Below are 114,558 nucleotides of genomic sequence, written 5' to 3'. Positions count from 1 at the left end.
GTGTTGGTGATGATTGACATCGCGACCGGGTTGAGCATGGAGCCGCCGACCGCCTGGAGCATCCGGAAGGCCACGAGGGATTCCAGATTGGGCGCGAGGGAACAGGCCACCGAGGCGACCGTGAAGATCACCAGGCCCACCTTGAAGATCTTCCGGCGCCCCACGCGGTCCGCCGTCGACCCCGCGAGCATGAGGAGCGCGGCGAGGACGAGGGTGTAGGCGTCGATCGTCCACTGCATGCCCGAGATGCTCGTGTCGAACTCCCGCGCCATGGTGGGCAGGGCGACGTTCAGGACGGTGTTGTCGAGGCTGACGATGAGCAGGCTCATGCAGCAGATCGCGAGCACGAGCATGCGTCGGCGGTGCGTCAGCTCTTGCGGGGGCATGGGTTCGACGGTATCCCGGTCGGCTGTGGGTCGCTCCTGTGGGCGGTGGGGTCGTACGGCGTGCTCCCGCGGTCGCCCCACCTGCCCCACTCGCCCCACCCGCCCCTCAGCTGAGCCTGCGCGGCAGCCGCAGGCTCAGCAGCGCGAGGCCGACGAGTCCGGCCAGTTGCACCGCGAGGACGATCGCGAACGCGTTCCGCATGCCCAGGCCCGGCACCATGGCCAGGAAGAGCGAGCCGAGCGTGGCGACGCCCATGGCCAGGCAGGACTGCTGGACCGTCGCCGCGAGACCGCTGCCCGCGCCCGCCTTCGCGGCCGGCACCGCGGCGAGCACGATGCGGTAGTAGAGGGCGAGCTGCACACCCTGGCCGAGCCCGCACAGGGCGAGGCCGGGGGCCAGGACGAGCGGGCTCAGCGCCGGCCACGGCGTCCACAGCACCGTGAGCGCGAGGACCGCAAGGCCGACGGCGTGCACCGCGGCGCAGACCGTCAGCGCGCGGCTGCCGAGCCACGTCACCAGACGCGGGGCGAGCATCGACGCCGCGAACTGCGCGACGCCCATGGGGATCAGGGTCAGCCCGGACTTCAAGGGGCTGAATCCCAGCCACTGCTGGAGCGTCACCGCACTGACGAACATCCAGCCCGCGAAGCCGGTGAAGATGGGCAGGCCGATCGTGAGCCCCTTGCGCACACCGGGCTCGCGCAGCAGCGACGGAGGCAGCAGCGGGCTGCCGCCGGTGCGTTCGGCGCGCAGCTCGACGCGGGCGAACGCCCAGGCCAGGAACGGCGAGGCGACCAGGAGCAGCACCGACCACAGGGGCCAGCCCGCCGCCCGTCCCTCGGTCAGGGGCAGCAGCAGCGCGATGAGGGACGCGGCGAGCAGGAGCGTGCCCCCGATGTCGCTGCGGCTCGGCTGCTCGGCGCGGCTGTCCGGCACCGAGCGCACCGCGCAGAGCAGGGCGGCGACGGCGACGGGCGCGTTCACCAGGAACACCGCGCGCCAGCCGGTGCCCGCGAGGTCGGCGGAGACGAGGACCCCGCCGAGCACCTGGCCGAGGACGATGGAGATGCCGCCCACCGAGCCGTAGAGCGCGACCGCCTTCGTCCGCCGCTCGCCCCGCGTCGTCGCGTGGATGGTGGCGAGCACCTGCGGCAGCATCAGCGCCGATGCCGCGCCCTGGGCGACGCGCGCGGCCACCAGCCACCAGGCGCCGGGCGCGAGCCCGCAGGCCAGCGAGGTCACGCCGAAGGCGGCGACGCCCCAGAGGAAGAGCCTGCGGCGCCCGTACGTGTCGCCGAGCCGTCCGCCGAGCACGAGCAGCACGGCGTACGCGACGGCGTAGCCCGCGACGACCATCTCCAGGGTCGCGGGGGAGGCGCGCAGGTCGTGTTCGATGCTGGGCAGGGCGACGTTGACGATGAAGAAGTCGATCATCGGGAGTGCGGCGCCGAGCAGGATGGTGACGAGGCCGAGCGGGGTCAGGGCGGCAGGGACCGGTGGGCCGGACCCGGCCCCGGTGTCCGCCGTGTCCGATGTGGCCGATGTGGGCTTGAGGACGTTGGCCGTGGAGTTCGTGAGGTTCACGAGTACGACGGTCGTCGAACCATCAGCCAGGTACCAGAGTCTGTTTATCCTGGTACCCGTACTACCTGGAAACAGGGTCGGCGTACGGGCAAGCTGGTCCCATGGACACCGCAGCGCCGGCGAAGACCGACCGTATCCGACGCAGTGAGCTCGCCGACTTCCTGCGCAGCCGCCGCGAGCGCATCACGCCGGAGCAGGCGGGCCTGCCCCGCGGCCCGCGCCGCCGCACGCCCGGCCTGCGCCGCGAGGAGGTCGCGCACCTCTCGACGGTCGGCGTCACCTGGTACACGTGGCTTGAGCAGGGCCGCGCCATCCACGTCTCGGCCCAGGTGCTCGACGCGCTCTGCCGCGCCCTGATGCTGGACGCCGGTGAGCGCGCCCACCTCTTCCAGCTCGCGGGCACCGCCGACCCCTCACCGGCCGCCGAGATCGCGTCGGTCCCGCAGGGCCTGCTGCGGATCGTCACCCAGCTGGAGCCGTACCCGGCGTGCGTGCAGAACTCCCGCTACGACGTCCTCGCCTACAACGCGACGTACGGCAACCTCCTCACCGACCTCGACGTGCTGCCGCCCGAGGACCGCAACTGCATGTGGCTGACCTTCACGCACCCCGCATGGCAGGCCGCCATGGAGGACCGCGAGGAGACGATGCGCCGGATGGTCGCGAGGTTCCGGGCGCGGATGGCCGGGCATCTCGCGGACCCGGCGTGGAAGACGCTGCTCAGGAGGATGCGCAAGGCATCGCCCACCTTCTGCGAACTGTGGGAGCGGCACGAGGTGATGCAGGCGGTGGACCAGTCGAAACGGTTCAACAATTCGCTCGTGGGCCCGCTGCACTTCACGTACCACGGGCTGTGGCTCGGCCCGGCCGAAGGCCCGCGCCTGGGTACGTACGTCCCGGCGGACGCGCGCTCGCAGGCGGCCACGGAGGAGCTGCACCGCCTGGTGAAGGCCGGGCATGTGGGCAGTCGCGGGGACGAGGGGCAAGCCGGGCGCGGGGGCAGTCGCGCGGATGGGGGACAATAGGAGGTCTGCCCCCGCCTCAGCCCCACTCGCCCCGGAGGAACCCCGCGCCATGGAGCCCCAGCTTCAGATCGGCCCGCACGCCGTGCGGCCGCCCGTCGTGCTCGCCCCCATGGCGGGCATCACGAACGCGCCGTTCCGCACCCTGTGCAGGGAGTTCTCCGGCGGCAAGGGCCTCTTCGTCAGCGAGATGATCACGACGCGCGCCCTGGTCGAGCGCAACGAGAAGACCATGCAGCTGATCCACTTCGACGAGACCGAGAAGCCCCGGTCCATCCAGCTGTACGGCGTCGACCCCGCGACGGTCGGCAAGGCGGTCCGCATGATCGCCGAGGAGGACCTCGCCGACCACATCGACCTGAACTTCGGCTGCCCCGTCCCCAAGGTCACCCGCAAGGGCGGCGGCTCCGCGCTCCCGTACAAGAGGCCCCTGCTGCGCGCGATCCTGCGCGAGGCGGTCGCCGGGGCCGGTGACCTGCCGGTCACGATGAAGATGCGCAAGGGCATCAACGACGAGCACATCACCTTCCTCGACGCGGGCCGCATCGCCGTCGAGGAGGGCGTCACGGCGATCGCGCTGCACGGCCGCACCGCCGCCCAGCACTACGGCGGCACCGCCGACTGGGACGCCATCGCCCGCCTCAAGGAGCACGTCCCCGAGATCCCCGTCCTGGGCAACGGCGACATCTGGTCCGCTGCCGACGCGATCCGCATGATGAAGGAGACCGGCTGCGACGGAGTCGTCGTGGGCCGCGGCTGCCTCGGCCGCCCCTGGCTCTTCGGCGACCTGGTGGCCGCGTTCGAGGGCACGGGCGCGCCCAAGGCCCCGGACCTGCGCGAGGTCTCCAAGGTCATGCTCCGCCACGCGACGCTGCTCGGCGAGTGGATCGGCGACGAGGCGCGCGGTGTCATCGACTTCCGCAAGCACGTGGCCTGGTACCTCAAGGGCTTCGCGGTCGGCTCCGAGATGCGCAAGCGCCTCGCGATCACCTCGTCCCTGGCCGAACTGGAGGACGGACTCGGCGAGTTGGACCTCGACCAGGGGTGGCCGACGGGCGCGGACGGACCGCGCGGCCGTACGTCGGGCAACAACCGCGTGGTCCTGCCGGACGGCTGGCTGAAGGACCCCTACGACTGTGCGGGCATCAGCGAGGACGCGGAGCTGGACACCTCCGGCGGCTGACCTTCACCGCAGCGTCACGGTGACCGGCAGCTCCTTGATCCCGTTCACGAAGTTCGACCGCACGCGCCGCACCTCACCGGTCACATGGATGTCCGCGAGCCGCGGCAGCAGCTCCTCGAACATGATCCGCATCTCCAGGCGGGCCAGGGAGTTGCCCAGGCAGAAGTGCGGGCTGCCCTTGCCGAAGGTGACGTGGTCGATGTTCTCGCGCGTCACGTCGAAGCGGTACGGATCCGGGAAGACATCCGCGTCCCGATTCCCCGAGGCGAACCACAGCACCACCTTGTCGCCCTCCCTGACCAGCTTGCCGCCGAGCTCCACGTCACGGGTCGCCGTCCGCCGGAAGTGGTAGACGGGCGAGGCCCAGCGCAGACACTCCTCGACGCCGCCCGGGATGAGCGAGGGATCGGCGGTGAGCCTGGCGCGCTCGTCCGGGTGGTCGATCAGCGCGAGCATGGAGTGCGAAATGGCGTGCCGAGTCGTCTCGTTGCCCGCGACGACGAGCAGCAGGAAGTAGTTGTCGAAGTCGGTGTCGGAGAGCGGGACACCGTCCCTGGGTGAGCTGTTGACCAACGTACTCACGAGGTCGGTCCCGTCGCCCCCGCGCCGCTTGGCGGCCAACTTCCGCCCGTACTCGAAGACTTCGAGCGCGGCGGGCGAACGGAACGGCAGATCGCGATACTGCTCGCTCTCCGCGCTCTCAAGGAGCACATCGGCGTAGTCGGGATCCGTGTTGCCGATGATGCGGTTGCCCCAGTCGATGAGCTGCTGGGTGTCCTCCTCGGGGACGTCGAGCATCCGGGCGAGCACATTGATCGGGAAGTCCGCCGAGACCTCCTTCACGAAGTCGAAGGTGCCCTTGGGGAGCGCCGCGTCGAGGGTGCGGGCCGTGAGCCCGCGCAGGAACGTCTCGTACGTCGCGACCGCGCGCGGAGTGAACTGCTTCTGCAGGATCAGCCGCATCGCCCGGTGCCGCATGCCGTCGGTCTCCAGAAGGGAGCGGCGCAGGGCGATGTAGTCCTCGTCGACCTCTTCGAGGTTCGTGAACCGCATCGAGGTGAAGGTCTCCGGGTCGCGGTCCACGCGCACGATGTCCTCGTGCCGGGTGACCGCCCAGAAGCCGGAGTTGGGCGCGGGCTCGGGCTGCCAGTGGACGGGGTCCTCCCGGCGCAGCACGTCGAACATCCGCCAGGGCAGCGTGCCGTCGGTGAACTTGTCGTTGTCGGCGAGGTCGACCTCGGCCAGGGAGAGGGCCGCGGGGCCCGTGACCGTACTCATGGGACGTACTCCTCTGAGGCATCAGATAAGAAAGGCGTACTCCGTGAACTCCCAGTCGGTGACGTGCTGTTGGAAGCGTTCGATCTCGTTGCGCTTGTACGTGAGGAAGGCGTCGGTGAACGCCTCGCCCAGGAGCCCGGTCAGCGCCTCGTCGGCCTCCAGGGCGTCGAGCGCGGCGCCGAGCGTGGCGGGGAGGCGGGGCGCGGAGTCCTCCTGGTAGCCGTAGCCCTCCAGCGGGGCGGACGGCTCCGACTTGTCGCGGAGGCCGAGGAGCAGGGCGGCGACGGTCCCGGCGACGACGAGGTAGGGATTGGCGGAGGCGTCGCCGAGCCGCAGTTCGAGCCGGGTCCCGGCGCCCCTCTCGGGCGGTATCCGGAGCATGGCGCTGCGGTTGTCGAGCCCCCAGTCGATCAGCCAGGGGGCGAGGGTGTCGGGGCCGAAGCGCTTGTAGGAGTTGATGGTGGGGTTGAGCAGGGCGCTGAGCGCGGGCGCGTGCCGCAGGAGTCCGGCGATGGCGTGCCGAGCGGTGGCGGAGAGGCCGTCGGATGCCCCAGGGTCCTCGAACACATTGAGTCCGGCGCCGTCGACCAGCGAGATGTGCAGATGGAAGCCTGAGCCGCCGAGTCCGTTGAACGGCTTGGCCATGAAGGTGGCGAGCCGCCCCTCGCGGCGGGCCGTCTCCTTGACGGCGGCCTTGAAGCGGAAGGCGCGGTCGGCGGCGTCCAGGGCGTCGGAGTGGCCGAGGTTGATCTCGAACTGGCCGCCGTCGAACTCGTGGTTGCCCGCGATGACGCCGATGCCGAGACCGTCCAGGCTGCGCAGGGTGCGCAGGAGGTGGCCGTCCGGGTCCCCGCGCCGCCCCGCGCTGTACACGTTGCCGGTGGCGCCGCCGTACGCGGACCACCCCGAGGGGGTGGTGGGGTCGGCCTCGCACAGAAAGTACTCGAGCTCGGGGCCGACGACAGGGGTGACGGGGCTCCCGGCGTACTCCTCGGTGCGCTCAAGTACCCGCCGCAGCAGGGCGCGTGGCGACTCCGGGGCGGGCTCGCCGGTGGCGGGATCGAAGGTGTCCCCGAGGCACCAGGCGACGCCGGGCTCCCAGGGCAGCGCCTGGAGGGTGGACAGATCGGGCCGTACGGAGACGTCGGGGAGCCCGGCGTCGAGGCCGCCTGCGACGGGGACCACGTCGCCCTGGGGGCTGGTGTGGTAGACGGCGCGGCAGAAGGAGAGGCCGTGGGTGCAGGCGCTCGGCAGGTGTCCTACGAGGATGTCCCGGCCGCGGTCGGCTCCGATGAGGTCGGGGTAGATGACGCGGACCACGTCGGTGCCTTGGGTTCGCAGGGCTTCGACTGTCTCTGCGGCTTGGTCGTTCCTCGGGGTTGCGCTTGCTTCAGTCACCCGGGTTCCAGCCTTTCCGCGGGGCGGATCGGGGTTATCGTTTGAGACCAAACGATAGGAAGCTCTTGGGGGCTGCGCAAGCCCTACGGGGGGTATTGCGGGGTAACTGGCTTGGCGCCGCCCGGCCTTGACTCCCGCAGGGACCTCCCCCACTCACCCGCCCGTCACCCCGCATCCGACCCTTGCCGAACAGGCCTTTCCCGCCCGCCCGCCCGTTACCCGGCAGTCGGGAGCGCTCGTGAGGGGACGTGCCGGCATGTCTGCCCGGAGCACGGTTCGCGGCGCTCCGGCAGCGAAGCAGCAATCGCGGCCACCGGACGATAGCGAGGACGGACATACCGGCGCGGCCCCGCCCCCAAGGCGAACCAGCCCCGCCCCGCCCCGCACCGCCCCGCCCTGGCCCGTAGCGGTCCCGCCGCGTGGGGCATATCGTACGGACCCAAACGAAAAAAAGGCAGAGTCGTCCGTCGCCGAAGGAGTCAGTCCATGACCGGAGTCCAAGGATTCTTCCCGCCCAAGACCGCGACGGGCCGCTCCTCCCTCATCCCGGCCCCGCCCTGGCACTACTCGGGCGACCTGCTCACCATCGAGTACCGCACCGACCCCGCCCGCGTCCGCGAACTCCTCCCCGCGCCCCTCGACTTGGCCGCCGACGACCCCGGCGCCGTCGCCCTCATCTGGGCCGACTGGCAGTCCTGCTCAGGCAGCAAGGCCGAGCTGCTCGACCCTGTCCGGGCCCAGTACAAGGAGTGCTTCGCCGTAGTGCGCTGCGGTCACCGTGGCCGTACCTACTCGCGCTGCGTCTACATCTGGGTCGACAAGGACTTCGCCATCGCCCGCGGCAACCACCAGGGCTACCCGAAGAAGCTCGGCTCGATCCACCTGACCCGCCCGCACCCCTTCGGCCCCGCCCCCCGCATCGAGGCGGGCGCAGCCTTCGGTGCCACACTCGCCGCCGCCGACCGCCGCCTCGCCCAGGCCGTGGTGACCCTGCGCGAACCCTCCGAGACGAACGGCTTCGTCAACGCCCACCCCATGGCCCATCATCGTCAACTCCCCTCCATCGAGGGCAAGGGCCTGGCCCTCGACGAGCTCATCGCGTCCGGTGCCGCCTCCTTCGAGGGCGGTCAGGCCTGGTCGGGCGAGGCCGACCTCGACCTCTTCGAGGCGCCCACGGAAGAGCTGGCCGCGCTGACGATCGAGGAGCCGATCGGCGCGTACTACCGCCAGGTGGGCGTGACTTGGAATGGTGGGACTCTTCTGGAGACGGGCCTGTAGGGGCGGGGCGCAGGAACGTCGAGCAGGGGGGCGGCGGCTAACTCCCCGCCGCCGATCCGATCCCCGCATAGACCTCAGGCCGAGCCCTCCGCAGCCAAAGCCCCCACACCACGCCCACCGCAGCGGCGATGAGAATGAGGCAAGGCAGCACCCATCGCAGCGGATTTCCCTCCGAAACCCCCAACTGCACGCTGAAGTTGGTCAGCGCCAGCCAGAAGAAGACCGCGAGCGCGACGCCCGAGAGAAGCGGCGCGATCAGCCGGTGCCACACCGATTCGACCGGCACGACCTCCTCCTCGCCCACCTCGCCGCGCCGCGCGAAATAGGCGATGACCGACGCCGACGTGGCGAGCAGAAGCAGGATCACGCCGAGTGCGCCGAGGTTGGTCAGCCAAGTGAAGACGTCCATCACCGGATCGCGCCCCGCCAGCGCGAACACCCCGATGACGACGACGCTGACCACCGTCTGGAGCAGCGAGCCCCGGTACGGCGACCCGTACCGAGGATGGAGCGCCCCGAGTCCGCGCGGCAGCACACCCTCCCGGCCGAGCGAACGGGCGTACCGCGCAACGGCGTTGTGGAAGGAGAGCAGCGCCGCCAGCAGGCTGGTGATGAGGAAGAGCTGGGCGAAGTCGGAGAAGGCGGTCCCCAGGCCACTGCTCCGGTCGCTGAGGAAGAACAGCATCTCCGGCCCCTGCTCGGCGGCGACCTGCGTGGCCCGCCCCGTCCCGGCCCCGCTGATCATCGCCCACGCGGTGACCGCGTAGAAGACACCGATGAGCCCGACGGCGATGTAGGTGGCGCGCGCCACGGTACGGCGAGGATCCCGGCACTCCTCGCTGTAGAGCGCCGCCGACTCGAAGCCCATGTACGCGGCGAACACGCAGCACAGCGCGACCCCGAGCGAGCCGTCCGTGGCGGCGCCCCAGGTGAGCGGCATGGTGGAGATGCCCTGCGGCGCGTCGGCGAACTGGCCGATGTCGAAGATGAGTACGGTGCCGAATTCCAGCACGAGCAGCACGGCGAGCACCTTCACGCCCAGGTCCACGCGCAGATAGCCGAGCACGCCCACGACGGCCGTGCACGCGAACACGAGCGCCCACCAGGGGATGTCGGCACCGGCCTTGGATTCGATGAACTGCGCGGTCGTCGCCCCGAAGAGCCCGGCGATGCCGATCTGCATGGCGTTGTACGCGAGCAGCGCGACGAAGGCCGCACCGACACCGGCCGTGCGGCCGAGCCCCTGAGCGGTGTACGCGTAGAAGGCCCCGGCCCCCGTGATGTGCCGGCTCATCGCCGCGTATCCCGCGCTGAAGAGCGCGAGGACGGCGCCGACGAGGAGGTAGAGGAGGGGTATGCCGAGGATTCCCGTGACGCCGAGGGACTGCGGTATGCCACCGGCGGCCACGGTCAGCGGGGCCGATGCCGCGACGACGAAGAAGACGATGCCGGTGACGCCGATCCGGCGCTCGGGCGCGGCAGCGGAGGAGAGGGGCGTCGCGGAAGTGGGCGTGGACGGGGGCGTGGGCGTGGGCGTGCCGGGGTGGTCGATGGTCATGCCGGGACTCCGGGGAGGGGAGGGCGTATCCACTGGAAACGCGTTATCGTTTGAGCCCGTACGAAATTCGAGTGGCGCTGATGGTACGGACGCCTGTGCGCCCCGGCAAGAGGTCTTGGGAGACTGGGGTGCACGGGCCCCATCGGCACTCCAGGGGGCCTCAGCGCCACCGGGCGCCACCGGGCGCTATCGGGCGTCAACGGCACCACAGGGACGAGGAGACACGGACGTGACGGGCTACCGCTCCATCCGCGAGACCGAGAAGGCGGTCCGGGCCAAGCTCGGCGGCACCCCCGTCAAGTACGAGCAGATGGCCGCCGTCTCGAACATCTACCGCGCGGCGTCCGCCGTCCGGCAGCACTTCGAGAACTCCGTGCTGCGCGGGGCCGAGCTGACGTGGACGTCGTTCGTGGTCCTTTACGTGGTCTGGATCTGGGGAGAGATGGAGACGCGGTACGTCGCCGAGGAGGCGGGCATCTCCAAGGGCACGCTGACCGGGGTCGCCCGGACGCTGGCGGGCCGGGGCCTGCTGGAACGGCGCGGCCACCCGGACGACGGGCGGCTCGCGCTGCTGCGTCTGACGGGGGAGGGGGAGCGGCTGATGGAGAAGGTGTTCCCCGCGTTCAACGCGGAGGAGGCGTTCGTCGCCGACGGGCTGACGGACGAGGAGTGCCGGACGCTGGCCGATCTCCTGCGGAAGATCGTGGTGCAGACGGAGGAGAAGGGGGAGGAGCGGAGGGTCGAGCTGCTGGACGGTGCCGAGCCTGCTCCTCGCCGGAGTGGCAGGCGGGCCAAGGGGTGAGAGTGGCGGGCCGGAGCCTTGAGCGCCGTTGATCACCGGCTCCGCCGAGTTCGTCCTCAGTCTCCCCAAACTCTCAAAGAGCAGGGAGGGACCTCTGCGACGGGCTGAACTCCATCGGCTGCGCCGCCCGAACCAGCCCTCCGAACAGCCCCTGCTGGCCCGCATCCGAGCCCGCCGTGTCCTCCGGATGCCACTGCACGGCCGCGAACCACCCACTCCCGCCCGGCAGTTCGAGCGCCTCCACCGTCCCGTCGTCCTCCGCCCACCCGGTGGCCACGAGCCCCCGCCCGAGCCTCTCCACGCACTGGTGGTGGAAGCAGGAGACGGACGTCGACTCCGCGCCCAGCGCGCGGGCCACCACGGAGCCCGGGTCCACCCGCACCCGGTGCACCTTGTGACGATGCTCCGACTCCGGCCCGCCCATGTCCTGCCGAAGCGACCCGCCCAGCGCGACGTTCACCACCTGCAGCCCCCGGCACACCGCGAGCACGGGCAGCCCTCGTCGCACGGCGCACCGCGCGAGGGCGAGGTCGAACGCGTCCTGGGCGTCATCCACGTCGTACACGGATCCGTGCACCTCGGAGCCGTCCCCCGCGTACCGCCAGGGCGCCAGGTCACCGCCCCCGGGCAGCAGCAGCCCGTCGCACCGCGCCAGCCGCGCCGCGGCCTCGTCGGCCGAGCCCGGCAGCATCATGAACGGCTCTCCGCCCGCACGGAACACGGCCTCCGCCAACGCACGGGCCGTCACCACGGCCTCGTAGCGAAGAGCGGAGGTCGTCGCCGAGTACCGCTGCGGCAGACCGATGAGCGGACGGCGGCTTCCCCCGCCGGGAGGCGTGCCAGGCGCCCCCCTCAAAGCTGGATCCAAGTCGTCTTCAGTTCCGTGTACTTCTCCATCGCGTGCACCGACTTGTCCCGCCCGTTCCCCGACTGCTTGTAGCCGCCGAACGGCACCGTCACGTCCCCCTCCTCATAGCAGTTGACCCACACCGTCCCGGCCCGCAGGCGGCGCGCCACCGTGTGCGCGGTCGACAGGTCCGAGGTCCAGAGGCCCGCCGCGAGCCCGTACTCCGTGTCGTTGGCGAGCGCGACCGCCTCGTCGAGCGAGGCGAAGGTGAGGACGGAGAGGACCGGGCCGAAGATCTCCTCGCGGGCGAGCGGCATGTCCGGGGTGACCCGGTCGAAGACGGTGGGTGCGAAGTAGCTGCCGCCGGGGACGACTTCACGCCGTACGCCCCCTGCGCGGAGCCGCGCGCCGCCCTCCGCTCCTCGTCGTACGTGCTCCTCGACGGAGTCCACCCGTGCCGCGCCCGCCAGCGCGCCCATCTCCGTGGCGGGGTCCAGCGGATCGCCCACCCGCAGGGTCCCGGCCCGCTCGACGACCGCCGCCGTCACCTCCTCCGCCACCGACTCGTGGACGAGGAGCCGCGAGGGCGCCGTGCACATCTCGCCCTGGTTGAAGAAGATGCCCCAGGCCGCGGTGGCCGCCGCCGCCGCGAGGTCGGGGGCGTCCGGCAGGATGATGTTGGGGGACTTGCCGCCCAGCTCCAGCCAGACGCGCTTGAGGTTGGAGTCGGCCGCGTAGTGGAGGAAGTGGCGGCCCACCGCCGTGGAGCCCGTGAAGGCGAGTACGTCCACGTCCGGGTGGCGGCCGAGCGCGCGGCCCGCGGTCGGGCCGTCGCCCGCGACGACGTTCAGGGCGCCGGGCGGGAGACCCGCCTCGTCGGCGATCCGGCCGAGCAACAGGGCGGACAGCGGCGTGAGTTCGGAGGGTTTCAGGACCACCGTGCAGCCGGCCGCGAGGGCCGGTGCCATCTTCCAGGCCGCCAGGGTCAGGGGGAAGTTCCACGGGACCACAGCGCCGACCACGCCGGACGGCTCGCGGGTGACGAGTGCGAGCGCGGTGGGGTCCGTGTGCGGGGCGGTGTCGGTCAGCTTGTCGGCGAGCTGGCCGTACCAGCGGAAGGTGTTCGCCAGGGCGCGCAGCTCGACGGCGTACGACTCGGTGATCGGCTTGCCGTTCTCCAGGGTGACCGTGAGGGCGAGCGTGGAGCGGTGCTCTTCGATGAGAGCGGCGATCCGCAGCAGGGTCCGGCCCCGGTCGGCGGGGGAGAGGCGCGGCCACGGGCCCGTGTCGAAGGCGCGGCGGGCTGCGGCGACCGCCAGGTCCACCTCCTTCTCGCCCGCGTCCGCCACCAGCGCCAGCGTGCGGCCGTCGCGCGGCGAGACGACGGCGAACGTGCTCCCCGAGCCGTCCGCGTCGGCGCCCGCGATGCGGTGGCGGGTGGGGAGGGCGAGCGCTTCGGCCCGGCTCATCCAGTCCTGATGACTGCTGGTGGCCTCGCTGGTGGGGGCGTGGGCCCTCGTGGCCAGGGCGTCGTCCGGCATGGATGCCTCCTGGGGTGCCGCCGGACGTCTCGCGAACGACGGCGCTCGAGATTTCGTTTGAGTTCAAACGGTAGCTGAACGAGGCGGTCCCATCGAGGGGTTGACCGGGTTGCCTCGTCGCTCATAATGTTGTTTGGGTTCAAACGAACTGGAGGACGTCATGGCTTCCCCCGACCCCGCGCCCCCGTCGCATCCCCCGCACACCGCGACCGTCGCCGGTGTCCCCGTCGACACCCGGCACTGGATCGGCGGAGAGCGCATCGCCTCCGCCGCTTCGCCCGCGTCGGCGACCGCCGATTCCTCCGCGATGGCGACCGCCGCCACCTTCACCGACCACTCGCCCCTCGACGGAGCCCCGCTCGCCGAGATCGCCCGCGGTGGCGCCGCGGAGGCACGGGCGGCCGTGGCCGCCGCCCGCGCGGCCTTTCCCGCCTGGGCCGCCACTCCGCCCGCCGAGCGCGCCCGGCTCCTGCACGCCGTCGCCGACGGGGTCGAGGCCCGCATCGAGGACCTCGCCGCCGTCGAGACCGCCGACAACGGCGCACTCCTGCGCTCCCACCGCCGCGGCGTCATGCCCCGCGTCGCCCACAACCTCCGCTACTTCGCCGACCGCCTCCTCGCCCTCGCCCACGACGACTTCGAGACCCGGGGCCACACGAATCACGTGACCTGGGACCCAGCGGGACCCGCCGTACTCATCACGCCGTGGAACGCGCCGCTGATGCTGGCCAGTTGGAAGATCGCGCCCGCCCTTGCCGCCGGGAGCACCGTCGTCCTCAAGCCCGCCGAGTGGACCCCGCTGACCGCGTCGCTCTTCGCGGACATCGCGCACGAGGCGGGGCTTCCGGCCGGGGTCCTCAACGTGGTGCAGGGGTACGGGGCGGAGGTGGGCGAGCCGCTCGTCGCCGATCCCGACGTGCGGCGGATCAGCTTCACCGGGTCCGTGCCCACCGCGCGGCGGATCGCCGCGACCGCGGGCGCGCACCTCGTGCCGTGCAGTTTCGAGCTGGGCGGCAAGTCCCCGCTGCTCGTCTTCGTGGACGCCGACCTGGAGCTCGCGGCCGACCTCGCCGTCGAGCAGTTCGACAACGCGGGGCAGGTCTGCCTGGCCGCCACCCGCATCCTGGTCGAGGAGTCCGCGCGGGAAGCCTTCCTCGGTCACGTTCTTGACCGGGTGACGAAGTTGACCCAGGGAGATCCGCGCGACGAAGCCACCGATGTCGGGCCCAGCATCCACCCCCGGCACGTCGAGCGCGTCGACGGATTCGTGCGGCGCGCCCTGGACGCGGGCGCCAAGGCGATCACCGGCGGCGCCCGCAACACCGAACTCGCCGGGCTCGGCGGCAGCTACTACCTCCCCACCCTCCTCACCGACGTCGCCCAGGACTCCGAGATCGTGCAGGAAGAGGTCTTCGGGCCCGTCCTCACCCTCCAGACCTTCCCCGACGGCGACGAGGACGAGGCCGTGCGCCTCGCCAACGACACCCGCTTCGGCCTCGCCGCGACCCTCGCCACCGGCGACCGCGAGCGCGCCGACCGGGTCACCGCCCGGCTCGTCGCCGGCACGGTCTGGGTCAACTGCTTCTTCGTACGCGACCTTTCGGCGCCCTTCGGCGGCTCCCGCGCGTCCGGCATCGGGCGCGAGGGCGGCGACTGGTCCTTCGACTTCTACTGCGACCTGAAGAACACCGTGACCGCGCCGAAGGGATGGGCCCGCCATGGGTGAGATCGTCGGGGCGGGACTCCTCGCCCACGTGCCCACCATCGTGCTGCCCGAAGAGACCCGCAAAGAGCTCAACGAAGGCCGCGAGATCAGTCTGGTCCCCGGACTGCGGCGGCTGCGCGAGGAGATCTTCGAGACTCTCGACCACGACACCGTCGTCGTCCTCGACTCGCACTGGGCCACCACGGTCGAGTTCGTCGTCTCCGCACACGCGCGCCGCGCCGGGCTCTTCACCTCGGAGGAGCTGCCGCGCGGCATGTGCCGGATGCCGTACGACTACCCCGGTGACCCCGAACTCGCTTCCTCCATCGCACAGTTCGCCGACCGGCACGGCACATGGATCACCTCGATCGACGACCCGTACCTGCCGGTCCACTACGCCACGATCAACCTCTGGAAGTACCTGGGCGAAGGCCTCCCGGACAAGAAGTGGCTCTCGATCGGCGTCTGCCAGACCGGCGACACCGAGGACCACCTGCGGCTCGGCCGCGCGCTCGCCGACGGGATCGCCGCGCTGCCCGACCGCAAGGTCGTCCTGGTCGCGTCCGGCGCGCTCTCGCACACCTTCTGGCCGCTGCGGCAGCTGCGCGCCCACGAGTCGAGCGAGCCGTCCCACATCCGTACGCCCGAGGCGCGGGCCGCGGACGAGCAGTGCATCGAGCGGCTCGAACGCGGAGACCACGCCGAAGTCCTGCGCACGATGCCGGAGTTCCTCACGCACAAGCCCGAGGCGCGCTTCGGCCACTATCTGATGATGATCGGTGCTCTCGGAGAAGAGCGGTGCTCTGCGCCGGGGCGCGCCTACAGCTCGTACGAGAACTCGGTCGGCACCGGCCAGATGCACCTGTGGTTCGACCGCCCCGCCGAGGGGTGGACCGCAACGCCCGACAAGAGTGAGGCCTCCCGCGCATGACACCCACCGTCGAGTACCGCCGCATCCTCCTCGAAGGCGCCGCAGTCCAGGTCGTGCGGGAGGGGGACGAGCTCGTCGCCGCGGACGGACGCCGCGTGAAGGCGGCGGAGGCGAGCCACCTCCCTCCCGTACGGCCCTCCAAGGTGATCGCCGTCCACCTCAACCACCGCAGCAGAGTCGCCGAGTTCGGTGCCGCCCTGCCGCCCGCGCCCACCTACTTCCACAAGCCGGTCTCGGCGCTGAACGCGCACGGCGGTGCGGTCGTCCGCCCCGAGGGCTGCAAGTACCTCAACTACGAGGGCGAGATCGGCATCGTCATCGGCCGGACCTGCCGCAACATCGCCCCGGCTGATGCCGCTGCGCACATCGCGGGCTACACCGTCGCCAACGACTACGGCCTGCACGACTTCCGCGACACCGACGCCGGTTCGATGCTCCGGGTCAAGGGCTCCGACACGCTCTGCCCGCTGGGTCCCGGCCTCGTCACCGGGTGGGACTTCCACTCCAAGTACCTGCGGACGTACGTCAACGGGACGCTGGTGCAGGACGGTTCGACGGACGAGATGGAGTGGGACATGCACTATCTCGTCGCCGACATCGCCCGCACGATCACCTTGGAGCCCGGCGACGTACTCCTCTCCGGAACCCCCGCGGGCTCCCGTCCCGTCCGCCCGGGAGACGTCGTCGAGGTCGAGGCCGAGGGCCTCGGCCGCCTCATGAACCACATCGTCACAGGACCGACGGCCATCCGCCCCGACATCGGCGCGCAGCCCACGGAGTCCGAGGAGGTCGTCTCGACGGCTTTCGGGGGCGACTGGGAGTTCCGCGGTGTCCGGGCGCCGCGCCGCTGAGTCCCCTACTCGCCAAGGGAGTTCACATGCTCAAGGTCACCGTCGACCTGGACGTCTGCCAGGACCACGGGCAGTGCGTCTTCGCCGCGCCCGACGTCTTCACGCTCGACGCCAACGGCCGTCTCGCATACGTCGAATCGCCCGACGAGGCCCTGCGCGCCGACGCGGAGGACGCCGCCGACGTCTGCCCGCTGCAGGCCATCCGGGTCGAGGGCTGACCGGGCATGGCATCAGCGGCATCCGGAGCGCACGCCGCACCGGCGGGAATCGCTGTGGTCGGCGCGTCGCTCGGCGGACTGCGGGCGGCGGAACAGCTGCGGGCGGCGGGGTGGGAGGGGCCCATCACGGTGTACGGGGACGAGCCCCACCGCCCGTACAACCGCCCCCCGTTGTCGAAGGAGGTGCTCGCGGGCGAGGCCACCGCCGCCGCCACGGCGCTGCGTCACCGCCCCAGCATCGACGACGTCACCTGGCGGCTCGGCATGGCGGTCGACTCCGCCGACCTGACCGCACGCACGCTGACGCTCGCCGACGGTTCGGTCCACGCGTACGAGGGCTTGGTGGCCGCTACAGGCGTGCGGCCACGCAGGCTTCCGCCGGCCGGGGGTCCGCCGCGGCATGTCGTACGGACGCTGGAGGACTCGGTGGCGCTGCGCTCCGAACTGATCGAAGGCGTGCGGGTGTTGGTGATCGGCTCGGGTTTCATCGGCTGCGAGGTGGCGGCCACGGCCCGCAAGGCGGGCTGCGAAGTCACGGTCGTCGCACCGGAGGCCGAGCCGATGATGCTCGCCGTGGGGGAGGAGCTGGGGAGGGCGCTGAGGCGACGGCACGAGGCGCGGGGCGTGCGGTTCCGGATGGGGCGGCTCGTGTCGGAACCGGGCGATGGGTGCGTGGTGTTGGACGACGGGAGCGAGTGCGCCGCCGATGTCGTCGTCGAGGCGGTCGGCTCGCTGCCGAATGTGGAGTGGCTGGGGGCGAGCGAGGGGGGCACCCCAGGCCTCGGCCTTGACCTGACGGACGGCATCCTCTGCGACGCGCATCTGCGCATCGGGGGTCTGCCGCACGCGGTGGCCGTGGGGGACGTGGCGCGCTTCCCGAACCCTCGGTACGGGGCGCTCGCGCGGCGGGTCGAGCACTGGTCGATGCCGGGGGACTGTGCGCGGCATGCGGCGCGGGTGCTGGTGGCGGGGCTGCGGGGCGAGGAGCACGGCATGGCGCCGTTCGCGCCGCTGCCGTCGTTCTGGAGCGATCAGTTCGATCTGCGGGTGCAGTCGTTCGGGCTGCCGGGGGTGGGGGACCGGGCGGAGCTGTTGGAGGGGGATGCGGAGTCGGTGGAGGGGGACGTGGTCTACGGGTACTACGGGGGCGAGCGGTTGGTCGGGGTCGTTGCGCTGGGCGGGTCCAAGGCCGTCGCCCTGGCCGGGCGTTACCGGGCGGATCTGATGGAGCTGCCGGACGGGTCGGACTTCAGCCCGTCGCTGGGGTCCCTCCCTGCTCTTTAAGAGCTCGGGCCCCTATCCCCCCACCGCACTCAGCAACGCCAACGGCGCCGCCGCCGACCGTGACTCCCGTACGCACGCGTGCGGGTAGGGGACGGGGCCCGGGTAGGACTCCCGTCCGTAGCCCGCGAGCACCTCCGGCAGGCGGTCGCCGCCACGGGACGCCGCCGCGACCAGGCCCCTCGCCACCGCTCGCGCCTCGTCGTGCAGGCCGTAGCGTGCGAGGCCCAGGGTGATCAGGGCGTTGTCGTGCGGCCACACCGAACCCCGGTGGTAGGAGAGCGGGTGGTACGCGGGCTGGCCCGCGGCCAGGGTGCGGACTCCCCAGCCCGAGAAGAAGTCCGGTTCCAGGAGGCGGCGGCCCACCGTCTCCCCGTACTCCTTGTCCAGGAGCCCGGACCACAGCAGGTGTCCCGCGTCCGAGGCGAGCGCGTCGACCTGGTGGCCGTTGCCGTCGAGAGCCAGCGCGGGGAAACCCCGTGACGGCATCCAGAAGTCCCGCTGGAAGCGGTCCCGCAGATCGGCCGCCGCCTGCGTCAGGAGGTCGGCGTACACCGTGTCGCCCCAGACCGTGCGCGCCAGCCACGCCGTACGGCCGAGGGCGTCGTACGCGTAGCCCTGTGCGCCCGCCGCCATCACGGGGCCCGTGGCGCGGCTGCCGTCGGCGGAGCAGATCGCGCCGGGGGAGTCCTTCCAGTTCTGGTTCGCCAGGCCGCCCTCGTCCGCGCGGTAGACGAGATAGCCGCGCGAGGTGAGGCCGCCGTGGTCGAGGATCCAGCCGACGGCGGCCCGCGCGTGCGGCTCGAGGCGGCGGGCCAGGGCCGTGTCGCCGGTCTGCTCCGTGTACGCGCCGAGCAGGACCAGGAAGAGCGGGGTCGCGTCGACCGAGCCGTAGTAGCGCCCGTACGGCACCTGCTCGAAGTGGGCGAGCTCCCCGTGCCGCACCTCGTGCACGATCTTGCCCGGCTGGGCGACCGCACCCTCGGTGGCCTCCGTCGCCTGGGCGGCGGCGAGTGCGGGCAGCGTCGCCGCTGCCAGGCGCGGCAGGTAGGGCAGGGCGAAGAGCGAGGTCAGCAGGGCGTCGCGGCCCAGGAGCGTCACGAACCAGGGCACTCCCGCCGCGGGGACGCTCAGCGTCTCGCCGTCCGGCCCGGTCGCGGGCACCTGGAGCACGGCGAGGTCCGCCAGGCCCCGCTCGCACGCCGCCGCCAGCTCGGGCCAGCTGCCGGGGATCTCGATGCCCGATGCGAACTCGCCTTCCAGAGCAGCCAGTTGAGCGGCTGCCTCCGCAGGGCCCGCGGGCACTCGTGGCTCCGGCGCGCCGTGCGGGTGCGCCGCGACACGCAGTGCCACCTCCGCAGTGCCGTGCGCGTCGAGGTCGAGCGTCCAGACGAGCCGCCGCGCGCCGGTCCCGGTCTCCTCGACCGCGTCCGGGGCGGGCTCGGCGGTCACGGTCGTGCGGGAGCACCACTCGCGGCGCCGGTAGGCGAACTCGATGCCCCGGATCGCCTCGCCCTCACCGCCGCCGATGACCTTGCGCGACCTGACGGCGCCCGTCTTCGCGTACGTACGGTGGTCGGAGCGCAGCTCGAACTGGTCGGTGAAGTCGGCGTCCACGGTCAGCGCGATGAGCACGGTCGTCGGCACCGAGCGATTGCACGTGACGCGCAGCGACTCCACGAACGCGCCTTCGGTGACGGCCTGTTCGCGGAAGACCGTGCAGGAGGCGGGCTCCTGCCTGCCGCCGCGCGGGACGAGGACGCACCGGGCCACGCCCGCGTCCGCGTCGGCGTCCGTCACCGGCGCGAGGATCTCCGGCACTGCCCCGTCGATCGTCAGCTGCCAGCGGCTCAGGTGCCGTGCGTCGCGCACGAAGAGGCCGTCCGGGGCCGTGCCGCCGCGCACCCCGCTGATGTCGCCGCCCGAGCCGAGCGCCGCGAACGTACCGCCCCGCACCAGTGGTTGACGCCGATCAGACATCCCTGAACCCCTCCCTCGTCACCGCCACGGAAGCCACGTCAGCGGGCCTCCCGTGCGGCCCCTCGTCACGCCCGGCGGGATCGTCGAGCAGCAGATCCAGGGCGAGCGCGGCGCTCCAGCCGAAGCCGCGCGCACCGCAGCCCCGCCCTGTGTACGGGTCCACGTACTCCGCGAACCCGGACTCACCGGCCACGTCGAGCAGCGCCCGGCGCAGGCCGTCGGCCCGCGCGCGCTCGCCGTGCAGCCGAAGTCCCCGCTCCAGCAGCCAGTTGGTGTTGAACCACGCGGGCCCGCGCCAGTACCGGCGCGGGTCGAAGGCGCTTCCCGTGAGGTCGTAGCTCGGCACGAGCCGCGCGGGCCCACCGAGGCCGAAGTGCGGTCCGCACGCGGTCCGTACGAGTGCGGCGGTGACGTCGCGCGGCAGTGCGGGCAGGATCAGCGGGACGAGGCCGCCGACCCCGCGCTCCGGCACCAGCTCCCCGTCGCCGTGCCCGGACCGCAGGTCCCGGCAGAAGAAGAGTCCCTCCGCCGGGTCCCACAGGCGCTCCACGAGGGTCCACGTCAGCGCCTGCGCTCGGGCCTCCCGTGCGCCGGATGCCTCGTGCAGGCCCAACTCGGCCTCGATACGGGCCAGTGCGTGCTCGGAGGAGATCAGGAGCGCGTTGAAGGAAGGGTCTTCGACGGCGAACTCGCCCGCCCCGTCGGCGTACCGACGATCCCGGTAGTCGGCGGCGAGGCGTACATATCTGCCGTAGTCGAGATCGGTCGGCCGGTCCTCCGGGGCGCCGTGGTCCAGGTCCGCGCGGCGGTACGCGGCCGGGTCCGCCGGGCTCACGCGGCTCAACGGGGCGTCCCAGCAAGGGCTGTTGTCCATGCCCTGCTCCCAGGGGTGGACGACGGAGGCGAGCCCCGCGCCGCCCGCGTCCCTGCGGTCAAGGAGATAGCGGTGCCAGGCGGCGAGCCGCGGGTGGGCGCGGGCCAGGAACGAACGGGCGCGGGAGAGGCCCGGGTCGGCGCGGTGGACCAGCCAGACGGCGAGCGCGTGGACCGGCGGCTGCACGATGCCGGAGGTCTGCACGGCACCGGGTGCACCGGCCGAGCGGCCTGCCGTGGTGGAGCGCCAGAAGTCGGGGCTGGGAAAGTAGGCGCCCAGGGAGACGGAGGGGTTGAACACGATGTGCGGGACGCGGCCGTCACCCCACTGGGCGCGGAACAGCGTCTCCAGCTCCAACTGCGCCCGTAAGGGGGAGAGATGACGCAGGCCGATCGCGATGAACGCCGAGTCCCAGGACCACTGGTGCGGATAGAGCTGCCGGGAGGGGACCGTCGACGTACCCGTCCAGTTGGCCCGCAGGGCCTCGGTGGCACGCTCGCGCAGCGAGGTCGTGACGCGGCGGGCGGTCAGCTGGGCCGTACGGCCCACGTTCGTGCGGTCCACGCGGTTCTCCCCGAGGGCCTCGACGCCCTGTCAGTTCGGTGCTATCCACCTTAGGGTTACGTCTGCTTAACACGCAAAACTCAATATGTAACGTGGAGTTGATGAGCGCAAGGGGAGAGCGGATGCCGGACGGACTGGATCGTGACGAGCAGGCGACGGGCGGGCGCGGGGGCGGGCCGCACGCCGGTGCAGGCGACCTGCTCCACCTGGTGCGCAGCGGGCGGGCCACCACGCGCGGCGCCCTGCAGCAGGTCACCGGTCTTTCCCGCGCCACGGTCGGCCAGCGCCTCGACCGGCTCTTCCGCGCGGGCTGGCTGCGGGAGGGTGCGGGAGGCGCCCCGGACAAGGCGGGCTCACCGCTCGGCGGGCGCCCGGCCGTCCGCCTGGAGTTCGACGACGCCCACGCGGTCGTCCTCGCCGCCGACCTGGAGACGCGGCACGCCCGCACCGCCCTGCTCGGCCTCACCGGCGAGATCGTCGCCGAGCACGCGGGCCCCCTGGCGATCGAGGAGGGCCCGGATGCGGTCATCGGCGAGCTGGGCGTCCGCTTCGCCGAGTTGCTGCGCAAGGCCGACCGCGCCCCGGAGTCCGTCTGCGGCATCGGGCTCGCGGTGCCGGGGCCCGTGGACAGCGAGACGGGCCGCGTCGTCCAGCCGCCGATCATGCCCGGCTGGGACGGTTACGACATAAGAGGCCGCCTGCGCCGCGCCTTCGCCGAGCAGACGGGCGGCCCCGCCGGCATCCCGGTCCTGGTGGACAACGACGCGAACCTCATGGCGTACGGCGAACAGCGCGCCTCGTACCCCCAGTGCTCGGCCTTCGCCCTGGTCAAGGTCTCCACCGGCATCGGCGCGGGCGTCGTGGTCGACGGCGCGGTCTACCGAGGCATCGACGGCGGCGCGGGGGACATCGGCCACATCAGGGTGCCGGAGGGCGCGGAGGCCCTGTGCAAGTGCGGTTCCTACGGCTGTCTTGCCGCCGTGGCCAGCGGCCGTGCGGTGGCCCGTCGGCTGACGGACGCGGGCGTCCCCGCGGCGTCGGGGGCGGATGTGCGGCGGCTCCTGGAGGCGGGGAACCCCGACGCGATGGGCTTCGCGCGCGAGGCGGGGCGGCACGTCGGCGAGGTCCTCGCCACCGTCGTCACGCTCCTGAATCCGGGCGTTCTCATGATCGCCGGAGATCTGGCCGGAACACCTTTCCTGACCGGGGTGCGCGAACTGCTCTATCAGCGGGCCCTGCCCCGCTCCACCGCTCATCTGGAGGTCGTCACCTCGCGCCTCGGCGAGCGCGCGGCCCTCATGGGTGCGGGAACGCTCGTGGTGGAGCACTTGTACGCGCCCAGGCGGGCGGAGGAGCGGCTTGCCGCGCTCGGCGTGTGACAGGCGTGCGACCGTCTCGTCGCACGTCCGGATGCTGACATCCGGCCGCTTCAAACGGCGTGATTCTCGCCACCCCTGATAGGGCTTGCGCTCAGATGAGCGGATCGAGAGCGACTGCACTTCTCCAAGGGGTGGCACTCAGTGCCACTGCTCGATCATTCATGAGGTGAACTCACATCTGAGTATGGGCCGCTCATTCGAGCGAATCAGCGGGTCTACGGGGGTTGTGTCTTCAAGAGTTGAACGAATGGCCTGGCGTCGAGCTACCGCCGAGTTACTTTCGATCTACTGGCGGACGGGTGGTTACAGCCGTATGACGCACAAGTGGACGTACCCAGGCGCCTTCGATCTGGGTATGTTCCTCGCCGTCAGGGCAGCCACCGAGTCCTCGAGGAGTCGAGACCCGTGTCGGAAAACAAAGATCCCCACGTAGCGCAGAGCGATGCGGCCGTGAAGTTCGTCTACGACTTCACCGAGGGCAACAGGGACCTCAAGGACCTTCTCGGCGGGAAGGGCGCGAACCTCGCCGAGATGACCAACCTCGGGCTGCCCGTCCCTCCGGGCTTCACGATCACCACAGAGGCCTGCAAGACCTACCTCGCCAGCGGCGAGGAGCCGGTCGAGCTGCGCGACGAGGTCAGTGCGCACCTCGACGCCCTCGAGCAGAAGATGGGCAAGAAGCTCGGTCAGGCCAATGACCCGCTGCTCGTCTCCGTCCGCTCGGGCGCCAAGTTCTCGATGCCCGGGATGATGGACACCGTCCTGAACATCGGGCTCTCCGACAAGTCGGTGACGGGCCTGGCCAAGCAGTCCGGCGACGACCGCTTCGCGTGGGACTCCTACCGCCGCCTCATCCAGATGTTCGGCAAGACCGTCATGGACGTCGACGGCGAGCTCTTCGAGGACGCCCTGGAGGCCGCCAAGGCCGCCAAGAAGGTCACGGTCGACACCGACCTGGAGGCCGCGGACCTGAAGAAGCTGGTCACCAAGTTCAAGAAGATCGTCAAGACCGAGGCCGGGCGCGACTTCCCGCAGGACCCGCGCGAGCAGATGGACCTCGCGATCCGCTCGGTCTTCGAGTCCTGGAACACCGACCGCGCCAAGCTCTACCGCCGCCAGGAGCGCATCCCCGGCGACCTGGGCACCGCGGTCAACATCTGCTCGATGGTCTTCGGCAACCTCGGCCCGGACTCCGGCACGGGCGTCGCGTTCACCCGCGACCCGGCCAGCGGCCACCAGGGCGTGTACGGCGACTACCTGCAGAACGCGCAGGGCGAGGACGTGGTGGCGGGCATCCGCAACACCGTCCCGCTCGCCGAGCTTGAGCAGATCGACAAGAAGTCGTACGACCAGCTCATGCAGATCATGGAGACCCTTGAGACGCACTACAAGGACCTCTGTGACATCGAGTTCACCATCGAGCGCGGCCAGCTGTGGATGCTGCAGACCCGCGTCGGCAAGCGCACCGCCGGTGCCGCCTTCCGCATCGCGACGCAGCTCGTCGACCAGGGCCTGATCGACGAGGCCGAGGCGCTGCAGCGCGTCAACGGCGCCCAGCTCGCCCAGCTGATGTTCCCGCGCTTCGACGAGGACGCGAAGGTGACGCAGCTCGGCCGTGGCATCGCCGCGTCACCCGGTGCCGCGGTCGGCAAGGCGGTCTTCGACTCGTACACCGCCATCAAGTGGTCGCGTTCCGGCGAGAAGGTCATTCTCATCCGCCGTGAGACCAACCCCGACGACCTCGACGGCATGATCGCCTGCGAGGGCATCCTCACCTCCCGCGGCGGCAAGACCTCGCACGCCGCCGTCGTCGCCCGCGGCATGGGCAAGACCTGTGTCTGCGGCGCCGAGGACCTGGAGGTCGACACCAAGCGGCGCCGCATGACCGTGGGCGGCACCGTCGTCGAGGAGGGCGACGTCGTCTCCATCGACGGCTCGACGGGCAAGGTCTACCTGGGCGAGGTGCCCGTGGTCCCCTCGCCGGTCGTCGAGTACTTCGAGGGCCGGATGCACGCGGGCGCCGACGACGCCGACGAGCTGGTCGGCGCCGTGCACCGGATCATGGCGTACGCGGACCGGGTACGCCGCCTGCGGGTCCGCGCCAACGCCGACAACGCCGAGGACGCTCTCCGCGCCCGCCGCTTCGGCGCCCAGGGCATCGGCCTGTGCCGCACCGAGCACATGTTCCTCGGTGAGCGCCGCGAGATGGTCGAGCGCCTGATCCTCGCTGACGCGGACGAGGCACGCGAGGAGGCCCTGAAGGAGCTGCTGCCGCTCCAGAAGCGCGACTTCGTGGAGCTGTTCGAGGCGATGGACGGCCTCCCGGTGACGGTGCGTCTGCTCGACCCGCCGCTGCACGAGTTCCTCCCGGACATCACGGAGCTCTCCGTCCGGGTGGCCCTCGCCGAGTCCCGCAAGGACTCCAACGAGAACGACCTGCGCCTCCTCCAGGCCGTGCACCGCCTGCACGAGCAGAACCCGATGCTGGGCCTGCGCGGCGTACGCCTCGGCCTGGTCATCCCCGGCCTGTTCACCATGCAGGTACGGGCGATCGCCGAGGCCGCGGCCGAGCGCAAGAACGCCAAGGGCGACCCGCGCGCGGAGATCATGATTCCGCTCGTCGGCACCGTCCAGGAGCTGGAGATCGTCCGCGAGGAGGCCGAGCAGGTCATCGCTGAGGTCGAGGCGACGACCGGCGTGGCCCTGAAGCTGGCGCTCGGCACCATGATCGAGCTGCCGCGTGCCGCCCTCACGGCGGACCAGATCGCGGAGGCCGCGGAGTTCTTCTCCTTCGGCACGAACGACCTCACGCAGACGGTCTGGGGCTTCTCGCGGGACGACGTGGAGGCGAGCTTCTTCACGGCGTACCTGGAGAAGGGCATCTTCGGGGTCTCCCCCTTCGAGACCATCGACAAGGACGGCGTCGGCAAGCTGGTCAAGGACGCCGTCAAGGCCGGCCGTGCCACCCGCCCCGACCTGAAGCTCGGCGTCTGCGGCGAGCACGGCGGCGACCCGGAGTCCGTCCACTTCTTCCACGAGGTGGGCCTGGACTACGTCTCCTGCTCCCCGTTCCGTATCCCGGTGGCCCGCCTTGAGGCAGGCCGCGCGGCATCCGAGTCGGCGGGCAGCGACCACCGGTAGGTCTCCGGGCCACCGGTAGAACTCCGGGGCCGACGCCGTGTCCCCGACCCTCACCGATGCGGCATCGGCTCCGGTTCACCAAGAAGGGGCAGTTCCCTGTGCGGGGGAGCTGCCCCTTCGGTCATCGTCGGGGGAGCCTGCCGACGGCCGCTACCGGCTCATTCCGTCCTCAGCTCGCGGCTTCCGGCCCGGTTCTTCGCGATGTTGCGTGTCTTCTTGGTGCGGGCCGACTCGGCGACCACGGCGAGTACCGCCGGCGACCTCGACCACGCGGCGAGGTGGCGCTGCATCCAGTCCGTGACCTCCGCCAGCTCGGCCGGTGTCGGCACGTGACCGTCCTCGACGGACAGGTGGAGCAGCCAGTCGTCGACGCGGCGGCGGATGAACTCGCGGAACGCCTCCACCTTGAGCCGGTCGATCTCCGGTAGTAGTTCGTCCGACCACTGCCGGAACTCGGCAGGACCGGTCACCTTGCCCGCGATCTCGTCCACGAGGGCGACCACCGCCGTCTTGGCCCCCGACTCGTCGGGGTCACGCAGGATCGTGGCCACGATCGCGCGGTCCCGGTCGCGGCTCCGCGAGGAAGCGATCACCGAGAGGACGCGTAGGTACACGGACGTTCGGACGTGATCGTCCGCGACAGCCTCGTCGACGTCCACGTCGATGATGCCGGTCTCCGCCAGCAACTCGGCCACATCGGAATGCAATGTCATCGCTTCTTCCCTACTCGCAGGGTTTCTTGCCGGCCTCGGCGGCCTCGCGCTGCTCCACCGCTGGTCGCTGCTCGCTGGCAAGCTCCGGTTGGTAGAGATTCGTTCTCGCTCACCTGTCACATCCTCGCGCTGCGGTCCGTCAACGCAGTGACTGACGTCAACCGGCCCGCGCGACAAGCGCGCAGGCCGCCCGCGATGTGGAGGAGACGACGATGGAAACACGTTCGATCACGGCGGAGATCCCGATGGTTCCGCGCATGCCCGAGGACCCCGCGGAGCTCGTCCCCGAGCTGGCGGAGGTGTCGGCGGCGCTGTTCAGGGTGACCGGCAACGGTTCGGTACCGCGCTCCACGATCAGCCTGGTCCAGCTGCGTGCTGGTCAGATCGTCGGCAGCACCTACCTGACCGTTCTGCACACGGGCTTCCTGCGCAAGGCCGGGGAGTCGGAGGAGCGGATCACGTCGGTGGCGTCCTGGCAGGATTCGCCGTACTTCACCGGTGCCGAGCGTGCCGCGCTGGCACTGGTGGAAGCCGCGCTTCAGCCGTCCGCGAGCGGCGAGAGGGTCTCCGATGAGCTGTATGCGCAGGCAGTCGCCCACTATGAGGGCAAGGCGCTCGCCACGCTGATGTTCGCGATCGGCCAGGTCAACTTCTTCATTCCCGTGGCGCTCATCGCCAAGCCGGTGCCCGGACGGTCGTTCACTGATCCGTGGGCATGAGACCGACCGCGTAAGGCGCGATCGTCCCGCTAGGGCGTGGCCGCCGGATCCGCCGGATCCGCGGAGAGATCGAGGGTGAACGCCACCCGGTCGAGTCCGGGACCGTCGTAGTCCGGCTTCACGGCCGAGGCCTCGAAACCGAGCCGAGCGTGAAACGCCTGCGACGCGGCGTTCTCCGGGCTGGTGATGCAGTGCACGTAACGCCGCCCATGGGACTGGGCGAGCGCGAAGAAGGCCCGGTAGAGGGTGCTCCCGATGCCTTGGCCATGCAGTGCCGGGTCGACGCCGACGAAGTGCACATAGGCGGTGTCGGGCAGGGTCGGCGACAGGAAGCCGACCAGGAAGGCGGCCACCTCTCCACCGTCGCGTTCGACCAGGAAACTGGTGGTGGTGAAGTGCTGGAAGTACAGCCGGGGCAGAAGCAGCGCCCGTTCCGTCGACCCTGCCTTCCCTTTCAGACCGCCCCACCAATTGTCCAGTACGGCGAGCACCCGGAGATGGTCTTCGCCGGCAAGGTGCCGAGCCGTCAGGCCGGCGGGAAGGTCATCGATCATCTGTTCAGTCTGTCAGGGGTGGCCGCGCTTGTCGTGTGTGCGTTGTGGGGCTGGAAGTCGGCTGTTCATGGGGACCACGGAGCCGCCCTTCAGCTGGGCGCGCAGCTCGTCGATCTCCTGTTGCATCGACTGCAGTCGCTGATGGGTCTCGAAGAGGTAGCGAACCTTGGTCCGCAGGGTCAGCGGGTCGATGGGCTTCAGGACGACGTCGGCCACTCCGAGCAGAAAGGCCGTGGCGGCCAACTCGCGGCTGACGTCGTATCCGGTCAGCAGGACGATCGGGATGGAACGCGTCTGGTCCAGGCCGCGCATGTAGCGCGCGACGTCAAGGCCGCTGACGTCCGGCATGCGTAAGTCGAGCAGGACGAGCCCGATCTGCCCGCGCAGTATCTGCTTCAGGGCGTCGTCACCGCTGGTCGCACACGCCAGTGGGTAGTCGAGAGGGGCCAGTGCGCTCTCCAGGGCGAAGAGGGTGTCCTCATGGTCGTCGACGACGAGGATCTTGGAGTTCGACGGCATGGCTTCGCGCCCCCCTGCGTGGGTGAACCAGGCTATTCCTATGCCGAGTTGGAGAATCCGTCCAGCGTCTCGACGCCGATGTTCCGCCGCAGGTTCCTGTTGCCCGTCGACCCTTCAGGCCTGAGCCGTCATCCCTCCGCCGCCTTCGCGTACTCCTGTGCCATGCCGCCCGCGAAGTCGTACACGACGACCTGCTCGTCACCCACGACCCAGGCGTCATGTCCGGGCGAGCACACGAACACATCGCCCGGCCCCACTTCGGACTCGGCGCCGTCGTCCATGCGGATGTGCATCCGTCCCTCGGCGATGTAGCCGTTGTGGTGGATCTGGCAGCTCTCGGTCCCCGCGAGCGGGGCCACGGACTCGGACCAGCGCCAGCCGGGCTCGAAGGTGCCCACGGCGAAGTCCAGCCCTGAGAGATGGACGGCCTCGAGGTGACCGCGAGGGAAATCACGCCGTTCGTCCGGCTTCTCGACCGTCTTGACCTCGATCATGACGACTTCCTCCGTCCGGGCCATGCCCACGATCTCGGAGTCAGCAGTCGCCGCCGCGGGGTCCACGGCCGACGTCATCACCAGCCGACCCCTTCACTCCATCGTCTGCCCGTCGACCGGGGTGCGCCACTCGGAGGTCGGCATCGGCGGGTGATTCTGTTGATTCTCTTGTGAGGTTGGGGAGTCGAGTGGTGTAGTCCACTGCCATGACGAACCTCTCCCGTCGCACTCTCATCACCGCGACAGCTGTCGCGGGAGCCGCCGTCGCCCTGCCGTTGCGCCTGCCGTCGGCCGCTCAGGCGGCTGCCCAGGAAGCTGCCCATGCGGCCGCCCGCGGCAATCCCCGCCCCACCGTCATCCCTGCCCTCCAGGAGTGGGAAGGCGGCGACGGGGCGTATCGGCTCACCCAGGACTCGCGTGTCGTCGTCCCGGCCCGGGATGGTGAGCAACTGCTGCCTCTTGCGCGGCAGTTGAGCCGCGACATCGCCGATGTCACCGGAGTGACCATAGCCCCGCCCCGCACCACCCGGCGCTCCCGGCCCGCCCAGGGCGAGATCCTGCTGCGGCTCGACCCGGCGGCCCGGCACGGCAAGGGCGGCGCGCTCTACGTCCGCGAGGGGTACGAACTCGCCGTCACGCACGCGTCCGTGACCGTCGCCGCGCCCGCCTACAGCGGCGTCTACTACGGCACCCGTTCCCTCCTCCAGATCCTCCTCCACGACGAACAGCGCTCCCGCGTGCCCGCCGGCACCGCCCAGGACTGGCCCAACTACCGCCTGCGCGGCTTCATGCTGGACGTCGGGCGGCGCTTCTTCACGCCCGGGTTCGTGCGGGACTACCTCCGCATCATGGGGTGGTTCAAGCTCAACGATCTCCAGCTGCACCTCAACGACAACGAGATCAAGGCCCCGGACGGCGACTGGAGCAAGGCCTACGACGCCTTCCGGCTGCGGAGCGACGCCCCCGAGTGGGCGGGGCTCGCCGCACCCGACGGGTCGTACTCCCGTGCCGACTGGGACTCCTTCGAGGACACCGCCGCCCTGCACGCCGTCCAGCTCACCCCGGAGATCGACGCCCCGGCGCACTCGCGCTCCTTCGTGCGCTTCCGCCCCTCCCTCGGGCTCGACGGCGGCAACTCCGACCACCTCGACCTCGCCAAGCCCGAGATGACGGCCTTCATGAAGGAGGTCTTCGAGGAGTTCGTGCCGTGGTTCCGCAGCCCCGAAGTGCACTACGGGGCCGACGAGTACACCGGACCCGAGGCCCAGTACCGCGCCTACTTCAACGACATGGCCGCCCACGTGCGCTCGCTCGGCAAGCATCCGCGCGCCTGGGGCAGCCTGACCGAGATGGCCGGTTCGGCCGAGGGGTACGACCGGGACGTGACCGTCCACAGCTGGAACAACGGCTGGTACGGGCCGCAGGCCGCCAAGGCCGACGGGTACGAGATTGTCAACACGAACGACGGGCTGCTGTACGTCGTCCCGTTCGCCGACTACTACCACGGGCACGGGCTCGACGGCCGGTACCTGTACGACAGTTGGGAGCCGCACATCTTCCCGGGGAAGGAGAGCCTCGCTCCCGGCGACCCCGCCCTGCGCGGCGCGATGTCCGCCGTCTGGAACGACCTCGTCCACGCCACGTACACCCAGCAGGACGTCCACGGGCTCATCGAGACGACGTACGGCACGCTCGCCCAGAAGATGTGGAGCGGTGCCGGACAGGGGCTGGAGTACGGGGAGTTCACCGCGCTGCTGCGGCGCGGCTCGCTGGGGCCCGGCCTGACGACGGTCACCCCCACCCTGGCCGAGCCCGACCAGCTCGCCTTCGGCGCCCCCGCCACCGCGTCCTCCGGCGCGCACGCCTCGTACGCATCCGACGGCAACCCCGTCACCGCCTGGACCAGCGGCCTCGAACGGGGCGGTCCCTGGCTGCGGGTCGACCTCGGGGAGGTGCGGGATGTGGCGCGGGTGCGGCTCGACTGGGGGCGTGAGCACGGGCGTTCGTACGACATCGAGGTGTCGGAGGGCGGGGATGCGGGCTGGCGGAAGGTCGCGTCCCGACGCGGAGGCACCCAACCGGGCTGGGACGAGCTGGAGTTCAGTACCGCGAAGGCGCGGTACGTGCGGGTGCGCGGGCGGGAGAGCGAGCGCGTTCGGTGGACGCTGTGGTCGGTGCAGGTCTTCGACGCCCCTGATCTGGCGCGGGGGAGGAAGGCGACGGCCTCGTCCGCGGAGACCGCGTCACTGGGTCCCGAGAACGCCGTCGACGGGGATCCGGCCACGCGGTGGGCCTCGAAGTACACCGACGGCGAGTGGCTCGCCGTCGATCTGGGGGAGGTGCGCACGGTGCGGCGCGTGCTCCTCGACTGGGAGGCCGCGGCAGGCCGGGACTATGACCTTCAGGTCTCGGAGGACGGGGGTTCCTCCGCGTGGCGGACTGTTGTTGAGCGGCGGGGGCGGGCGACGGCGGGCGTCGACTCCATCGATGTGGGAGGAGTGACCGCGCGGTACGTGCGCATGCAAGGGCTGAAGCGGCAGACGACGTACGGGTATTCGCTCCACCGGTTCGAGGTGCGGGCGTAACCGTCCTCAGCCGCCGGACGGGCCGGAACGCTCCAGCAGCGACTTGAGCTCGGTCAGGCGCTCCCGCCAGAACACCTTGTACGCCGCCACCTCCGCCGCGTCCCGCAGCTTCTCGTGGCCGACGCCCACCGCCGTCTTCTCCGGGCCCTTGACCGTGAGGGTCACGGAGATGCGGGTGGTGGCGCCGGTCGCGTCCTTGAAGTCGGCCGTCACCGACTTCGCGGGACGGTGCGTGCGCAGGGTGAAGTCGACGCCGGGGAGCCAGCGGCGGCGTACGTCGTCGTCCGCGAAGGCCTCGATGACCCGCGCCGCCGTGGCCTCGATCGTCTTGCTGCCGCTGGTCCGCCAGGCGCCCGTACTGCTCTGGCCGACCTCGCGCAGACCGTGCTCCTGTTCGTAGCCGACGGCCACGGACTGGGCGTACCAGCCGTCGACGGCGTGGTCCTCGCGGACGTGGCGGGCGATCTCCGTGTGGTTCCGGGACACGGCACCCCAGGCGTCGAGCACCGCGAACCACTGAGGCCAGTCCTTGCCCGTCGCCTCGCGCAGCGCCTCGTCCGACAGCTTCTCGGTGATCCTCTTGCCCGTACTTGTGCCGTTCCCGCTCATGGCGCCGACGCTAGGACCGGCTCCGCCCCGCCGCAAGGCGGAACCGCAGGCGGCAGATGACCGCGTCCGTGTCCCGGCGTACGGCGTGTGCGAGGACCGAGCCGCGCTGGTTCTGGAGCAGGCGCTGCCAGACGTGGGCGGGCTCCACCTCGGGGATCAGGACGGTGACGCGGGTGGTGGGGTGGTGCGTGTAGATCCTCCGCACGTACTCCGACACCGGGCGCCCGACCGTACGCGTCAGCGAGGGCAGCTCCACCAGGTCGACGCCCGGGTTCCACAGCTCCCAGTCGCGGCGCAGGGCCTCCGAGGCGCGCCGGTCGTCGGCGTCCTGGTGGGTGACCGTCACCGCGCGGACCTCGTCGCCGAGGGAGACGGCCGCGTTCAGGGCCTCGCAGGTCAGGCGGGACAGGTTCGACACCGGGACGATCACCAGGGAGTGGTCGCGGTGCGGGGGCTCCGGGACGCGGCCGAGGCCCAGGTCGTCGCCGATGCGGCGGTAGGCGCGGTGCACGGCCTCGAAGCAGAGCACGATCGCGGGCAGCGCGAGCACGATCAGCCAGGCGCCCTCGGTGAACTTGGTGGCCGTGACGACCACCGCCGAGACGCCGGTCAGCAGCGCGCCGAAGCCGTTGAGGAGTGCCTTCGCGGGTCTGCCCGCCGCGCGCCAGTGGAGCACCATCCCCGTCTGGCAGAGCGTGAAGCCGACGAAGACACCGATCGCGAAGAGCGGCACGAGCGTGTTGGTGTCGCCGCCGGAGAAGACGAGCAGCGCGGCCGATACGGCGGCGAGCGCGAGGACGCCGTGCCGGTGGACCTGGCGGTCGGCCTTCAGGGCGAAGACGTGGGGCAGGTAGTTGTCCCGGGCCAGCAGGCTCATGAGGACGGGCAGGCCGCCGAAGGAGGTGTTCGCGGAGAGGGCGAGGAGAATCATCGTCGCGAACTGCACCACGTAGAAAGCCCAGTTGTGGCCGAGTGAGGCGTCCGCGAGCTGGGCAAGGACGGTGACGCCCTCGACCGGCTGGAGCCCGAAGCGGGAGATCAGCACGGACAGGCCGATCAGCATCACACCCAGCAGCGCGCCGAGCGCGACCTCCGCGTGCTGGGCGCGCCTGACCCGCGGGGCACGGAAGGACGGCACGGCGTTGGCGATGGCCTCGACGCCGGTGAGGGCGGAGCAGCCGGACGCGAACGCCTTCAGGAGGAGCAGCGCGCCGACGGTCGTGGCGTTGGAGGCGAGGACCGACGCGTGGCCATCGGCGGCGGCCGTGCTGACCGGCCCCTCGCGGAACAGACCGACCGCGATCATCGTGAGGATCGCGCCGACGAACACCGCGGTCGGGGCGATGAAGACGCGCGCCGAGTCGACGATGCCGCGCAGATTGACGGCCGTGACGAGGACGAGGACGGCCAGGCACATCCACACCCGGTAGCCGTACAGCTCAGGGAAGGCGGAGGTGAGCGCCGCGACGCCCGCGGTGACGGCGACGGCGACGTTCAGGACGTAGTCGAGGACGAGCGAGGCCGCCGCGACCAGGCCCGCCCTGCGGCCCAGGTGGGTCTTGGCGGCGGCGTAACTGCCGCCGCCGTCGGGGAAGGCGGCGATGACCTGGCGGTAGGAGGCGACGAGCACGGCGAGCAGCGCGGCGATTCCCAGGGTCACCGGCAGCGTGAACCCGAGCCCGTGGCCGCCGGCCGCCGCGAGGACCAGGACGATGGCCTCGGGGCCGTAGGCGACCGAGGCCATCGCGTCGAGGGAGAGTGCGGCGAGGCCCTGCACGGCGGTGAGCCGGTGGCGGTCCTCGGGGTGTGCCGCGCCCTCGGTGTCCGGGGGTTCCTCGACGGCGACGTCGCTGAGGCTGTCCGGGGTCTCGGAGACGGTGGTCATGGGTGGGCCCCTCCAGGCGGGTTCGTTCGCTTGAGCGATGCCCAGCGTGGGTGTGCCCCGGACCGGCCGCGGGCCCTTTTGGCGGCTCCTTGGCGCGTGGGGTGCGGATCTTCACGCGTCTTTGACGTGGGGCGTCAGCGGTACGTCAACGCTGCTGACTCCGCGGCGAGTCCGTCCTACGGTGCCGCACATGCGACCTGACAGGGGTGATGGTGACGTGCTGTGGGGCGGGGGCGTACGACGACGCGGGGGAGGGGGCGTGGGCGTGGACGGTGTCGTGTCCGACCGGCGCTGGGCGGCGGATGTGCGGGCCGCCGTGTTCTGCGCTCTCGCGCTCTTCGCGCTGGTCGTTCTGATCGACCTGGCCAACGGCACGTTGGACGTGCTGCGGGGCGGGCTGTGGGCGGGGCTTTCGGGGCTGCTCTATCTGATCCTGCATCCGGTGCGGGTGACGGTGGGCCCGGGGTGGCTCGCCGTGCGGGGGCTGCTGCGGCAGCGGCACGTCTGTACGGGGCTGTTGACCGCCGTGCGGTACAGCGAGGGGGTCGCGGCGCGGCTTGTGCTGTGTGACTCGCTCGGGAACCGGGTGGAGGTGGATTCCCAGGTGCTTGTGGAGAATCCGCTGTTGGTGCATCGGCTGGAGGCGGGGGTGCGGGATGCGCGGGAGCGGGGGCTGCTGCGGACCGGCTCTGAGGTCCTTGGGCGGCTCTCGGCTCGGCTTGACGGGGATGTGGCCAAGGGGGTCTTTGAGGTGTCGGGGCTGCGGTAGGGAAGGGCTGTTCCTGCGGGACCTTGGTCGCTGCTGATCACCGGCTGCGCCGAGTTCGTCCTCACACGCCGGACGGGCTGGATGGCTCCGGCCACCGCACCCCCGTCAGCCCCTCCGAAGCCGCCCAAAGCCGTTCCGCCGCCCCGTCGTTCAGCGTCCACTTCGCCCGCCACGACTTTCCCGGCGCCCCCTGCCACCCCAGAACCCGCGGCCCGGTGAACGAGTCAGGCCGGACGCCCCGCGCCGTCGCCGCGTGGAGCGACGGCAGTGCGCCCGCCGTCGCGGGCTGGGCCAGGACGCGGTTGCCCAGCCACATCACACGCTCGGCGAACTTGCGGCCCTCCATCCTGGGCCCCGCAGCCTGGAGATTCGTCTCCGCGTAGCCGGGGTGCGCCGCGGCGGCCACGACGTCGGAGCCGCCGGCCGCCAGGCGCCGCGCCAGTTCGTGGGTGAACAGGAGGTTCGCCGTCTTGGAACGGCCGTAGGCGATCCAACGCCGGTAGTTCCGCTCGCTGTTGAGGTCCCCCATGTCGATGTTCGACAGGGCGTGGAACGCGCTGGACACCGTCACGATCCGGGCCCCCGGCGTCCGCAGGAGCCGGGGCAGCAGCAGACCGGTGAGCGCGAAGTGGCCCAGGTGGTTGACGCCGAACTGCGACTCGAAGCCGTCCGCCGTCTGCCGGTAGGGCAGCGCCATCACGCCCGCGTTGTTGATGAGGAGATCGAGACCGCCCCCTGGCTCCGCACGGTCGTACGACGCCACGAACGACCGCACCGAGCCCAGATCCCCGAGGTCGAGCCGACCGAACTCCGCTTGCGCCGAAGGGACTTCGGAGCGCAGCAGCTCAAGCGCCCGCGTCCCCCGCTCCTCGCTGCGGCAGGCGAGGACCACGCGTGCGCCACGGCGGGCGAGTTCGCGTGCGGTGACATAGCCGATGCCGCTGTTGGCGCCGGTGACCACGGCGGTGCGGCCGCTCTGGTCGGGGATGTCGCTCGCGTTCCAGCCCGTCATGACACAGCTCCCTCTGGTTGGGCGCACGCCTGTTCCTCATCGAGTCCTGCTCGATCTCTGCTCGATTTCTACTCGAGAGTAGGGGGTGCGGTCCCTGGGGAGGGAGTCAGGCCGCGACGCCCCCGTCGATCACCAGGTCCGCGCCGACCACCGACGCCGATTCGTCCGACGCGAGGTAGAGCACGGCGGCCGCGACCTCCGACGTCGTCGAGACCCGGCCCAGCGGCGTCGAGGTCTTCATGCGCTCCGTGCGCTCGGCCGGGCTCTCGCCCTGGCGCAGCGACATGCTGGTGTCGGAGGAGCCGGGGCTCACGGCGTTGATCCGTATCCCCTCCCCGATGTACTCGGCGGCGGCGCCCTTGGTCAGCGCGGAGACCGCCGCCTTGGTGGTGCCGTAGCCGATGGTGCCCGGAAGGCTGATGTGGGCGCCGAGCGTGGAGGAGATGTTGACGATGGCCCCGCCGCCGGGCTGCGTGCGCATCTGCCGCACCTCGGCCTGGAGGGCGAGCAGTACGCCGGTGACGTTGATGTCCAGCATCGTGCGCCACTCCTCCTCGGGCAGCTCCGCGACCGGCTGCCCGGCGCGCAGGACGCCCGCGTTGTTGACGGCCACGTCCAGGGAGCCGAACCGCTCGACGGTGGCGGCGACGAGCGTCGCGAGGTCGGCGGAGCGCGAGACGTCGGCGGTGACGGCGAGCGCGCTGCCGCCGGCGTCCTCGATGAGCCCCACGGTCTCCTTGAGCGGGCCTTCGGTGCGCCCGGCGACGACGACGTTCGCGCCCTCCGCGGCGAAGGCGAGCGCCATGGCACGGCCGAGGCCGGAGCCGCCGCCGGTGACGAGGGCCGTGCGGCCGGCGAAACGGGTGCGCGGTGCTGAAGTCATGACAGAGCTCTTTTCTTGAACGATCGGTTCAGTATGAGGGCATGAAAAAGGACCAAGGGATGGAGCGAAGAGAACAGCGAGGGGCGCGAGCCCCGCGGCGGGGCCGGGAGCCTCAGTCGAGCAGGCTCAGTGCCTGCTCCGTCGCGTCCCGCACCCGCGCCGGGTCCTTCGACGCCTTGCCGACCACGCGCAGTCCCTGCATCAAGGTCAGGAGCATGCGCGCGAGTGCGAGCGGATCACGGCCTTCCGGGAGCTCGCCCTGGGCCTGGGCGCGGACGAGTGCGGAGTGCAGCAGCGTCTCCATGTGCTGCCAGTTGCGCTCGACGCAACGGGCGGCCGACTCGTCGTGGGGGCCCAGTTCGGCCGCCGTATTGGTGATGAAGCAGCCGTTCAGGCGCCCCTCCTCGGAGGAGGACTCGCCTCCGAAGCGGCGCACCACCGCGCGGACGGCGGGCAGCGCCGGGCCCGGCTGGGAGAGCTCGGCGAGCAGGCGCGGGTTCTGGGACTCGGCGTACCGCTCCAGCGCCTTCAGGTACAGCTCGTGCTTGTTGCCGAACGTCGCGTAGATGCTGGCCCGTCCGATGCCGAGAGCCTCGACGAGGTCCGCCATCGACGTCGCCTCGTAGCCGCGCCGCCAGAACAGCTCTAGGGCCGACTGGAGCGCGGCGTCCGGATCGAATTCCTTGGTCCTGGCCACGAGGAGAGATTAAGCAATACTGGAACGGTCGGTCAAGTAGCGACTCAGGTCAGGCCCGGTAGCGACTCGGTCAGGCGAGGCGGACCGTGTGCGTCTCCACGGTCACCGAGTCGTCGTCCAGGCACCGCCCCGTCTCCAGGTCGAAGCGCTGCTTCAGGAGCGGGGAGGCGACGAACGGCCGGCCGGCCGCCGCGCCGAGCAGGCCGCGCGAGAGCACCGCGGCGCCCGTGAACGGGTCGCGGTTGTCGATCGCGTACGCGCGGCCCGTGCGGTCGATGAAGAGCGCGGCCTGGCGGCCGTCGGGGAGCAGCGCGGCGATGCCGCGTCCCGGCTGGAGGTGCGCGCGGTCGCAGACCTCGAACCAGTCGTCCTTCAGGCGGAGTTGAATGCTCATCGGGATGCAGCACCTTCCAGGTCGCGGGGGCGGGAGCCGATGGTGAGGAGGGGCAGGTCCGGCTTGATCTGGTCCCGCTCCGGGACGAAGCTCACGGTCGGGTCGGGGACGTCCGGCGCGTTCACGAAGGACACGAACCGGGCCAGACGCTCGGGGTCGTTGATGGTCTCGGACCACTCGTCGCGGTAGTGCGCGACGTGGTCGGCCATCAGGGCCTCCAGCTCGGCGCAGAGACCGAGCGAGTCGTGGACCACCACATCGCGTACGTGGTCGAGGCCGCCCTCGATCCGCTCCAGCCAGGTCGATGTGCGCTCCAGGCGGTCGGCCGTACGGATGTAGAACATCAGGAACCGGTCGATGAGGCGCACCAGTTCGGCGTCGGACAGGTCCTGCGCGAGCAGGTCCGCGTGGCGCGGGGTCGCGCCGCCGTTGCCGCCCACGTACAGGTTCCAGCCGCTGGATGTGGCGATCACGCCGAAGTCCTTGGACTGGGCCTCCGCGCACTCGCGGGCGCAGCCGGAGACGGCCGACTTCAGCTTGTGCGGGGAGCGCAGGCCCCGGTAGCGCAGCTCCAGGTCGATCGCCATCCGGACCGAGTCCTGGACGCCGTAGCGGCACCAGGTCTGCCCGACGCACGACTTCACCGTCCGCAGCGACTTCCCGTACGCGTGACCCGACTCGAAGCCCGCGTCCACCAACCGGGTCCAGATCAGCGGCAGTTGCTCGACGCGCGCGCCGAACATGTCGATGCGCTGGCCGCCGGTGATCTTCGTGTAGAGCCCGAAGTCCCGTGCCACCTCGCCGATCACGATCAGCTTGTCCGGGGTGATCTCGCCGCCGGGGATGCGCGGCACGACCGAATAGGAGCCGTTCTTCTGGAGGTTGGCGAGGAAGTGGTCGTTCGTGTCCTGGAGGGAGGCCTGCTCGCCTTCGAGCACGTACCCGTCGGCGCCGATCGTCGGGGCCAGCGAGGCGATGATCGAACCGACCGTCGGCTTGCAGGTCTCGCAGCCCTCGGTGCCGCGGGCGGACTCGCGGCCGTGGGAGTCCAGGAGCTGCCGGTAGGAGGTGATCCCCAGGGTGTGGACGATCTCGTACAGCTCCTGGCGGGTCTGGCCGAAGCAGCCGCATAGCCCCTTGTCGACCTCGACGCCCGACGCCTCCAGCTCGTCGTTGACCAGCTGGCCGAGCACCTTCACACAACTGCCGCAGCCCGTACCGGCCTTGGTGCACTTCTTGACCTCGGGCACGGTGGTGCAGCTGTGCTCGGTGACGGCACCGCGGATCGAGCCCTTGGTGACGTTGTGGCAGGAGCAGATGACCGCGGAGTCCGGCAGCGAGGACGGGCCGATCGACACCGGGCCGCCCGCGCCCGCGGGAAGCACCAGCTGCTCCGGAGAGACCGGCGGCACGCTCCCGGTCATCGGCCGCAGCACGCCGTACGCCTCCGCGTCACCGACCAGGACGCCGCCGAGCAGCTCGCCGCCCGCGCCGATGACCAGCTTCTTGTACGTTCCCGAGCGCGAGTCGGAGTAGACGACGTCCAGGCAGTCCGGGGTCGCGCCGTGCGCGTCGCCGAAGGAGGCGACGTCCACGCCCAGGAGCTTCAGCTTGGTCGACATGTCGGCGCCGGTGAAGCTCGACTCCTCCGTGGCGATCGCGGCGGCCACGGTCTCGGCCATGTCATAGCCGGGCGCGACGAGCCCGTACACCCGGCCGTCCGAGGCCTGCGCGCACTCGCCGATCGCGTACACGGCCGGGTCGCTGGTGCGGCACTGCTCGTCGACGGTGATGCCGCCGCGCTCGCCCACCGGAAGGCCGCTCTCGCGGGCGAGTTGGTCGCGGGGCCGGACACCCGCCGAGAACACCACCAGATCGGTGGCGAGTTCGCTCCCGTCCGACAGCTTCATCCCGCTGACGGCACCGTCCGTGCCGACGATCTCCTGGGTGCCGACGCCCGTGTGCACGGTCAGGCCCATGCCGGTGATGGTGCGCAGGAGCGCCGCGCCGCCGCCCTCGTCGACCTGCACCGGCATCAGCCGCGGCGCGAACTCGACCACGTGCGTGGCGAGTCCGAGCCCGCGCAGCGCACCTGCCGCCTCGAGCCCGAGCAGCCCGCCGCCGACGACGGCGCCGGTCGTGGCGTACGTCTTCGCGTACTCCTCGATGGCGAGCAGGTCCTCGATCGTGCGGTAGACGAAACACCCGGTGGTGTCCTTGCCGGGCACCGGCGGCACGAAGGGGAAGGAGCCGGTGGCCAGGACGAGGGTGTTGTAGGCGAAGGTCTGCCCGGAGCGCGCGGTGACGGTCTTCGCGTCACGGTCGACGGTCTCGGCGGGATCACCCACGTACAGCTCGATCCCGTGCTCCCGGATGAACTCCGGGTCCGTGAGGGAGAGTTCGTCGGGCGTGCGGCCCGAGAAGTACGAGGTGAGCTGTACGCGGTCGTAGGCGGGCCGGGGCTCCTCGCACAGGACGACCACGCGGTGCGTGGCGGTGAGGCCGCGTGCGGCGAGGGCTTCGAGGAAGCGCTGGCCGACCATGCCGTGCCCGACGAGCACGATGGTGTTGTCGCGCGCGCTGTGGCGGGGGGTGTCCGTGGGCATCTCAGAGGCCTCCGTCGTGGGTGAGCAGGTGGAGCAGGGGGCTGCCGTCGTCGGGCAGCAGGTCGTCGGCCTCCCAGGCGCGGGCGAGCGCGCCGACGGCGGTGAGCTCGCCGAGCAGCACGCCGCCGACGAGCCGGTCGCCGCGCACGACGACCTTGCGGTACGTGCCACGGGTGGCGTCCGCGAGCTGGACGACGTCGTCGTCGGGCCGGTGCTCGGGGTCGCCGAAGGCCGCCAGGTCCAGGGGAGCGGAGCCGGGGTTTCCGTTGTGCAGGGTGAGTCGGGTGAGGGCGCGGGTGCCGGAATAGGGGCGCGCGTCCTGCGGGGAGATCAAGGAATCCGCCAGCGCATCGGCCTGTTCGAGCGCGGGCGCCGCGAGGCAGCGGGCCTCGCCGGAGTGCTCGGCGCAGTCGCCGATGGCCCGGATGTACGGGTCGGAGGTGCGCAGCTCGTCGTCGACGACGATGCCGCGGCGTACGTCGATGCCCGCGGCCTGCGCGAGTCCCGTGCGGGGGCGTACGCCACAGGCGAGAACGGTGAGGTCGGTGCCCAGGACGTACCCGTCGGCGAGCTCCACCGAGCGGATGGCGCCGTCGGCCTGCCGCACCCCGCGCACCCGGCACTCGGTGTGCACCTCGACGCCGAGCTCGGTGAGATGCCGGTGGACCAGCGCGCTGGCGGCCGGGTCGAGCTGGCGCTCCATGAGCCGGTCGCCCTGCTGGGTGAGGACGACCTGGGCGCCGCGGACGGCGAGCGCGCGGGCGGCGGAGACACCGAGCAGTCCGCCGCCGATGACGACGACGCGGGTGCCTGGCCGTACGGCATCCGACAGGGCGAGGCAGTCGTCCATGGTCCGAAAGGCGTGCACGCCACGCGGCAGGTCTGCGGCACCGGGCTCGAAGAGACCGCGCAGGGGCGGTAGCACGGGGTTGGAGCCGGTCGCGAGGACGAGGGTGCCGTACGGGACGACGCTGCCGTCAGCGCAGTGCACGATCCGGTCGGCGCGGTCCACGCGGACGGCGCGGGTGCGGAGGAACTCGCCGGGTACGGGAGGCAGGCCGATGACCTCGGGGCCGAGCCGCCCGGAGAGTACGTCGGCGAGGAGCACGCGGTTGTACGGCGCGTGCGGCTCCTCTCCGATGAGTACGGCGCCGGCAGCGCCCCTTTCCCCGAGCCGCTGGGCGAGCCGGACACCGGCGAGGCCGCTGCCGATCACCACCACGGGTGAGGGCGAGCTCTGGGAGCTCGGGAGGCTCGGCGGGCCCGGCAGGCTCGGCAGGCTCGGGGGCGAAGAGGTCATGTACGGCAGAGTGCGGGGGCGGTGTTACCCGGCCGCATCCTGACTGTTTCCCGGCGGGAACGCTGCCCTCAGCGGGCGCCGGGGCGGTGTGTGAGGGTGCCCCCCCGCATCCGCCTCTGGCCGAACAGGGCCTTCCCGCCCACCCGCCCGTTCACCCCGCATCCGACCCTGCACGAACAAGCTTTCCCGCCCACCCGCCCGATTGCCCGATTGCCCCGCGGTGCCAAAGGCGGGTGGCGTGCGGGTGGGGCACCCCCGCCCGGACTTAACCCCCGTTGAGCCGATCCTCAAGCCCACCTTAAGGATCAGCATCAACCCCCTGACCAGCTACTTCTGCCCTCGCCCCGCGCCTAGTCTGCGGCGGTGACCACCGAGGTAGCCGACTCCCGACTTGCCGCGTACCCCGCCCTCTCCGCATACCTGCGTCAGACGGAGGGGCCGGACGTTCCGCCGATGCCAGAGGTGCCCCCGCGGGTCGCCGGACGCATACGCGGGCGGCGGCCCCGCGCCGCCACCCCCGTCCCCCCGATCCGCGTCACCCCCACCACCCTGCACGCCGGAATCCTCGCCACGGCCCTCGCCGTCACCGCGCTCTGGGCCGTGCAGGCCGAACCCTCGGCCCGGCTCGACGTGCTCTTCGCGACCGGCGCCCACCTCACCGGACTGCTCGCCGGGTACGGCGTTCTCGTCATGCTCTTCCTGATGGCCCGCGTCCCCGCGGTCGAGCACGGCGTGGGCGCCGACCGGCTCGCGCGGCTGCACGCCCTCGGCGGCCGCTACGTCCTCACCCTGTGCCTGGGCCACGCCCTGCTCGCCCTGTGCGGATACGCCGCCCACGCCGACACCGACCTCCTCAGCGCCACCCTCGACCTGCTCGGTTACCCGGGGCTCGCCCTCGCCGTCGTCGGCACCTCCCTGCTCATGGCCGTCGGCGTCACGTCGGCCCGCGCGATGCGGCGCCGCGTCCCGCACGAGACATGGCGGGCGGTGCATCTGCTGACCTACCTCGCCGCGGCGCTCGCCTTCGTGCACCAGCTCGCGGGGCCGGACGTGGCGGGCAGCATCCTGACGGTCTGGCTGTGGTCGATGCTGCACGCCACGGTGGCGGTCCTGCTCGTCTGGTACCGCGTCGTCGTGCCCGTGCGGCAGGCGCTCAAGCACAGCCTGCGCGTCATCGACGTACGCGATGAAGGGCCCGGTGTCGTGTCGGTCGTGATGCAGGGCATCGGCCTCGACGAGCTGCGGGCCGAACCCGGACAGTTCTTCCGCTGGCGCTTCCTGCGGCGCAGGCTCTGGCGCACCGCGCTGCCGTTCTCCCTGTCCGCGCCCGTGCGCGACGACACCCTGCGGATCACCGTGAAGGCCATCGGCGACCACACACGCCGGATGCGGCGCCTGAAGCCGGGGACGCGCGTGCTCGCCACAGGCCCCTTCGGGGCGCTCACCGCTCATCGCCGTACGAAGAGGAAGGTGCTGCTGCTCGCGGGCGGGGTCGGGATCACCCCGATGCGAGCGCTGTTCGAGACGCTGCCGGGCGGACCGGGGGACATCACCCTGCTCTACCGGGCAGGCAGCGCCGAGCAGCTCGTGCTGCGCGAGGAGCTGGAGGAGATCGCCCGGAGCAGGGGAGCGGGGCTGCACTATCTGCTCGGACGGTCCGACGCCTCCTTCGACCCGCTCGCCCCGCAGGCCCTGCGCAACCTCATCCCCGACCTCGCCGAGCACGACGTGTACCTGTGCGGGCCGCCCGGGATGGCCGCCTCCGCCACCGCCGCGCTCGTACGGGCCGGGGTGCCCGACGAGCGCATCCACGCCGAGTGCTTCACCTTCTGAGAGGGCTTCAGGCCGACATGGGACGTCACCGCAAACCCGTAGGCCCGGCCCAGGGCCCCACCCTGCAAGCCCGCCGCAAGCTGGCGACGGGTCTCGCCGGAGCGAGCGCGCTGGTCGCCACGGTCCTCGCGCTCACCGTCGAACCGGCGTCGCCCCCCGCTCCCGACCGCGCACCGGCGGGAGTCCCGGCTCCTCAGGCGGCTCCCTGAGGAGGCAACCTCTGAAGACCCTCAACTCTCCCGGATTTCATGGACGGCATGATCACCCTCTCCATAAGGTCGCGACCATGCCCGACATATCTCTGACCACCGTCGTCGTCCTCTGCGTGGCCGCCCTCGCGGCCGGCTGGATCGACGCGGTGGTGGGCGGCGGCGGTCTGCTCCTCCTGCCCGCTCTGCTGCTCGGACTTCCCGGCTCGACCCCGGCCGCGCACGCCCTCGGGACGAACAAGGCCGTCGCCATCGTCGGCACGACCGGCGCCGCGGTGACGTACGTGAGGAAGACGCCCGTCGACGTGCCCACCGCCGTACGGATCGGGCTCGCCGCGCTCGCCGGGTCGATGGGCGGTGCCTTCTTCGCCGCCGGCATGAGCACCGAGGTGCTCAAGCCCGTGATCATGGTGGTGCTGCTCGGGGTCGGTGCCTTCGTGATCTTCAGGCCCGCCTTCGGCACGGCGCCCTCCGCCAAGCCCGCCTCGCCCCAGCGCATCCTCGCCGCCATCGGCCTCGCGGGCCTCGGCATCGGGTTCTACGACGGACTCATCGGACCCGGCACCGGCACCTTCCTGGTCCTCGCGCTGACCGCCGTGCTCCACCTCGACCTGGTGTCCGCCTCCGCGACGGCCAAGATCGTCAACTGCTGCACGAACGCGGGCGCCCTTGCGATGTTCGCCTGGCAGGGCGCGGTCCTGTGGCAACTGGCCGCTCTGATGGCCGTCTTCAACCTCGCGGGCGGCATGTTCGGCGCCCACACCGCCCTGAAGAAGGGCAGCGGATTCGTCCGCATCGTGCTGCTCACGACCGTGTTCGCCCTCGTCGCCAAGATGGCGTACGAACAGTGGCTCGCCTGAGGAGCCGGTACCTCTGGCCGATACCTCTCGCCGGCCCCCGCCCGTCAGCGCACGCTCGTCAGGTGCGCGAACACCACCACATTGCCCTGATAGCCCGTCTTCCTCGAATAGCTGCCGCCGCACGTGATCACGCGCAGCTCCGGCCGGTCCGCCGCCCCGTACACCTTCTCGTCAGGGAAGTCCTTCGCGTCGTAGACCTCGTTCGCGTCGACCGTGAACACGGCCACGCTGCCGTCCCTGCGCTCGATCTCGATGGTGCGGCCCCGGGTCAGGCCGCCCAGGTCGTAGAAGACGGACGGCCCGTCGGCGTTGTCGACGTGCCCCGCCACGATGGCGGTGCCGCTCTCGCCCGGCGTCGTCCCCGACTCGTACCAGCCCGCGAGGTTCGTCCTCTTCGGAGGCGGTACGTCGAGACTGCCCTGCCGCGTGAGTCCGAGCCCCATGAGGGGCGCGTCGACCCGGATCGCGGGGATCCGGATCCGGTCGGGCGGGGACGGGGGGAGCGCCGCTGCGGCCGACGCGCGTCCGGAAGGGGGATGCGCCGACGCGGCCTGCGCGGCGGACGGCTGGGGCGGGGGATGGGACGCGGTGCCGTTGTGCAGCAGCCATGCCCCGGAGCACAGGGCAAGGACGGTGACCGCGGCTATGGCGGAGTTGACGGTCTTCCTCCGGGCGGGCTTCCCGCCGGGGTCCCCGGCGGCGGGGTTCTTGGCGGCGGGGCTCCCCGAGTCGGGGCTCCCCGCGCCAGGACTGTTCCCGCTCGGGCTGTTCCTGCGCATCACTCGACTCGTCCCCCTCAGGGTTCGGGGAGGCCGGTCCCCGCTTCCCTCTCCGGATCCACGAGGGACAGGCGGACCCGGAGAGGGAGGGGGCTGGCGGTACCGGTGGACAGCGGAGGGTGTCCGTCAGATCCTGTCGCCTCTCGCCCGGCGGTGCAGGAGCCAGGTACCGCCCGCGGCGGCGACGGCAAGCGCCGCCACACCCGCCGCGGTCTGCACGGGATCGGGGCCCAGAGCGCCGCCGACCCCCGTCTTCACATGTCCCTTCGGAGCCACTTGCTGTTGCTCACGGGCGGCGGCGGTGGAGGTGATCGTCACGGACAGATCGCCCGCCACCTGCTTGCCGTCGGCGCCGGAACCGGAGCACTTCGCGACGATCTCGTAGGTGCCGGGCTGAGCCGATGGCGGCACCTTGAACTGACCGGTCGCGTTCTGCTCGTGGTCCTCGTCCGTGCTCGGCGCGAGCGTGAACGAGCCCGCGCCCACCGCGCTGGCATCGCCCGAAGCGGTTCCTCCGCCGCCGCACGCGGAGGTGCTCACGGTGACCGTGGAGCCGGGCATGACCGTGGCGGGATGGATCTCCAGGCCTCCCCCGGCGGCGATCACCGCGGCCGCCGCGGGGGGCGACAGGAGGCCCGCCGATGCGACGGCGAGCGCGGCAGTGGTCAGCAGGCGGGCTTTGCGCATCGTGCTTGCTCCTCCGAGGGACCTTCAGAGGGCACGGCCCGCGGCACCCCCAAGTGCCGCTGCGTCGGTCGAACCCCGCTCTACCGAGGTAAGTGGCACTCGGCGGCGCACGCCTCCTGAAGGTCTGTCAGAAACTCTGTGGTGGAGCGGCTCCTGACACTTCGACGGGAACATTCCAGCAGGTCACCCGGCGTGTCGCCGAGAAGTATCCGAAGGGGGTGCACGGCGCCTGTGAATGGGTGACCCGCGATCCCGGCGGGGCCTTTCCCGGGCACCCGCCGGACCCCGGCCAGACCTGAGTCCGCCTCAGACCGCGTCCCACGGAACGTCGGCGTAGAGCCCCGCCAGCGTCCCCATCAGCTTCTCGTCGACCGCGAACTCCGTGGCGTCGATCCGCCGCACCGGCGCGATGCCCCGCGCGCTCGTGACGAAGGCGGCCGCGTACGACGAGAGGTCCGCGAGCGTGACCGGGGCCCGGCGCGTGGGCAGCCCGGCGGCCGCGAGCCGCGGTTCGAGCAGCTGCATCGTGATGCCGGTCAGGCAGGGCGCGTCGGGCCAGACGATCCCGGAGCCGTCGTAGAAGGCGATGTTCGCGACGGCGCCCTCGCTGATCGTCCCGTCGGGCCCGGTGAGCAGCGCGTCGTCGAAGCCCGCGCGCCGTGCGAGCTCTCCGTGACGGGCCTGCCCGAAGCCGCCCAGGTGCTTGATGTGCGGGAAGGGCCGCTGGTAGGGGGCGGACCGCAGGGCCTGCGGGCTCTCGGACACCCCGCCCGGCGCCCGGACGGTGACCGTCACGGACGGCTCGCCCTCGGGTGCGTGGACATGGACACGTACGGAAGCGTCGGCGATGTCGTCGCGGAGCACGTGCCGGATGAGCGCGCGGACGTGTTCGCCGTCGAGCTCCCGGTCGAAGAGCTCGCGCGTGGCCGCGTCGAGCCGGTCCAGGTGCAGCGCGAGCCCGCGTGTCGCGCCGCCCCTGACCTGCATCGCGGTGAAGTGCCCGACCCCGCCGAGCGCGGGCCACAGCAGTCGGTCGGCGGTGGCGGCCCGGCCGTCGATCTCAAGGCGCTGCAGAGGCGCGGGAGTTGTCATGGGCCTCACGGTACGACGTGGGGTGAGGGCGAGTGGGGGGCCAGGGGAGCGGCGGACGAGGGCGGTGGCGACAGCGGGACAGCAGCCGGACGAGGCAGTCACACGAAAGCCGGACGGCGGCCGCGGGGCGGTCGGGCGACAGCTGGACGGCAGCCGGGCGAAAGCCGGACGGCGGCCGCGGGGCAGCCGGGCGACAGCTGGACGGCGGCCGCGGGGCAGCCGGGCGAAAGTCGGGCGACAGTCGGGCGGCAGCCGGACGGCGGCCGCAGGGCAGTCAGGCGACAGCCGGGCGGCAGCCGGGCGACAGCTGGACGGCGGCCGCGGGGCAGTCGGGCGACAGCCGGACGGCAGCGCGGGGCAGTCAGGCGACAGCCGGACGAGCTGCGGGGCAGCCGGGCGACAGTCAGGCGGCAGCCGGACGGCGGCCGTGGGGCGGTCGGGCGAAAGCCGGACGAAAGCTGGACGGCAGCCGCGGGGCAGCTGGACGGCAGCCGCGGGGCAGCCGGGCGACAGCTGGACGGCAGCCGCGGGGCAGCCGGGCGGCAGCCGTGTGCCGCACTCTCCGAAAGGGCCGCTTGACCTCAACCTAGGTTGAGCAACGAGGCTCTCCCCATGACCCAGAACACGACTGCCGCTGAATCCCCGTCCACCGCCACGTCCACCGCCCCGTTCGCCACGTCGGCGACCCCCGCCACACCCCTTCGCGTCGCCGTCATCATCGGAAGCAACCGCGAGGGCCGTTTCGGGCCGATCGTCGCCGAGTGGCTGCTTGCCCGGATCCGCGAGCACGCGGACTTCGAGGTGGACGTCATCGACCTGGCCGAATCCCATCTGCCGACCGCGCTCTCCTTCAACCCGTCGCCCGAGACACTCGCCGAACTCGGCAAGGTCACCCCGAAGCTGGCCGCCGCCGACGCCTTCGTGGTCCTCACCCCCGAGTACAACCACTCCTACCCCGCGTCCCTCAAGAGCCTCATCGACTGGCACAACGCCGAATGGCAGGCCAAGCCCCTCGCCTTCGTCTCCTACGGAGGACTCTCCGGCGGTCTGCGCGCGGTCGAGCACCTGCGTCCGGTCTTCGCCGAGCTGCACACCATGACGATCCGCGACACCGTCTCCTTCCACAACGCGGGCGGGCTCTTCGCCGACGACGGCACCCACAAGGACCCGACGGCCGCGAACGCCGCGGCCAAGTCGATGCTCGACCAGCTCCACTGGTGGGCGTGGGCGCTGCGCAGCGCCAAGGAAGTCCGCCCTTACGGCAGTTGAGATCCGGCGCGGCGCGCGGGGCTAGGCCTCCGGCAGGTGCACCGACGCCACGGCCCCGCCGCCGTCCTCCGCGTTGCGCAGCTCCACCCGCGCTCCGATCACCTGCGCCTGGCCGAACGCGATCGTCAGGCCGAGGCCCGTGCCCTGGCCGCGCTCGCGGGCGCCGGTCTGGAAGCGCTGCGGGCCGTCCTTCAGGAGGTGCTCGGGGAAGCCGGGCCCCTGGTCGCTGACCGTGACCACGGGTCCGGCCACCCGTACGTCGACCGAACCGGCGCCGTGTCTGCGGGCGTTGGCGACGAGGTTGGCGATGATCCGCTCAAGACGGCGCGCGTCGGTGCGTACGAGCGTGTCGTCAAGGCCGCACGCGGCCACGAACCGCACCGGGCACCCCGCCCGCTGCACGATCCCCTCGGTCAGCGTGCCGAGGGGATGCGCGTCCAGGTCGGGCCGCTCCACCTCCGCGTCGAGCCGCGCCACTTCGAGCAGATCCTCGGTGAGGGTGCGCAGGGCGAGGACCCGGTCGCGCACGAGTTCGGTGGGGCGGCACTGCGGAAGGAGCTCGGCCGCGGTGTGCAGACCGGTGAGCGGCGTGCGCAGCTCGTGGGCGACATCCGCGGTGAAGCGCTGCTCGGCCTCGATGCGCTGCTGCAGGGACGCGGCCATCGTGTCGACGGCTGCGGCCAGTTCGGCCACCTCGTCCTTTCCGCGCCTGCCGTCGCGGCCGCCCGGCGGTCGCGGATGGTCGATACGGGCGTCCAGATCGCCCTGGCTGATGCGGCGCGCGGTGGCCGCGGCGGTCCGCAGCTCACGGCTGAGACGGCTGGCGAGCGCGGCGCCGCCGAGCGCCGCGAGGATGACGACGACGGCGCCCGAGACCACCAGCTGCTGGTCGAACTCGGCCATCTCGGCGGCCTGTTCGGCCAGTGGCTCGCGAACGGAGAGCACATGGTCGCCGACCGGACGAGCCGCCCACACGACGGGATCGGCGGCGCCCATGTCGAGGTACGTGGTCCGCTGCCCGTCCAGGGCGGCGGCCCGCAGCGACGCGGGCAGGCCGGGCGCGTCGATGGCGGCCTCCGTGCCGTCGTCACCGGCGGTGTCGACCTGCCCCGTCAGCTCGTACAGCTGGCGCACCCGCACCAGCTGCGCGGTGGCCCCGGACCTGGCGCCCGCGGAGACCTGCTCGAGGCGCGCCTGGTGGACGAGGATCCCGATGGCGACCGCGACGACCGCGCAGCCGAGTGCGAGCAGCGCGGCGATCTTCCAGCGCAGACCGAGGGCGTTGAGCGCGCCGCGCGCTCGCCGGGCGATGCCCTTCACCTGTGTCCGTCCGCGCCGCCCGAGGGCTCGGTGGTGGGCCGCGGTGAAGGCGAGCCGCCTGTGTCCGGTGTCTTCTTGTAGTTCTTGATGTCGCTCACCGTGGACATCCGTACGCCGTCCCAGTGGAACCGCACGGCCTGGTCGCCTCCGTCCGCACAGGGGCTGCGCACCAGCAGATCCGGGCCGAGCCTCTCGATGCTCATGCGCTTCCCGGAGGTGAAAAGGACCGGGAAGACGCGGCCGTCGCGCTCCCGGTAGACGGTGAGGACGCTCCGTCCGCTCTCCGTGTCGGCGGCCACGAGCAGCTCGGGCCGCCCGTCGCCCGTCAGGTCCGCAAGGAGCGGCGGCCTGAGCCCGGCCCGGCCGGGGCGGTCGATCTCGCCGCGGTCGGCGAGCGGCTTCATCCGCGGGTCGGCCCGCAGGACATCACGGAAGTCCTCCTTGCCGAGCCCGCCCTTGCCCAGCTTCGGCAGCCCCTCCAGGGGTTCCGGTGGCGGCTGGCGGGTGGCGGCGTCGGCGCCGGGCGCCTTGGACGACGTACTGGACCAGGCGGGCCAGAGCGGTTCGGGGCGCGGCTGCACGGACACGGACGGCGCGGGCTCACCGGCGCCGAGCCCGTCCACGCTGCCGCATCCGGCCAGCACGACGGCCGCCGTGGCGGTGAGGACGGCGGCGCGGCGCAGGAGGCGGCGGTGGGGGCAGGTGAGGTTCATGGCTCTACCGACGGTAGGAAGCGTCCATCACGGAAACCGGGAGGTTGTGTAACAGCCAGGGGCGAGCGGGGTGGAAACGCCGAGATCGGGACCTTCGGCCTGTCCGGTGGCCCTTGCGAGAATCGGTGCATGACCTCCACGTACGAAGCCGGATCCGGACCCGAACAGGCCGCGGTGCTCACCGTCCTGACCACGACCGACACCGCCCGGAAGGCGCAGGATCTCGCGAGCGGCGCGGTGGCGGCGCGGGTCGCCGCGTGTGCGCAGATCGCCGGGCCCGTCGTCTCCGTCTACCGGTGGGAGGGCGCCATCGAGGAGGCGCGGGAGTGGCAGGTGCTGTTCAAGACGGCCGCCTCGCGGTACGAGGCGCTCGAGGCGTGGCTCACCGAGGCCCATGACTACGACACTCCCGAGATCATCGCGACGCCGGTCGTGCGGGGGAGTGCGGCGTACCTGGAGTGGGTGGAGCGGGAGACGGCCGAGTGACGCCGCAGGCGGACCGGCTGCCGTTCTTCGTGTACGGAACGCTGCGGCCGGGGGAGCCGAACCACGACGCCTTCTTGCGCGGCAGCGTCACGACGGAGGATCCGGCCCGGCTCGCGGGGGCGGTCCTCTACGAGGGGCCCGGCTACCCGTACCTGGTGGAGGAGCCCGAAGGCGGCCCGGTGCGCGGCGAGTTGATCACCGCGCGGCCGTCCGCGTACGAGCGGCTCCTCGCCGATCTCGACGTACTGGAGGAGTACGCGCCCGGCGACCCCCGCAACCTGTACGAGCGCGTGGTGCGCGAGGTGACCCTCCTGGACGGGGCGACGGCGCGGGCGTGGGTGTACGTGGCGGCGCCCGGGGTGGCGGCGAGGCTGCGCGCTTCGGGGACGGCGATCGGGGGAGGGGACTGGGCGTCGTCGAGGCCGCGGCGGTGAGGGGTTCGGGCGCGGGCGCCGAGAGCCGGGCCAGGGGGCGGATTGCGCAGCTCAAACGCCTGCGCACTCGATCCGGTGGACTCCGTCACCCGTGCGAGCGACGCAGGCGAACCGCATGATCGCGGAGAGTGGCGGCTGTGACACTCTCCGTGTGCACCAGTCGGTGCGCGAGTCGGTGCGTGAGCACCACGTCCTCAGCAGGAGTTGCCCCATGAGCCTTCGCCGTTCGCTGCCGGCCCTCGTCGGCGCCGTAGCCCTCACCCTCGGCCTCCCCGTGGCGGCCGCCGCGTCCGCTCACGCCCCGACCGCCGTCATGAACCCCTGCGGGTTCTACGAGACCGGCAGCGACGCCTTCTACAACCACTGCACGAGCGACGGCTCGAACGTGGTCATCCAGGTGCGGGTCGCCCTCGCCCCCGACTACGAGCGCTGTGTGGGTCCGGGCAACCACTGGCTGGGTTCCGCGAGCAAGATCCAGGGCGCGCACTACGTCGGACGCACCTGCTGATTCCCGTACGCGCATGACCGCGGGCCGGGGGCGAACCCCCGGCCCGCAGCCATGTCCGGTCGTCAGGCCCGCTCCAGCCGCACCGCGCACACCTTGAACTCCGGCATCCGCGACACCGGGTCGAGTGCGGGATTGGTCAGGGAGTTGGCCCGGCCCTCGCCCGGCCAGTGGAACGGCATGAAGACGGTGTCGGAGCGGATCGTGCTCGTGATCCGTGCCGGGGCGACGGCCCGGCCCCGCCGCGAGACGACCGTCACCGGCTCGCCGTCGCCGACCTCAAGGCGTGCGGCGAGCCGCGGATGCAGCTCCACGAAGGGCCCGGGAGCAGCGGAGTTGAGCTCGTCGACGCGGCGCGTCTGGGCCCCCGACTGGTACTGCGCGAGGACCCGCCCCGTGGTCAGGAGCACGGGATACTCCGCGTCCGGCTCCTCGGCCGCGCTCCGGTGCACCACCGGCACGAACCGCGCCCGCCCGTCCTCGGTCGCGAACCGGTCGAGGAAGAGGCGGGGCGTGCCGGGGTGCGCGGCATCAGCCTCGTCGTCCCGCGCGGCGTCCGCCTCGTCGTCCTGTGCGGGGCAGGGCCAGAACACCCCCTCGCCGTTCCCCTCCGTCAGCCGCGCGTACGAGATCCCCGAGTAGTCCGCCGCCCCGCCCGCGCTCGCCCGGCGCAGCTCCTCGAAGACCTCCTCCGGGTCCGTCGGGAAGCCCTTGCCGTGGCCGAGCAGGGCGGCGAGCCCGTGGAGCACGTCGAGGTCGCTCCGGACGCCGTCGGGCGCACTCACCGCCCGGCGGCGCAGCAGCACCCTGCCCTCCAGGTTGGTCACCGTCCCCGTCTCCTCGGCCCACTGCGTCACCGGCAGGACGACATCGGCCAGTTGGGCCGTCTCCGAGAGCACCACATCCGCGACCGCCAGGAAGTCGAGCGAGCGCAGCCGCTCCTCCACGTGCGCGGCGCGCGGCGCGGAGACGACCGGGTTGGAGCCCATCAGGAGCAGGGCCTTGATGTCACCGCCGAGCGCGTCGAGCAGCTCGTACGCGGAGCGGCCCGGGCCGGGGAGCGAGTCGGGGTCCACGCCCCACACCCCCGCCACATGCGCCCGCGCCGCCGGGTCCGTCAGCTTGCGGTAGCCGGGCAACTGGTCGGCCTTCTGGCCGTGTTCGCGTCCGCCCTGGCCGTTGCCCTGCCCGGTCAGGCAGCCGTACCCGGCGAGCGGGCGGCCCGCGTTGCCCGTCGCGAGGCAGAGGTTGATCCAGGCGCCCACCGTGTCCGTCCCCTTGGACTGCTGCTCGGGCCCGCGCGCGGTGAGCACCATCGCGGCCTCGGCGTCGCAGAACATCCGCGCCGCGTCCCGGAGCTGGGGCACGGGGACGCCGCTGATCCGCTCCACGTACTCCGGCCAGTGCGCCATCGCCGCCGCCCGCGCCTCCTGCCAGCCGCTGGTGCGCTCCTCGATGAACGCCTCGTCCGTCCGCCCCTCGGCCACCACCAGGTGCAGCAGGCCGAGTGCGAGGGCGAGGTCGGTGCCGGGGCGGGGCGCCAGATGGAGGTCGGCCTGCTCGGCGGTGCGGGTCCTGCGCGGGTCGATGACGATCAGCTTCCCGCCGTTTGCCTTCAGCTCCGTCAGGTACCGCAGCGCGGGCGGCATCGTCTCGGCGAGGTTCGAGCCGACGAGGATCACACAGCCGGTGCGCGGGATGTCCTCCAGGGGGAACGGCAGGCCGCGGTCGAGACCGAAGGCCCGCTGGCCCGCCGCTGCCGCCGACGACATGCAGAACCGGCCGTTGTAGTCGATCTGCGACGTGCCGAGCGCCACCCGTGCGAACTTCCCCAGGGCGTACGCCTTCTCGTTGGTCAGACCCCCGCCGCCGAACACTCCGCAGGCGTCCGCGCCGTGTTCCGCGCGCGTGCGGGACAGGCCCTCGGCGACCCGGCCGACGGCCTCCTCCCAGGTGGCCGGTTCGAGCCGGCCCGTGGCGTGGGATCGGACGAGTGGCTCGGTCAGGCGCACCCGGGAGGAGAGCACAGCGGGCGCCGTGCGGCCCTTGCCGCACAGCGCACCCGCGTTGACGGGGAACTCGGGACGCTCCACGACCTCCACCCCGCCGGGTCCTGTGGCCAGGCCCATCCCGCATTGCAGCGCGCAGTACGGACAGTGGGTCGGTGTCGCCTCGGTGTGCATGCGGACCAGCATCTGCCGGGCTTGTTACGCGCCCCGACGCGATCGCGTTACACACGCGGTAACCCGACCTCAGCAAGCCCCATACCCCGCTGTGAGCCGGTGGTGCCCCTTTAGGGGCGCGGGGAACGGCGCGAGGACGGACCACGCCCGGCACCCGGCGAACGAGCGCAAGAAGGCAGACGCGCCCCGTCAGGGGCGCGGGGAACAGCGCGAGGACGGACCACGACCGGCACCCGGCGGACGAACGCAAGAAGGCAGACGCGCCCCCGCTCAAGGCCCAGGGGCCAGCCTCAGTGCCCGGTCCACGCCAGGCTCCCGGGGCCCGAGGAAGCGCGGATCCGGTTGAAACGCCGCGTCCAGCGCCGCCTTGCCCGCGGCGAACACCTCCCGCGCGCCGCCGTAGTACCAGGTCGCGTCGTGCTTGGCGTCGACCCCGACGCCGTACGACGAGACGCCCGCCGCGCGGCAGAGCGCGACGGCCCTGCGTATGTGGAAGCCCTGGCTGATCAGCACCGCCCGGTCGACGCCGAACACCTTCTTGGCGCGCACGCAGGAGTCCCAGGTGTCGAAGCCCGCGTAGTCGCTGACGATCCGGCGGCCCGGCACGCCGCGCTCGGTGAGATAGGCGCGCATGGCGTCCGGCTCGTCGTACTCCTTGCGGCTGTTGTCGCCGGTGACGAGCACGACCTCGATCCGCCCCGCCTCGTACAGCTCGGCCGCCGCGTCGAGGCGGTGCGCGAGATACGGCGACGGCTCGCCCTTCCACAGCCCGGCGCCGAAGACGACGGCGACCTGCGTCCGCGGCACGTCAGCCGTAGTGTGCAGCCGGCCTTCCGCCGTCACGAACAGCCAGGTCGCGGGCAGCAGCGCCACCACGCAGACGGCCATGAAGCTCTGCACGGCCCGCCGCTGCCCCCGCCGCGTGCGCGGCAGCCGCAGACGGCCGAGCCGAGCCACACCTCTGCGGGCCAAGACGCTCACCTTGGACGGCCCGCTCGCCCCCGACCACCGCATCCACCCCGGCCGCTCCATCCAGATCCCCCGTGCCCCGATGCCGGATCCCCCCGATCCGATCACTGTGGACAACGGTAAGCGACCGCGCTGACAACGCCGGGCCGCCGCCGGTGAGCCAGGCCGAAAGGGCCCGTCACCGGCGCGCAACGCGACCGCAACGTGGCGCGGCCATCCTCGGTCCATGACGCCGTCGAACCCTCTTCGCGACGAGTCCGGCAGCACCCCTCTCGAAAGTACGGCGCAAATCATGGACCGGATCACCAGCCAGCTCGGCAGCCAGCTCACCCTCGTGTCGCTCGACGGCAGGCGCCGCAGCGCACCTCGCACCGCACCACGCACCGCACCGGCGCCCGCCCTCGTCGTGGTCGGCCACGGCAGCCGTGACCCCCGCGCTCTCGCCACCGTCACGGCACTCATCGAACGGGTCCGTGAGCTGCGCCCCGGCCTCACCGTGCGCCTCGGCCACATCGAGCTGAACGAGCCGCTGCTCACCGACACCCTCGCCGGGGCGACCGGCTCCGCCGTCCTCGTGCCGCTGCTGCTCGGCCGCGGCTACCACGTCAAGCACGACATCCCCGAGGCCGCAGCCGCCGCGCCGCACCTCGACACGCGGGTCGCCGCCCCGCTCGGCCCGCACCCCCTGCTCGTCGACGCGCTGCACGACCGGCTCGTCGAAGCGGGCTGGCCCACCCGGCTCGGCGAGGCGGACCGGCGCACCGCCGGAGTGGTCCTGGCCGCCGCGGGCTCCCGCGACCCGGACTCCGCCACGGACACCCGGCGCACGGCGGACCTCCTCGCCCGGCGGCTCGGCGTACCGGTGGTGCCCGCGTACGCGTCGACGACCACGGCCTCCGCGCTGAGCGTGCCCGCTGCGGTGCGCGCCCTCGCCGCCCGCGGCCGCCACCGCACCGCCGTGGCCTCGTACTTCACGGCGCCGGGCCGCTTCGCCACGCAGTGCGCCGACGCCGCCCCCTGGATCGCGTCGGCCCCGCTCGGCGCCCACCGGGCGATGGCCCGCCTCCTCCTGCACCGCTACGACACCGCCCGCGCGAGCGCCACACAGGTTTCGCCCCGTCAGCTGACGTCCGCGTGACCTCCGGCCGACGGTTGTCCGTCGGCCACCGAGAGGCCCTGAAGCCCTCTTTGTCACTGCTTGCGTTTACTGTCGGTGCATGGAAGGCACTGCACCGCACGCGTACGACCACGAGGCGGCCTACGACAAGGCCGCCGTCGAGCGATGGGCCACCGAGCCGGACAAACGGCCGGGGCGCACCGCCTTCCAGCGGGACCGCGCGCGCGTCCTGCACTCCTCCGCGCTGCGCCGCCTCGCAGGAAAGACCCAGGTGGTCACGCCCGGCACGCGCAGCAACGAAGCGTGGGACGCCAGCGCACGCACCCGTCTGACGCACTCCCTGGAGTGCGCCCAGGTCGGCCGCGAACTCGGCGCCGCCCTCGGCTGCGACCCCGACCTGGTCGAGACCGCCTGCCTCTCCCACGACATGGGCCACCCGCCCTTCGGGCACAACGGCGAGCAGGCGCTGAACGAAGTCGCCGAGAGCTGCGGCGGTTTCGAGGGCAACGCCCAGTCCCTGCGCCTCCTCACCCGCATCGAACCGAAGCGGTTCGTCCGGAGCGAGGAGACGGACGAACTCGTCAGCGTGGGGCTGAATCTGACCCGTGCCGCCCTGGACGCCGCCACCAAGTACCCCTGGCCGCGCGGCGCGCACCCCACCGACCTCGATTCCCCCAAGTTCGGGGTCTACGAAGACGACCGGCCGGTCTTCGACTGGGTCCGCAAGGAGGCCCCGAGCCGCCGCAGCTGCTTCGAGGCCCAGGTCATGGACTGGTCGGACGACGTCGCGTACTCGGTGCACGACATCGAGGACGGCCTGCACGCCGGGCACCTCGACCCGAACCTGCTGCACGCGGAGCCCGAGCGTCAGGACATCTTCGCCGTCGCCATCGGCCGGTACGTACCGGCGGACACCGACCCCGAAGAGCTCTCCGAGGCCCTCGACCGCCTCCTGGAACAGGAGTGGTGGCCGCATGGGTACGACGGCTCCGCCATCGCCCAGGGCCGTCTGAAGGACGCCACGAGCCAGCTCATCGGCCACTTCTGCCTCGCCGCCGAGACCGCCACGCGCCTGCGGTACGGCAAGGGCCCGCTCACGCGGTACGCCGCCGAGCTCGTCGTCCCGCGCGAGGCCCGCCACGAGTGCGCGGTCCTCAAGGCCGTCGCCGACCGGTACGTGATGCAGCGCCCCGCCCAGGAGCGGCTCCGCGCCGACCAGCGGATCGTCGTCGCCGAGCTGGCCGAGGCGCTCACGGCCCGCGCCCCCGAAGGGCTCGACCCGCAGTTCCGCGCGCTCTACGACACCGCGGCCGACGACCGCGCGGCGCTGCGCGTGGTCGTCGACCAGATCGCGTCGCTCACGGACGCCGCCGCCCGTTCCCTGCACGCGCGGCTCACGGCAAGACACCCCTGACATATGCGGAATGAGCCGATCGACCACGGGGCGTGACGAAAACTGGCCGGATCGGTTCGCAACCCCTTCCCCCATCACGCTGCGTGCGGGACGCTCCCCCGTGACGGCAAGGCTTTGAGGAGGCATCAAGTGGTCGACGCGGATCAGACGTTCGTCATTGTCGGAGGAGGTCTCGCGGGCGCGAAAGCGGCCGAGACACTCCGGTCCGAGGGCTTCACCGGCCGGGTGATCCTCATCGGTGACGAACGCGATCACCCGTACGAGCGCCCACCCCTGTCGAAGGGATATCTCCTGGGCAAGGAGGAGCGCGACAGCGTCTTCGTCCACGAACCCGCCTGGTACGCACAGGCGGACGTGGAGCTGCATCTCGGCCAGACCGTCGTCTCCATCGACCGGGCGGCCAAGGCCGTCCACCTCGGTGACCGCGCCGTCATCCACTACGACAAGCTCCTTCTGGCCACCGGCGCCGAGCCGCGCCGCCTCGACGTCCCGGGCACCGGCCTGGTGGGCGTGCACCACCTGCGCCGCCTCGCGCACGCCGACCGGCTGCGTCAGGTTCTCGCCACTCTCGGCCGGGACAACGGCCACCTGGTGATCGCCGGAGCGGGCTGGATCGGCCTTGAGGTCGCCGCGGCCGCGCGGACGTACGGCGCGGAGGTCACCGTCGTGGAGCCCCAGGCCACCCCGCTGCACGCGGTCCTCGGCCCCGAGATCGGCCAGATGTTCACCGACCTGCACGCCGAGCACGGCGTGCGCTTCCACTTCGGCGCCACGCTCACCGAGATCGCGGGCCAGGACGGCCTGGTCCTCGCCGCCCGCACGGACGACGGCGAGGAGCACCCGGCGCACGACGTGCTCGCCGCGATCGGCGCCGCCCCGCGCACCGCGCTCGCCGAGTCCGCGGGGCTCGAGATCGCCGACCGTGCGCACGGCGGCGGTGTCGTGGTCGACGCCTCCCTGCGGACCTCGGACCCGGACATCTTCGCGGCGGGCGACGTGGCCGCCGTCCAGCACCCGCTCTTCGACGCGAGGCTGCGCGTGGAGCACTGGGCGAACGCCCTGAACGGCGGCCCTGCCGCGGCCCGCGCGATGCTCGGCCAGGACGTGACGTACGACCGGGTGCCCTACTTCTTCTCGGATCAGTACGACGTCGGTCTGGAGTACTCGGGATGGGCGCCCCCGGGGTCGTACGACCAGGTCGTGGTCCGAGGCGACGCGGGGAAGCGGGAGTTCGTCGCCTTCTGGCTGAGCGAGGGCCGCGTGCTCGCCGGGATGAACGTGAATGTGTGGGACGTCACGGACACCATCCAGAAGCTGATCCGCACGGGCGCCCGGCCGCCCGCCGAGTCCCTCTCGGACCCGTCCGTCCCGCTGGAGTCGCTGCTTGGGTGAAGGGGCCGGGCGGGAGTGTCACAGCCGGGCCGTAGTATTCCTACGTGGCAGGCAGGATCAATGACGAGGACGTGAAGGCGGTTCGGGACGCGGTCCCGATCGACGCCGTGGTCTCCGACTACCTCCAGCTGCGGAACGCGGGCGGAGGCAACCTCAAGGGCCTGTGCCCCTTCCACGACGAGAAGTCACCGTCCTTCCAGGTCAGCCCGAGCAAGGGTCTTTTCCACTGCTTCGGCTGCCAGGAAGGCGGAGACACGATCGCCTTCGTGATGAAGATCGACCACCTCACCTTCTCGGAGACGGTCGAGCGCCTCGCCGCCCAGGCGGGCATCACGCTGCGGTACGAAGAGGGCGGGTACAACCCCTCGAACCAGCGCGGGGAGCGCATCCGCCTCGTAGAGGCCCACAAGATCGCCGCGCAGTTCTACATCGACCAGCTGGAGAGCCCCGAGGCGGAGATCGGCCGGAAGTTCCTGGCCGAGCGCGGCTTCGACCAGGCCGCCGCCGCGCACTTCGGCGTGGGCTACAGCCCCGCGGGCTGGGACCACCTCACCCGGTTCCTGCGCGGCAAGGGCTTCAGCGACAAGGAGCTGGTCCTCTCCGGCATCTCCCAGGAGGGCCGCCGCGGCCCCATCGACCGCTTCCGCGGCCGTCTGATGTGGCCGATCCGCGACATCAGCGGCGAGGTCGTCGGCTTCGGCGCGCGCCGCCTGCGCGAGGACGACAACGGCCCGAAGTACCTCAACACCCCCGAGACGCCGATCTACAAAAAGGGCCAGGTGCTCTACGGCGTCGACCTCGCCAAGAAGGAGATCGCCAAGACCTCCCGCGCGGTCGTCGTCGAGGGGTACACGGACGTCATGGCCTGCCACCTCGCCGGTGTCACCACCGCCATCGCGACCTGCGGCACCGCCTTCGGCGGCGACCACATCAAGATCCTGCGCCGCCTCCTGATGGACAACGGCTCGGCGCGGGTGATCTTCACCTTCGACGGCGACGCGGCAGGCCAGAAGGCCGCCCTGCGCGCCTTCGAGGACGACCAGAAGTTCGCCGCCGAGACGTACATCGCCATCGCGCCCGAGGGCATGGACCCCTGCGAGCTGCGCCTGGCCAAGGGGGACGCGGCGGTCGCCGACCTCGTCGAACCCCGCACGCCGCTCTTCGAGTTCGCGCTGCGCCAGATCGTCGGGCGGTACGACCTGGAGACCCCCGCGGGCCGCGCCGCCGCCCTGGACGAGGCGGCGCCGGTCGTGGCCCGCATCAAGAACAGCGGCGCACAGCACGAAGTGGCCGTCCAGCTCGCCGGGATGCTCGGCATCATGGACACCCAGTTCGTGGTCAAGCGCGTCGCCCAGCTGGCGCGCTGGGCCCGCGACCGCGGCGGCAGGGGCCCGGCCCCGCAGCAGCAGCGCACGCGCCAGGACCAGCAGTACGCGGCCGCGGCACCGTCCGCGCCATCGGGCCCCGCGCTCACCCTGCGCAGCCCCGCCCACCGCACCGAGCGCGAGCTGCTCAAACTGGCCCTCCAGCGCCCCGAGTTGGTCTCCCCGGCCTTCGACGCGTACGGAGTGGACGAGTTCACCGCGCCGCCGTACGCGGCGGTGCGCCAGTGCGTCGAGGAGGCGGGCGGCGCCGAGGCGGGCATCCCCGAGCCGCAGACCTACCTCGCCCGCGTCCTGGACGCGGCGCCGGACGACACGGTCCGCGCGATGGTCACCGAGCTGGCCGTGGAGGCGATTCTGCGCAGATCGGTGGACGAGATCTATGCGGGCACCCAGCTCGTCCAGGTCAGGCTGCGCGCCGTCGACCGCCGCATCCGCGACGTCCAGGGCAGCCTCGCCCGCCTGAGCGCACAGGGGGACCCCGCACAACTGGCGGCCGTCCAGAACGAGTTGTGGGTCCTCCAGCAGTACGGCAGGGCACTGCGCGAGCGCGGCGCGGACGCACTCTGAGCTCCCGCTCGGGGAGGCGGCCGCCCACCCCGTGCCCTCGCTCCGGACAGGGGTCGAGCCCTCTCCGGGCCGAGATCTGAGGTTCGCGTACGCCCGGCTGGTTACCCGTCGGGTAACCACGCGGTCACGGACCGGACTCAAAAAGTCACCGCACGCCCCTCGTGGCGGCCGTGTGTCGTGCCCCACACTGGGTTGCGGTGCCTGAGTCCTCGGAGCGCGGCCGGCCCGCAGACAGCGGATGCGGATCCGGTACACCCGCGATTCCACACATCGTGTTCGGGACGGACAGCGGCGAGGCCGTCGAAGCCGATCCCGCTGAACCGCTGCCGCACGCCTCAGCAGCGATCATCATGGAGGTCGCCCCCGTGCAGACCCAGACCCTCACCCAGACCGAGACCGCCGTTGCCGCGGAAGCGGAGGCGGCGGTGGATGCGGACGTCATCGCGGCCGTGCCACCGCAGAGCCGCGCCGCACGGCACCCGGAGGCGGGCCCCGAGAGCCCCGAAGCGGAAGCGGCCCCCGAACCCCCGGACGCACCGGAGGCGCTCGAACCGGACAGCAGTGAGCTGCCCCAGCCCGCCCCCCGCGGCCGCGCCGACACCGGCGGTCCGTCGTCCGACCTGTTCCGCCAGTACCTGCGCGAGATCGGCCGGATCCCCCTGCTCACCGCGGCGGAGGAAGTGGAGCTCGCGCGCGGCGTCGAGGCCGGTCTCTTCGCCGAGGAGAAGCTGCGCCTCGCCTCCGACCTGGACTCCCAACTCGCCCTCGACCTGGACAAGTTGGTCGTGGTGGGCCGGATGGCCAAGCGCCGCCTGATCGAGGCCAACCTCCGCCTGGTCGTCTCCGTCGCCAAGCGGTACGTAGGCCGCGGGCTGACCATGCTCGACCTCGTCCAGGAGGGAAACCTGGGCCTGATCAGGGCAGTCGAGAAGTTCGACTACGCACGCGGCTACAAATTCTCCACGTACGCGACCTGGTGGATCCGCCAGGCGATGTCGCGGGCCCTCGCCGACCAGGCCCGCACCATCCGCGTCCCCGTGCACGTCGTCGAGCTGATCAACCGCGTCGTCCGCGTCCAGCGCCGCATGCTCCAGGAGCGGGGCTACGAACCGACCCCCGAAGAGGTCGCCGCCCACCTGGACCTGGCGCCCGAGCGGGTCAGCGAAGTCCTGCGCCTGGCCCAGGAACCGGTGTCGCTGCACGCGCCCGTCGGCGAGGAGGACGACGTCGCGCTCGGCGACCTCATCGAGGACGGCGACGCGACGAGCCCGGTGGAATCGGCGGCCTTCCTCCTCCTGCGCGAGCACCTGGAGGCGGTCCTCTCCACGCTCGGCGAGCGCGAACGCAAGGTGGTCCAGCTGCGCTACGGTCTCGCGGACGGCAGGCCCCGCACCCTGGAGGAGATAGGCCGGATCTTCGGCGTGACCCGCGAACGCATCCGCCAGATCGAGTCCAAGACCCTCAACAAACTCCGTGACCACGCCTTCGCGGACCAGCTGCGGGGCTACCTCGACTAGCCGGCCTAGTCGACCTCCGCCACGGCCTGCGCGAACTGAGCCGCGTACAGACGCGCGTACGCACCCTCCGCGGCAAGGAGCGCGTCGTGCGTGCCCTGCTCGACGATCGAGCCGTCCTCCATCACCAGGATGGTGTCCGCGTCCCGGATCGTGGAGAGCCGGTGCGCGATGACGAACGAGGTCCGCCCGTGGGCGAGCCGCGCCATCGCCTTCTGGATCAGCACCTCCGTGCGGGTGTCGACCGAACTCGTCGCCTCGTCGAGGACCAGGATCACCGGGTCGGACAGGAACGCCCGCGCGATCGTGATCAGCTGCTTCTCGCCCGCGCTCACCCCCGTGCCGTCGTCGTCGATCACCGTGTCGTAGCCGTCGGGCAGCGTGCGGCAGAAGCGGTCGGCGTGGGCCGCCCGCGCCGCCTCCTCGATCTGCTCGCGGGTGACGTCCTTGGCCGCTCCGTACGCGATGTTCTCCGCGATCGTGCCGCCGAACAGCCAGGTGTCCTGGAGCACCATGCCGATGCCCGACCGCAGTTCGTCGCGCGACATCTGCGCTATGTCGACGCCGTCGAGGGTGATGCGCCCGCCGGTGACCTCGTAGAACCGCATCAGCAGATTGACCAGCGTGGTCTTGCCCGCGCCGGTCGGGCCGACGATCGCCACCGTGTGGCCCGGCTCGACCTTCAGGGACAGGTCCTCGATGAGCGGCTTGTCCTTCTCGTAGCGGAAGGACACGTGGTCCATCTCGACCCGGCCGCGCAGCTGGTCGGGACGCAGCCCCGGCACCGGGTCGGCCTCCTGCTCCTCCGCGTCCAGGAGTTCGAAGACCCGCTCGGCGGACGCGACACCGGACTGCACGAGGTTCGCCATCGACGCGACCTGCGTGAGCGGCATCGAGAACTGCCGCGAGTACTGGATGAAGGCCTGCACGTCACCGATTGACAGGGCGCCGGACGCGACCCGCAGGCCACCCACCACGGCCACCAGGACGTAGTTGAGGTTCGACATGAAGAACATCAGCGGCTGCATGGCCCCGCTGTTGAACTGCGCCTTGAACCCGGCCTCGTACAGCGCGTCGTTCTGCTCGGCGAAGGCCTTCGCCGACTCCTCCTGGCGCCCGAAGACCTTCACCAGGTTGTGCCCGGTGTACATCTCCTCGATGTGCGCGTTGAGCTTGCCGGTGGACTTCCACTGCTGCACGAACTGCGGCTGCGACCGCTTGCCGACCTTCGTCGCCACGAAGAACGACAGCGGCACGGTGACAAGCGCCACCAGGGCGAGCAGCGGCGAGACGTAGAACATCATGATCAGTACGCCGACGATGGTGAGCAGCGAGTTCACCAGCTGGCCCATGGTCTGCTGGAGGGTCTGGCCGATGTTGTCGAGGTCGTTCGTCGCCCTGCTGAGCACCTCGCCGCGCTGCCGCTTGTCGAAGTACGACAGCGGAAGCCGCGACAGCTTCTCCTGGACGTCGCCGCGCATCTTGAAGACGGTCTTGTTGATGGCGCGGTTGGAAAGGCGCGTCGCCACCGCCATCAGCAGACCCGCGATCAGGAAGACCCCGAGCGCGAGCAGCAGGACCTCGCCCACGGCGCCGAAGTCGATGCCCTTGCCCGGCGTGAAGTCGACCCCGGAGAGCATGTCGGCCATGCCGCCGTCGCCCTTGTCGCGCAGGCTCTCGATGGCCTGGTCCTTGGTGACGCCGTCCGGCATGTCACGGCCGACGATGCCCGCGAAGAGCAGGTCGGTCGCCTTGCCGAGTATCTTCGGGCCGAGCACGGTGAGCGCCACGCTGAGCACCCCGGCGGCGAGCATCCCGTACATCGTGGTGCGCTCGGGCCTGAACTGCGCCAGGAGCCGCTTGCCCGACCCCTTGAAATCCATCGACCGGGAGTCCGGCCCCATCATCTGGTGTCCGCCCGGACCGGCCATTACGCGGCCTCCGCTTCCGTCAGCTGGGAGAGCACGATCTCCCGGTAGGTCTCATTGCTCTCCATCAGCTCGTGATGGCGTCCCGTCCCCACGACCCGGCCCTCGTCGAGGACGACGATGCGGTCGGCGTCCCTGATCGTCGACACGCGCTGGGCGACGATCACGACGGTCGCCTCGGCGGTCTCGCGGCCGAGCGCGGCCCGCAGGGCGGCGTCCGTCGCGTAGTCCAGGGCCGAGAAGGAGTCGTCGAAGAGATAGATCTCGGGGCGCTGCACCAGGGTCCGTGCGATGGCGAGCCGCTGGCGCTGACCGCCGGAGACGTTCGTCCCGCCCTGCGAGATGGGCGCGTCCAGGCCCTCCTCCAGGCTCTCGACGAAGCCCTTGGCCTGGGCGACGTCGAGCGCGTGCCAGAGGTCCTCGTCCGTCGCGTGCGGGTTTCCGTAGCGGAGGTTGGTGGCGACCGTGCCGGCGAAGAGGTACGGCTTCTGCGGCACCAGGCCCACGGTCCGCGCGAGCAGCGCGGGCTCGATGGTGTGCACGGGCACGCCGTCCACCAGGACCTCGCCCTCGGTGGTGTCGATGAGCCGCGGCACGAGGCTGAGCAGCGTCGACTTGCCGCTGCCCGTCGACCCGATCACGGCGGTCGTCTCACCGGGCCGTGCGACGAGGTCGATGGCCTTCAGGACGGGCTCCTCGGCGCCGGGGTAGCGGAAGCCCGCGTCGCGGATCTCCAGGTGGCCGTGGCGCCGCAGCTCCGTCACGGGGGAGGCCGGGGGCACCACGCTGCTCTCGGTGTCCAGGACCTCCTCGATGCGCTCGGCGCAGACCTCGGCGCGCGGCACCATCATGAACATGAAGGTGGCCATCATCACGGACATCACGATCTGCATCAGATACGCGAGGAACGCGGTGAGCGCCCCGATCTGCATGCCGCCGCTGTCGATGCGGTGCGCGCCGAACCACACCACGGCGATCGACGAGACGTTCACGACGGTCATCACGATCGGGAACATCAGGGCGAGCAGCTTGCCGGTGCCGAGCGACACATCGGTCAGCTCGGCGTTGGCCTTCCGGAAGCGGTCCTTCTCGTACGCGTCGCGGACGAAGGCGCGGATGACGCGGTTGCCGGTGATCTGCTCGCGCAGCACGCGGTTCACGGTGTCGAGGCGCACCTGCATGGTGCGGAAGAGCGGCCGAAGGCGCTTCACGATCAGGCTCACGCAGATCGCGAGGACGGGCACGACGGCGACGAGGACACCCGAGAGCGGTACGTCGAGACCGAGGGCCATGACGATGCCGCCGACGCACATGATCGGCGCCGACACCATCAGCGTGAACGACATCAGGACCAGCATCTGCACCTGCTGGACGTCGTTGGTGGTCCGGGTGATCAGGGAGGGTGCGCCGAACTGCCCCAACTCCCGTGCGGAGAACGACTGCACGCGGTCGAAGACGGCGGCCCGCACGTCGCGGCCGAGAGCCGACGCGGTGCGGGCGCCGTAATAGACGGCACCGACATTGCAGACGACCTGGGCGACGGTGACGGCGATCATCACGCCGCCGAACGACAGGATGTAGCCCGTGTCGCCCTTCACGACACCCTCGTCGATGATGTCGGCGTTGAGGGTGGGCAGGTAGAGCGAGGCGCAGGTCTGCAGGAACTGCAGCAGCACCAGCAAGGCGATGGGCTTCTTGTACGGACCCAGATGGGCCCGCAGGAGTCGTATGAGCACGGGGTCTCTTCGAGAGGCGTGGGCGGGGTTTCTGGCGTGGGCGCCCCCATACTCCGATACCGCACCCGGGTGCGTGCAACCGATTAAGCCATGACCCGGTAAAAAGTTTGCCTGGGTCAATAAGTAGGTACGTCCCTGCGGGTCCGTCGTGGCTGGTCGCGCCCACGCGGCGGAGCCGCACATGTCACAGCCCCGCGCCCCTTACGGGGCGCTGTCGAACGCCCCCGGATGTGCCTGCTCCCGCACCGTCCGGTACTGCTGGCGCACCGCCTGCCCCACGGCCTGCTCGTCGCCCGGCTCGAAGACCTGCGCGGACGCCCCCTGCCAGTAAGGCAGTTGACCGCTCAGCGCCCAGGCGGCCTGGCGCGCCGCGCCGATCGCCGCGTAGTCCGCGGGCTGCGGCACCACGACCTGCGTGCCGAACAGCATCGGCGCCGCCGCCTGCACCGCGGGCAGTTCCGCCGCCGCGCCGAGCAGGAAGACCCGGCGCACGTCCACGCCACGGCCCCGCAGCACGTCGAGCGCGTCCCCGAGCCCGCACAGCATCCCCTCGAAGGCCGCCCGCGCCAGATGCTCGGGCCGCATCGACTCGCGCCGAAGGCCGGTCAGGGTGCCCGCCGCGTGCGGCAGATTCGGCGTTTTCTCGCCCTCCAGATACGGCAGGAGTACGAGCCCGTGCGCACCCGGCGTCGACTTCATGGCCAGATCGGAGAGCCCTTCGAGATCGGGAACCCCGAGCATCTCGGCGGCGCCGCGCAGCACGCGCACCGCGTTCAGCGTGTGCACCACCGGCAGATGCATCCCCGTGGCGTCCGCGAGCGACGTGATCGTCCCGCTCGGGTCGACCAGCGCCTCGTGGTGCACGGCCATCACGGACCCCGAAGCCCCCAACGAGACGACCGCGTCGCCCTGCTGGACCCCGAGCCCGAACGCCGCCGCCATCGTCTCGCCGGTCCCCGCGGAGATCAGCAGCCCCTCGGGCGTCGTCCCCGCGGCCTCGGCGGGGCCGATCACCTCGGGCAGCATCGTCTGGTGCCCGAGCGCGAGCTCGACCAGATCGGGGCGGTACGAACCCGTCGCCGCCGACCAGTAGCCGGTCCCGGAGGCACCGCCGCGGTCGGTCGTGCGCCGCGCGGGCCGGCCGAGGAGCTGCCACACCAGCCAGTCGTGCGCCTGTATGAGGGAGGCGACGCGCTGGGCCGACTCCGGCTCGCTCTTGGCCAGCCAGCGCAGCTTCGTCACGGGGTGCGCCGCCTGCGGGACGCAGCCCACGGCCTGCGCCCAGGCCTCGCGGCTGCCGAGCCCGTCGATCAGGTCGGCGGCGGCGACCTGCGCCCGCCGGTCGTTGCCGACGAGCGCGGGCCGCACGGTGTTGCCGTGCTGGTCCAGGGGGACGACCGCGTTCTGCTGCGCGGAGACGCCGATGGCCTGCACGCCTTCGAGCAGCCCGCCGCCCGCCGCCTCGCCGAGCGAGAGCAGCCAGGCCTGCGGATCCACGTCCGACGGTCGGCCCGCGCCATCGGGGCCCTCCGTCGGATGCGGGGCATAGCCCTGCTTGAGTACGGCGCCCGTGTCCGCGTCACAGACCACGATGCGCGTGAAATCGGGCGAACTGTCCAACCCTGCGACTATCCCCATGCCTGGAATTCTGCCGCACCGCGCGACGTCTGCCGTACCTCAGCTCCCAGGAGCGGTCCCGGCTACGTATTACTGGTGCCCCAGTCGTCCTCGCCGCTGCCCTGGCCGCGCTCGCGCAGCGACCGCACCCGGTCGGCCACCGAGTCGGGAACCCGGTCCCCCACCTTCTCGGACACGGAGTGGAAGGCCTTGCCCGCCACGTCGCGTCCCTGCTGCGTCGCGGACTCCACGGTGTTGCGCACGGCCGGGTTCTGCGCGAACTCACGAGCGGACTTCTTCAGCTTCTCGTAGCGCTCACGTCCGGCCCGCGTACCGAGCACGTACCCGAGAGCCACTCCAGCCACGAATGTGAGCCGGTAGCGCATGGCTGCCACCCTTCCCTTGCGTCGGCGTCCGAGCGTCTGTCGCCCGTCTGCTGCTCTGCGTCGGCGGTGGGGGGATACCGATTGGCGGAGCACCCCCCTGCTTGCGCTAATGTATGTGTCGCAGCGACCGCCCGCCGCCTGGAGAGTTCCCAGGTAGCTGCGTTCGATGCAACGAGACGATCCCCTGTAGCTCAATTGGCAGAGCAGCCGGCTGTTAACCGGCAGGTTACTGGTTCGAGTCCAGTCGGGGGAGCTCGGTCTCCTGTAGCTCAATTGGCAGAGCAGCCGGCTGTTAACCGGCAGGTTACTGGTTCGAGTCCAGTCGGGAGAGCTGTGAGAAGGACCCTTGAGATTGCCCTCAAGGGTCCTTTTTCGTGCCTGGTGGAACCATGAGGGCGGCCTTGCGGTCCTCATGGTCGAGCGATGCCGACCATCCGAAGCAGGAGATCGTATGAGCGGCTATGCTGCGGCAGACGGCGCGCACAAATGTGCGCGACGCGCCGTTAGGGGCGGTAGCTCAGCCGGTTAGAGCAGCGGACTCATAATCCGTCGGCCGTGGGTTCGAGTCCCACCCGCCCCACCGAAGCGCTGGGGCGCAGGAACGATTCCACCTGCGTCAACAGCGCAAACCTCCCCGCCCGCCTCTTTATGGCGACATGCGAGCTTCAGCTCCGGGATCCGGGGCAGCAGGGCCTCATGAAGATATTGATCGTCCTGGTGGTCATCGGCCTCGCCGCAGCTTGGTACATGCAGTCACGGAAGCGCCGTTGAGCGCGCAGGCCGGGTCCGCGGCTGCCGCGCCGGTGGTCGTGCATCCGCCGTCGGGCACCGGAGGCCGCCGTGTGACGGTCCGTGGACAGATCTTCGGCCTCGCGCACTCGGACGCCGACGTGGTCGAGTTCCTGCGTCAGGCGGGGCTGCCGGACGCCGAGGGGCTTCTCGACGATCCGGCGTGGGTGATGTGGCGCGGTGGCCGTGCCCACCAGTACGAGGCGGCCTAGGGCGGTCTAGAGCGGGGCCTGCCAGGTGGTCGTCGTGCCCGCTCCGACGCCGTCCGTCGTGCCGTCGTCGTAGACCGTCAGGCGCACCCCCGTCCGGCCGTCCGGCAGCGTCGCCCGTGCGTCCACCGCCACCTCGATGCGGGTGACGTCGGGGCGGCGTGACGCGGTGGCCAGTGCGCGGCGCAGGGCGGCGAGGAGGTGGCCCGCCGCCGGGTCCGTGATGCGGGTGTCGACGGCGCCGGTGAAGTGCACCGAGGGCTGTACGCCGACGACCGCCGCCGCGCCCGCCGTCTCGCGCAGCACCTTGCCGCGGAACGTGGTCGGGGCGTCGGCGGGCGGCTGCTGGAGCGCGAAGATCGCCGTACGGACTTCCTGGATGGTGGACTCCAGCTCGTCCACGGCCTGGTCGAGCGTGGACTCGACCTGGGGCGAGCGGTCCCTGCTCCGCGTCGACTCCAGCATCATTCCGGTGGCGAAGAGCCGCTGGACGACGAGGTCGTGCAGATCGCGGGCGATGCGGTCACGGTCCTCGAACACCGCGAGGCGCTGCCGGCTCTGCTGGGCGTCCGCCAGGACGAGGGCAAGCGCGGCCTGCGAGGCGAACTGGGTGGCGAGCAGCCGCTCCACGGAGGTGTAGGCGCGCTCGCCCCTGCGGCGCGGCAGCGCGAGCGTCCCGATGAGCCGTCCGCCCGCCTGCAGCGGCAGCATCAGGCTCGGCCCGAAGTTGGACCGCACGTGCGTGGTCATCCGTGGATCGGTCGCGGAGTCCTCGATGAACACCGGCTCGCCCCCGAGCAGTTGCTCCAACACCGCGCTGCCGGGCTCGATGGTGGTGCCGATGAGGTCGTTCTGGAGGTCGTGCGGATGGGCCGGGGTCCCGCTCGCGGGCTCGGCGGTCTCCTCCTCCGTGGCCGCCGCGACGATCCGCATGCCGCCCTGCTCCGTGGGCTGCAGGATCACCCCCGCGGAGGCGTTCGCGAGGATCCGGGCCTGCTCGGCGACCGTCATCAGCGCGTCGGCCGCCGGTTCGCCGGTGAGCAGGGCCGTGGTGACCGCGGCCGCGCCGTCGATCCACCGCTCCCGCTGCCTGGCCGCCTCGTACAGGCGGGCGTTGCCGATCGCGATGCCCGCCTGGCTCGCGAGGATGCGGAGCAGTTGCAGGTCCTCGTCCGTGAAGGGGCCCTCGCGCTTCTCGGTGAGGTAGAGATTGCCGAACGCCTCGTCGTGGACGTGCACCGGGACGCCCAGGAAGCTGTGCATCTCCGGGTGCCCCGGCGGTACGCCGCACGAGCGCGGGTCCGTGGTGAGGTCGTCCAGGAGCAGCGGCTTCGGCTCGCGGATCAGGGTGCCGAGGAGCCCCGAGTGGCCGTCGGGCAGGGGACCGATGCGGTCCCGCTCGGCCTGGGTCAGGCCCGCCGTGAACAGATCGGTCAGCTTGCCGTGCCCGGGGTCGATGACGCCGAGCGCGCCGTACCGCGCGCCGGTCAGCTCGGCCGCGCTCTGAACGATGTGCTGGAGCGTGGCGTGCAGTTCGAGGTCCGAGCCGACGCCGAGCACCGCGTCCAGGAGGGGGACGAGGGGGAGGGGCAGGTCGTCGCCGTTCATCGGCCTTGGCCGCCCGTGGCCCTGCCGAGGCCGCCGCCCCGCGCCTTCTTGACCAGGCTCAGCAACGAGACCACCATCCACGCACCCTCCAGAAGCAGAAATCCCCACTGCCGTTCGTGGAGAGCATCGCCCGCGGTGAGCCCCGACCCGACGAAGTTCAGCCAGAGGTAGGACCAGGTGCCCGTGCCGAGCCTGCCCGCCTGGGCGAGGACGAAGGCGAGCAGGATCAGCGCGGAGCCGATCAGCTGCACGGTCATCGACATACGGGCGCTCTTCCGCGGGGTGGTGCCGGATCAGCGGGGGAGGGCCGGGATCAGCCGGACAGCGGGTCGAGGACCAGGGGCTGGATCTTGCCCTCCAGCATCGCCCCGAGCCCGAGCACGGCACACACGTCGGGCCGCTCGGCGATCGCCACCGGCATCCCCGTCGCGTCCCGCAGCATCTGGTCGAGCCCCGGGAGCAGCGCGCTGCCGCCGACCATCATGATCCCGCGGTCGGCCAGGTCGGCCACCAGATCGGGCGGGCAGTCCCGCAGCACCTTGCCGATGCCGTCGAGCACGGCGGTGAGCGGGGTGTGGATCGCGTCGCGGACGGCGGCGGTGTCGACGTGCACCGAGCGGGCCAGCCCCGTGGCGACGTCACGGCCGTGGATCTCGGTCGACTCGGGACCGTGCGGAGTCAGGCCGTTGCCTCGCAGGGCGAGCTGCAGCGGACGTACCGACTGGCTCGGCAGCATCAGTTCGTGGTGGTGGCGCAGGTGCTGGACGATCGCGTGGTCGATGGCCTCGCCGCCGACCGGGATCCGCTGGGCGGTGACGATCGAACCGAGCGACAACACCGCGACCTGCGTGGTCGCGGCACCGCACACCAGGATCATGGTCGCTTCCGGCCGCTCCACGGGCAGCCCGCAGCCGACCGCGGCCGCGATCAGCGTGTCCACCAGCTCGACCCTGCGCGCCCCGAGCCCGACCATCGTCTCGACGGCGGCGCGCTGGGCCAGCGGATCCGCGTCGTGCGGCGTGCAGGCGGCGGCGCGCAGGCGCGGCTTGCGGCGCAGGGTGCGCCGGAGCTTCTCGCCGAGGAGGTGGCGCAGCATGCGCTGGGCCATCTCGATGTCGACGACGGTGCCGCCGGAGACCGGCCGTACGACCCGGATGTAGCCCGGCGTACGTCCCGTCATCTGCTCGGCGAACTGGCCGACCGCGATGAGCGCGCCCGTCCGCGTGTTCACGGCGGCGGCACTCGGTTCGTCGACGACGAGACCCGCGCCCTTCACGAACACCCGGGTCCTCGCGGCCCCAAGGTCGACGGCGATGTGGCAGCGGCGCAACTGCTCCAGACTGACGGTCATGGCAGATCCTCCCGAGAGCGCAGACCGTACGGACCGTCGGACGACGGTCCTGTCTCGCATCGTGCGGTGGCCGCGGGCGGCGCGCGCGTTGGGCTGAGCCGGGCGGGGTGCCGCCGCACGGGTGGTCTTGATCGCATCTCGGGCGGCGCAGTTAGCATCCCGTGTGACGCATACGCCCCCGGAAGAAGACGAAGCCGACGGCCCCCGGATACCCGAAGCCGCCGGCGACCCCCCGCTGTCCCCGCTACCAGTGGAGCCCCAGGGGCCCGTCACGAAAAGGCGGATACTCGCCGATCTGACGCCTTTGCGAACGTCCGTCGACTACCGCCGTCTCTGGGTCGGCAACACGATCTCCTGGACCGGCCAGGCGATGACCGCCCTCGCGGTCTCCCTCCAGGTCTACGACATCACGCACTCCAGCTTCTCCGTCGGCCTGGTGGGGCTCTTCTCCCTGGTCCCTCTCGTGGTCTTCGGCCTGTACGGGGGCGCGATCGCGGACACGGTGGACCGGCGGAAGCTGGGCCTCTACTCGTCGATCGGCTCGTGCGGGCTCTCCGTCGCGCTCGCGGCGGTCGCGTTCGCGGGCTACCACCACGTGTGGTTCCTGTACTCCGTGGTCGCGCTGCAGGCGGTCTGCGGGGCGCTGAACTCGCCGGCGCGCTCGTCGATGATCCCGCGGCTCCTGCCGCCGGAGCAGCTGCCCGCGGCCAACGCCCTGTCGTCGATCACGACGACAGGGGGCACGATGCTCGGCCCCATGCTGGGCGGACTCGTCGTCGGCCTGTGGGGCTATCAGGCGGCGTACACGGTCGACGCGGTGGCCTTCGGCGCGGCGCTGTACGCGATGTGGCGGCTGCCGGTGATGCGGCCCGAGGGGGCGGAGGAGGGGGTCCGCAGGAAGCGGGCTTCGGTGCTCGAAGGGCTGCGGTTCCTGGCCACGCGGCCGAACCTGCGGATGACGTTCTTCACGGACATGTGCGCGATGGTGCTCGCGCACCCCAGGGCGCTGTTCCCCGCGGTGGCGGTGGTGTGGTTCGGGGGCGACGCGAAGTCGGTGGGCCTGCTGGTCGCGGCTCCCGCGGTGGGGGCGCTCCTTGGCAGCGTGTTCTCCGGGTGGCTGGGGCGGATCAGGCGGCACGGCCTCGCGATCCTCCTCGCGGTCGCCGGCTGGGGGACGGCCATCGCCGTCTTCGGCCTCACGCGGAACCTGTGGCTCGGGCTGTTCTTCCTCGCCCTCGCGGGCTGCGCGGACACCATCTCGATGGTGTTCCGCAGCACAATGCTGCAGGCGGCCGTGCCGGACGAGATGCGGGGGCGGCTGCAGGGGGTCTTCATCGTGGTGGTCGCGGGCGGGCCACGCCTCGGGGACTTCGTCGCGGGGTCGGTGGGGGATCTGGCGTCGCCCGGGTTGGCGGTGGTGGGGGGAGGGGTCGCGTGTGTCGTCGCCGTGGGGCTTCTGGCGCTGAAGTGGCGGAGGTTTGCCCGGTATGACGCGAGGGTGCCGGAGGCGTAGCGGCGCGGGAGTTCACCGGTCGTGGAGCAGGTCGACAAGGAGCGAAAGATCGCTCACTGTCGTCCGCGCCCCGGCGGCGGCGAGGCGCTCGCGGGCCGTGCGGCTCGGTGCGTACCCGATGAAGGCGATGCGCAGGCTCCGGGCGGCGGCCGCCTCCGCCGGCGAGGAACCGACCATGACGCACCGGTCCGCCCGGGTGCCCAACTGCTCCACCGCGCGGCGCGGGCAGTCGGGGTCGGGCATGAGGAGGGTGAGATCCGGCGTACGGCCGTGGATCCCGGCTCCGGGGAGGTGGAGCCCCTTGGCGCCCAGGTACGCCGTCACGGCGCGCGGCGACGTGTCGGTGACGATGGCCAGGCGGAGGGTCTCCTCGGGGCGGGCCAGGGTGTGCAGGAGGTTCGCGACGTGGGGCGACGGCTTCGCGGTGAGCGCGGCCTGCATCTCGATCTCCTCCAGACGCGTGTGCAGCTCCCGGGAGAGCGTGCCGCGCCCGGCGAAGGCGCGCAGCACGTCCATGGGGTGGATGCGGTCCGCCGTGCCGCCCGCCGGGCGGGGCTCGGACAGGAGGGGGGTGCCGGCCAGCGCGGCCTCGGGGTCCCGCTGATCGGCGATCACGGCGGTGAGGGCGCTGGCGGCGTGGCGGGCGGACTGTGCCGAGTAGAGCTGGGCGAGGGTTCCGTCGAAGCAGAGGAGGACGGATTCGACGGCGCCGGGCACCGGAGCGGGGGGAGGCTCGGTGGTGACCTCGCAGTACCAGTCGTCGGACTGCGGCACCGCCTGGAACCGGTGTCGCAGGTGGCCCGAGCGGTTGAGCCGCTCGTGCAGGTCGCTGGAGACGATCACGACGGCGCGCCTGCTGTCGCGCCCGAGCAGATGGCGCAGGCTGGAGGGGAACGTGGGCGCCGAGACCGTCGGGTCCGGCTCGTGGGTGAGGGTGACCCCGAGCCCGAGCACGGGGAAGGCGCCCAGTGCGGCCGGGAGTTCGTCGACCGTCGTGGTCAGCACGTGCAGGACGTGCACCTCGGGGTCCACGATCACCTCCCAGCCATGCGGACCGGCGCGCATCTCGAACCGGTCGGGACCGATGCCGCCCCGGATGAGGAGGTGGGAGATCTCCTGGCCCAGTTGCTGCCGTACGTCTTCCTGGCGTCCCGCCGGGCGGGCCAGGTACTCGAAGGTGATGCTGGTCGACGGGGTGACCGGCTGGTCGTCCGCGGTCTCCCGGTGGACACCGAGGTCGTCGAGCTGGTCGCTGGGAAGTTCCTCGTGGGGGACCAGCACCTCGTCCTCGGTGTGGGGGAACTCGCTGAGCAGCTCGTCGAGTTCGGCCTGTTCCTGCTCGGTCGCGCCGAGCTCGCGGTTCAGCTCCAGGTGTGTCTGGAGGAGGGACTGCCGCAGGCGGCTGATGTCGGCGCGGGCGGCGACGGCCGCCGGGCCGGGGATGCCGTCCAGGGGGGTGTCGCGCCACAGCTCCAGGGAGGAGTTGACCAGCTCGCGGGCGCGGGTGAAGTCACCGGCGAAGCGGGCGTCCTGGGCGTCGGCGGCGAGCCGCTGGCAGTGGAACAGGTCGACGACGTCGGGGCCGGACGGCAGCGGCAGGGCGTAGCCGACGTCGTTGGCTACCAGGGTGTCGGGGGCCAGGACGTTGGCGAGGAGGTGGGCGCAGTTGCGCAGGTCGCCTTCCGCGCGTGGGGAGATGGTCGGGCCCCAGATTCCCTCGGTCAATTCGGCGTACGGGACGGGGTGACCGCGCTTCAGCAGGAGCATGCAGAGGAGGGCTTGCTCCTCGGGGGATTCGATGTGCAGGGGGTGGCCGTTTTGGGTCACTTGGAGGGGGCCCAGGAGGGAGTAGGAACGGTCCTGCCGCGGGGGCTCCATAGTGAGGTTGATCAGTTCGTCGAGGCCGAGGTGTCGGCGCTCCGGTTCCTCGGATGCGAGGTCACGCAGGGAGTGGTGCAGGCGCTGTTCGATGTGCTCGGGCAGGGCCAGGCCGTCGAGCGCCAAGGGGAGTTGTTGCGCCACCTGATGCTTGAGTCCGCCGCACATCGCGCCGACGACGCGGCTGAGGGCATGCAGGTCGAACTTGGTACTCGAGTGCTGGGGGGAGGAGACCTCCAGGCCGGTCAGTACCGGGCCGCGCGCTGTGACGATGACGGTCGAGGTGGAGATGGCGCCATGGGGCAGGCCTGCGGCATGCAGAGCACTGACTGCCCCGGCCAGCGGGGGGATCAGTGCCAGGAGCTGGTCGGGAGGGAGGCCGTACGGAGAGCGCGAGAGTCGGTTGCGCAGGCTGTGCCCGTCGACGAACTCACTGACCAGGTAAGGCACGTCGTCCTCGATGCCGAAGTCGAGAACGGCCGCCACGTTGGCGTGACGGAACCGGGAGAGCTCGCGCGCGCGGTCCTCGAAGCTCAGACGCAGCCACTGCGCAGGCTGCGGATAGCGCTGCACCAGCACTGTCTGACCGCCCTGCCGGGTGTCTTGCGCGAGCCATGCCGAGAAGCGTCCGGTCGCTCTTACTAGCCGGTATCGCCCCCCGACCAGGGACGAAGCTCCCCCCAACTGCCGCACACTCTCCGGAGTGACCGTCGCGAAAGGCTCCCCCGCTGGAGTCGCGCAGCCGACGCCTTCGCCAGCGGAAGGCGCCACCGCCCGCAGGACCCCCGGCGCCACCCCCGCCCGCTCGTCGATCAGCCCGCCCACCCGGGCCAGCAGCTCCCGCGTACGCCCCCGCGCGGTACGCGGCAGCGTGCGCAGCAGCAACTCCCTTACTCCGGGCCGGAATTCGTACGCCCCGGCGCCCCCGCCCGAAGCCAGCATCCCGCTCAGGATCACCTCCGCCAGATGCTGCGGCCGCGGACGCTCCTCCACCGCCGCCTGGACGAGCCGCATCACCGGCAACTGCGGCTCGCCCACCGCCAGATGGCCCGCCAGGCGGAACGCCTCGGGGGAGGCCGTGGAGCGGAAGCGGAGTACGAGGTCCTCGGGGGTGAGGGCCGTGACGTCCGAGGCGTCGGCGTCGGGGGACGGGGGAGGCGGGCCCTGGCCCAGCCACCCCACTGCCCCCGGCAGCAGCCCCCCACCCGCGTCCGCCACCAGCGCGGCCCAGTGCGAGAGCCACGGCCCGGAGGGTTCGAGGACCGGGACCGGTACCGCCCCGGCGGGCGGTGGCCCGTCCGGCCCGTCGGCAGCGTACGGAGTGAAGGCGAGGGTGCTCGAAGGGGCCGCCGGGTGCGGGGAGGAGAGGGTCCCCGGAGTCGTCGGCAGAGCCGTGGTGCGCCAGAGGCGTTCCGGGAGTGGCTGGATCACGGCCACCGGCATCTGTGCCGCCCAGCGGCGCAGCGTGCGGTACCAGCGGGTGCCCGCATCGCCCTGCCGCCACTGCGGGCCCATGCAGTCGCTGATCACGAGGGTGACCGTGCGGCCCGTGGCGGGCGCGTGGGCCGCCTGGGGCGGGACCGTGCCGTCCGGCTCCGCGCGGTGCAGCTCCACCGTGCGGAAGATGCCGGACTGGGCGAGCGCCGTGTGGAGTTCGTGGACCAGGGGGCGCCAGATCGGCATCGTCGGGCCCGTGTCGTGCACCAGGCACAGGCGCAGCCAGCGCTCATCGGCGGGGCGCAGGACCGGCAGCCAGCTTCGCGTGTGGCCGCCCAGGCGGGCGATGCGGTGGGCCGTGGCCTCCTCGTCGATGACCTGGCCCACCGGGGAGGGGACGCGGCGCTTCAGGGGGCGCAGGGCGCGCTGAAGGGTGAGGGGGTGCGTCACCATCGGCGGGACGGGGACCCGTACAGGGGTGTGGCCGGACGCGGTTCGTGAGCCGGGGGTGCTCGGCGGGCTCCCCGGTCCGGCCGATGCCGTCGAGGCGTCCGCGTCCGTGTCCGTGTTCGCGTTCACGCCCGCCGGAGCCGGCAGCCGCAGCTCCACCCGATCGTCCGGCGGGGGCGGAGGAGCCGGTTCGGCCGCAGGGGCCGACGGCGACGGGCTCACCGGCTGCGGTGCGGGTGGCGTCAGCGGTACGGCGGCGGAGGCGTCCTGCGGTGCCGGTGCGTCACCGTCCATCTGGCCTGCCAGCCACAGCAGTTCGGCCAGCTCGATCGATGTCGGGCGTGAGCCGTCCGCCGCCTCCGCCAGGAGACCGGCGAGCCGCGCGACAGGGCCCCGGGGCGCGTCAGAGTGCATCGGGGCCCGGATCCGCCGCCTGCGTCAGATACGGCATCAGCTGCCGCGCGAGCTCGTCCCGCGAGGCCGTGTCGATGCCCGCAGCGCCGGTCAGGTAGATCGCGTTGAGGAGCTGGTCGGTGGCCAGCTCGCCGCCCGTGCCGCGTTCCAGGAAGCGGGCGATGAGGGTGCGGGCGTAGGCGTCGGGCTCGCCGAGGTGGGCCCTGACGATCTCCTCCAGGTGCTCGTCGCGCGGCTGGCGCAGCCGCAGCGTGACGCAGCGGCGCAGGAACGCGGGCGGGAACTCGCGCTCGCCGTTGCTGGTGAGGACGACGAAGGGGAAGGCCCGGCAGCGCACCCGGCCGCGCTCGACCGTCACCGGGTCGTCCGAACCGTCGGCCAGGAGGTCCGCCTTGGGGGTGTGCTTGGCGATCCGTACCAGCTCGGGAATCTCGTACTGGCCCTCCTCCAGGATGTTCAGGAGGTCGTTGGGCAGGTCGAGGTCGCTCTTGTCGATCTCGTCGATGAGGAGGGCGCGGGGGCGGTCGTAGGGGAGGAGCGCGGTGCCCAGTGGGCCGAGGCGGAGGTGGTCCTCGACGCCCGCGCCGTCCCGCGGGGCCCTCGCCTTCGGGGAGCGGCCCGCCGCGTACAGGCGGGAGAGCGGGTCGTACTGGTAGAGGCCGTCGTGCAGGGCGCTGCGGCTCGTGATGTTCCAGCGCAGGACAGGACCGAGCCCCAACTCCCGTGCCACCGCGTACGCCAGACTCGACTTGCCGCTGCCCGGAGGGCCCGTCACCAGGAGCGGGCGCCGCAAGTACAGGGCTGCGTTGACCAGTTGGACGCAGGTCTCCGTGGCCCGGTAGGTGTGCGCCCGGTGCACGCGGTCCGGGGAGGTCGCCGAGCCGTCGTCCGTGGGGGTCTCGAGGACCGGGCCGCCGTCGAAGGCGCGCCAGGGCGGGGGCGGAGGCAGCCGGGTGATCCCGTCGTGGGGCTCGTTCGTGCCGGTGTAGACGGGCCACAGGGACATGGTCGGGGCTCTCCGTTTCCGTACGTCGGTCTCGTACGTCGGTCTCGTACGTCGGTCTCGTACGTCGGTCTCGTACGTGGTCTCGTGTGTCGGGTGTGCGTACGTCGGGCTCAGGCGACGGGGGAGTGGCGGTGGGCCGCGGGTGCGTCGGGGAAACAGCGCGGGTCGTCCCAGAGGAGCTGGACGTCCCTCGCCCAGTGCGTGTCCGGCTCGTCCGACGCCTCGGCGCTCTCCCTCAACGTCAGGATGGTGCGGGGCAGTTCGGCCGGTGGGTGGCCGTCGACGTGGGCGGCCATCCGGTCCAGGAAGTCGGAGCCCGCGCAGCCCTTGTCGGTCGTGTGGTGGTCGGAGTCGTCGCAGCCCGTGCGCGGCCACACGAGCACCGGCACCGGTGCGGTGAGCGAGACGTCGAAGTGCGTCACGTCGGCGTCGGGCCCGGCACGCCCGGCGCGTGGCGGCGCCGCGAACCCCGCCAGATCCGCGCCGTCGCGCCGCAGCCGGAACCTCAGCTTGTTCGGTTTCTCCTGGGTGCCGCACTCGACGCGGTGCAGGACGGTCGTGGGGCGCTCGTCCAGGTGCTCCCACTTGCGGGCGAGGCGGTGGCGCAGACCGCCCTTGCGGCGCGACCGGTCGGTCACGACCAGGGGGTACGAGCAGCCGAGCGGGGTCGGGTCGTCCGCGCCGCACTCCCATTGGGCCACCGGCCAGTTGAGCAGCGCGCGGGGCAGCACGAAGGCCAGCAACTCGTCCGTGCCGGGGGTGAGATGGGAGAAGGCGTCGTCGACGCGCTCCTGGACGTAACGGCGGACGTGACCGGCGGCCACGGTGTGCGAGCCGACGGGGTGGCGCAGGCCCTCGCGGTACGCGGACACCTCGACCAGGAGCTGGTCGTCGCCCGCGCCGCTGTGGTCGATCTCGATGAGGATGGGGGACCAGACGGGTAACTCCCGGGGCTCACCGGGTTCACCGGGTTCACCGGATTCACCGCACTCGCCGGGCGTCGGCGGGGCGGGGGGCGCGGGCGCTTCGAGCAGGCCCGCGAGGCGGTCGGCGAGGCGCGTCACCGCGTCCGGGTCCTCGACCTCCGAGAGCACGTACCAGGCCGCGGACCAGAGCGAGCCGAAGCCCTCCGGCGGCACGGGCGGGCCGAGCGGACCCACCGCGTCGCGGTACAGCCGCTCCGGGTCGCGGGCGACGCCGGTGCCCGCCGCCCGGTCCACCAGGGCGCGCAGCCGTTCCTTCGCCGCCCGGTGGTGGCCGGGGGTGGGGACCAGGTCGCCGAGCGGGGGCCAGTAGCGGGCCATGACGGAGGTGGGCAGCATCCGTCCGTTGCGTACGCCGCTGGACGCGCGGGTGGCCGCCGACACCATGCCCACGACCCGGTTGCTGTCCGCGAGGGTGACCGCCGCGCCGCTGAACCCCGGGGCCAGGGGCTGCCCGTGGGCGCTCCACGCCTCCAGCTGGACCCACTCGTCGGCGATGCGCTGGGCGGCGGTGGCGCGGTACTCGGCGAGGGTGCCCTCGCGGTAGCCCTTGGGGAATCCGTACACGAGGAGCCGGGGGCGCGGTTCGGCGTACGCGTCCTCCGGCGCCGCGAACTCGGCGGGCCGCACCGGCACCGCGTGCTCCAGCTCCAGGACGGCGAGGTCGCCGAGGTCGTCACCGCGCCCGTCCCAGCCGCCGTGCGCGCCGACGGCGGCGGTCACCTCGCCGAGGTCGTCGCGGTGCGGGAAGGAGACGGTGACCGGCGCGGTGCCGCTGCCGCGGACGACGTGCGCACAGGTCAGGACGTGCCGCTCGGACACCAGGAACCCGGCCCCGACCTCGCCCCCGCACCCGATGCGGGCATGCCACGATGCGCTGCTCATGGGGTGGGGGTGGGGGGTGGAGTGGGGGCGGCCTCCGGGGCCGGTCCGTCTGGGGTGCGGGGCCGCGCCGGTAGGTCCGTCCTCGCCATCGTCCGGTGGCCGTGGAGTTGCTTCGGCGGGGGAGTCCTGGGAGCCGTGCTCCGGGCGGACATACCGGCACGTCCCCTCACGAGCGCTGCCGACTGCCGGTCGCATCGGCTTCGGAGGCAGCCGTCGCGGGCCCGTCCGGGGTCCACGCGAGGCGTACCACCAGGTGGCCCTCCGCCGTGCCCTTCACGATCACCGCCCCCGCCTCCGCCGACATCCGCACGCCGAACTCGATCTCCACCGAGTCCGGGCGCAGGCTGCCGTCGCGGAACACCCGCAGCGCCGACTCGGCGGCGGCGCGTGCCCCGGCGAGTGACTCCTCGAAGGTGCGGGCCGCACGGGAGGGGCCGTCGCCGCGGGAGATCAGGTGCGAGCCGTGGGCGTCCGCCACGTCCGCCATGACGACGTGCGCGCCGTCGTCGGTCGTGAACTCCACCAGATCGTCCATCAACGCCCCCGTCGTGCCTGTGCCCCACCGCTTGCCAACTGCATTGTCGCGGAAGGTCCTTGCGGCTGTCATCCAAGTCCGGGGTAACGGAGCCGCACGTGTGGGGCTGGCGGGAAGGTGCCCTGGCGGCTTCCCGCCAGCGCCCGTCAACACCCCGGCAACACAAGCCCCCCGACACTCTTCGCAGCACCCGGGAACCACCCCCGCCCGGGTCCGACGAAGAGAGGGCACCCATGACCCGATCCCCCGCGTGGCGAAGAGCGAGGCTGCTGCCGGCCGTCGGCCTCGCGTTCGCGCTGCTCCCGGCAGGGCAGGCCGCCACCGCGGCTCCTTCCGACGTGCCGCAGGCCACCCCCGCGGCCCGCGCCGCCCACACGGTCACCCTGGTGACCGGCGACAAGGTCACCGTTTCGGAACTCGGCGGCGGCAAGAAGACCGTCACCGTCGACCGGCCCGCGGGGGCCACCGGAGCCGTGCGGAGCGAGATCGCGGGCGACCGCATCACCGTTGTACCGGACGAGGCGCGGCCCTATCTGAGCGCGGGCACCCTCGACAAGCGGCTCTTCGACGTGACGGAACTGATGCGCCAGGGGCTCGGGGACGAGAAGGGCGGCGCGCTGCCGCTCATCGTCACGTACGAGAAGAGCGCGCGCCGCGACGCGGGCCCTGCGACACCCCGTGGCGCCGACAAGGTGCGCACGCTGCCGAGCGTGGGCGGGGTGGCGGTGAAGGCCGACGGGCCCGGGGCGTTCTGGCGGGACGTGACGTCGGATTCCTCGAAGTCGCGGGGTGTCAGGGCTGGTTCGGGCGACGGCCGCCTTGCCGACGGCATCGGCAAGATCTGGCTCGACGGCCGTGTCGAGGCCGACATGGCGCAGAGCAACGAGCAGATCGGCACCCCCAAGGCCTGGGAGGCCGGGCTCACCGGCAAGGGGGTGAAGGTCGCCGTCCTCGACACGGGGGCCGATCTCTCCCACCCCGGTCTCAAGGACCGCGTGGACGCCACCAAGAGCTTCATCCCGGGCGAGGAGGTCGCTGACCGCAACGGCCACGGCACCCATGTGACCTCGACCGTCGGCGGCAGCGGCGCCGAGTCCGACGGCAACAAGGAGAAAGGCGTGGCGCCCGGCGCCGCACTCTCCGTCGGCAAGGTGCTCAGCGACGAGGGCTCCGGCAGCGAGTCGCAGATCATCGCCGGAATGGAGTGGGCGGCCAAGGACGTCGGCGCCAAGGTCGTGTCGATGAGCCTCGGTTCGCAGGAGGCGAGCGACGGCACCGACCCGATGGCCGCCGCCGTCAACACCCTCTCCAAGGACACCGGCGCCCTCTTCGTCATCGCCGCGGGCAACACCGGCGCCCCCTCCTCGATCGGCTCGCCCGGCGCCGCGGACTCCGCGCTGACCATCGGCGCGGTCGACTCCGCCGACCAGGCCGCGTACTTCACCAGCCAGGGCCCGCGCATCGGGGACCAGGCACTCAAGCCCGACCTGTCGGCACCGGGCGTGGACATCCTCGCCGCCCGCTCGCAGCTCGTCGACGGTGAGGGCTTCTACACCGAGATGAGCGGTACGTCGATGGCGACCCCGCACGTCGCGGGCGTCGCCGCCCTGCTCGCCGAGAAGCACCCGGACTGGAGCGGTGCGCGCCTCAAGGACGCGCTGATGTCGACCTCCGCACAACTGGACGCCTCCGCGTATGAGTTGGGGGCCGGTCGCGTCAGTGTGCCGGATGCCGTCGGCGCACAGGTCACCGCGAGCGGGAGCGCCGACCTCGGCTACTACTCCTGGCCGTACGGGGACAACAAGCCCGTCACGAAGACGGTGACCTACACCAACTCGTCCGATGCGGCAGTGGAGTTGAGCCTCGCCGCCGAAGGCGCGGCGGAAGGTGTCGCCACCCTCGCCGACAAGACGCTCACCGTGCCCGCGCACGGCACCGCGTCGACCACGGTCACCGGCGACGGCGCGAAGGCCCCCGTCGGCAACACCAGTGGCCGCATCGTCGCGAGCGCCGCCGGGAAGCCGGTCGCGCACACCGCGTTCGGCCTGGTCAAGGAGGAGGAGCGGTACACGCTCACCGTCCACGTGAAGGACCGTGACGGTGCGGCGACCGGAGCCGGTCTGGTGTTCCAGCGGCTCGCCGAGCAGGTCGACCCCGTCCAGGCGGAGGTCGGTGAATCCGGCACCCTTGAGCTGCGCCTGAAGCCCGGGACGTACGCCCTCTCCTCCTTCCTCGACGTGCGCGGCAGCAAGGGCAAGGACTCCCTCGGCCTCGGCTTCCTCGCCGCCCCCGAGATCGTCCTCGACCAGGACCGCGAAGTCACCCTGGACGGCCGCACGTTGCGCGAGGTCGGGGTGGACGTCGGCAAGCGGACGGAGACCCGCCAGCTCCTGATGGAGTACGACCGGAAGGCGAACGGCGCCGAGCTGATGGGCGCGGTCCAGGTTCCCGTCAAGTACGACAGCATCTTCGCCGCACCCACCGCCAAGGTGTCCGACGGCAGCTTCGAGTACCGCACCGTCTGGCGCCTGGGCAAGCCGACCCTGGACGTGAAGGGCCTCGGCCAGGTGGTCGCGCAGCCCGGCGGCACGGTGACCGACGGCCGGAGCAAGCTGCGGATCGTGAACGCGGGCGGCGGCACGGCGGCCGACTACGCGGGCAAGGACGTGAAGGGCAAGGCCGTCGTCGTGCGGCGGTCCTCAAGTTCCGAGGGCTCGGACGTGACGCCTGATCAGCTCGGCCAGGCCGCTCAGGACGCGGGCGTCAAGGCCCTGTTCGTGACCGACGACGTGCCGGGGCGGCTCAACGCGTGGTTCGGCACCGACGACAACGCGGACCGGCCGCTGCAGATCGGCACGGTCGACGCGGCGGACGGCGCGCGGCTGCTGGCGGCGGCGAAGGCGGGCAAGTCGGTGGAGACCACCGCGACGTCGCGCACGCCGTACGTCTACGACGTGTCGGAGGGCCACAAGGGGGCGGTGCCCCGGGATCTGACGTACGAGCCGTCGAAGCGTGAACTCGCCGTCCTGGACACGAAGTTCCACGCGGTGAAGCCGGTGGCGGGCGGCGAGTTCCGCTACTCGCTGACGGACACCTTCACCGTCGGGATCGGCTTCCAGGAGAAGATCGACTACCCGGTCGAGCGGACGGACTACGCGTCCACGGGCACGGGCCAGCTGTGGCACGAGTCGGTGTCGGTCGGGCCCGGCGCCCTGGAGGAGCGGAGCGGCCTTGTCAGCTACCGGGGCGGCAGGCACGGCGAGCTGGACTGGTTCAAGCCCGTGTGGCACCCGTGGCTGGGGACGGGCCTCGGCTGGGGGCAGCAGCGCTACGGGAACACGCTGGAGTTCAACGTGCCCGGGTGGGGTGACTCCGGTCCCGATCACACGGGGTTCGGCGACGTGTGGAACGACGACTCGATGACGCAGTTCACCGAGGTGTACGCGGACGGCGAGCTGGTCGACCGGCGGCAGAGTTCGGGTGCGTACGTGTGGGACGCGAGCCCGGCGCTGACGACGTACAAGGTCGTGACGGACACGACGCTGGATCCCGCGCGGTGGCGGCTCGCCACGAAGGGCCACTCGGAGTGGACCTTCAAGTCGAAGGAGACGGCGGGCGACCGCAGGACCTTCCTGCCCATGCTGAACCTCGGGTTCGACGTGGACACGGACCTCGCGGGCGATGTCCGGGGCGGGCGTTCCGTGGGCGTCGGCATCTTCGCCGAGTACGTCGAGGGAGCGGTGGACACGGGGGCTGTCGGGGGCGGCAAGCTGGAGGTCTCGTACGACGACGGGAAGAGCTGGAAGGGCGTCGGCCTGGACCGGGACGGCGGTAAGGCCACGTGGGACGGGAAGCTGAAGGTGCCCGCTTCCGCCGAGTTCATCTCGCTGCGGGCCTCGGCCAGTGATGACCGGGGCGGGGCGGTGACGCAGGAGATCGTGCGGGCGGTGGGGGTGCGGTAGCGGACCGGCTCTGCTCGCTCCCTACACGGGGACGTAATCAGAGCGTTACGCCAGTGAAGGTGCGGTGTCACAGTGATCGTTGAGGCTGATGTGACCGATTGGCCCCTGTTTCAGGGCCAGTTGGCGGCTCAACGAGAACCATCGAAAACCAAGCGGTCCTCCCCCCACAATCCGAACAGGATGGGACCACCTAGATGTCCGTCACACCGGTGCTGACACCGCACCTTTCTTCCACGTCACCGAACCCTTCCTCCGCACCACCGACCGGCGGCCACATCCTGGCCGTCGGCTCACCGGGCCCGAGCCGTGAACTGCTCACCCGGACCCTGAGACTCACCGGGTACGACGTCACGCACGCCGTCCCCGGCGACGTGCACCGCCAGGTCAGGCAGGCGCCACCGGACGCGATCGTGGCCCTCGACGACGGCCCCGACGGCCGCGGCCAGGGCCTCGACGTCATACGCGAGGTCCGCGCCGACCCGGCAGGGCAGGCACTTCCGCTGCTCATGGTCACGGCGGCCCGGACCCCCGCCCCCGCCACCGTCGCCGATCTGCTGCGGCACGGCGCCGACGACTGCCTGCCGGAGGCCTGTGACCCGCGCGAGCTGTCGGCGCGGATAGCGGCCAAGCTGCACCGCGTCCCGGTCCCCGTGGAGAACCTGCTGCGCGATCCGCGCACCGGCCTCTACTCGGGGCCGCACTTCATGGACGAACTCGACCGCGAGCTCAGCCGTCCGTCCGCCGCCCGGCGGGGCGGCGTCCTCGCCGTCGTCGGCGTCGCCGAGATGGCGGCCCTGGAGACACGGCTCGGGCCGCGCGTGCGGCGCGAGGTCGCCGAGCGGCTCGCCGGGGTCGCGATTGGGGCATCCCCTGCTCGAGCGGAGCCGAGAGCTCGGGGAAGGCTCGGCGGTGTCTGCGACCGGCTCGGCTGGGACGAGGCCGGGCAGCTCCTCGTGCTGATGCCCGGTGTCGACGAGGAGACCGCGACCCGGAGCCTGCGCGAGTTCGCCGTGTCCGTGGCCGGGACGCGCTTCGTCGTCGCCGACGAGAACGTCCGGCTCACCCCGGCCGTCGGCTGGACCCCGCTCGCCGAGTACGCCGACCACACCCGGGCGGCCGAGCACGCGCGCGACGCTGTGTCCGAGGCCGTGCGCCACCGGGACCTGCGCCCCGTGCGCTACGAGCCGTGGATGCGCACGAGCGCCCCGCACGGCCACCGACGGGCCCGCGCGGGCCTGCGCGCGCTGCTCACCTGGACGACCCGGCTGCTGTCCCCGGTGCTTCCGCTGGTGCTCGGCGTGGGCGTGCCGTTCGTGTTCTACCAGCAGGCCTACGACCTGGGCTGGGACGCGGCCGGGTTCGCGTACTGGGTGGTCGTGGCGGGGCTCGTGCTCTCCGCGCTGCTCATCATGCTGGAGTGCCTGTTCTCGCTGGACGCGACGCCCAGGCCCGAGCGTCCTGGCCAGCCCTATCCGTCCGCGAGCGCCGTCATCGCCGCCTACCTGCCGAACGAGGCGGCGACGATCGTCGACACCGTGGAGTCGTTCCTGCGGCTCGACTACCCCGGCGACCTGGAGATCGTCCTCGCGTACAACACCCCGCACCCGCTGCCCGTCGAGGACACCCTGCGCGACATGGCGGACCGCGATCCGCGCCTCGTGCTGCTCCCGGTGGCCGGGAGCACGTCCAAGGCGCAGAACATCAACGCGGCGGTCACGCGGGTGCACGGCGAGTTCGTCGGCATCTTCGACGCCGACCACCACCCCGCCCCGAACGCCTTCCGGCACGCGTGGGACTGGCTGTCCAACGGCTACGACGTCGTCCAGGGCCACTGCGTGATCCGCAACGGCGACAGCTCGTGGGTCGCGAGGACGGTCGGCGTCGAGTTCGAGACGATCTACGCGGTCAGCCATCCCGGACGGACCAGGATGTACGGCTTCGGGGTCTTCGGCGGTTCGAACGGCTTCTGGCGCACGGACCTGCTCGCCAGGACCCGGATGCACGGCTCGATGCTGACCGAGGACATCGACTCCACCATGCGCGCCCTGAACGAAGGCGCGCGGTTCGCCATGGACCGCACGCTCATCTCGCGCGAGCTGGCGCCGACGCTGCTGCGCCCGCTGTGGAACCAGCGCTCGCGCTGGGCGCAGGGCTGGCTCCAGGTCTCGCTGCGGCATCTGTGGGGCGCGCTGCGCTCCCCGGTGTACTCGCGCAGGCAGAAGGCGGGCCTGTTCGTGCTGCTGGGCTGGCGCGAGGTCCAGCCGTGGCTCACGCTCCAGATCCTGCCGATCCTGGTGCACGCGGCCTGGCGCGCGGGCGGCGCCGACCGCCTGGACTGGGCGGTGCCCGTCTGCCTGACGGCGGCGGCGTTCACCATGTCGGCCGGGGTGGTGCAGGCGGCCTTCGCGTGGCGCCTCGCGGTGCCCGAACTGCGGCGCCGCAAGGCGTGGTTCTGGCGCTATCTGTTCGTGTCGACGTTCTTCTACACCCACTTCAAGAACATGGTGGCGCGCCAGGCGCATCTGAAGGAGGCGCTCGGCGACCGGCAGTGGCGGGTCACGCCGCGCGCCGCCGTTCCCGTTCCCGTTTCCGAGACGGCTGCGGCGGCGGTCGCGGAGCCGGCGGTGCGGACATGAGCACGCTGACCGCCCCGCGGCCCTCCGGAGTGCCCGAGGCAGCGGCCCCCGCTCCTCCCGCCTCCCGCGGGCGCGCGCTCGAACTCCAGGGATTCCGCGGCCTCGCCGCCCTGAGCACGGTCCTCTTCCACGTGTGGCAGGAGTACTACACGTACGACGCCGCGGGGGCGCACCCACCGGTCGAGAGCCCGTGGGTCGGCGCGCTGGTCTCGCTGGAGGTGATCGACCTCTTCTTCGTGATGTCCGCTTACCTGCTCACGCTGTCGTACGCCCGCGCGGCCATCGACGGAGGCTCGATCCGTACGGGGAGGACCTTCCTCTTCCGGCGGGCGATCCGGATCCTGCCGCTGTACTTCCTGGCGGTGCTCGTCGTCTGGGCGAGCCGCAATCCGACGCTGCCGGGCGACTGGCGCGACCTGGTCGGACACCTCACCTTCACGCACGTCTTCGACCAGGAGCGGATCTTCTACACCCTGGGGCCCACCTGGTCCCTCTCCCTTGAGGTCGCCTTCTACCTGGCGCTCGTCGCGCTCGGGCCGCTCGCGGTGCGGGTGTGCCGGGGGCTCGCGACGCGGCGGGCGCGGGTCGCCGTGTGCCTGGCCGGGTGCGCGGCGCTCTTCGTGCTGCCGCTTGTCTGGATCTCCGTCGCGCACTACGCCGTCGGGGTGCCGCACACCGACTGGCCGGTGTACTTCGGTCCGCAGGCCCGCTTCGGGGGCTTCGCGGCGGGCATGGCGCTCGCGGTGCTGCTCGTGGCGCTCGGGGAGCGGGGCAAGCTGAGCGCGCGGGCGACGGTGCCTCTCGCGGCGGCGGCGCTCGCGGGGCTCTACGCCCTGTCGTACGTCTCCGAAGCCGGGAACTTCGCCCACACCTTCTACCACCCGATCGCGGCCCTGCTGTGGTTCGCGCTGCTCTACGCCACGCTGCACGTCCGCGCGCGTGAACAGGTCCGCTGGCAGGGCCTGTTGAGGGCGCGCTGGGTGACGGCGGTCGGGCTCATCAGCTACAGCCTCTACATCTGGCACGAGCCGGTGATGCTCCAGCTCATCAAGTCCGGCCTCGTGCCGACGAGTCAGGCGGGCTTCCCGTTCGCCGCCCTGATCGTCCTCGCCGTCGCCCTGGCGGTCGGGACGGCGAGCTACTGGCTCGTGGAGTACCCGGGGAGCCTGCTCGGCAAGGCGAAGGACGGCAGGGGAGCGGCGCGGGACTTCTATCCGGATCCGACGCGCTGACGCCTTCCGACGCGCTGACGCCTTCCGGCACGTGCCGCACGCGGCGACGCCGCCTCCCCGTGGGACGGGGGAGACGGCGTCGCTGCGGGAACTACGGGTGACGTCAGACCAGCCAGCCGAGGAAGTGGGCGATACCGGCGACGACGTCAGTGATGATGTTCATGGTGGTGCTTCTCCTTGTGGGACGTGCTCAGGATCTTTCAACTGCCGGTCCTCGTATGGGACATGGACCGGGAACGCGGCAACTACGGTCTGCAGCCCGTTGCTTGCGTTCCGTAATCATCGTCAATCACATGCGTCACATGCAATCCCTGGCGCGACGATCACCTGTTCCAGGGAACAACTGCTCCCCTGTTCGCATTTTCGAGATGCGAAGGGCCGGGAGGGGCGCGACGACGGGCACATGAAGGCCGTCGACGAATGGCTCAAGGAGGTCACGCCCTCCGGTGAGCTGCGGACCTGGTTCCACCAACACCGCGACCAGTACGAGGAGTTCGGCCGCCGCTACCGCGCCGAGCTCGCGGGGTCGGAGCAGCAGGACGCCATCGAGCACCTGCGTGAACTGGCGGCGGACGGGACGGTCACGCTGGTCACTGCGGTGAAGGACGTGGAGCACGGGCATCTGCCCACGTTGCGGGCCGAGTTGATGCGAGCGCCGAGCGGCGCCTGAGGCGGTCAGCCCGTCCGCGTGAAGGACCGGTGCGCCTCGACGAAGTGCCGCTCGCCCTTCGCCGTCTGCCCGGCGGGCGCGGAGACCCACAGGTCGTACATCTTGCCGCCCTCGTCCCAGCTCAGGTCGAAGGTGCGGCGCGGTCCGCCGTCGCCGGAGCCGCCGTCCCAGGTGAACTCCCAGACGGCCGCGGGGTGGCCGTTGTGCGTGGTCTCCCGGACCGAGCCGTCGCGGTAGCCGGGGTAGTCCGAAGGGCCGTCCTTGTGCGCCTGCCGCATCACCGCGATCGGCCCTTCCGGGTCCAAGGGCTGGGGGTGGACGCCGATGCGGAAGGCGTTGTCCGCCGAGTTGTAGAAGACGCGGGGCGGTTCGGACGAGCGGGCGAAGCCGGTGGGCGTCACCATCTTGAAGCCGGTCGGGTCGGACACCGTCCGGTAGCCCGCGGGGGCCGGGTCGTCGGCGGGCTCGTCCGGCTCGGCGGGGGCGGCCGTGCCGGCCGGGGTGGCCTTGCCGGTGCCTTCGGGGGAGGGCTTGGGCGCGGCGGGGCTCTTCTTGCCGTTCTTGCCGGGCTTCTCCGGCTTGTCGGCGCTCTTGGACGGCTTCTTGCCCGGCTCCTTGGTCTCCTGCTTCTCGCGCACCTCGTCCGCGGCGCCCCCGCCTCCCTTCGCCTCCGACCTCGTACCGGAGTCGTCCCGAGTCATGAGCCAGGTGCCCGTGCCGCCCGCCACGAGCGCGGCGACCAGTGCGCCGGCCAGGAGAGCCGTACGGATCCGGGGGCGCGCGGCCGGTGCCGGGGCGGAGCCGAGCACGATCGCCTCGTCGGGCGGGGACGGCCGCGCGGGCTTGGGGGTCACCGGCGTGCGGGGCACGGTGGGCATCCGCTCCTCCACCAGGAAGCCGCGCAGCGCCTGTTCGGCCTCGTTGGCGCCGAGCCGCCGCTCGGGATCCCGCTCGAGGAGACCGCGTACGACAGGGGCCAGTGGTCCCGCCGAGTCCGGGATCCTGATCTCGTCCATGACGACGGCGTGCAGGACCCCCGCCACCGAGTCGCGGTGGAACGGCGACTCGCCCTCCACGGCGGCGCAGAGCAGCACACCCAGCGACCACAGATCGGACTCCGGGCCCGTGCGCTTGCCCGACATGCGCTCCGGGGCGGTGTACTCGGGCGAGCCGACGAACGCGCCCGTCTCCGTGAGCGTCGTCTGCCCGGCGACCTGCGCGATCCCGAAGTCGGAGAGCACCACGCGCTCCGTTCCCGCCTCCAGGAGTACGTTCGCGGGCTTGAGGTCACGGTGCAGCACCCCGGCCGTGTGCGCGGCGCGCAGCGCGGCGATCAGGGCGAGGCCGATGCGGGCGGCCTCGGCGGGCGGGACCGGGCCCTCCAGGGCCATCCGGTCGGCGAGCGAGCGGCCGTCGATCAGCTCCATCACGAGCCAGGGCTGCTCGGCGTGCTGGACGACGTCGTGCAGGACCAGGATGCCGGGGTGCTTCACCTGCGCGACCGAGCGCGCCTCGCGCAGGGTGCGTTCGCGCAGGGCCGCCGCGTCGGCGGCCGACCGCCCCGCGTCGACGTGCAGCTCCTTCACCGCGACGGCGCGGCCCAGGAGATCGTCCTCCGCCCGCCAGACCGTGCCCATGCCGCCGCGCCCGAGCGGCGTCGTGATGCGGTAGCGCCCCGCTATGAGATCCCCGTGACTTGCCATGGCCGCATCATACGAACTCGCGTTGCATTTGGCCCAGTTGGGCCGATTGGTGACCGTGGTGCGCGAGTGGCGTGACCGAGCGGTGAAGGGAAGTGAACGGCGCACGTGTCGGAGGCAGGTGCCCCCGCGCGCCGGATGCGTGGAGTGTCTGATCGCATACTGTGGGTGACTTCAGCGGGCCGCGTCTGAGCGGCCCGCACGGGTGGATGGAGCTCACCATGATGCGACGACGCATGGCCGTGACCCTGGGGGCGCTCGCGGCCGCCGCGAGCCTGGTGATCGCGGTGCCGGGCTCGGCGTACGCGGCGGAGGGCGTCCTGATCGTCAACGGTCAGGAACACAAGGACCCGAGCGGCTGCTACCCCATCGACTGGTTCCCGTCCTCGGTGACCAACCACACCGACGCGATCGCGGAGGTGCACTCCGGCCCCGGCTGCACGGGCCAGGTCGAGTGGCTCGTCTACCCGGGCGAGACGTACCACACGGAGACGGCCCAGAGCGTCTTCATCCTCTGAGGCCTGTGGCCTTCTGGCTCCACCGAGTTCACCGCGTCCTCCCCGGGCGGACGCGGTACCGGCACCGGCGCCTCGCACCCGCGAGGCGCCGCGTGTGCGAGGTCGTGCCGCGCAGATCCTCATCGCGGCCTTACGCGGCGGCCGATAGGGAGATCCCATGCCAACTCCCCAGCTCCCGCCCGTCTCCGGCCCCGAGGGCCCGCTCCGCGCCGTGGCCCCCGCCCCGGTGACGCGCCCCAGGGCGGTGCTCTTCGACTTCTCCGGGACGCTGTTCCAGGTCCGGTCGTACGAGGACCGCATCCGCGCCGCACTGCCCGGCCCGGTGGGTGAGCAGGAGATGGACGCCATCCTCACCTCGCTCGAAACGGGCCTCTCGGACCCCGCCGTGATCGCGGCCCAGCACGCACGCGACGTCTCGTCCAGGGCCCACCGCCACGCGTTCACCACGTGGTACGCATCCGCTCCCGCGCTCGCCCCCTTCGCAGGCGTTCTCTACGAACAACTCCGTTCCCCCGAGCACTGGTTGCCGTACGCGGACGCCGAGCGCACCCTGGCCGAGCTCGACGCGCGCGGCATCGCGCTCGGGGTGGTCAGCGACGTCGGCTGGGATCTGCGGCCGACGTTCGCCCGGCACGGCCTCGACCGCTGGTTCGGCAGCTGGGTCCACTCGTACGAACACGACACGGAGAAGCCCGACCCGCGGCTCTTCGGCCACGCCTGCGCGGAGTTGGGCGTGGCCCCCGCCGACACCCTCATGGTCGGCGACCACCCTGCCAAGGACGGCGGAGCCGCGGGCGCCGGGCTGCGGTCCTATGTGCTGCCGGGGGGTGCGGCGCCGGGCGCGGTGCGGGGGCTTCGGGCCGTGCTGCGGCTCGTCGAGGGGCCCCACTGATCGCGGCGCCGCACCGCCGCGCTGACCAGGGCAAGGGCCTTGTCGGGAGCACGTCGAGAAGTTGTTAGCCTGCGGGGCGGATCATCGAACCCTGGAGGCCTCCGTGTCACCCGACCGCCCCACGATCGCCCTGGTCACCAGCAGGCCCCAGCTGGAGACCGGCCTCGACCGTGACCTCCCCGAGCTGGCACGTTCGCTCGGCGCGGCGGGCGCGGACGTCGCCACCGTGTCCTGGGACGACCCGCGGGTCGACTGGGAGGGGTTCGACCTCGTCGTCATCCGGTCCGCCTGGGACTACAGCGAGCGCGTCACCGAGTTCGTGGCCTGGGCGGGCCGTGTCGCGCGGCTCACCGTCCTGGCCAATCCGGCGTCCGTGGTGCGGTGGAACACCGACAAGCGGTACCTGGAGGACCTCGCGACGGCGGGGATTCCCGTCGTGCCGACCCGCTATCTGGCGCCCGGCGACACCGTGGAGATACCGGACGACGGCGAGTTCGTCGTCAAGCCCACGTCCGGTGCGGGCGCGCGCTACGCCGCCCGGTACGAGAAGGGCGCGTACGACGCCGCCGCGGCGCACATCGAGCGCATGCACGGCGAAGGCCTCACCGCGATGGTGCAGCCCTACATGCCGCGCATCGACGAGACCGGCGAGCGCGCGCTCGTCTACGTCGGCGGGCGGTTCCTGCACGCCGTACAGAAGGGCGCGGTGCTCGCGCCCGGCACGGCGTACGACGACGAGAAGATGCCGCACCCCGACCTGCGCCCGTGGCAGCCGACCCCCGCCGAACTCGCCCTCGCCGAGCGGGCGATGGCCGCCGTACCGGGCTCGCCCGAGCTGCTGTACGCGCGCGTGGACCTCGTCGACGACGCGGACGGCGGCGCGCCCTGCGTCATGGAGCTCGAACTCGTCGAGCCGAACCTCTTCCTCTTCCTGCACCAGGACTCGCTCGCAGCCGTGACCGAGGAGATACTGACCGCCGCGAGTTAATCGGGTGGACGTGGCGCGAGCGGCCTGATTAGCCTGCGGCCATGTCCAGTCCCGAGTCCGACAGACTCTAGCCACCGGCCGGCATGTCCGGTGGCCCTCTCTCACGTCACCGGATCCATCGCCGAAGCGCGGACCGACATCCCCTTTTTCTCCTTGGCGCGGCAGCCGCACGGCTGAGCCGCCGCCTTGTCGACCCCTGACGTGGGTGCGGAGTTCCCTCATGCCCTTTGCTCTCTACATGCTCGGCCTTGCCGTCTTCGCGCAAGGCACATCCGAGTTCATGCTCTCCGGTCTCGGCCCTGACATCGCCGCCGACCTCGACGTGTCCCTCTCGACCGCGGGCATCCTGACCTCGGCCTTCGCCGTGGGGATGATCGTCGGTGCGCCGTTGATGGCCGTCGTCGGCCGCCGGTGGCCGCGCAGGACCGCGCTGCTCGCCTTCCTTGCCGTCTTCCTGCTCGCCCATGTCGTCGGAGCGCTCACCGGCAGCTTCGCCGTGCTGCTCGCGACCCGGGTCGTCGGCGCGCTCGCCAACGCCGGGTTCCTCGCGGTGGCCCTGGTCGCCGCCGTCGGCATGGTCGAGCCGAACGCCAAGGGGCGGGCCACGTCCGTGCTGCTCGGCGGCGTCACCCTCGCCTGTGTCGCGGGCGTGCCCGGCGGCGCGCTGCTCGGGCAGTTCTGGGGGTGGCGGTCCGCCTTCTGGGCGGTGGCCCTGGTCTCGGTGCCCGCCCTCATCGCCATCCTGCGGTCCGTGCCCGCCGGTGCGCCCGACCCCGCGGGGGCCGGCGCGCGCGGGGAGCTGCGGTCGCTGCGCGCACCGCGCCTCCTGGTGACCCTGCTCCTGGGGGCGCTGGTGAACGGCGCGACCTTCTGCACGTTCACCTATCTCTCGCCCGTGATCACCAACGTCACCGGTTTCTCGCAGAGTTGGGTGCCCGCGCTGCTCGCGCTCTTCGGCGTGGGGTCGTTCATCGGGGTCACGGCCGCCGGGCGGTTCGCCGACGCGCGGCCCGTGCCGTTCCTGCTCACGGGCGCGGTGGCGCTGCTCGCCGGGTGGGTGCTGTTCGCGCTGACCGCCGGGAATCCGGTGGCGGCCGTCGTGCTCGTCCTCGTCCAGGGCGCGCTGTCCTTCGGCGTCGGCTCCGCGCTGATCACCCAGGCGCTGTACGCGGCGACCGGCGCCCCCACGCTCGCGGGCGGCTTCGCCACGGCCGCGCTGAACGTGGGCGCCGCGATCGGCCCCGTGGGCGGCGGCATCGCCCTCTCGGCGGGGCTCGGCCACCGCTCGCCGCTGTGGGTGAGCGCGCTGCTGGTGACGATGGCGCTCATGGTGGGGGCGGCGGCACTCCTGCGCAGGCGTCAGCCGCCGTCGGGGGAGTCCGGCAGCGAGAGCCGCTGCAGCAGCCCCCAGGTGAACTCCGCGACGCAGCGCCGCGGCTGACCGGCCCCGTCCGGCGCGGTGAAGGCGAGCCGCCAGCGCGTGGGCGCCGTGCCCTCCATCGGGCGGGCCGGGGCGAACGCGCGGGCGGCCTCGTCCACCGTGCACGACCAGGGGGTGAGGTCGTCCAGCGTATGGAGCGTCGGCCCCGGGGCGCCGGGCGCGCGGATCAGCCACTCGTTCCACACCGCGCCGTTCGGTGCGCGCAGGACCTCGAAGCGCAGGTCGTGCCAGAGCGGCACCGGCCACACCAGGGCCTCGCACTCCAGGTCGCCGATCCGGCGGGGCACGGTGGCCTCGGGGGCGCCGAGCACCGAGCGGTAGCGGGACACCGCGCCGCGCGAGCGGGCGGAGCGGCTCATCGCCTGCCAGCGGCGGTTGGCCTCACGCATCTGTGCGATGGAGGCGCCGAGCTCGTGGCGGGCCGCCTCCACCAGGTCCGGATTGTGGTCGGCCATGCGGCGCAACAGGACCAGCTGGAAGTCGAGAGGGGTGAACGGGCCCGATGACGCGGGGCCGTGGGCGGAGCTAGCGGACATGCGCTCCATGGTCGCGCACCACCGCGGCTCCCGGGCGGCGCCCGTCGGGAAGGAAGAGCACCGAGTTGACGTACCGGGGTCTGCGCGGTGTGAGCACCCTGCGCAGCAGCCCCTGCGACACGACGTACGACGTGTCGTTCTGGTGCGCCTCCAGGTCGAAGCCGACCAGCGGAAGCCATGTGTCGTGGGGCAGGACCCAGCCCTGGTAGCCGTGGTGCCGGGTGAGCAGATCGATGATCGGTTTGATCGGCTGGATGCGGGACTCCAGCTCGATGAAGAGGGCGGGACGGTCACGGGTGAGCAGATCGTGGGCGCCGTGCAGGACCGGCAGTTCGTTGCCGTCCACGTCGATCTTGATGAAGTCGACGTCGCGCAGGCCCAGCCCGTCCAGGGTGAGGCAGGGCACCTCGACCGCCTTGGCGTGGATGTCCCTGCGGATGAGCGAGGAGACCCCGCGGTCCCCGCGGTCGCCCTGCGGCAGCCAGAGCCTGGCCGTGCCGGGGCGGTCGGTGGCGGCGGCCTGGATCACCCGGACGTTGCCCGGCGTGGAGGTCTCAAGGAGCCTGGCCAGATGCGGGACGGGCTCCACGGTCACCACGCGGCGCGCACGCGAGGCCAGGCGGCGCGACCAGGGGCCGTACCAGCCGCCGACGTCCACCGCCGTGGAGCAGCCGCGCGGGCAGAGGTCGGAGAGGCGGGCGAGCTCCGGCTCGAAGCGGGGGTAGACGAGGCGGGCCAGGGAGGCGATCAGCCGGGCGGGGAGGTGCGGGGCGAGGCGGGCGGCCACCGTCTTGTGGGGCTTGGCGGCGGACCTTTCGGGCCCCGTCACGGGGAGATCCGCTTCAGGAGCTGCTCGTGCTCGTCCTCCGACATCTGCTCTCCCGATGAGGGCAGCAGCTGCGGTATGCCGTCGACGATCGGGTAGCGGCGGCGCAGGCGCGGGTTGTAGAGGACCTCTTGCGGCACGAGGGGTTCCGCGGGCTCCAGAAGATGCAGCGGCCCCTTGTCCAGCGGACAGGCCAGGATCTTCAGAAGCGGGTCTTCGGGGTTCATCAGCTCGTCAACTCCTTGGTCGGGGGCGTCGGTTGAGGCGGGGGTGCGTCGTGCTTGGGCATGGCGAGGAGCACGGACACCGCGAGCGCCGTGCCCGCGATCCGCAGGGCGAGCCGCAGCGGCTCCTCGGGCAGCGGCTCGCCGAACGCCAGGGTCCCGAGTACCGCGGTGAAGAGCGCGGTAACCGTCGTGCACACGGGGACTATGAGAGAGGCCCGGCAGCGCTGCAGTGCCGCCTGGGACATGACCAGGCCGAACGCGCCGGTGAACAGCAGGAGATACGGATACGGGGAGCGCAGCAGGTCCAGCAGCGCGGAGCCGAGGTCCTGCGTGGTCAGATAGCTGGACACGCCCTTGATGGCGAGCGAACTGACGCCGTAGAGGAGCCCGACGGCGACGCCGTACTCGACCCCGGTCGTCGGCAGCCGGTGGCGGTGCTTGGCCCGCCGCTCGGCCGATCCGTAGAGCAGGACCCCCGCCGCGAGCGAGGGCAGACAGACCGTGAGGACGAGCGGCACGGGCGCGCTGCGGCTCACGGTGTCGGCCTCCTCGCTCAGCGAGAGGACGACCATGAGCAGCGCGAGGAGGATGGCCCCGACGGCGTACCGCTCGCGCCCCGACGTCTGCTCCCCGAGCAGCACGGAGGAGAGCAGCAGCAGGAGCACGAGCCCGGAGACGAAGATGCCCTGCGCGGCGGCGATCGGCAGCGTTCGGTAGACGGCGAGCTGCGCGCCGAACCCGGCGGCGAGCGCGAGCGATCCGCCGATCCACAGCGGGCTGGAGATCACCTGCCGCAGCAGCCGTGCCGGACTGCGCACGCTGACGGAGGGCATCGCGGTGAGGGCACGTTTCTCCAGGACGAACCCGGTGCTGTAGAGGACGTTCGCAAGGAGGGCCGCGGCCACACCCCACCACATGCCTTACGTCCTTCGGGCGTGCAGCAGCAGGATCGACGAGGCGCTCGGCACGGCGCAGGCGAGCCGGTCCAGGGCGCGCAGCGGACGCGGTACGCCGTGGAAGGGCGCACCGGCGACCCGCACCACCTCGAAGCCGGACGCGGCGACGAACTCCCGCAGCGCGCGGGCGGTGTAGAGCCGCAGATGGCCCACGACTTCGCTCCCCGGCCGCCCGTGGATGCCGCGCAGACTGACCTCGGAGAAGACGGGCTGCACCCCGGCGAGCAGGAGCCCGCGGTTGTACCAGGCGGCGAGGTTGGGTGTGGACAGCATCAGATGCCCCCCTGGCCTGAGCACTCTGCGCAGTTCGTCGAGAGCGCTGTCGGGATCGACGAGATGCTCGATGACCTCGCTGAAGAGGACGGCGTCGGCGGAACCGTCGCCGAACGGCAGCCCTCCGTCGGTGAGTTCACCGCGCACGACGTACGGAAGGTGCGCGTGCGCCCGCTTGAGGGCGTCCTGGGACCAGTCGACGCCGACGACGCGATGCCCCGCGAGGAACGGGGCCGCTGCCGCCGCCGCGGTGCCGTCGCCGCAGCCGATGTCGAGGACGACGGAGGTGCGGGCGGTGGCGGGGCCGATGGCGTCGGCGAGCATCCGGGCCTGGCGCAGGCTGCGGGCGTCGCCGGAGGCCACGGGGACGGAGGGGTCCTCGTAGAAGTCCCGCAGGTCGCGGGGTGCGGTGCTCGTGCTGGTCCTGGTGCTGGTACTGGTCACGGCGTGGTCCCCTCCTCCGTGTGCTCCGTGGCGTGGAGGTAGTGCTCGAAGAGGTCGCGCAGATGGGCTCCGTCGCCGCTGCTGAGCAGGGACTTCGACCAGCGCAGGGCGACGTGCAGACGGCCCGCGGTGGACGCCGTGGTCACGGTCAGGCCGCGCGGCAGGCGTGCGGGGGCGGAGAACCAGACGGCGTGCGCGCGTCCCGCGTCACCGAAGTCGAGGGAGTACGGAACGCGCCCGATGTTGCTGAGCAGCGTGGTGGAGGTCCAGGGCGCGGCGGCTCTGCGCAGGCCGCGCGTGACAGCGGCCCTGAGGGTCACGGGCAGGACGGGCGAGGTCAGAAGAGCCGCACCGCGGCCGAGTTGGGGCCGGGGGAGGGCCTTGAGGGCGCGGGTGCGGTCGGCGGTGCGGCGCAGGAGTGCGCCGATGTCCTGCGGCCCCCAGTCCTCGGAGGTCAACTCGGCCGCGCTGAACGGCACTTCGACGAGCCGCGTGCCGTTGCCGATGGGCATGTCCATGTCCCGGGTCCGGTCGTCGACGGGCATGGTGATCCGGAACGGCTTCGGCCGGGCCCCGTGCTCCCGGTTCCAGTGCGCGATCATCAGCGCGGTCGCCACCATGAGCTGATCGTTCACGGTGAACGGCGCCCCCTTGGGCCGCCGCGGCACGGACAGCTCGGCGACGAGCATGCCGTTGCCGGGGGAGGGCTCAGGGGTGCCGCGCGAGACACGGGCGGGAGGAGCCCACCCGGAGGGCGCGTCGCCGACGTCCTCGGCACTCTCGGGCGCGGAGGACGAGGGCGTACGCAGCGGGGGCGCGGCGGGGGAGTTGTCCTGCCCGCCGTACAGCTCGGCGGCGGTGGCGAGGACGCGGAGGCAGGCGGGGCCGTCGAGGGCGGTGTGGTTGATGGTGAGGAAGAGGACGCTGCTGCTGGCGGGGCGCGTTTCGCTGGCGGGGCGCCCTGAACCGGAGGGGGTGCCGCTCGCGTTGCCCTCGCTGCCCGCACTGCTCGCGGCGGGTGCGCCGTCGACGGCGGGGCGCCCGGACCCGGCCGCGCCCGTCTCGCCGACTGCGGAGGCCGAGACGCCGGGAGCGAGGCCTTCGCCGGGCGGTGCGCCCGTTCCGCCCGAGCCGTTGCCCCCGCCGGAGGCGATCCCCCCGCTGTCCCCGCCGGAGGCTGCGATGACCTCCAGGCGGATCGGGGGTGAGGCCGACAGGGGCGGGGCCTCGGACAGGGAGCGGACGCGGGCCTTCTTCAGGGCGTCCCGTTCCGGGGACGGGAACGTCACCACCTCCACGTCCGGCTCCGCCGTCAGTTCCCACTCGTAGCGGCGGCGGTACCAAGGCCCGCGCGCCTCCCGCATCAGGATGCGCGGGTGGCGGCGCAGGGCCTCGTTGAACGCGGCCTTCAGGCGGGCCGGGTCCGGGGTGCCCGGCAGGTGGACCTCGATGTGTACCGTCTCCGGCTCCTCCTCCTGGAGACAGTGCCGGGCGACCTCGTCGACGACGGGGAACGGCACGCGCTCCGGGGGCCGTTCGGGTCCGTCCGCGTGACGTGCCGGGTGATCGAGTGCGGTCATCGTTCCGTGTCCTCCCCGGGGGCGGAGGGCGCCGCGGCTCCCGCGAGCCCCTCCGCCGGCCTTGGCCTGCGCCGCCTGAAGCGCGTGGTCCGCGCGGTCCGCGTGCCCGACGGCGCCGGTTCCGGCTGGGCGGACGCGGGGCCCCTGGCGGAGATGGTGGAGCTGGTGGCCGCCTGCGGCGCGCCACCGTCCTGGCCGCTGCCGGGGCCGCCCGGCTCGTTCTCCCCGCGCTTCCTGCGCGGCAGCGGCGTCGTCCCCAGATCCCGGTCGGGACCCAGCGGTTGAGGCGCCACCGGAGGAGCCGCGGGCGGCGGCTGGTGCGAAGGCGGACCCCATGGGGCGGCCTCGCCACCTCCGCCCGTGTCCCCGGATCCGTACGCTGCCGGTGCCTCCGCGGCGGTGCCCCGCACGCTCACCAGCGCAGCGAACAGAGCGATGAGCGCCAGGAGTTGGGCGGCCGGGCTGAACGCGCCCGCGTCCGACGTGGTCGGCTCACCGGCTCCCACCGCCGCCACGATCCCCGCCCCGGCCATCGCCACGAAGGCGAGCGGGACGAGCAGCGAGTGACGGCGCCACGCGAGGAGGGCGAGCGCGGGCACGAGCAGCGCGAACCAGCCCGCGATCACCGCGGCCACCAGGGTCAGCGCCACCGTGCCCAGGATCAGACCGGGCGCGGGCGGCGCCAGGTCGGGACCGTCCGGGTTCGGCTCGCGGCGCCGGATCAGGACCAGGGCGAGCAGGGCGAGAACCGCGACACCGCCGCCGATCAGGCCGATCTCGTAGATCCGGGACGGCTCGTAACTCAGCTTGACCGTGCCGCCCTCGCCCTGGGGGACCAGGAAGCCCTGCTGCCAGCCGTCGAGGCGTACGGACGACAGCTCCTTGCCGTTGAGCGTCGCCTTCCAGCCGTCGTTGATGTTCTCGTACGTAGAGAGGTAGGAGGCCGAGCCCGCGCCCACCGCGATCTCGCGCCGGTCGCCGAGCCAGTCCTTGATGTTCAGGGACCGGGACTCTTCGTCGATCGTGCCCGGCGTCCCCTGCGTCAGCGAGACGTCCATGAGGGTGAGCGGACCCGCGTCACCGGCCTCGACGGTGTGCTCGCCGGAGCCGAGGGAGACCTTCGTGTTCTCCGTGCCGCGCGAGCAGAGCGTCACCTCGATGGGCCGCCGCTCGACCAGATCCCGTACGGAACCCTTGGCGCTCGTCGCGTACAGCTTGCCGTCGACGGCGAGCTCCGGGCCCTCCCCGCAGGCGAGTTCGAACTTCTCCGAGGCCGCGGGCTGCTTCGTCCGGTACTTGTCCAGGGCCGGGACGTAGACCTCGGTGAGGCCCACCGGCAGCTGCAGGTCGTCGTCCGCCACCGGGTTGTGGACCGTCAGGGGCGCGGTCTCGGTGATCGTGACGGTCAGCTCGTCCGTGGTGATCGGCGAAAACCGGGCGTTGCCGTTCTCGTCGACGCCCGCGACCGCCGCGCCGTCCGGCGAGCTGATCTCGATCTTCTGGGGGCGCGTAGAGAGTCCGCCCGCCGCCGGAAGGACGATCTCACCGATCGGCTGCTTGCCCTTCCACTTCAGATGGACCACCGGACTGTCACCGGCGATCCAGGCCGTCGTCAGATCGCCGTCCGTGAGGTTGCGCGGCGACAGGCTGCCGCCGAGCTTCGACGTCGAGTCGGCGCTCGCGACGATCTGGTCCTTCTGCTCCGGAGCCACCTTGTAGAGCAGCTTGTCAAGATCGGACCCCGGCACGGCGACCGCGCTCGCACTCACCTCGTACTCGGCCTCGGCCGGAGTCTCGAAGCGGCGGTGCAGCCCCGCCTCGGAGTTGACCGGCGACAGCGCGCTCGGGTCCGAGGAACGGTGCATCGAGTACGTCGTCGCGTCGGCGCCCGCGGCACCCTCACGACCGGCGTCGGCCCCGGTGTCCTTGGGCATCTGGAGCAGCTTCGTCACGCGCACACCCGGCACGGTGATCTCCGAGAACCCCGCGCCCGTCAGGCCCTCGTGGCCGATCTGCGCGTCCAGGATGGTGACCTTCAGCCAGCTGGAATCACCGGCAGGGGCCTTGATGCTCTGCCGCATGCCGTTGGGCTGGAGCGCACTCGTGCGGCTGCCCTGCTCCGTCTCCACCTTCACCCGCGTCGGCGCGGCCCGCACGCCCTCCTGGGGCAGCGGGATGACCCGGATCGAGGAGGGGATCGACTCCTTGGACCGGAACTCCGCCTTGATCCAGGCGCCCTTCGGCTTTCCGGGGCTGCCCTCGGCCCACGCAGTGGCGGGGTTGCCGTCGAAGGCGTTCACGGGGTCGTACTGCGGCAGGTGGAAGAGCCAGTTGCCGTAGCTCGACGCCGTCACGGACTTCGCGCCGCGCAGCACCGCCGTCGTCTGGTGCTCGATCCCCTCGGTGGGCAGGATCTGGTGCGGCTTCTTGCCCGGCTCCTGGAGGGCCTCGCTCGCGTTGCGTTCGCCCGGTGTGTACGTGTAGGAGGTGTTGGAGTTGACCAGCCCGAAGCGCGTGTCCGCGCGGCGAAGGCCGTCACCGACCGCCTGCAGACCGGGAGTTCCGACGCCCGGGTGGTTGTCGCCCGTCAGGACGGAGGGGCGGTCGCGCATCGAGGGGTCGGCGGACAGCTGGAGCAGCGACTCGGGGCCGCCGCTCACCACGGCCGTGTTGGAGACCGGCTTGATCCCGGCCTGCCCCGGCCGCTCGGCGCCCGGGCCCGGGGCGTAGATCTCCACCGCGCGCTCGCGCGGGTAGAGGCCCTCGACCTGGAGAGGAGTGTCCTCGGGGATCGTCCCGCCGGTTTCCTTCGGACCGAAGCCGGTGACACGGTCGAAGCCCGACTCCTCCAGGGTCCGCTTCACGGTCGCGGTCGGCACGTTCCCGACCTGGTCGGGGTCGAGGTCATTGCGTACGACGACGTAGTACAGGCCCGCGCGCGTCAAGTAGTCGCGCAGACCGGGGACCGCGCCGCCCGTCGCGAGCGCCTGCTCCACCGCGTCCATCGCGCGCCGGTTGCCGGGCGTGCCGAACGGGACGTAGTCCCGCTGGGCCCAGCGCGACTCGGCGAGCACGTCGAGGGGCTGGTCGATGGGCGAGCCCCAGGTGTAGATGCCGTGCGCGGTGGCGGGCACCACGAGCGCGCGGGAGTCGGGGGAGTACTTCTTCAGCCAGTCGCCCGTCGCCTCCCAGTAGTTGGGCAGCTTCTGGAACGAACCGGGCTGGAGGATCGAGCCGTTCAGGTAGGGGAAGGCGAGCCCCGGAAGGACCAGCAGGGCGGCGATCAGCGGGGCGAACTTGCGCCCGCGCACCGGCCGCGCCCCGCGCGACTGCGCGGCCACGCCCACGAGATGCATCAGACCGAAGACCAGCGCGAGCGCGAGGCCCGTCTGGAACTTGTAGATGTTGCGGAAGGGGACGAGCCCGCCGTTCAGCCACGACTGCACGGTCTCGTGGAAGGGCGCCCCGAACGCGCCGCCGTACCCGGCGAGCGTGACAAGGACGACCGAGAGCACGGTCAGGACAAGCCAGCGCCGCTCGGGCAGGTCGCGCCGCGCGAGCCCGGCTAGGCCGAGGGCCGCGGCGAGCGCCGAGCAGACCACGACGATCACGGACGTCGCGACCGTCCACCCCGCGGGCAGCCATGCCTCGCCGAAGTGCAGGTACGCGACCCAGTTGCCGGCGCCGCGCAGCGTCTCCGTGGCCGACATCGTGCCGGTCGTGGTGGCCGAATTCTCCACGTACGGAAGGAAGTTCTCGCCGTAGATGCCGAGCATCAACAGCGGTACCACCCACCAGGCGGTGGCGAGGATGACGCCGGGCACCCACCAGGTGATCAGCTTCCGCTTGCGCGGGCCGTTCGGTCTCGACAGCAGATACAGGCCCACCGGCAGCAGGGACGCCAGCGTCGCCGCCGCGTTCACGCCGCCCATGAAGGGGATGACGAGCGCGGACCGCAGGGCGGCGGAGCGCGCGCTGATCCGGTCGTTCGTCAGCGGGAGCAGCACCCACGGCAGCAGGGCGCCGGGCAGCGCCGCCGCCGACGTCGACCCCACGACGACCGTGAACGTCGGCCACAGGGCGTACGCCACCGCGCCGATCAGCCGGCTCGAACCGCTGCCGATCCGCAGCCTCTCGGCGAGCCGCAGCGCACCCCAGAACGCGGTGGCCACGATCAGCGAGAGCCAGAGCCGCTCCGCGAGCCACACCGGCAGCTGGACGAGGTCCGCGAGGCCGTAGAACGGCAGCATCGGCCACGTATAACCGACGTACTGGTCCTGGATACCGCCGAACCCGCCCCGGTCGTGCCACAGCTGGCCCAGGTCGGAGAGGAACTGCCAGGGGTCGACGGCGACACCCAGCTTGGTGTCGAACGTCATCCGCCCCGGCTTCACGGCCAGGAAGAGGACGAAGACCACGGCCCAGAACCCGAGGAGCCAGCGCTTGGAGCGCGGGCCTCCGCCGGGTTCGGGGGCGTCAGCCGTTGGACGGACTGCCGCCGGGGGTGGGGCCTGGACCGTGGTCATGGACACCGCCTGAGGATGAGGAGGAGATTCCAGGTGGCGAACTCGCGTACACCCGGCACTTTGGTGATGCCACCGGCCAGGAACGGCCAGTAGCGGGACCGTGCGGACACGACGGACACGTCTTCCCTCGCCCGCACTTGGCGCAGGGTCGGGCCGACGTGGTGAGCGAAGAGGTTCTCGCCGAGCGTGTGTTTGGCTGTCTTGCCGGTACGCCGTTCATAGCGGGCCCGCGCGCGGGCGCCGCCGAGGTAGTGCCAGGGCGCCCACTCGTGGCCGCCCCACGGCGAGTACCAGTTGGTGAAGGAGACGTAGATCAGGCCGCCCGGCCTGGTCACCCGCACCATCTCGCTGAGGAACGTCTGCGGATCGTCCACGTGCTCGAGGACGTTGGAGGAGAAGGTGACATCGGCGACGCCGTCCGCCAGCGGGAGCAGGTACCCGTCGGCGACGACCGAACCCTCCGGCGGCTTGGCGCCCAGCTCGGCCGGGTCCGGCTCGAAGAGGAAACTCTGCGCGCCGCGCCGCCGGAACTCCTCGGTGAAGTAGCCGCCGCCACCGCCGACATCGACGACGACGCGGTCCCTGACCGGTCCATAGGCCTCGACCTGGTCGGCGGCGTCACGGGCGAGCAGGGTGTAACACCGCTCGGGCTCTTGCTGCTCGCGCAGGAAGGCCCGGAAGAGGGTGACGGAACGGCGCAGGGACGGGTCCTTCACACGGACCCCTGGGATGTCCGGTGGGTGACGATCGCCTCGGAGGCCACCGCCTGGAACTCGCGCACGGAATTGGCCCACCGGTAACTGGTGGCCCGCTCACCGGCGGCCTTGCCGAACGCCCTACGGCGCTCGGAGCTCAGCGCCAGGGTGCACCAGGCGGCGGCGAAGGAACTCTCGCCCCGGGCGAGCAGCCCGGTCACGCCGTCCTCGATGGAGTCACGCACACCCGGTACGTCGAAGCCGATCGCCGGTGTCGAGCGGGTGGCCGCCTCGGTGATGACCAGGCCCCAGCCCTCCACGGCGGAGGGATGAAGCAGCATCCACGCCTCGCAGAGCAGCCGGTGCTTCTCGGCCTCGGAGACATGGCCCTTGAACTCCACGCCGGGACCCGCGAGTTGTTGCAGGCGCTGGCGCTCGGGCCCGTCGCCCACGATCACCAGACGTCCTCCGGTGACGGGTCTGACGCGCTCCCAGAGGCGAAGGAGCAGATCGATGCGCTTGTACTCGACGAGCCGTCCCATCGCCAGGAACAAGGGCTCGTCCGAGCGGGGATGGAGCGGGCCCGGCTCCTCGACCCCGTTGTGGACTATGCGTATTCGCTCACGCTCGACGCCTATCGCGCGCAGCGCGGTGGCCGTCGACGGCGAGACGGCCACCAGGAGATTGCCGCGCTGGGCACCGGAGAGCGACCAGTGTTCGAGTCTTCGGCCGAGCCGGGCCGCGGGGGCGAGCGCGCCCTGGAAGCGCATCCCCCACAGGTCGGTGTGGACGTGGTTGACCAGGCACAGCGTGGGCCCGCGGTGCCACAGCGGCGCCAGGTACGGCATGCCGTTGCAGACCTCGACCAGCAGATCGCAGTCGCCGACCTGCCGGGTGAAGGCGGAGCGCGAGCGCAGATAGTGCCCGAGGTCCCCGCCGGCCGACACGACGCGGTAGTCGCGGAAGGCGGCCGGTCCCCCGCACAGGAGGGTGACCTCATGGCCGAGCTTGCTCAGCCCGTCGGCCAGCCGGTCGACGAGCAGTTCGGATCCGCCCGCGGCCGGGTTTCCGAGGTCGCGCCGGGCGAGAAAAACGATCCGGCTCGGCTGCGGGGGAGGTGCCGGGAGCCGTTGCGCGACCCGGGGGGCGGCGTCGCGCAGCGGAGAAGGCACGTGCTGGGGCATGCGTGCTCCAACTCGTCAGGGTGCGGAACCGTGAGGTCGCTATGGGGGGTTGCACCGTTCGGGGGTCGCTTGCGGAGGTGCTGTGCTCGGACTGTGCGAGGGCGGTGCGGGGGCGGTGCGGGGACTGTGCTCGGGGTGGGGTGGTTAGTTTTCGCCGCCGTGTTCGGCGCGGCTACTCACCGAAGTGACAACTTTCGGGGTTTCAACTGCTGACGTCTCATCACATCGTGGTGGGTTGCAGGGCGGTTGGTGACGTATCGCTATTCGGACCGCTCGGCTCCGCCGCGGAACCCGGCCCTCCGGGCCCTTGTGCCCCACTGTCGGAACGCCGTCCGCGCAGGACGAGAACGCCTCCCGCGATCGCGAGCAGCGCACCCAGCACACCCGTCCCGACCGGCAGCGTCTCGCCCAGGAGCTTCAGCCGGCTGCTGTCGTCGTCCGCGAGCTCGACCTGCGCCTTCTGGGTCTTCTCGGTGAACGCGATGCGCTTGCTCTCAAGCAGCACCGTCGCGTCCTTGTCCGAGCCGGGCGCGCGCAGCGTCTTGCGGGGGCCGATCGCCGCGTAGATGATCCGGCCGGTGCGCTTGTCGGCGACCAGCTCGACGCCGTGGTTGGAGTACCACTCCTCGGCGAGCACGTTGCTGCGCTTGGGCTGCCCCACCAGGCGGCCCGGCACGAGGCGGGTCCCGGTCTTGGCGGGCTTCACCTTGGCGGTGAAGCGGTAGCCCTCGTAGCCCTGGATCTTCTTCGTGCCCCGGAAGGTCAGCGGAACGGTCGCGCCGAGGGTGTTGTCCCACCAGACGTAGGAACGCCGTTCCACGTCGAAGGGGAACTTGAGGTAGGCCTCGCCCTCGAAGTACGGCTTCTCGTCGCAGCAGTGCACCGGCTTGTTGGTCTCGCGGTCGGTGACCCAGCGCTCCTGCGTGAACTGGAGCGAATCGTGCGGGTCCGAGGCCGGCAGGGACTTGTCCGGATCGACGGACGTGACCACGTCCCAGACGGCGTGCTCGCTGGTGCTGTCGTCGACGTCACCGCGCACCTGGCGCGTGACCGTGAGGTTCTTGCCGTGCACCGTCTTGATCTTCTCGGTGTCGAAATAGCTCCCTTTGCCCTTGAACACGGTGGTCGTGTCGATGTCGACAGGCGTGCGTTTCGCCCGTGGCTCGACGTACCACGCGAGCATCGGAGCCAGGACGAGCAGAAAAACGCCGAGTCCGAGGAGGATCAGCGAGAGGGGCGAGGCTGTGCGGCGCATCCGGCACTCCTGGGGGCGGGTGAGAAGTGTTACCGAGCCGTAGGGGCCGGAACGCTAGGCGGACCCTTGACGAAGTGTCAATGCGTTGATGAAACTGTGCACCTGCCGGGTGGGGCCGGTGAGGGACTGTGCGCACGACATCCGCGCGACCTGGGTGGGGACGACCTCCAGCAGAGAGGCTGACCCTGACATGCACCGATTGCTCGCCGCCGGTCTGACCGTCGTAGCCGCCGCGGCACTCGCCGTGGCCGCCGCGTTCGGCGTCGTCGCGCTCCTGAACGCGACCCCGGAACAACCCAACACCCCCCTCGTGCATTACGAGACTGCCCCGCGGGGACAGTGAGTGGCCGTGCCCGTGACCGAGAGCCAGGGGTCGCTTTCCGTCCGCTCGGCCTGGCGCGACGTACCGCCCATGCAAGTGCGCCGGTTCGCCGCGCTCGCCCTGGACGAGGTGCCCGCCCTGGCGCAGGACATCCTGCGGCAGATCCGCTCGGAGTACCCCGGCCTGCCCGTCGTCCTCGACGACTCGGGCGAACCCATGGCGCTCATCGGCATACGCCGCGCCCTGGAGGGCTTCGTCCAGCAGATCGCGGCCGCCGAGGGCGGGCGCCCGTGCTACCCCCTTGAGGTCTTCCAGGAGTTCGGCAGGGGAGAGGGGCTGCACGGCCGCAGCCTCGACTCGCTCCAGGCGATCTACCGCCTCGGCGTACGGCTCGCCTGGCGCCGCCTGGCCGAGATCGGCCAGCAGATCGAGATCCCGCCACCGGCCATGTACGAACTCGCCGAGTCCGGCTTCGAGTACCTGGACGGCCTGGTCGACCAGTCCGTCCGCGGATACGCCGAGGCGGCGGCCCGGCAGGCCGGTGAACGGCTGCGCCTGCAGCGGAAGTTGATGGAACTGCTGCTCTCCGAACGCCGCGGGGAGTCCGGGGCGGGAGCACCGGCGGATTCCGGTTCCGGTTCCGGTTCGGGTTCCGGCTCCGGTTCGCACTCCGGGTCCCGGCAGCCCGGCGCCCGCAGCGCCCTCGACGAACGGGCTGCCCGCGTCGGCTGGCAGCTGCCCGAGCGGGTCGCCGTCGGCGTGCTCCTTCGCCCCGCGCGGGAAGCCGTGGCGCCCGCCGTCGGCCAGGGCGTCCTGCTCGACATGGAGACCGAACAGCCCCGCATGGTCGTCCCCGACCCGGACGCCGCCGGGCGCCCCGAACTCCTGCGGCGCGCCATGGCGGGCTGGTCCGGCGCGATCGGCCCGCCCGTACCGCTCGCCGACGCCGCGAAGTCGCTGCGCTGGGCGGAGGCCGCCGTCCGCCTGATGGAACGCGGCCTTCTCCCCTCCGGCGAGGTCCTGCACTGCACGGAGCACACCGAAGCCCTGGTCCTGCTCCAGCCCGAGGAGCTCATCGAGGACTTGGCCCGCCGCTGCCTCGCCCCGCTCGCGCACTGCGGACCGGCGCACGGCCGCCGCCTCGCCGAGACTCTGCTCGCCTGGCTGGAGACGCGGGGCGGAGCGCCGGAGGTCGCGGCCCGCCTCGGGGTGCACCCGCAGACGGTGCGCTACCGCCTGCGGCAGATCAGGGAGCTGTGGGGCGACGAGGTCGACGACCCGGACCGCCGCTTCGAGCTGGAACTGGTGCTCAGGGCGAGGCGGTTGCGAGGGGAGCTCGGACGGGTGAGCTGAGCGCCGACGTTCGGACAGCCGTACGGGTAGCCTGCCGCAATGGACATAGCGGTACGCGCGCAGGCAGCACTCGGTGAGGGTCCCACCTGGGATGCCGCCGCCCAGCGGCTCATCTGGGTCGACATCCTGAGCTCACGCGTCCACACGTACGACCCGTCGACCGGGCACCGCTCGGTCCTGGCCACCGAGCAGCACGTCGGCGCCGCGAAGCCGCGCGCGGGCGGCGGCCTGGTGGTGAACCTGCGGGACGGCGTGGGCCTCTACGACTCCGTGGCCGACGGCGGCGCCTTCCGCTGGCTGCACCGCGCGGTCGTACCGGGCCGCAGGGGCAACGACGCGGCGGTCGCGCCCGACGGTGCGCTCTGGGCGGGCACGATGCGCTACGACGAGGGAGTGGGCGGCGGCAACCTGATCCGGCTGACCGGCGACGGCACCGCGACCGAGGTCTACGACGACGTGTCCGTCAGCAACGGCGTGGGGTGGAGCCCCGACGGGCGCTCCATGTACTACATCGACACCCCGACCCGGCGCATCGACGTACTGGAACCGGGTGACGGCCAACTCCCGGTCTCCAGGCGCCCCTTGGTGACGATCGAGGACGGCGCCGGATACCCCGACGGCCTCACCGTCGACGCCGACGGCTGCGTCTGGGTCGCCCTGTGGGACGGCGCCGCCGTCCGCCGCTACACCCCCTCCGGCGCCCTGGACCGGGTGATCGAACTCCCGGTGGTCCGCCCGACCGCGTGTGCCTTCGGCGGCGCCGGTCTGCGCGACCTCTACATCACCTCCGCTTCCACGGGACTTGAGGCGCCGCACCCTCTGTCCGGCTCCGTGCTCGTGGTGCCGGACGCCGGGCAGGGCATGGAACAGGCGGCGTTCGCCGGTTAGGGCAGCCGTCGAGGCCTCGTGCCGGGCGTTGAGGCCTCGTGCCGGGCGTGGAACAGGCGGTTTGCCCCATAGGGGAAGCCGACGCGGCTGGAACACTCGATTCCGCACACAACCTTCACGGCAGCGGCTTCCTCTGTTCCCCGCGGCTCACTTAGCCTCCATGCCTCATGGACTACTGCCACCCGTGCCACAGGCACCTCAACGGCGCCCTGGCCTGCCCGGGGTGCGGAACCCCGGCCGAAGCCTGCCGTGAGTACGCGGAGGCGGTCGCCGCACAGGACGAGCCGGAGGGTGCCGAGCGGGAGCACGACGACGTGGCGCCGCGTGGCAGGGGCCGCCGCCGGGAGCGTGGCCGCCGGGCCCACCGGCGCAGACGCCGCAAGGTCCTGCTGATCACCGCGGGGCTCGCGCTCGCGGCCGGTGGCCTGAGCCTGGCCGAGCTCGGCATCGAGGGCCCCTCGGACGAACCGACTGCTGCGTCGTCGCCGGACGGGGGAGCGGGCGGCTCAGCGTCACGGAAGCCCACCGGCCCGGACAGCGCCCCGGTGACGGGCGCCGAGTCCACCGCGGCCACGTCGGCGGCGCCTTCGGCATCGGCGTCAGAGTCCGCGAAGGACAAGGCGGCCAAGGAGGCGAAGAAGGCCAAGGACGCCGAGAAGGCGGACGCGGACGCTGCCGACAAGGACCCCGATTCCGCGGCCCCGGCCACGACCTCGGCGCCGGACACTCCGGACAGTCCGGATGCTCCGGACAACCCCGGGACCACTCGCCCCACGCCCCCGCCGAGCACGCAGCAGCCGGATCCGACGCCTGAGCCGGAGCCGTCGGAGACGTGCGACCGCTTCCTGTGGTGGTGCACCTAGCCGTCGTCGGCCGGTGGGGCCAGGGCCGGAGGGGTCAGGGCCGGAGGGGCCAGGGTCAGCCTGCGTCCTCGCCGATCATCCTGCGCAGCAGCCCGCGCAGCGAGAGCCGCTCCTCGCGGGAGAGCTCGGCCAGCGGTTCGCGCGCGAAGTCCAGCGAATCGCGCAGGCTGCGGGCGACCGTCAGGCCCTCATCGGTCGGCGCCGCGAGCTTCACCCGGCGGTCGGCCGGGTCGGGCCGCCGCTCGACGAGCCCGCGCGACTCCAGGCGGTCGATGATCCCCGTGATGTTCGACGGCTCACACTTCAGTTTCTGCGCTATGCGCCGCATGGGCAGCGGCTCCAGGGAGAGCAGCCCCAGGACGCGGGCCTGCGCACCCGTGAGGGCGTGCTTGCCCGCCGCGGCGTCGTACTCCTCGTAGTAACGCGCGACGACCGTGCCGATGAGCTCGACGACTTCGAGCGTCAGGGGATCGGTGCGCGGGGTGCGGGAGCTGGTGGTGGCCATGCGTTCCAGGCTACCCCGATACTTGACATCATGAAATATGTAGGAGCATGGTTGTTTCACAACATGAAGCATTTTCGACTCAGCCGCCCGCTGGAAACAGCGGCCTGAAGCAGCAGGAGGACGACCGCATGTCCGTCACCCCCGAGGCCCCCGGGTCCCAGCAGCTCCCCGCCGTCAGCCGCGAATGGCACCTCGTGCGCCGCCCGCACGGCTGGCCGGTCCCGGAGGACTTCGCGCTGCGCGAGGCTCCGGTCGCCGCTCCGGCCGACGGCCAGGTCCTGGTCCGCAACCTGCACTTCTCCGTGGACCCGTACATGCGCGGCCGGATGAACGACGTGAAGTCGTACACCCCGCCCTTCCAGCTCGACCAGCCCATGCAGGGCGGTGCGGTCGGCGAGGTCATCGCCTCGAACGCCGAGGGCCTCGCGGTGGGCGACCACGTCCTGCACTTCGGCGGCTGGCGCGAGTACGCGACCCTCCCCGCCAAGCACGCCACCAAGGTGGACGGCAACGCCGCGCCGCTCTCGGCGTACCTCGGCGTGCTCGGCATGACGGGTCTGACGGCGTACGCGGGCCTCTTCGAGGTCGCCTCCTTCAAGGAGGGCGACGCGGTCTTCGTCTCCGGCGCCGCGGGTGCCGTCGGCGCCCAGGTCGGCCAGATGGCCAGGCTCAAGGGTGCGTCGCGCGTCATCGGCTCGGCGGGCTCGGACGAGAAGGTCAAGCTGCTCGTCGAGGAGTACGGCTTCGACGCCGCGTTCAACTACAAGGACCCGCGCCCGGTCGTGGAGCAGCTGAAGGAGGCGGCCCCCGACGGCATCGACGTCTACTTCGACAACGTGGGCGGCGAGCACCTCGAAGCCGCCATCAGCCGCATGAACGTGCACGGCCGCGCCACCATCTGCGGCATGATCGCGGCCTACAACGACACCGAGCCGACGCCGGGCCCGCGCAACATGGCCATGATCATCGGCAAGCGCCTGCGCCTCCAGGGCGTGCTCGTCGGGGACCACGAGGCGCTTCAGCCGCAGTTCGTGGCCGAGGTCGGCGCGTGGATCCGCTCCGGTGAGCTCAAGTACAACGAGACGTTCGTCGAGGGCGTCGAGAACGGCGTCGAGGCGTTCCTCGGCATGCTGCGCGGCGAGAACACGGGAAAGATGATCGTTTCCCTGGTCTGAGGCGCGGGCATACGAGGCTCAGCGCCGGATGGTTTTCCGGCATCCGATAAAGTGATTCCACATTGTCGCGACTGTGGGCGCGCATCGCGGAACATCTCAGGAGGAACCGGCACTTATGTCCATCCAGCAGATCGACGTCAAGTACACCGCCGTCGCCACCGCCGAGAACGGCCGTGACGGCCGCGTCGCCACCGATGACGGCAAGCTCGACGTCGTCGTCAACCCGCCGAAGGAGATGGGCGGCAGCGGCGCCGGCACCAACCCCGAGCAGCTCTTCGCGGCCGGCTACAGCGCCTGCTTCCAGGGTGCGCTCGGCGTGGTCGCCCGCAAGGAGAACGCCGACATCTCCGGCTCGACCGTCACCGCCAAGGTCGGCATAGGCCAGACCGAGGCCGGCGGCTTCGGCCTGGAGGTCGCGATCACCGCCTCCATCCCGAACGTGGACGCGGCCACCGCGCAGGCCCTGATCGAGAAGGCGCACCAGGTGTGCCCGTACTCGAGCGCCACGCGCGGCAACATCAAGGTGGAGCTCGCGGTCGCCTGACCAGCGCGTTCGCGTACGTGAGGGAGGGCCGCACCCCGGAAAGGGGTGCGGCCCTTTGGCACGTGGTCCGGCCGCTCAGCGGCTCACGGCGGCCGTGTGGATGGCCGTGTGGACGGCCCGCACGAGAGGCTCGTCCTCCGGGGGCGGACCGACGGGGAAGGGGAACCGGCGCCGCGTATAGCCGTAGGCGAGTCCGCTGCGCGGATCGGCGAACGCCTGCGAGCCGCCCACGCCCTTGTGCCCGATGGACCCCGCGCCGAGGAACGGATACCCGGCTTCGGCGGTGCTCTGGAACCCCACCCCGAACGACTTGTGGGCCTGCGTCACCAGGTCGTACCCGTTGGAATGGATCTGCCCGAACTCGGCCACGGTGTCCGCCTTCAGGAGCGGCTCCCGCCCGTCGAGGCCGCTGACCGCCGCCGCGTACATCCCGGCGAGTCCGCGCGCGGAGGCGACACCGCCGACGGAGGCGGGCCCCTTGGCGCGCACCAGGCGGGAGTTGGGGACCGCCTGGAGGTCGGTGGGGTGTGCGCCGTTGCGGTTGAAGGCGATGGAGTTCAGGGTGTGCGGCTGCGGCGGCTGCGCGTCGAGGAAGGCCTGCTCCGTGGCGGACGGGATCATCGGCAGTACGGAGCGGAAGCGGGGTTCGAGCGCTTCGGGGAGCCCGAGGTGGAAGTCGAGACCGTACGGGGCGCGGACCCGCTCCTCGTACACCTCCTGCAGTGTCTGCCCGGTGGCCCGGAACACGACCTCACCGGCCAGCGCGCCGATGGAGAACGCGTGGTAGCCGAAGGCGGTGCCGGGGCGCCAGTAGGGCCGCTGGGCCGCGAGGCGGGCGGCGATGGCGCGGTCGTCCGCGACCTCCTCGGGGCTGAAGCCGCTGTCGGCGCCGACGATGCCCGCGCGGTGCGAGAGGAGCTCCCGGAGGGTGATGCGTCCCTTGCCCTCGGCGGCGAACTCCGGCCAGTAGTGGGCCACTTCGCGATCCAGGTCCAGGGTGCCGTCCTGGACGAGCAGGGCCATGACGAGGTGGGCCGCGCCCTTCGTGGACGAGTACACCCCGAAGAGGGTGGAGCCGTCGGTGTCCGGCCCCACCCACAGGTCGACGACCTGCTTTCCCCTTACGTAAGCGGCGAGTTGAGCGGCATGATCGGGCTTCTCCCCGGCGAGCAGGGCGGTGAACGCGTCCCGCACGGTTTCGTAGCCGGCTGCGGTGGTGCCTTGGATCTTGATCTCACGTGTCATGCGTTCTTCATCCCCAACCCCGCCCCTTCCCGAAAACTCGCTCGGCGCGAGGGCCTGACTGGGGCTCCGCCCCAGACCCCGCTCCTCAAACGCCGGAGGGGCTGAATTTTCAGCCCCTCCGGCGTTTG

General features: G+C 71.9%; 94 protein-coding genes and 3 tRNA genes (1 of these 97 only partly in view). 45 read left to right on the top strand and 52 right to left on the bottom strand.

The annotated features are described in order from the left end of the window. Positions 1-386, bottom strand: partial view of an MFS transporter gene (locus ABZ833_RS40170; RefSeq protein WP_361057965.1) — the 5' portion only. The gene continues 1,096 nt to the left of window position 1, outside the view; the window shows 386 of its 1,482 coding nt (coding positions 1-386); it begins with the start codon at positions 384-386; the stop codon falls past the left edge of the window. Between the two features lie 106 nt (positions 387-492). Further along, entirely contained in the window at positions 493-1,971 is a 1,479-nt protein-coding gene (locus ABZ833_RS40165) for an MFS transporter (RefSeq protein ID WP_361057963.1), read from the bottom strand. A gap of 101 nt (positions 1,972-2,072) precedes the next feature. Here ABZ833_RS40165 and ABZ833_RS40160 point away from each other — a divergent pair, with 101 nt between their 5' ends. Continuing rightward, positions 2,073-2,996: a helix-turn-helix transcriptional regulator gene (locus tag ABZ833_RS40160; protein ID WP_361057961.1), complete on the top strand. Its 924-nt coding sequence runs from the start codon at positions 2,073-2,075 to the stop codon at positions 2,994-2,996. A gap of 49 nt (positions 2,997-3,045) precedes the next feature. Next, a complete protein-coding gene (dusB, locus tag ABZ833_RS40155; RefSeq protein WP_361057959.1) occupies positions 3,046-4,176 on the top strand; it encodes a tRNA dihydrouridine synthase DusB in 1,131 nt (376 codons plus the stop codon). Between the two features lie 3 nt (positions 4,177-4,179). On the opposite strand, the gene ABZ833_RS40150 is transcribed toward dusB, so the two are convergent. Further along, positions 4,180-5,454: a cytochrome P450 gene (locus ABZ833_RS40150; RefSeq protein WP_361057957.1), complete on the bottom strand. Its 1,275-nt coding sequence runs from the start codon at positions 5,452-5,454 to the stop codon at positions 4,180-4,182. Positions 5,455-5,475: 21 nt separating this feature from the next. Then, positions 5,476-6,774 (bottom strand): glutamine synthetase family protein, encoded by a 1,299-nt coding sequence (locus ABZ833_RS40145; protein WP_361057955.1) that lies wholly within the window; start codon positions 6,772-6,774, stop codon positions 5,476-5,478. A gap of 564 nt (positions 6,775-7,338) precedes the next feature. Here ABZ833_RS40145 and ABZ833_RS40140 point away from each other — a divergent pair. Then, entirely contained in the window at positions 7,339-8,130 is a 792-nt protein-coding gene (locus tag ABZ833_RS40140; RefSeq protein ID WP_361057953.1) for an acetoacetate decarboxylase family protein, read from the top strand. 37 nt (positions 8,131-8,167) lie between these two features. On the opposite strand, the gene ABZ833_RS40135 is transcribed toward ABZ833_RS40140, so the two are convergent. Then, on the bottom strand, positions 8,168-9,688 hold the full coding sequence (locus ABZ833_RS40135; protein ID WP_361057951.1) for an APC family permease: 1,521 nt from the start codon (positions 9,686-9,688) through the stop codon (positions 8,168-8,170). A gap of 229 nt (positions 9,689-9,917) precedes the next feature. Here ABZ833_RS40135 and ABZ833_RS40130 point away from each other — a divergent pair, with 229 nt between their 5' ends. Then, positions 9,918-10,490, top strand: coding sequence for a MarR family winged helix-turn-helix transcriptional regulator (locus ABZ833_RS40130; protein ID WP_361057949.1), 573 nt, complete (start codon positions 9,918-9,920; stop codon positions 10,488-10,490). A gap of 73 nt (positions 10,491-10,563) precedes the next feature. Here ABZ833_RS40130 and ABZ833_RS40125 read toward each other — a convergent pair whose 3' ends face one another. Together ABZ833_RS40125 and ABZ833_RS40120 are read right to left on the bottom strand one after the other, a co-directional pair. Further along, positions 10,564-11,346, bottom strand: coding sequence for a gamma-glutamyl-gamma-aminobutyrate hydrolase family protein (locus tag ABZ833_RS40125; protein ID WP_361057947.1), 783 nt, complete (start codon positions 11,344-11,346; stop codon positions 10,564-10,566). Then, positions 11,343-12,878 carry an aldehyde dehydrogenase gene (locus ABZ833_RS40120; RefSeq protein WP_361057945.1) on the bottom strand — a complete coding sequence of 512 codons (1,536 nt, stop codon included), beginning with the start codon at positions 12,876-12,878 and terminating at the stop codon, positions 11,343-11,345. The genes ABZ833_RS40125 and ABZ833_RS40120 overlap by 4 nt, the downstream gene beginning before the upstream one ends. 160 nt (positions 12,879-13,038) lie before the next feature. Here ABZ833_RS40120 and ABZ833_RS40115 point away from each other — a divergent pair, with 160 nt between their 5' ends. The 5 genes from ABZ833_RS40115 to ABZ833_RS40095 are packed head-to-tail and all read left to right on the top strand — an operon-like array spanning position 13,039 to position 17,867. Beyond that, positions 13,039-14,604 (top strand): aldehyde dehydrogenase, encoded by a 1,566-nt coding sequence (locus ABZ833_RS40115; protein ID WP_361057943.1) that lies wholly within the window; start codon positions 13,039-13,041, stop codon positions 14,602-14,604. Next, positions 14,597-15,514 (top strand): 3,4-dihydroxyphenylacetate 2,3-dioxygenase, encoded by a 918-nt coding sequence (locus tag ABZ833_RS40110; protein WP_361057941.1) that lies wholly within the window; start codon positions 14,597-14,599, stop codon positions 15,512-15,514. Before ABZ833_RS40115 ends, ABZ833_RS40110 begins: the two co-directional genes overlap by 8 nt. Then, a complete protein-coding gene (locus ABZ833_RS40105) occupies positions 15,511-16,365 on the top strand; it encodes a fumarylacetoacetate hydrolase family protein (protein ID WP_361057939.1) in 855 nt (284 codons plus the stop codon). Before ABZ833_RS40110 ends, ABZ833_RS40105 begins: the two co-directional genes overlap by 4 nt. A gap of 26 nt (positions 16,366-16,391) precedes the next feature. Next, positions 16,392-16,583 (top strand): ferredoxin, encoded by a 192-nt coding sequence (locus ABZ833_RS40100; protein ID WP_361057937.1) that lies wholly within the window; start codon positions 16,392-16,394, stop codon positions 16,581-16,583. A 6-nt stretch (positions 16,584-16,589) separates the two neighbouring features. Next, entirely contained in the window at positions 16,590-17,867 is a 1,278-nt protein-coding gene (locus ABZ833_RS40095) for an FAD/NAD(P)-binding oxidoreductase (protein WP_361057935.1), read from the top strand. Positions 17,868-17,879: 12 nt separating this feature from the next. On the opposite strand, the gene ABZ833_RS40090 is transcribed toward ABZ833_RS40095, so the two are convergent. Continuing rightward, complete coding sequence (locus ABZ833_RS40090) at positions 17,880-19,844, bottom strand: glycogen debranching N-terminal domain-containing protein (RefSeq protein ID WP_361057933.1); 1,965 nt, start codon at positions 19,842-19,844, stop codon at positions 17,880-17,882. Next, the gene (locus tag ABZ833_RS40085; protein WP_361058034.1) at positions 19,837-21,222 is read right to left on the bottom strand and encodes a hypothetical protein; all 1,386 of its coding nucleotides are present in this window, start codon (positions 21,220-21,222) and stop codon (positions 19,837-19,839) included. Before ABZ833_RS40085 ends, ABZ833_RS40090 begins: the two co-directional genes overlap by 8 nt. A gap of 182 nt (positions 21,223-21,404) precedes the next feature. On the opposite strand from ABZ833_RS40085, the gene ABZ833_RS40080 reads away from it, so the two are divergent. Together ABZ833_RS40080 and ppdK are read left to right on the top strand one after the other, a co-directional pair. Then, positions 21,405-22,661, top strand: a complete 1,257-nt coding sequence (locus tag ABZ833_RS40080; protein ID WP_361058032.1) for an ROK family protein — start codon at positions 21,405-21,407, stop codon at positions 22,659-22,661. Positions 22,662-23,066: 405 nt separating this feature from the next. Next, positions 23,067-25,802: a pyruvate, phosphate dikinase gene (gene ppdK / locus ABZ833_RS40075; RefSeq protein WP_361057931.1), complete on the top strand. Its 2,736-nt coding sequence runs from the start codon at positions 23,067-23,069 to the stop codon at positions 25,800-25,802. A gap of 158 nt (positions 25,803-25,960) precedes the next feature. Here the strand turns inward: ppdK and ABZ833_RS40070 are convergent, their stop codons facing one another. Then, a complete protein-coding gene (locus tag ABZ833_RS40070) occupies positions 25,961-26,515 on the bottom strand; it encodes a hypothetical protein (RefSeq protein ID WP_361057929.1) in 555 nt (184 codons plus the stop codon). A gap of 212 nt (positions 26,516-26,727) precedes the next feature. On the opposite strand from ABZ833_RS40070, the gene ABZ833_RS40065 reads away from it, so the two are divergent. Then, the gene (locus ABZ833_RS40065; protein ID WP_361057927.1) at positions 26,728-27,234 is read left to right on the top strand and encodes a carboxymuconolactone decarboxylase family protein; all 507 of its coding nucleotides are present in this window, start codon (positions 26,728-26,730) and stop codon (positions 27,232-27,234) included. A 29-nt stretch (positions 27,235-27,263) separates the two neighbouring features. Here ABZ833_RS40065 and ABZ833_RS40060 read toward each other — a convergent pair whose 3' ends face one another. The 3 genes from ABZ833_RS40060 to ABZ833_RS40050 form a co-directional block, all read right to left on the bottom strand. Beyond that, positions 27,264-27,788, bottom strand: coding sequence for a GNAT family N-acetyltransferase (locus tag ABZ833_RS40060; RefSeq protein ID WP_361057925.1), 525 nt, complete (start codon positions 27,786-27,788; stop codon positions 27,264-27,266). Between the two features lie 12 nt (positions 27,789-27,800). Next, entirely contained in the window at positions 27,801-28,307 is a 507-nt protein-coding gene (locus ABZ833_RS40055; protein WP_249590041.1) for a response regulator, read from the bottom strand. 128 nt (positions 28,308-28,435) lie between these two features. Beyond that, a complete protein-coding gene (locus ABZ833_RS40050; protein ID WP_361058030.1) occupies positions 28,436-28,801 on the bottom strand; it encodes a cupin domain-containing protein in 366 nt (121 codons plus the stop codon). Positions 28,802-29,007: 206 nt separating this feature from the next. Here ABZ833_RS40050 and ABZ833_RS40045 point away from each other — a divergent pair, with 206 nt between their 5' ends. Further along, entirely contained in the window at positions 29,008-31,386 is a 2,379-nt protein-coding gene (locus tag ABZ833_RS40045; RefSeq protein ID WP_361057923.1) for a discoidin domain-containing protein, read from the top strand. Between the two features lie 6 nt (positions 31,387-31,392). On the opposite strand, the gene ABZ833_RS40040 is transcribed toward ABZ833_RS40045, so the two are convergent. Beyond that, on the bottom strand, positions 31,393-31,995 hold the full coding sequence (locus ABZ833_RS40040; RefSeq protein WP_361057921.1) for a hypothetical protein: 603 nt from the start codon (positions 31,993-31,995) through the stop codon (positions 31,393-31,395). 10 nt (positions 31,996-32,005) lie between these two features. Further along, entirely contained in the window at positions 32,006-33,880 is a 1,875-nt protein-coding gene (locus ABZ833_RS40035) for an APC family permease (RefSeq protein WP_361057919.1), read from the bottom strand. Between the two features lie 190 nt (positions 33,881-34,070). On the opposite strand from ABZ833_RS40035, the gene ABZ833_RS40030 reads away from it, so the two are divergent. Beyond that, positions 34,071-34,649, top strand: coding sequence for a hypothetical protein (locus ABZ833_RS40030; protein WP_361057917.1), 579 nt, complete (start codon positions 34,071-34,073; stop codon positions 34,647-34,649). A 61-nt stretch (positions 34,650-34,710) separates the two neighbouring features. On the opposite strand, the gene ABZ833_RS40025 is transcribed toward ABZ833_RS40030, so the two are convergent. The 6 genes from ABZ833_RS40025 to ABZ833_RS40000 all read right to left on the bottom strand — a co-directional run bounded on the left by ABZ833_RS40025 (position 34,711) and on the right by ABZ833_RS40000 (position 41,463). Beyond that, positions 34,711-35,661 (bottom strand): oxidoreductase, encoded by a 951-nt coding sequence (locus tag ABZ833_RS40025; protein WP_361057915.1) that lies wholly within the window; start codon positions 35,659-35,661, stop codon positions 34,711-34,713. A gap of 106 nt (positions 35,662-35,767) precedes the next feature. Further along, the gene (locus tag ABZ833_RS40020) at positions 35,768-36,544 is read right to left on the bottom strand and encodes an SDR family oxidoreductase (RefSeq protein WP_361057913.1); all 777 of its coding nucleotides are present in this window, start codon (positions 36,542-36,544) and stop codon (positions 35,768-35,770) included. A 112-nt stretch (positions 36,545-36,656) separates the two neighbouring features. After that, a complete protein-coding gene (locus ABZ833_RS40015; RefSeq protein WP_361057911.1) occupies positions 36,657-37,241 on the bottom strand; it encodes a TetR/AcrR family transcriptional regulator in 585 nt (194 codons plus the stop codon). Between the two features lie 70 nt (positions 37,242-37,311). Further along, positions 37,312-37,635: a nitrite reductase small subunit NirD gene (gene nirD, locus ABZ833_RS40010; protein ID WP_361057909.1), complete on the bottom strand. Its 324-nt coding sequence runs from the start codon at positions 37,633-37,635 to the stop codon at positions 37,312-37,314. Then, entirely contained in the window at positions 37,632-40,241 is a 2,610-nt protein-coding gene (nirB, locus tag ABZ833_RS40005) for a nitrite reductase large subunit NirB (RefSeq protein WP_361057907.1), read from the bottom strand. The genes nirD and nirB overlap by 4 nt, the downstream gene beginning before the upstream one ends. Before the next feature lies 1 nt (position 40,242). Further along, a complete protein-coding gene (locus ABZ833_RS40000) occupies positions 40,243-41,463 on the bottom strand; it encodes an FAD-dependent oxidoreductase (RefSeq protein WP_361058028.1) in 1,221 nt (406 codons plus the stop codon). Between the two features lie 441 nt (positions 41,464-41,904). Here ABZ833_RS40000 and ABZ833_RS39995 point away from each other — a divergent pair, with 441 nt between their 5' ends. The 3 genes from ABZ833_RS39995 (at position 41,905) to ABZ833_RS39985 (ending at position 44,443) form a co-directional block, all read left to right on the top strand. Beyond that, positions 41,905-43,374 carry a ferredoxin reductase family protein gene (locus ABZ833_RS39995; RefSeq protein WP_361057905.1) on the top strand — a complete coding sequence of 490 codons (1,470 nt, stop codon included), beginning with the start codon at positions 41,905-41,907 and terminating at the stop codon, positions 43,372-43,374. A 17-nt stretch (positions 43,375-43,391) separates the two neighbouring features. Continuing rightward, the gene (locus tag ABZ833_RS39990) at positions 43,392-43,583 is read left to right on the top strand and encodes a hypothetical protein (RefSeq protein ID WP_249590049.1); all 192 of its coding nucleotides are present in this window, start codon (positions 43,392-43,394) and stop codon (positions 43,581-43,583) included. 77 nt (positions 43,584-43,660) lie between these two features. Further along, complete coding sequence (locus ABZ833_RS39985) at positions 43,661-44,443, top strand: TSUP family transporter (protein WP_361057902.1); 783 nt, start codon at positions 43,661-43,663, stop codon at positions 44,441-44,443. A gap of 44 nt (positions 44,444-44,487) precedes the next feature. Here ABZ833_RS39985 and ABZ833_RS39980 read toward each other — a convergent pair whose 3' ends face one another. From ABZ833_RS39980 to ABZ833_RS39970, 3 genes are all read right to left on the bottom strand, one after another. Next, complete coding sequence (locus tag ABZ833_RS39980) at positions 44,488-45,222, bottom strand: class F sortase (protein ID WP_361057900.1); 735 nt, start codon at positions 45,220-45,222, stop codon at positions 44,488-44,490. A 126-nt stretch (positions 45,223-45,348) separates the two neighbouring features. Further along, the gene (locus tag ABZ833_RS39975; protein WP_361057898.1) at positions 45,349-45,909 is read right to left on the bottom strand and encodes a hypothetical protein; all 561 of its coding nucleotides are present in this window, start codon (positions 45,907-45,909) and stop codon (positions 45,349-45,351) included. A gap of 306 nt (positions 45,910-46,215) precedes the next feature. After that, positions 46,216-47,001, bottom strand: a complete 786-nt coding sequence (locus ABZ833_RS39970) for an aminotransferase class IV (RefSeq protein ID WP_361057896.1) — start codon at positions 46,999-47,001, stop codon at positions 46,216-46,218. A gap of 612 nt (positions 47,002-47,613) precedes the next feature. Between ABZ833_RS39970 and ABZ833_RS39965 the strand changes: the two genes are divergently transcribed. Next, on the top strand, positions 47,614-48,270 hold the full coding sequence (locus ABZ833_RS39965) for an NAD(P)H-dependent oxidoreductase (protein WP_361057894.1): 657 nt from the start codon (positions 47,614-47,616) through the stop codon (positions 48,268-48,270). A gap of 21 nt (positions 48,271-48,291) precedes the next feature. Here the strand turns inward: ABZ833_RS39965 and ABZ833_RS39960 are convergent, their stop codons facing one another. Beyond that, positions 48,292-49,590 (bottom strand): HAMP domain-containing sensor histidine kinase, encoded by a 1,299-nt coding sequence (locus tag ABZ833_RS39960; RefSeq protein WP_361057892.1) that lies wholly within the window; start codon positions 49,588-49,590, stop codon positions 48,292-48,294. Further along, a complete protein-coding gene (locus ABZ833_RS39955; protein ID WP_361057890.1) occupies positions 49,587-50,303 on the bottom strand; it encodes a hypothetical protein in 717 nt (238 codons plus the stop codon). Before ABZ833_RS39955 ends, ABZ833_RS39960 begins: the two co-directional genes overlap by 4 nt. Before the next feature lie 129 nt (positions 50,304-50,432). Between ABZ833_RS39955 and cutA the strand changes: the two genes are divergently transcribed. The 3 genes from cutA (at position 50,433) to ABZ833_RS39940 (ending at position 51,731) form a co-directional block, all read left to right on the top strand. Continuing rightward, positions 50,433-50,789 carry a divalent-cation tolerance protein CutA gene (cutA, locus tag ABZ833_RS39950; RefSeq protein WP_361057888.1) on the top strand — a complete coding sequence of 119 codons (357 nt, stop codon included), beginning with the start codon at positions 50,433-50,435 and terminating at the stop codon, positions 50,787-50,789. Then, positions 50,786-51,223, top strand: coding sequence for a gamma-glutamylcyclotransferase family protein (locus ABZ833_RS39945; RefSeq protein WP_361057886.1), 438 nt, complete (start codon positions 50,786-50,788; stop codon positions 51,221-51,223). The genes cutA and ABZ833_RS39945 overlap by 4 nt, the downstream gene beginning before the upstream one ends. A gap of 211 nt (positions 51,224-51,434) precedes the next feature. Beyond that, entirely contained in the window at positions 51,435-51,731 is a 297-nt protein-coding gene (locus ABZ833_RS39940; RefSeq protein WP_249590059.1) for a DUF6355 family natural product biosynthesis protein, read from the top strand. 62 nt (positions 51,732-51,793) lie between these two features. On the opposite strand, the gene ABZ833_RS39935 is transcribed toward ABZ833_RS39940, so the two are convergent. Together ABZ833_RS39935 and ABZ833_RS39930 are read right to left on the bottom strand one after the other, a co-directional pair. After that, positions 51,794-53,911, bottom strand: coding sequence for a molybdopterin oxidoreductase family protein (locus ABZ833_RS39935; protein WP_361057884.1), 2,118 nt, complete (start codon positions 53,909-53,911; stop codon positions 51,794-51,796). A 270-nt stretch (positions 53,912-54,181) separates the two neighbouring features. Beyond that, a complete protein-coding gene (locus ABZ833_RS39930; protein WP_361057882.1) occupies positions 54,182-54,883 on the bottom strand; it encodes an ElyC/SanA/YdcF family protein in 702 nt (233 codons plus the stop codon). 223 nt (positions 54,884-55,106) lie between these two features. Here ABZ833_RS39930 and ABZ833_RS39925 point away from each other — a divergent pair, with 223 nt between their 5' ends. The 5 genes from ABZ833_RS39925 to ABZ833_RS39905 all read left to right on the top strand — a co-directional run bounded on the left by ABZ833_RS39925 (position 55,107) and on the right by ABZ833_RS39905 (position 62,272). Beyond that, the gene (locus ABZ833_RS39925; RefSeq protein ID WP_361057880.1) at positions 55,107-56,018 is read left to right on the top strand and encodes a sirohydrochlorin chelatase; all 912 of its coding nucleotides are present in this window, start codon (positions 55,107-55,109) and stop codon (positions 56,016-56,018) included. A gap of 79 nt (positions 56,019-56,097) precedes the next feature. Next, entirely contained in the window at positions 56,098-57,411 is a 1,314-nt protein-coding gene (locus ABZ833_RS39920) for a deoxyguanosinetriphosphate triphosphohydrolase (protein ID WP_361057878.1), read from the top strand. 129 nt (positions 57,412-57,540) lie between these two features. Continuing rightward, the gene (locus ABZ833_RS39915) at positions 57,541-58,803 is read left to right on the top strand and encodes an FAD-dependent oxidoreductase (RefSeq protein WP_361057876.1); all 1,263 of its coding nucleotides are present in this window, start codon (positions 57,541-57,543) and stop codon (positions 58,801-58,803) included. A 44-nt stretch (positions 58,804-58,847) separates the two neighbouring features. Then, on the top strand, positions 58,848-60,755 hold the full coding sequence (dnaG, locus tag ABZ833_RS39910; protein ID WP_361057874.1) for a DNA primase: 1,908 nt from the start codon (positions 58,848-58,850) through the stop codon (positions 60,753-60,755). A 197-nt stretch (positions 60,756-60,952) separates the two neighbouring features. Further along, the gene (locus ABZ833_RS39905; RefSeq protein ID WP_361057872.1) at positions 60,953-62,272 is read left to right on the top strand and encodes an RNA polymerase sigma factor; all 1,320 of its coding nucleotides are present in this window, start codon (positions 60,953-60,955) and stop codon (positions 62,270-62,272) included. Between the two features lie 5 nt (positions 62,273-62,277). On the opposite strand, the gene ABZ833_RS39900 is transcribed toward ABZ833_RS39905, so the two are convergent. The 4 genes from ABZ833_RS39900 to ABZ833_RS39885 all read right to left on the bottom strand — a co-directional run bounded on the left by ABZ833_RS39900 (position 62,278) and on the right by ABZ833_RS39885 (position 67,936). Then, positions 62,278-64,200 carry an ABC transporter ATP-binding protein gene (locus ABZ833_RS39900; RefSeq protein WP_361057870.1) on the bottom strand — a complete coding sequence of 641 codons (1,923 nt, stop codon included), beginning with the start codon at positions 64,198-64,200 and terminating at the stop codon, positions 62,278-62,280. Further along, complete coding sequence (locus ABZ833_RS39895; protein WP_361057868.1) at positions 64,200-65,933, bottom strand: ABC transporter ATP-binding protein; 1,734 nt, start codon at positions 65,931-65,933, stop codon at positions 64,200-64,202. Before ABZ833_RS39895 ends, ABZ833_RS39900 begins: the two co-directional genes overlap by 1 nt. A gap of 201 nt (positions 65,934-66,134) precedes the next feature. After that, on the bottom strand, positions 66,135-67,571 hold the full coding sequence (locus ABZ833_RS39890; RefSeq protein ID WP_361057866.1) for an FGGY family carbohydrate kinase: 1,437 nt from the start codon (positions 67,569-67,571) through the stop codon (positions 66,135-66,137). A gap of 62 nt (positions 67,572-67,633) precedes the next feature. Further along, positions 67,634-67,936, bottom strand: a complete 303-nt coding sequence (locus tag ABZ833_RS39885) for a YtxH domain-containing protein (RefSeq protein ID WP_361057864.1) — start codon at positions 67,934-67,936, stop codon at positions 67,634-67,636. A gap of 180 nt (positions 67,937-68,116) precedes the next feature. On the opposite strand from ABZ833_RS39885, the gene ABZ833_RS39880 reads away from it, so the two are divergent. From ABZ833_RS39880 to ABZ833_RS39865, 4 genes are all read left to right on the top strand, one after another. Continuing rightward, a tRNA-Asn gene (locus tag ABZ833_RS39880) sits at positions 68,117-68,189 on the top strand. A 5-nt stretch (positions 68,190-68,194) separates the two neighbouring features. Beyond that, a tRNA-Asn gene (locus ABZ833_RS39875) sits at positions 68,195-68,267 on the top strand. Between the two features lie 175 nt (positions 68,268-68,442). Continuing rightward, a tRNA-Ile gene (locus tag ABZ833_RS39870) sits at positions 68,443-68,516 on the top strand. 187 nt (positions 68,517-68,703) lie between these two features. Further along, positions 68,704-68,937, top strand: a complete 234-nt coding sequence (locus ABZ833_RS39865) for a hypothetical protein (RefSeq protein ID WP_361057862.1) — start codon at positions 68,704-68,706, stop codon at positions 68,935-68,937. Between the two features lie 6 nt (positions 68,938-68,943). On the opposite strand, the gene ABZ833_RS39860 is transcribed toward ABZ833_RS39865, so the two are convergent. From ABZ833_RS39860 to ABZ833_RS39850, 3 genes are read right to left on the bottom strand one after another with little or no spacing between them, the layout of a single operon-like run. Continuing rightward, positions 68,944-70,542, bottom strand: a complete 1,599-nt coding sequence (locus ABZ833_RS39860) for a GAF domain-containing protein (RefSeq protein ID WP_361057860.1) — start codon at positions 70,540-70,542, stop codon at positions 68,944-68,946. Next, the gene (locus ABZ833_RS39855) at positions 70,539-70,805 is read right to left on the bottom strand and encodes a hypothetical protein (RefSeq protein ID WP_361057858.1); all 267 of its coding nucleotides are present in this window, start codon (positions 70,803-70,805) and stop codon (positions 70,539-70,541) included. The genes ABZ833_RS39860 and ABZ833_RS39855 overlap by 4 nt, the downstream gene beginning before the upstream one ends. Before the next feature lie 50 nt (positions 70,806-70,855). After that, positions 70,856-71,893, bottom strand: coding sequence for a rod shape-determining protein (locus ABZ833_RS39850; RefSeq protein WP_249590079.1), 1,038 nt, complete (start codon positions 71,891-71,893; stop codon positions 70,856-70,858). 235 nt (positions 71,894-72,128) lie between these two features. On the opposite strand from ABZ833_RS39850, the gene ABZ833_RS39845 reads away from it, so the two are divergent. Continuing rightward, positions 72,129-73,406, top strand: a complete 1,278-nt coding sequence (locus ABZ833_RS39845; protein ID WP_361058026.1) for an MFS transporter — start codon at positions 72,129-72,131, stop codon at positions 73,404-73,406. Between the two features lie 12 nt (positions 73,407-73,418). On the opposite strand, the gene ABZ833_RS39840 is transcribed toward ABZ833_RS39845, so the two are convergent. From ABZ833_RS39840 to ABZ833_RS39825, 4 genes are all read right to left on the bottom strand, one after another. Further along, complete coding sequence (locus ABZ833_RS39840) at positions 73,419-77,585, bottom strand: SAV_2336 N-terminal domain-related protein (protein WP_361057856.1); 4,167 nt, start codon at positions 77,583-77,585, stop codon at positions 73,419-73,421. After that, on the bottom strand, positions 77,575-78,591 hold the full coding sequence (locus ABZ833_RS39835) for a MoxR family ATPase (protein WP_361057854.1): 1,017 nt from the start codon (positions 78,589-78,591) through the stop codon (positions 77,575-77,577). Before ABZ833_RS39835 ends, ABZ833_RS39840 begins: the two co-directional genes overlap by 11 nt. A 110-nt stretch (positions 78,592-78,701) precedes the next feature. After that, complete coding sequence (locus tag ABZ833_RS39830; protein WP_361057852.1) at positions 78,702-80,459, bottom strand: trypsin-like peptidase domain-containing protein; 1,758 nt, start codon at positions 80,457-80,459, stop codon at positions 78,702-78,704. A 166-nt stretch (positions 80,460-80,625) separates the two neighbouring features. Further along, entirely contained in the window at positions 80,626-80,994 is a 369-nt protein-coding gene (locus ABZ833_RS39825) for a CU044_2847 family protein (RefSeq protein ID WP_361057850.1), read from the bottom strand. 233 nt (positions 80,995-81,227) lie between these two features. Here ABZ833_RS39825 and ABZ833_RS39820 point away from each other — a divergent pair, with 233 nt between their 5' ends. The 4 genes from ABZ833_RS39820 (at position 81,228) to ABZ833_RS39805 (ending at position 89,494) form a co-directional block, all read left to right on the top strand. After that, entirely contained in the window at positions 81,228-84,956 is a 3,729-nt protein-coding gene (locus ABZ833_RS39820) for a S8 family serine peptidase (protein ID WP_361057848.1), read from the top strand. Positions 84,957-85,150: 194 nt separating this feature from the next. Further along, entirely contained in the window at positions 85,151-87,592 is a 2,442-nt protein-coding gene (locus tag ABZ833_RS39815; protein ID WP_361057846.1) for a glycosyltransferase, read from the top strand. Continuing rightward, complete coding sequence (locus tag ABZ833_RS39810) at positions 87,589-88,824, top strand: acyltransferase (RefSeq protein WP_361057844.1); 1,236 nt, start codon at positions 87,589-87,591, stop codon at positions 88,822-88,824. The genes ABZ833_RS39815 and ABZ833_RS39810 overlap by 4 nt, the downstream gene beginning before the upstream one ends. Before the next feature lie 403 nt (positions 88,825-89,227). After that, entirely contained in the window at positions 89,228-89,494 is a 267-nt protein-coding gene (locus ABZ833_RS39805; RefSeq protein WP_361057842.1) for a DUF488 family protein, read from the top strand. Positions 89,495-89,499: 5 nt separating this feature from the next. On the opposite strand, the gene ABZ833_RS39800 is transcribed toward ABZ833_RS39805, so the two are convergent. Further along, a complete protein-coding gene (locus tag ABZ833_RS39800) occupies positions 89,500-91,197 on the bottom strand; it encodes a protein kinase (protein ID WP_361057840.1) in 1,698 nt (565 codons plus the stop codon). Positions 91,198-91,415: 218 nt separating this feature from the next. Between ABZ833_RS39800 and ABZ833_RS39795 the strand changes: the two genes are divergently transcribed. The 4 genes from ABZ833_RS39795 to ABZ833_RS39780 all read left to right on the top strand — a co-directional run bounded on the left by ABZ833_RS39795 (position 91,416) and on the right by ABZ833_RS39780 (position 95,033). After that, a complete protein-coding gene (locus ABZ833_RS39795) occupies positions 91,416-91,712 on the top strand; it encodes a hypothetical protein (RefSeq protein ID WP_361057838.1) in 297 nt (98 codons plus the stop codon). A gap of 157 nt (positions 91,713-91,869) precedes the next feature. Then, positions 91,870-92,604, top strand: coding sequence for an HAD-IA family hydrolase (locus ABZ833_RS39790; protein ID WP_361057836.1), 735 nt, complete (start codon positions 91,870-91,872; stop codon positions 92,602-92,604). A gap of 124 nt (positions 92,605-92,728) precedes the next feature. Then, positions 92,729-93,592 carry a hypothetical protein gene (locus ABZ833_RS39785; protein WP_361058024.1) on the top strand — a complete coding sequence of 288 codons (864 nt, stop codon included), beginning with the start codon at positions 92,729-92,731 and terminating at the stop codon, positions 93,590-93,592. A 220-nt stretch (positions 93,593-93,812) separates the two neighbouring features. Beyond that, positions 93,813-95,033: a Cmx/CmrA family chloramphenicol efflux MFS transporter gene (locus ABZ833_RS39780; RefSeq protein WP_361057834.1), complete on the top strand. Its 1,221-nt coding sequence runs from the start codon at positions 93,813-93,815 to the stop codon at positions 95,031-95,033. Here ABZ833_RS39780 and ABZ833_RS39775 read toward each other — a convergent pair. The 10 genes from ABZ833_RS39775 to ABZ833_RS39730 form a co-directional block, all read right to left on the bottom strand. Further along, entirely contained in the window at positions 94,952-95,578 is a 627-nt protein-coding gene (locus tag ABZ833_RS39775) for a hypothetical protein (RefSeq protein WP_361057832.1), read from the bottom strand. The two genes, ABZ833_RS39780 and ABZ833_RS39775, sit on opposite strands and share 82 nt — an antisense overlap. Continuing rightward, positions 95,559-96,398 (bottom strand): FkbM family methyltransferase, encoded by an 840-nt coding sequence (locus tag ABZ833_RS39770; RefSeq protein WP_361057830.1) that lies wholly within the window; start codon positions 96,396-96,398, stop codon positions 95,559-95,561. Before ABZ833_RS39770 ends, ABZ833_RS39775 begins: the two co-directional genes overlap by 20 nt. After that, on the bottom strand, positions 96,395-96,622 hold the full coding sequence (locus ABZ833_RS39765) for a Trm112 family protein (RefSeq protein WP_249590093.1): 228 nt from the start codon (positions 96,620-96,622) through the stop codon (positions 96,395-96,397). The genes ABZ833_RS39770 and ABZ833_RS39765 overlap by 4 nt, the downstream gene beginning before the upstream one ends. Beyond that, complete coding sequence (locus ABZ833_RS39760) at positions 96,622-97,527, bottom strand: hypothetical protein (protein ID WP_361058022.1); 906 nt, start codon at positions 97,525-97,527, stop codon at positions 96,622-96,624. The genes ABZ833_RS39765 and ABZ833_RS39760 overlap by 1 nt, the downstream gene beginning before the upstream one ends. Before the next feature lie 15 nt (positions 97,528-97,542). Beyond that, on the bottom strand, positions 97,543-98,295 hold the full coding sequence (locus ABZ833_RS39755) for a class I SAM-dependent methyltransferase (RefSeq protein WP_361057828.1): 753 nt from the start codon (positions 98,293-98,295) through the stop codon (positions 97,543-97,545). Further along, complete coding sequence (locus ABZ833_RS39750) at positions 98,292-99,875, bottom strand: condensation protein (RefSeq protein WP_361057826.1); 1,584 nt, start codon at positions 99,873-99,875, stop codon at positions 98,292-98,294. The genes ABZ833_RS39755 and ABZ833_RS39750 overlap by 4 nt, the downstream gene beginning before the upstream one ends. After that, complete coding sequence (locus ABZ833_RS39745) at positions 99,872-104,401, bottom strand: DUF3367 domain-containing protein (RefSeq protein WP_361057824.1); 4,530 nt, start codon at positions 104,399-104,401, stop codon at positions 99,872-99,874. Before ABZ833_RS39745 ends, ABZ833_RS39750 begins: the two co-directional genes overlap by 4 nt. Further along, positions 104,398-105,117, bottom strand: coding sequence for a class I SAM-dependent methyltransferase (locus ABZ833_RS39740; protein WP_361057822.1), 720 nt, complete (start codon positions 105,115-105,117; stop codon positions 104,398-104,400). Before ABZ833_RS39740 ends, ABZ833_RS39745 begins: the two co-directional genes overlap by 4 nt. Further along, entirely contained in the window at positions 105,114-106,280 is a 1,167-nt protein-coding gene (locus ABZ833_RS39735) for a glycosyltransferase family 4 protein (protein ID WP_361057821.1), read from the bottom strand. The genes ABZ833_RS39740 and ABZ833_RS39735 overlap by 4 nt, the downstream gene beginning before the upstream one ends. 220 nt (positions 106,281-106,500) lie before the next feature. Next, positions 106,501-107,535 (bottom strand): DUF3068 domain-containing protein, encoded by a 1,035-nt coding sequence (locus ABZ833_RS39730; RefSeq protein WP_361057819.1) that lies wholly within the window; start codon positions 107,533-107,535, stop codon positions 106,501-106,503. Between the two features lie 190 nt (positions 107,536-107,725). Between ABZ833_RS39730 and ABZ833_RS39725 the strand changes: the two genes are divergently transcribed. From ABZ833_RS39725 to ABZ833_RS39710, 4 genes are all read left to right on the top strand, one after another. Beyond that, positions 107,726-107,878 (top strand): hypothetical protein, encoded by a 153-nt coding sequence (locus ABZ833_RS39725; RefSeq protein ID WP_249590098.1) that lies wholly within the window; start codon positions 107,726-107,728, stop codon positions 107,876-107,878. 12 nt (positions 107,879-107,890) lie between these two features. Continuing rightward, positions 107,891-109,210 carry a helix-turn-helix domain-containing protein gene (locus ABZ833_RS39720; protein WP_361058020.1) on the top strand — a complete coding sequence of 440 codons (1,320 nt, stop codon included), beginning with the start codon at positions 107,891-107,893 and terminating at the stop codon, positions 109,208-109,210. A gap of 39 nt (positions 109,211-109,249) precedes the next feature. Beyond that, positions 109,250-110,098 (top strand): SMP-30/gluconolactonase/LRE family protein, encoded by an 849-nt coding sequence (locus tag ABZ833_RS39715; RefSeq protein ID WP_361057816.1) that lies wholly within the window; start codon positions 109,250-109,252, stop codon positions 110,096-110,098. A 167-nt stretch (positions 110,099-110,265) separates the two neighbouring features. Beyond that, positions 110,266-110,961, top strand: a complete 696-nt coding sequence (locus tag ABZ833_RS39710; RefSeq protein ID WP_361057814.1) for a hypothetical protein — start codon at positions 110,266-110,268, stop codon at positions 110,959-110,961. Positions 110,962-111,016: 55 nt separating this feature from the next. Here ABZ833_RS39710 and ABZ833_RS39705 read toward each other — a convergent pair whose 3' ends face one another. Further along, on the bottom strand, positions 111,017-111,466 hold the full coding sequence (locus ABZ833_RS39705; RefSeq protein WP_249590101.1) for a MarR family transcriptional regulator: 450 nt from the start codon (positions 111,464-111,466) through the stop codon (positions 111,017-111,019). Between the two features lie 128 nt (positions 111,467-111,594). On the opposite strand from ABZ833_RS39705, the gene ABZ833_RS39700 reads away from it, so the two are divergent. Further along, positions 111,595-112,641: an NADP-dependent oxidoreductase gene (locus ABZ833_RS39700; protein ID WP_361057812.1), complete on the top strand. Its 1,047-nt coding sequence runs from the start codon at positions 111,595-111,597 to the stop codon at positions 112,639-112,641. 115 nt (positions 112,642-112,756) lie between these two features. Next, positions 112,757-113,185, top strand: coding sequence for an organic hydroperoxide resistance protein (locus tag ABZ833_RS39695; protein ID WP_361057810.1), 429 nt, complete (start codon positions 112,757-112,759; stop codon positions 113,183-113,185). Positions 113,186-113,260: 75 nt separating this feature from the next. Here the strand turns inward: ABZ833_RS39695 and ABZ833_RS39690 are convergent, their stop codons facing one another. After that, positions 113,261-114,430, bottom strand: a complete 1,170-nt coding sequence (locus ABZ833_RS39690; protein ID WP_361057808.1) for a serine hydrolase domain-containing protein — start codon at positions 114,428-114,430, stop codon at positions 113,261-113,263. Between the last annotated feature and the right edge of the window lie 128 nt (positions 114,431-114,558).

Origin of the sequence: Streptomyces sp. NPDC047525, from assembly GCF_040643025.1 — a bacterium.
In the GTDB taxonomy this organism is placed as follows: domain Bacteria; phylum Actinomycetota; class Actinomycetes; order Streptomycetales; family Streptomycetaceae; genus Streptomyces; species Streptomyces durmitorensis.
This window is presented reverse-complemented; position numbering and strand designations above follow the sequence as displayed.

Excerpts from the sequence above, each read along its gene's own strand:
- ABZ833_RS40160 (WP_361057961.1), top strand. The coding sequence starts at position 2,073 with ATGGACACCGCAGCGCCGGCGAAGACCGACCGTATCCGACGCAGTGAG.
- dusB (WP_361057959.1), top strand. The coding sequence starts at position 3,046 with ATGGAGCCCCAGCTTCAGATCGGCCCGCACGCCGTGCGGCCGCCCGTC.
- ABZ833_RS40150 (WP_361057957.1), bottom strand. The coding sequence starts at position 5,454 with ATGAGTACGGTCACGGGCCCCGCGGCCCTCTCCCTGGCCGAGGTCGAC.
- ABZ833_RS40140 (WP_361057953.1), top strand. The coding sequence starts at position 7,339 with ATGACCGGAGTCCAAGGATTCTTCCCGCCCAAGACCGCGACGGGCCGC.
- ABZ833_RS40135 (WP_361057951.1), bottom strand. The coding sequence starts at position 9,688 with ATGACCATCGACCACCCCGGCACGCCCACGCCCACGCCCCCGTCCACG.
- ABZ833_RS40120 (WP_361057945.1), bottom strand. The coding sequence starts at position 12,878 with ATGCCGGACGACGCCCTGGCCACGAGGGCCCACGCCCCCACCAGCGAG.
- ABZ833_RS40115 (WP_361057943.1), top strand. The coding sequence starts at position 13,039 with ATGGCTTCCCCCGACCCCGCGCCCCCGTCGCATCCCCCGCACACCGCG.
- ABZ833_RS40110 (WP_361057941.1), top strand. The coding sequence starts at position 14,597 with ATGGGTGAGATCGTCGGGGCGGGACTCCTCGCCCACGTGCCCACCATC.
- ABZ833_RS40105 (WP_361057939.1), top strand. The coding sequence starts at position 15,511 with ATGACACCCACCGTCGAGTACCGCCGCATCCTCCTCGAAGGCGCCGCA.
- ABZ833_RS40100 (WP_361057937.1), top strand. The coding sequence starts at position 16,392 with ATGCTCAAGGTCACCGTCGACCTGGACGTCTGCCAGGACCACGGGCAG.
- ABZ833_RS40095 (WP_361057935.1), top strand. The coding sequence starts at position 16,590 with ATGGCATCAGCGGCATCCGGAGCGCACGCCGCACCGGCGGGAATCGCT.
- ABZ833_RS40090 (WP_361057933.1), bottom strand. The coding sequence starts at position 19,844 with ATGTCTGATCGGCGTCAACCACTGGTGCGGGGCGGTACGTTCGCGGCG.
- ABZ833_RS40080 (WP_361058032.1), top strand. The coding sequence starts at position 21,405 with ATGCCGGACGGACTGGATCGTGACGAGCAGGCGACGGGCGGGCGCGGG.
- ABZ833_RS40070 (WP_361057929.1), bottom strand. The coding sequence starts at position 26,515 with ATGACATTGCATTCCGATGTGGCCGAGTTGCTGGCGGAGACCGGCATC.
- ABZ833_RS40065 (WP_361057927.1), top strand. The coding sequence starts at position 26,728 with ATGGAAACACGTTCGATCACGGCGGAGATCCCGATGGTTCCGCGCATG.
- ABZ833_RS40060 (WP_361057925.1), bottom strand. The coding sequence starts at position 27,788 with ATGATCGATGACCTTCCCGCCGGCCTGACGGCTCGGCACCTTGCCGGC.
- ABZ833_RS40055 (WP_249590041.1), bottom strand. The coding sequence starts at position 28,307 with ATGCCGTCGAACTCCAAGATCCTCGTCGTCGACGACCATGAGGACACC.
- ABZ833_RS40050 (WP_361058030.1), bottom strand. The coding sequence starts at position 28,801 with ATGATCGAGGTCAAGACGGTCGAGAAGCCGGACGAACGGCGTGATTTC.
- ABZ833_RS40045 (WP_361057923.1), top strand. The coding sequence starts at position 29,008 with ATGACGAACCTCTCCCGTCGCACTCTCATCACCGCGACAGCTGTCGCG.
- ABZ833_RS40040 (WP_361057921.1), bottom strand. The coding sequence starts at position 31,995 with ATGAGCGGGAACGGCACAAGTACGGGCAAGAGGATCACCGAGAAGCTG.
- ABZ833_RS40035 (WP_361057919.1), bottom strand. The coding sequence starts at position 33,880 with ATGACCACCGTCTCCGAGACCCCGGACAGCCTCAGCGACGTCGCCGTC.
- ABZ833_RS40030 (WP_361057917.1), top strand. The coding sequence starts at position 34,071 with ATGCGACCTGACAGGGGTGATGGTGACGTGCTGTGGGGCGGGGGCGTA.
- ABZ833_RS40025 (WP_361057915.1), bottom strand. The coding sequence starts at position 35,661 with ATGACGGGCTGGAACGCGAGCGACATCCCCGACCAGAGCGGCCGCACC.
- ABZ833_RS40020 (WP_361057913.1), bottom strand. The coding sequence starts at position 36,544 with ATGACTTCAGCACCGCGCACCCGTTTCGCCGGCCGCACGGCCCTCGTC.
- nirD (WP_361057909.1), bottom strand. The coding sequence starts at position 37,635 with ATGAGCATTCAACTCCGCCTGAAGGACGACTGGTTCGAGGTCTGCGAC.
- nirB (WP_361057907.1), bottom strand. The coding sequence starts at position 40,241 with ATGCCCACGGACACCCCCCGCCACAGCGCGCGCGACAACACCATCGTG.
- ABZ833_RS39990 (WP_249590049.1), top strand. The coding sequence starts at position 43,392 with ATGGGACGTCACCGCAAACCCGTAGGCCCGGCCCAGGGCCCCACCCTG.
- ABZ833_RS39985 (WP_361057902.1), top strand. The coding sequence starts at position 43,661 with ATGCCCGACATATCTCTGACCACCGTCGTCGTCCTCTGCGTGGCCGCC.
- ABZ833_RS39980 (WP_361057900.1), bottom strand. The coding sequence starts at position 45,222 with ATGCGCAGGAACAGCCCGAGCGGGAACAGTCCTGGCGCGGGGAGCCCC.
- ABZ833_RS39975 (WP_361057898.1), bottom strand. The coding sequence starts at position 45,909 with ATGCGCAAAGCCCGCCTGCTGACCACTGCCGCGCTCGCCGTCGCATCG.
- ABZ833_RS39970 (WP_361057896.1), bottom strand. The coding sequence starts at position 47,001 with ATGACAACTCCCGCGCCTCTGCAGCGCCTTGAGATCGACGGCCGGGCC.
- ABZ833_RS39965 (WP_361057894.1), top strand. The coding sequence starts at position 47,614 with ATGACCCAGAACACGACTGCCGCTGAATCCCCGTCCACCGCCACGTCC.
- ABZ833_RS39955 (WP_361057890.1), bottom strand. The coding sequence starts at position 50,303 with ATGAACCTCACCTGCCCCCACCGCCGCCTCCTGCGCCGCGCCGCCGTC.
- cutA (WP_361057888.1), top strand. The coding sequence starts at position 50,433 with ATGACCTCCACGTACGAAGCCGGATCCGGACCCGAACAGGCCGCGGTG.
- ABZ833_RS39940 (WP_249590059.1), top strand. The coding sequence starts at position 51,435 with ATGAGCCTTCGCCGTTCGCTGCCGGCCCTCGTCGGCGCCGTAGCCCTC.
- ABZ833_RS39935 (WP_361057884.1), bottom strand. The coding sequence starts at position 53,911 with ATGCACACCGAGGCGACACCGACCCACTGTCCGTACTGCGCGCTGCAA.
- ABZ833_RS39925 (WP_361057880.1), top strand. The coding sequence starts at position 55,107 with ATGACGCCGTCGAACCCTCTTCGCGACGAGTCCGGCAGCACCCCTCTC.
- ABZ833_RS39920 (WP_361057878.1), top strand. The coding sequence starts at position 56,098 with ATGGAAGGCACTGCACCGCACGCGTACGACCACGAGGCGGCCTACGAC.
- ABZ833_RS39900 (WP_361057870.1), bottom strand. The coding sequence starts at position 64,200 with ATGGCCGGTCCGGGCGGACACCAGATGATGGGGCCGGACTCCCGGTCG.
- ABZ833_RS39890 (WP_361057866.1), bottom strand. The coding sequence starts at position 67,571 with ATGGGGATAGTCGCAGGGTTGGACAGTTCGCCCGATTTCACGCGCATC.
- ABZ833_RS39885 (WP_361057864.1), bottom strand. The coding sequence starts at position 67,936 with ATGCGCTACCGGCTCACATTCGTGGCTGGAGTGGCTCTCGGGTACGTG.
- ABZ833_RS39860 (WP_361057860.1), bottom strand. The coding sequence starts at position 70,542 with ATGAACGGCGACGACCTGCCCCTCCCCCTCGTCCCCCTCCTGGACGCG.
- ABZ833_RS39855 (WP_361057858.1), bottom strand. The coding sequence starts at position 70,805 with ATGTCGATGACCGTGCAGCTGATCGGCTCCGCGCTGATCCTGCTCGCC.
- ABZ833_RS39850 (WP_249590079.1), bottom strand. The coding sequence starts at position 71,893 with ATGACCGTCAGTCTGGAGCAGTTGCGCCGCTGCCACATCGCCGTCGAC.
- ABZ833_RS39840 (WP_361057856.1), bottom strand. The coding sequence starts at position 77,585 with ATGCACTCTGACGCGCCCCGGGGCCCTGTCGCGCGGCTCGCCGGTCTC.
- ABZ833_RS39835 (WP_361057854.1), bottom strand. The coding sequence starts at position 78,591 with ATGTCCCTGTGGCCCGTCTACACCGGCACGAACGAGCCCCACGACGGG.
- ABZ833_RS39830 (WP_361057852.1), bottom strand. The coding sequence starts at position 80,459 with ATGAGCAGCGCATCGTGGCATGCCCGCATCGGGTGCGGGGGCGAGGTC.
- ABZ833_RS39825 (WP_361057850.1), bottom strand. The coding sequence starts at position 80,994 with ATGGACGATCTGGTGGAGTTCACGACCGACGACGGCGCGCACGTCGTC.
- ABZ833_RS39820 (WP_361057848.1), top strand. The coding sequence starts at position 81,228 with ATGACCCGATCCCCCGCGTGGCGAAGAGCGAGGCTGCTGCCGGCCGTC.
- ABZ833_RS39815 (WP_361057846.1), top strand. The coding sequence starts at position 85,151 with ATGTCCGTCACACCGGTGCTGACACCGCACCTTTCTTCCACGTCACCG.
- ABZ833_RS39810 (WP_361057844.1), top strand. The coding sequence starts at position 87,589 with ATGAGCACGCTGACCGCCCCGCGGCCCTCCGGAGTGCCCGAGGCAGCG.
- ABZ833_RS39805 (WP_361057842.1), top strand. The coding sequence starts at position 89,228 with ATGAAGGCCGTCGACGAATGGCTCAAGGAGGTCACGCCCTCCGGTGAG.
- ABZ833_RS39800 (WP_361057840.1), bottom strand. The coding sequence starts at position 91,197 with ATGGCAAGTCACGGGGATCTCATAGCGGGGCGCTACCGCATCACGACG.
- ABZ833_RS39795 (WP_361057838.1), top strand. The coding sequence starts at position 91,416 with ATGATGCGACGACGCATGGCCGTGACCCTGGGGGCGCTCGCGGCCGCC.
- ABZ833_RS39790 (WP_361057836.1), top strand. The coding sequence starts at position 91,870 with ATGCCAACTCCCCAGCTCCCGCCCGTCTCCGGCCCCGAGGGCCCGCTC.
- ABZ833_RS39780 (WP_361057834.1), top strand. The coding sequence starts at position 93,813 with ATGCCCTTTGCTCTCTACATGCTCGGCCTTGCCGTCTTCGCGCAAGGC.
- ABZ833_RS39775 (WP_361057832.1), bottom strand. The coding sequence starts at position 95,578 with ATGGAGCGCATGTCCGCTAGCTCCGCCCACGGCCCCGCGTCATCGGGC.
- ABZ833_RS39765 (WP_249590093.1), bottom strand. The coding sequence starts at position 96,622 with ATGAACCCCGAAGACCCGCTTCTGAAGATCCTGGCCTGTCCGCTGGAC.
- ABZ833_RS39750 (WP_361057826.1), bottom strand. The coding sequence starts at position 99,875 with ATGACCGCACTCGATCACCCGGCACGTCACGCGGACGGACCCGAACGG.
- ABZ833_RS39745 (WP_361057824.1), bottom strand. The coding sequence starts at position 104,401 with ATGACCACGGTCCAGGCCCCACCCCCGGCGGCAGTCCGTCCAACGGCT.
- ABZ833_RS39735 (WP_361057821.1), bottom strand. The coding sequence starts at position 106,280 with ATGCCCCAGCACGTGCCTTCTCCGCTGCGCGACGCCGCCCCCCGGGTC.
- ABZ833_RS39730 (WP_361057819.1), bottom strand. The coding sequence starts at position 107,535 with ATGCGCCGCACAGCCTCGCCCCTCTCGCTGATCCTCCTCGGACTCGGC.
- ABZ833_RS39725 (WP_249590098.1), top strand. The coding sequence starts at position 107,726 with ATGCACCGATTGCTCGCCGCCGGTCTGACCGTCGTAGCCGCCGCGGCA.
- ABZ833_RS39715 (WP_361057816.1), top strand. The coding sequence starts at position 109,250 with ATGGACATAGCGGTACGCGCGCAGGCAGCACTCGGTGAGGGTCCCACC.
- ABZ833_RS39710 (WP_361057814.1), top strand. The coding sequence starts at position 110,266 with ATGGACTACTGCCACCCGTGCCACAGGCACCTCAACGGCGCCCTGGCC.
- ABZ833_RS39705 (WP_249590101.1), bottom strand. The coding sequence starts at position 111,466 with ATGGCCACCACCAGCTCCCGCACCCCGCGCACCGATCCCCTGACGCTC.
- ABZ833_RS39700 (WP_361057812.1), top strand. The coding sequence starts at position 111,595 with ATGTCCGTCACCCCCGAGGCCCCCGGGTCCCAGCAGCTCCCCGCCGTC.
- ABZ833_RS39695 (WP_361057810.1), top strand. The coding sequence starts at position 112,757 with ATGTCCATCCAGCAGATCGACGTCAAGTACACCGCCGTCGCCACCGCC.
- ABZ833_RS39690 (WP_361057808.1), bottom strand. The coding sequence starts at position 114,430 with ATGACACGTGAGATCAAGATCCAAGGCACCACCGCAGCCGGCTACGAA.